The organism is Bradyrhizobium sp. HKCCYLRH3061 (assembly GCF_051168015.1).
GTDB lineage: Bacteria > Pseudomonadota > Alphaproteobacteria > Rhizobiales > Xanthobacteraceae > Bradyrhizobium.
In genome coordinates, this window is the sequence record NZ_JBNPUE010000003.1 from 54,429 (window position 1) to 169,771 (window position 115,343).

The window sequence follows — 115,343 nt, forward strand, 5'->3', positions numbered from 1 at the left end:
TCCGGACATCCCGGCTCGCTGAAGAGGGACGTTTCGCGATCGTCACGAGCGTCGAGCCGGAAGATGCGATGGGCGTGTTGCTCCGCAGCCTGGTGTCACAGCCGAGCCGACGAACGGAGCGACGCGACGGCGAAATCGTGTGGTCCTGGCATCGCGGTGCTGATGCCAAGCCGGCGGTGATGATCCGCAGGCGACGGGGGCAAGACAGCCGTTCCCCGGGGAGAGCTCGTATAAGCTGTCAAACCGTCGCGCAGGGAAGGCCGGATATTGGGCTGAACCTGTGGTTCTGCCGCGTGCTTCTTGTTGCACGCGGACCGCGGGTATCAGCCGATACCCGGTCTTCCCTGCGCCTCTTCTTCGTAGGAGAGGTCAACTCCATGCAAAACTCGGGCGTACGCCGCCGCGAGATCGCTCGGCCTTGTCTGCAGATCGATCGCCCGAAGGAGGGAAGTGGTGGTGACGATGTCCCGCGCCGGCGTTGCGCAGGCTTCCTGCATCGGCGTCGTGTCAGCCCATCGTCGCGAGCCGCAGCGCCAGCGCGCAGGCGCGGTCGTATTCGTCGAGGTTGATCCATTCGTCTGTCGTGTGCGGCTCGTTCTGGCCGGTGCCGAAGGTCACGGTCGGGATGCCGTGGCGGACCATCCAGTTGGCGTCGAGGCCGCCATTGCCGGCGCGCAAGGTCGGCGTGGCGCCGATGTCGGCGACGGCCGCGGTGGCGCGCTTGACGACGGGCAGGGTCTCCTTCATCCGGAACGGATGATAGTCGGTCTCGGCCTTGAACTTGACGCGGCCGGACTTGCCCTCGCTGTTGGTGACCTGCTTGGCCGCCTTCTCGAAAGCCGTCTTGTAGGCCTTGGTGATCTCGCGGATGAATTTGGCATCGTGGCTGCGGCATTCGCCGCGGACGTGGACGTAGTCGGTCACGACGTTGGTGGCGTCGCCCGCGGGGCGGCCTTCGCCGCCGGTGACCGGGCCGACATTGCTGGTGCCAAGCCTCGCGGCCTTGCCCTTGCCCTTCACCACCTTGCCGAACCAGCCGCCGGCTTTGACGTCGGCGAGCGCGAGCGCCAGGATCATGGTGGCGCTGATGCCGCGCTCAGGCGCGACGCCGGCATGCGAGGCGCGTCCGAAGATCTCGACCTCCCAGCGGTCGGCACCGACAGCCCCGATCGTGACGGCGGAGGCGGAGCTGCCGTCGAAGTTGAACGCCATCTCGGGCCCGCCGAGGTCGTCGGTGTTGACGTGCCGCGCGCCATAGAGCCCGCTCTCCTCGCGCACGCAGAACAGCAGGGTGATCGGCGGATGATCGAGCCTCTCGCGGATCAGCTCGGCCGCGAGGGTGACGAGAATGCCGCAGCCGCAGCGATTGTCGCCGCCGAGCGCGGTCCTGGCCTGATTGACGATCTTGCGGCCGGAGATCTTCGGCTGCGCGCCGGCGCACAGCGGCACGGTGTCCATGTGGGTCATGAACATGACGCGCGGCTGGTTGTGCATCGTGCCGCGGCCGGGCAGCTCGACGATCAGGTTGCCGGTCTCGGTCGGCAGCGGAATCCGGGTGTTGGCATCATCGAGCCGCATCGCCTTGGCCGGGACCCCCGCCTGCTTCAGCGCCGCCATGATCTCGCGCCCGATCGCCTTTTCCTGTCCGGTCACGCCCTGCACGGCGAGAAAACGCATCAGACGATCGGTGGCGGCGGCGGTGTCGACGGACATGAAGCGATTCCCATGATGAACGATGTGCCCGGAGCATCCAGCCGGGCGGCCGGTTGCGCAAGAGGGCTCGCATTGGTTTCGCCGCCTGACTCTTTTCCGATGCCTCGATCGTCTTCATGTCATCTCGACATTGGAGCATCATCATGAGCCTGAAAGACAAGACGATCGTCGTCACCGGCGGAAGCCGCGGCCTTGGCCTGGGAGTCGTGGAGGCCCTCGTCGATCGCGGCGCCAAGGTGACCGTCGTCGCGCGCGGAACCGGCGCGTTGAATGCCGTCGCCGCCCGCCTCGGCGTGGCCACGATCGCGGCCGACGTCACCGACGAGGCCGCCGCGCATCGCATCGTCGGCGATATCCGCCCCGACATCCTGGTCTTGAACGCCGGAACGACGCCGCACATGGACCGGCTGGATCGGCTGAGGTGGGAGGATTTTTCGATCGCCTGGGACACGGACGTCAAGGCGGGCTTGTACTGGATCCAGGCGGCGCTCAAGCTCCCCCTGAAATCAGGAAGCCGCGTCCTGGTCGGATCGAGCGGCGCGGCGGTGGGCGGTTCACAGATGTCAGGCGGCTATGGCGGCGCCAAGCGCATGCTCTGGTTCATGGCGAAATACGCCAACGGCGTGTCGCAGGACGACAGGCTCGGCATCCGCTTCCAGGCGATCGTGCCGCGCATGATGATCCTCGGCACGGGAGTGGGGGATACGGCCGCGGGCGCCTATGCGGGCGCGATGGGCATTACGCCGGAAGCGTTCGTCGCCCGTTTCGGCGCGCCGATGCCGCCGCGCGCGTTCGGCGACCGCGTCGTCTCCGTGCTGGAGGACCAGCGCTTCGCCGATGGTGTCGTGTTCGGTCTGAACGGCGACGACGGCGTGACGGTGATGGAAGGAGCGGCAGCTTGAGTGACGGCGGACATGCTTCGCCCGGCGTGCGCAGCGCCGAGCTCGTGGCCCTGGCGGAGCAGCTGCGGCCGGAGCTGCATCGCTATTGCGCGCGCCTGATGGGCTCGGTGATCGACGGCGAGGACGTCGTGCAGGACACACTGACAAAAGCGCTCGTCGCGGTGAACGAGATGCGCGACGTCGCGATGCTGCGCGCCTGGCTGTTCCGGGTCGCGCACAACCGGGCGCTCGACTTGCTGCGCAGCCGTGTGATCCGGGCTGCCGAACCGATGGAGGCGGCCGACGGCGTCGCCGACGACACCGTGCCCGATGCCATGGAGATGATGATGCGCGAGGAGGCGGTGCGGACCGCGGTGTCGCGCTTCGCGGAGCTTCCGATCACTCAGCGCAGCGTCCTCGTTCTGAAGGACGTGCTCGACGAGCCGCTCGCCGACATCGCGGCGCTGCTCGGCCTGACGGTGGACTCGGTGAAGGCGCATCTCGCCCGCGCCCGGGCGCGGCTCTCCGAGATCAACGCTCTGGCCGAGGCACGGCCGGCGGCGAGACCCGCCTCCGATGCGGTGACACGCTATGTCAGCCTGTTCAACCGGCGTGATTGGGACGGCCTGCGTGCGCTGCTGGCGCACGACGTCAAACTGCACCAGTCCACTCATCCCGTCCGTGTCGGCTCGGCCGATGTCGGGATGTTCTTCAGCATCTATGCCGGGATGGACGGCGTCTGGCTGGCGCCGGCCCGGCTGGAGGGCCGGGAAGTGATCGCCGTGTTCGAACGCCCGGGCGATCCGCAGCCCAGCTACTTCATGTGGCTGAGCTGGCGCGACGGCAAGATCAGCTTCATCCGCGACTACCGCTACGTCCGCTATGTCATGGCCGATGCAGAGCTGGCACTCGTCCCGCCGGTCTGAGCACCCAGACCTGCAAGGGCTTGATCCACATCAACGAGGGACGGCCGCGCCAGGAGCATCTTTTGTTAACAGAGGTCTGAGATGCAGCTCTTCAACTCGACGAGGGACTACGGCGCGATTCCGCAGACGCTGCATTGGCTCACGGTCGTTCTCGTGGCCGTCGCCTGGGCGCTTGGGGTGTTCGGTGACGTGCTGCCCAAGGGCGCGCCGCGCGAGTCCGGCCTGCTCGTCCATGTGACGGCCGGGATCGCGATCCTCATGCTTCTGGTGGTGCGCCTGGCTTGGCGGCTGGCCGACCCATCTCCGCCGCCGGAAGCGACCGAATTCGCCACATGGATGGGAAAGTGGCAGGATCCGGCCGCGCGTTTCGCGCACTACGTTCTCTATGCGCTGCTCTTTGCCGTGCCCGTCATTGGCATCGTGTTGCAGTTTGCGCGCGGCGAGTCCTTGCCGCTGTTTGGCATCGCCGAGATCGCGTCGCCCTGGCCCAAGGATCGCGCGTTTGCTCACAACGTCAAGGAAGTGCATGAAATTCTCGCCCACACCCTTGTCATCGTGGCCGCAATGCATGCGGCCGCCGCGCTGATCCATCACTGGATCTTCCGGGACCGGACGCTGCTTCGCATGCTGCCTCACTCGGACGATTAGGGAAGGCGACACGCCTGTCGGAAATCATGGATTGCACCGGTCGCTTCCGCCGCGGCCGTCAGAGCCGTCTCGTGTCGAGCTGTGAGGTGGCGTCGCGGTGCCGTCGATGCGGGCATTGTTTCGAGAAATTGAAGACCCAATTCGGTCCAGGCGCCATTATCAACCGGCCTGCGAGCCGCCACATCGGCGTCACGAGCATCCGGTGGGCGCGACCCTCACGTCACGAGGACGGCGCCGAGGCAGCAAACGCGCCCGATGCCGTGGTCGTGAGGAGCGAACGGTGGACGGACAGCAAGCGCCGGGCGGATTCCGGCCGGGCATTGTGCATAAGGAGCGTTCGCCGGCGGACCCGCGCGCCACACCCAGGGGGGCCGCTGGACGTGCGCTGTGGCCGCTCGCCGGGCTCGGCCTGATGATCGGAATGCTCGTCGCGCTGCCATGGATGGTCGAATATGTGACCGTCGGCCAGTATCTCGTCCACACCGATGACGCCTATGTCAGGATGAACGAAGTCCCGGTCAGGTCGGCGGTGTCCGGCCGGGTCAGGGACCTGCTCGTGACCGACAATCAGGAGATCGTTGCGGGACAGGTTCTGGCACGGATCGAGCACCGGGACGAGCGCGCCGCGACGGTCGCGCTGAACGACGTCATCGCTCCCGTCGCCGGCGTCGTGGCCGCAAGCGGTCTTCATGTCGGGGACGTCGTGACGGCAGATCGGTCGTTGATGGCCGTGGTCACGCCGGGCGAGCCCGATATCATCGCTGCCCTCGCGGTCTCCGAGATCACCTATGTCGCGATCGGACAGGCGGTCACGATCGACGTGCCGGGCCTGCCTTCCATCCGGCTGTATGGACATGTTGCGGACGCCGAGCTGATCGGCGCGTCGTCCGGCTCGGACGACGAGGACCGGATCGCGCTGAAGATCCGCCTGCCGAGGGCGGCGATGCCCACCGGATTGAGATCGGGCATGGCGGTCGGTGCGACGATCCTGACTGGCCTGACCGGGACGGAGCGGATGGTTTCGCAGATCCTGCGGGAGAGGGCGCGGAAGAGCTGTCGCTGCGAGCAGGATCTCCAACCCGCGTCGATGCAGCGGCGCATCTGACCATGACCATCCCTGCGCAACCTCGAATGCCGCCGTGAACTTGGTAGAGAGGGACCTTGCGCGCGCCCAGCGAACGTGCCGCCGGTCTCAATCGCCCGCATCATGCGCGTTGATGACCGCCACGAAGGCCTCGCCGTAGCGCGCGAGCTTGACCGTGCCGGCGCCGGGGATGCTGGCGAGCTCCGCGACGGAGCGTGGATGGCGGGCCGCCATCTCGGCCAGCGTCTTGTCGTGGAAGATGACGTAGGGCGGGACGTTCTGCGCCTTGGCGAGCTCCATCCGCCGCACGCGCAGCTTGTCGAACAGGTCGCGATCGATGTCGGGAAACGCCGCGGCAGTCTGCCGCTCCCGGGCCTTGCGGTCGCGCTTCGCCTTCTTCAGCACGCGCAGGCTGAGCTGCGGCCTGTCGCGCAGGAACTGGCGGCCTTCGGGCGAGATCGACAGGCCGCCATGGCCGGCGACGTCGACGCTGATCAGGCCGTGGGCGACGAGCTGGCGGACGATCGAGCGCCAGGCGTTGCGATCGTGCTCCTTGCCGATGCCGAAGGTCGAGAGCTTGTCATGGCCGAGCCGCTCGATGCGCTCGTCGCTCTCGCCGAGCAGCACCGCGACGACATGCGCCTGGCCGAAGCGCTCTCCGGTGCGGTGGATGCAGGACAGGAGCTTCTGCGCGGCGATGGTGCCGTCGAAGGTCTCCGGCGGATCGAGGCAGATATCGCAATTGCCGCACGGCGCGCAATCGTCGCCGAAATAGCGCAGCAGCACCTGGCGGCGGCACTGGCAGGTCTCGGCGAAGCCGAGCAGCGCATCGAGCTTGCGGCGCTCGGTGCGCTTGCGCGCATCGGGCGCGTCGGACTCGTCGATGAAGCGGCGGCGCAGCGCGATGTCCTCGGCGCCGTACAGCATCAGAGTCTCGGAGGGCAGGCCGTCGCGCCCGGCGCGGCCGGTCTCCTGATAGTAGGCCTCGATGCTGGAGGGCAGGTCGGCATGAACAACGAAGCGCACGTCGGGCTTGTCGATGCCCATGCCGAAGGCGATGGTGGCAACCATGATCAGGCCCTGCTCGAGCTGGAAGCGGCGCTGATTCTTCTCCCGCGCCTTCATCTCCATGCCGGCATGATAGGGCAGCGCCGGGAAGCCGTGATCGCTGAGCGAGGCCGCGACCTCCTCGGTCTTGCGCTTCGACAGACAATAGACGATACCGCTCTCGCCCTCGCGCGATTTGAGGAAGGCCAGCATCTGCTGCATGCTGTTGACCTTCTCGGCCGCGCCATAGCGGATGTTCGGCCGGTCGAAGCCGGCGATGAAGCTGTTGCCGTCGCCGATGGCGAGATGCTCGACGATCTCGGCGCGGGTCGGCGCATCGGCCGTGGCGGTGAGCGCGATGCGCGGTATGGTGGGGAACAGCCCGGCGAGGCAGTCGAGGGCGCGGTATTCAGGCCGGAAATCATGGCCCCATTGCGAAACGCAATGCGCCTCGTCGATCGCGATCAGCGACAGTCGTGCGGTCTTGAGGCGCTCGAGGTTCTCCGCCTTGAGCAGCGTCTCCGGCGCCATGTAGAGCAGGTCGAGCTCGCCGCGCTCGATGTCCTGCCACAGCAGATCCTTCTCCGCGCCCCAGAGCCGCGAGTTGAGCGCCGCGGCCTTCACGCCGGCTTGCCGGAGCGCCGCGACCTGGTCCTCCATCAGCGCGATCAGCGGCGAGATGATCAGCCCGAGGCCGGGACGCGCCAGCGCCGGAATCTGGTAGCACAACGACTTGCCGCCGCCGGTTGGCATCAGCACGAAGGCGTTATGGCCGGCGATCACGTGCTCGACGATGTCGCGCTGCCGTCCGCGAAAACTGTCATAGCCGAACACGGTCTTGAGGATCGAGAGCGGATCGGCGGCCATGGCAACGCACTTCTTCGACGGACGGAGGGACTGGATAAGTCCCGTCGCAGCCCGCCGCCGTCAAGCGAAAGCTGCCCGTTGGCGCGCATTTCGGCCAGGCGATGCATGGGGCGGGGGACAGCGGCAGGGGGCGCGTTGGACAAGCCGAGGAGTTATGGCAGAATCGACTTGCATCGCATTATGCTCCTATCCTGATACGCGCATGGGCTCCCGGGGTGAGCTGACATGACCAATCGGATCATCACGCTGGCCACGCTGAAGGGTGGGAGCGGCAAGAGTACGGTCGCGACCTGCCTAGCGGTGCATTGGCACCTCGCCGGGCGCAGGGTGGTGCTGGTCGATGCCGATCCGCAGCGATCGGTGGTGCGGCTCGCCGAGCGGGAGCGTGCGCTCGCCGGCCTGCGCGTCGTCGAGGATGCCACCGAAGGCGTTTGGCGCACCGCCAAGGAGCTCGCAAAATCGGCGCTGGTGATCATCGACACGCCGGGGTTCCGCACGCCCTCGACGCTCGGCGCCTTGGCCGCTGCCGATCTCGTGATCGTTCCGGTGAAGCCGTCGCCGCTGGATGTCGATGCCATGCTCGACACGCTTGCGATCCTGGTCAACGGCATCAAGGGCTGGCGGCCGCTGTTCCGTTGCCTGCTGACGCAGACGACGCGGGAGTCGGTGATCGCCAAGCACATTCGCGTGGAGATCATGAAGGCCGGTTTTCCGCTGCTCGACAGCGAGATGCAGAACCGCGTCGCCTATCCGGAAGCCGCGCTGTATGGCGCGACGCCGGAGCTGATCGACGAGGGCGGGCGCGCGGCGCAGGACATCGCAGCGATCGCCGACGAGATCGATCGTCTGTTCCTCCAGGAGGCCGCGGCATGAGCCGCAAGCTGCCGAAAGCGGTCGGCCGGACCATGGGGGAGATGCGCGGCACCGGCGCTGATGGCAACGACGCTGCGGTCGCGGAGGGCAAGAGCGCGAACGCCAAGGCCGCGCCTGCGGATGCCGGTTCGGACCCGGTCGACGAGGTGATCGCGCCGGCGCTGGTGCCCGGCGTGTCGTCGGCGGTCGTGCCGCCGCACCGGCAGCGCGGCCAGCTGATCGTCGAGCGCTATGCCGCCTATGCCGCCGCGGGTGGGCTGATCCCGATTCCCTTCGCCGGCCCCGTCGGGGTCGGGCTGATCGTGCTGCATATGCTGAAGAAGCTCGCCGAGGAGTACAGCGTGCCGTTCCAATACGATCAGGCGCGCCCGATGGTTGCCAGCCTGATGGCGGCTGCGGCGCCTGTGGTGGCGGGCGGCCTGACCACGGCGGCGCTGAGTCGTGTGGTGCCCGGCGCCAACCTGTACGGGATCGCGGTGTTCTCGCTGACGGCGATGACCACCACGCGCGTGCTCGGCGGCATCTTCCTCGATCATTTCGAGCAGGGCGGCAGCCTTGCCGACCTCGGCGCGTGACCGCTACGCGCCTCCATCGAGTGCGCGCGACCAGTCGGCGATCAGATCGGCAGCCTCCTCGAGGCCGGTCGAGAGCCGCACCCAGAATTCATCCGCCGGCTGTTTGGCGAACTGCCGCGGCGGCGGCTCCAGGATCGGCAGCACGAGGCTCTCGGCGCCGCCCCAGCCGAAGCCGAGCCGGCTCAGAGCGAGGCGGTTGATGGCGGCGATGACGTCGTCGCGGGCCTCGGCGGCGAAGGCGATCGTCAGCAGTCCGGCTGCGCTCCTGCAGTCGCGCCGCCACAGCTCGTGCCCCGGCGCGCCAGGCAGTGCCGGGCACAGCACGCGGCGCACGTCCGCGCGTGCGGCGAACCAGCGGCCGAGCTCGATCGTGGTGCGTAGCTGGCGCTCGCCGCGCAATGGCAGGCTGCGCAGGCCGCGCAGCGCCAGATACGACTCCAGCGCGCCGGGTACGTGCCCGAGCTGCACGGCGATGTCCTTCAGCCGCGCGGCATGGCGGTGCGAGGTGACGAGGGCGCCGAGCATCAGGTCGGCATGGCCCGCCGCCTGCTTGCCGAGCGACACCACGACCACGTCGACACCGTGCTCGAACGGCCGGAACGCGCCGAACGCGCCCCAGCTGTTGTCGAGAATGGTGATGACGCCGTGCGATCGCGCCGCAGCCGCGATGGCGGGTACGTCCTGCATCTCCAGCGACAGCGAGCCCGGCGATTCCATATAGACCGCGCAGGTCCCCGGCCGCAGCAGCCGGGCGATGTCGGCGCCGGCGGCCGGATCGTAGAACTCGATCTCGACGCCAAGGCCGCGCAGCACGGTCTCGCAGAACCGGCGGGTGCTCGACGCGACGGTGTCGGCGACGAGGAGATGCTGGCCGGCGCGGGCGAAGGCGATCAGGGCCGCGGTCACCGCGGCGCTGCCGCTCGACACCAGGATGGCGCGTTCGCCGAGCTCGAGCTGGGCGACCGCCGTCTCGATCCTGCTGACGGCGGGCGTGCCCATGCCGCCATAGAAGAACACGTCGAACGGATTGGCCTCGGCTTCGTGCAGGGTCTCGACAGTGTCGAAGAACACCGTCGAGGCCGGCTGGATCGCGGGCTGCGGAGTCTGCCGCTCTGCGGTTGCTTGAACGGCACGGGTGGACAGATGGAGCTGTGGTCCGCAAGGCTGATCCGGCATCCCGGTCCCGGTCCGCGACGGGCTCAGTCTGATGGCATTGTTGTCAGTCACGGCCGGTGCCCTCCGCAGCGAGCATGTCGATCAGCGCATCGAGTTCGTCCTCCGACAGGGCATCGAGCTCGCCGTCGGACAGGATTGGCGTGTCGCCTGCCGGAACGGGCTCGGCGGAAGGCGCATCCGCCCGCATCGTTTCGAGATGCGATGCGAGCAGCCGCGGTGTCGGATGGTCGAAGATCACGGTGGCCGGCAGGCGGATGCCGGTGCGGCCCTGCAGGCGGTTGCGCAGGTCGAGGCCGCTCAGGGAGTCCAGGCCAAGCTCCGCGAAGCGCCGGTCGGGATCGATGCCATCGCCTGTATCACGCCCGAGCGACCGGGCGAGATCGGCCAGGACCCTGGCAAGCAGCGTCTCATCCGAAGGACGTGGCTCCGCGATCTCCGTCCGAGCCTTTGCTGGAACGTGCCGCTCGCGGCCGGCGCGCAGCTCCGCGAGTTGAGGCGCCGCCGGGCGGCGCTCCAGGAAGCGATCGACGTCGAGCGGCACCACGCCGATCTGCGCCGGATTGGCTTTCAGGATGCGCCAGAGCGCGTCGAGACCTTGCGCGGTGCGGATCCCGCCGATGCCGAGGCGCTGCAGATTGCCTTGATGGTCGTGTTCGGCCACGACGCCGGTCTCCGACCAGGCGCCCCAGTTGATGCTGATTGCGGCAAGCCCACGCGCACGCCGATGGGCGGCCAGCGCATCGAGCCAGGCATTGGCGGCAGCATGGCTGGCCTGTCCGGCCGAGCCGAGCAGCGATGCGGCGGAGGAGAACAGTACGAAGCAGCCGAGGTCATGCTGCGCAAACAGCCGATGCAGCACCAACGCGCCGGCCACTTTGGGATCGAACGCCAGGGCCAGCCGCCCCGGCGACTGTTCAGTCAACAGCGCATCGTCGAGCACGCCGGCCGCGTGAAACACGCCGCGGATGGGGACGTCGGCGGGCAATGAAGAGAGCACCGACTGCATTGCATGCTCGCTCGCGACGTCGGCCACCAGCGCATGGATCTGGATTCCTGCGGCGCTCCAGCCTGCGAGACGCCGCGCAATGGTCTCATCGGGCGGGCGGCGACCAAGCAGCGCGATGTTGCGCGCGCCCTTCGCGATCAGCGCTTCGGCGAGCGCCAGGCCAAGACCGCCATAGCCGCCGGTGATCAGTTGGATGCCGTCGAACGAAAGTGTGGCGGGCGAACCCTCGGTCCGCTTCGGCGGGGGCGCAATCCGCGGCACGAAACGGCGCCCGTTGCGGACCGCCTGAAGCGTTTCGCCCTCGTCGCAATCGAGCGCGGCCAGCAGATCGGCGCTGGTCGTGCTGGCGTCGATATCGATCAGTCGTGCGGCCAGATTCGGCAGCTCGAGCGCTGCCACTTTCATCAGCCCCGGCAGCGAGGCTGCGACCAGACCATCGACCTGGTCGCCCGGTGATGCAGCGATCGCACCGCGGGTCAGGATGCTGACGCGCGCGGGCGAGGACAGGCTTGCAGCAAGCTGCAAGGTGGCGAGACTGCGCGCCGTCGTGTCGAGGATCGCCGCGCGCATGGTTTCGACTGCGACGTCGGGAGCGCCGGCCGCAACCAGCGCCGTGCAGTCGACAACGTGAACGCGGCCCGTCGCTTCGGCCGCACGGCGATGCAGCTCGGGTGGTTGCAGCAGGCTGCATTGCGCGCCGGCTTCGGCCAGCACCTGCGCCAGCCGTGCCGCCTCACCTCCCTCGTCGGCCACGAGAAGCCATTCGCTTTCGGCAACGACATGGCCGGCGCGCGCGAGGATGACGGTCTGACCGAACGGCTCTGCGCCAAGCAGCGGTGAGATCTCGTCGAAGCCGTGTCGTGTGAGCATCCGGCCCCAGCCGGCGATGTCGAGCAAAGCATGGCCGGTCTTGCGCCGGTCGTCATCGAAGCGCCACCAGCCGTCGGTCATGCCGAAGGTCAGATCGAGCCAGCGCTGCGGCGTCACCGCTTCGACGAGCACCAGCAGACCGCCAGGCGCCAGCAACTGGCGCGCGTGGGCGAGCGTGACGGCAAGGTCTCGCGTCGCATGCAGCACGTTGGCGGCGACCACGATGTCGAAGCTTCGCAGCGTGAGACCCTGGCTCGCTGGCTCCGCTTCGATATCGAGACGCTTCGTCTCGATCTGCTCGCCGAAGCGGTCGCGTGCATCGGTCAGGAACACGGTGCCGATGTCGGTGAACACGTAGCGTGTGGCATCTCTGGGCAGCGCATCGAGCACGGCGGCCGTGGTCGCTCCGGTCCCGGCACCGATCTCCAGGACCTGGATCTGACCGGGGGCTGCCTGTTCGGCCCAGGACGCCAGCGCCTGCTTCAGCAGCGTGTTCATACAGCGCGTCGGCAACGGCTCAGAATAGAGCTCAGCGAGCTGGCGCGGATCGCCGGCGGGCGACAGCAATTCGAGCGGATCGAGCTTGCCGGTGAGCACCTCGTGCAGCCGGGGTCCGCAACGCGACAGCAGCCGCCACTCGGCGGCGATCGAGATGTCGGGCAAATTGGCGGGCGCGCGCGGCGGCAGCGGCCGGTCGGGCCGATCGACAAAGCCGGTGGATGTCGTGGCGATGAGGCCGGCCTCCGCCAACATCGACAGCATGCGCGCGAGCTGGGCGCGCTGGTTCGAAGCAATGCCGAAGCGCGCCGCGATCGTCTCCACCGAGCCGTCGAGCGCGAGGTGACGGCGCCAGCCGAGCGCATGGAGCGCGCCGGCGGCATAGCAAAGGCTGACCTCATCGAGCAGCCGTTGGCCGTCGCGATAGGCGACGTAGGCCGGCGTTGCCGCGAGACGTTCGCCTGTCGCGGCAACCGATGCCGCGATCTTGCGGACGGCGGGCCGGTGCAGCCGCTGCGCGCGCCAATGCTCGGCGATGAACCAGGCGTCGGGCGCGGCATCCGCGTGGGCCAGCCAGTCGGCCGGCATGGCGCGCGCTTCGAAGCCTTCGATCACGAGCCGCGTATCGCCCGTGTCCGAGAGCAGGCGCAGGTCGGCGGTGACGCTGTCGGCATCGCGGCGCGTCAGGCGCATGTGCCACCAGCCGGTCGCCTGGTCCGGACCACCCGTCCATCGCAGGCCGGCGCAACGCACCGGGACGATCGGCGCATTGTAGTCGTCGCCGAGCGCCGCGAGCAGCAATTGAAAGCCCGCATCGATCAAGCCAGGATGCAGCGGACCTGCTTCATCCGCGGTGAGATGATCGAGTGGCGCGCAGCGCGCCAGGGCCTGGTCTCGGCCGCGCCAGACCTGCTGCAGATGGCGAAACCGCGGGCCGAGCGCGATCCCGAACCGGCGGGCGCGCGCATAGAGCGCGACGACATCGAGCGCGTCGGGGCAAGCGCCGCGGAGCGCAGCGAGATCGCTCGCGGGCGCAGCCCCGCTGACGTCCTGCAAGCGCGCTGTCAGGCACCGCCGCCATGCCGACTCATTAGCGGCACGGCCCATCAGTTTGAGCTGGCCGCCATCGGCATCGCCATCAGTGACGGCGATTTCCACCTCCACGTCAGCGCCACGCGGCAGCGTGAGGGGCTGTGGCAGCCTGATGTCGCTGAGGCCGCTGACGCCGAGGCGCATGGCCGCCTCGCGGGCGGCCGCAATCCATACGGCGCCGGCGACAACGATCGCGCCCTGCACCTCGTGATCGTCAAGCAGCGGCTGCAGCGAAGGGCCAAGCCGGAAATGAAACAAGGTCGCGTCGAGCGCGGCCGAGCGGACGAGAGCGCCGATCAGAGAGCGGGGCGTGCCGCTTGCGAGGTCGAACCAATAACGCTGCCGCTGGAACGCCGTGGTGGCGACAGCGCGCTTGCGCCAGCTCTGCCGTGGCCAGAGCATCGACCAGTCGACGCTGCGGCCAGCGAGAAACGCCGCAGCGGCGGCGTGGCGGTCGGTTGTTCGTTCGCCGTCGCCACTCACGCTGCGAGCGACCGAGGAAGCGGCCTGCGTGGTGGCGTCACCGCGTGCAAAGGCGCGTAGCTGCCGCGCGAGCGCGCGGGGCTCGGATGCGATAGCCGTGAGGCGATGCCCGAACGCGCCGCGGCAGGTCGCGGCTGTCGCACAATAATCGCGGAGCTCGGCCGCCGGCAATGCCTCCAGCAGATCAGCATGCTGCTCGGCCTGTCCGCGTAGCGCCGCGGCGGACTTTGCCGAGACTACCAGCAGTTCGTCGCCGCCACGCGCCGTGCTGGCCGGCAGATCGCTGGGCACTGGCACTTCGATTACGAGATGGGCGTTGGTGCCGGAGAAGCCGAAGGCGCTGACGGCTGCGACGCGTCGGCCCGGCGGCAACGGCGTCGGCTCGTGCGGAACTGCGAGCTGGTACTGATCCCAGTCGATGTTCGGATTGGGTGTCTCGAAGTGCAGATGCGGCGGCACGATGCCGTTCCGCAGACTGAGAACGGTCTTCATCAGCCCGGCAACGCCGGCCGCGGCTTCCAGATGCCCGAAATTGGTCTTCAGCGATCCAACAAGCAGCGGCTCGTTGCGCTCGGTGGCATAGACACGGCCGATCGCCCGCAGCTCGATGGGATCACCGAGCGGGGTGCCGGTGCCATGAGCCTCGACATAGGCGACGTCCGACGCAGCGAGGCCGGCGCGGCTGAGCGCTTCGCGCATGACGGCTTCCTGCGCCGCTCCGCTCGGCACGGTCAGGCCGCCGCTGGCGCCGTCCTGGTTGACGGCGCTGCCTCTGATGATGCCGAGGATGGTGTCGCCGTCGGCCTCGGCATCGGCGAGACGCTTCAGCACCACGACGCCGCAGCCCTCGCCACGGACATAGCCGTCGGCGCCGGCGTCGAAGGTGCGGCAACGCCCGCGCGGCGACAGCATGTGCGCCTTGGAAAAGGCGATGCTCGGGATTGGGCTGAGGATCAGTCCGACGCCGCCGGCGAGCGCGAGGCTGCATTCGTTCTGTTGCAGGCTGCGGCAGGCCTGGTGGATCGCGACCAGCGACGACGAGCAGGCGGTGTCGATGGTCATGCTCGGACCGGTGAGGCCGAGGGCATAAGACAGGCGGCCGGCGGCCACGCTGAGCACCGTGCCGCTGACGTGATAGGGCCCGACCTTCTCGCGATCCTCGGGCGCCGCCTGCAGCGTTGCGTAGTCGAAAGTGCCGAGACCCACGAACACGCCGGCGGCGCTGCCGTAGAGCGCGGTCGGATCCTGGTTGGCGCGCTCCAGCGCCTCCCAGCTCACTTCGAGCAGGACACGCTGCTGCGGATCCATGGCGTGGGCTTCGCGCGGCGCGATGTTGAAGAAGTCGGCATCGAAGCGATCGACGCCTGCGCAGAACGCGCCGTGGCGCGCGGTCATGTGCCCCGGCGTGGCGGGATCCGGATCGACGAGGCGGGCGTTGTCCCAGCGATCCCGTGGCGTCTCGGTCACTGCGTCACGTCCATTGGCGAGACTGTCCCACAGCTCCGCGGGCGTACCGGCGCCGGGCAGGCGGCAGGCCATGCCGACAATCGCGATCGGCGCCGGCGTCTTGAGGCGCGCGATCTCCGCCTCGAGGCGGCGGATCGTCAGCAGCGCCTGCTTGATGAGGGACGGGTCCTTGGGCTCTGGACTGCTCATGACCATCGCTACGTCAGGCCTGATAGGCCAGCCGCCGGCCGAAGCGGCGGATGGCCTCGTTGAAAGCCTCGCGCTTCTGCCAGATGCGCTGGCGCCAGGCCGGGCCCTTGGGCGGGCGCCGGTAGAAGGCGCACAGCGCGCCGTCGAGGAAGTCCTCGGCGGTGATCACCGGCTCGGCCGGCGCGTGCTCGCCCGGAAGCAGCGTGCTGCGATAGCATTCGGCGGCGAGTATGCGCATCGCACGGTACTTCTCGCGTGCGCTCGGCGCCGGTTCGGCCGCGGCCGCGCGCAGCCGCCGCGCGGCGGCCTTGCAGGCCTCAGTCCGGCGCGGATCCGCCGTGCCGGCGACGATGTTCTGGATATGGCAATCGCGGTGCACGCTGCCGATCAGGGCGACCGCATCTGGATCGGTCACGCCGCCGAAACGGAAGCTCACCGACATTGCGGCATCGACATAGCCGACGTGATGCCACCAGAACGCCGGCATCAGGATGGTCTCGCCGGCCTCGACCACGACCTCGACGCCGCCGGCATAGGCGATCAGCGCCGCACGCTCGGCATCGTCCATCGCGTTGACCGCGACGGTCGAGAAGATGTCGATGGGAAACAGCTTGAAGCCGGATTCCGGCGGAAACAGCACGATGCGCTTGCGGCCGAACATCTGATGCAGCAGGACGTCGCGGCCGTCCCAGTCGGTGTGGAGATCGGAGGCGTTGCCGGCATTGGCGACGAACATCAGCGAATGCGCCTCGCTCGCGCTGCGCTGCGCGAGCGGATTGCCGTAGCCGCCATGCACTTTCTCGATTCCGACCGCACCGAGATTGCAATCGTCCAGGATTCTCTCGGGCGTCGGCTGCTCGCTGGTGAGCGCGCGCGTCGTGGGCTCGCGCTCGATCAGATCGAGATAGTCGCGCAGCAGGCCCGGCTTCTTGTCGATTGCGATCGGGGCGCTGCTGCCCTGCACGAAGTTGCGGATGTTGGCGAGATGCGCATCGATGTAGTTGACGCCGATCATGACCTGCAGGTCGCCGAGCGCCTCGCGCACCTTCTGCGCGTCGGTCAGCTCGCCGAGCAATTGTCCCTTGAACAGGCCGGAGATGACCGCCGGCTGGCGGCGCTCGAGCAATTCGTCCCGGCGTGCGGGCAGATCGGCGGCATCATAGGTCGCGATCACCGGCTGATCATGGCGAGATGACGTCATTGCAGTCGCTCCAGTTCCTGACGCAGCAACAGCTCGGCCTCTTCCTCGGACAGATCGTCGATCTCGGCCGTCGCGACCGGTTGAGGCATGGCAGGTGTGGACCGTGCAGCGGGATCCACAAACAGGCCGCCGAGATGGTCGAGCAGCGCCTCGATGGTCGGATAGTCGAACAGCAGGGTGGCATGCAGCGGCGCCCCCAGCCGCTCGCCGAGATCTTCGCGCAGCTCCAGGGCGGCAAGAGAGTCCAGGCCGAGATCGAACAGCCGCGTCCGCGGCGCGATCGTATCGGCATCGGCCAGACCGAGGACCTGGCCGAGCAGCTCGCGCAGATGCCGCTCGATTGCAGCGCGGCTGCGGTCGGTCGCCGGGCGCGCCGCGATGGAGGACATGGCCGGCGTCGGGGACGCGATCTTGACTGCGGCTCTGCCGGAGGTCGCCGTGGATTCACCAGTCAGCCCGCGGCGGCTGGCGGCGCGGAACACGAAGCCCCTGGCTTCGAGCAGCGGCGTGTCGCCCATCATCAGCTGCACGCCCGCTGTCGGAGAATTTCCCGAAGCGCTCAGACCGTCTTCGCGCCAGGCGACGCACCCCAGCGCGGCATCGATGCGCTGCGGCCACAGGCGAAGCTGATCGATGCGGAACGGCAGGTACGCGATGTCGCTGTCGCGGCGGTCCCAGAAGCGGCTGAGCAGTTGGAACGAGCTGTCCAGCAGCCCGGGATGAATGATGGCATCCGTGACATCGACCAGATGCGCGGGACGCCGCAGCTCGGCTGTCAGCTCGCGGCCATCGCAGTGGATCGCATCGGCCCATTGAAACGACGGTCCGAGGTCGAAGCCCTGTGCCACGAGGTCGTCGTAGAATGCTCTACCATCGAGCGCGCCGGATCGAGCTGGCGCGCCGCCGTGCCGCTCCCAATCGCGGGGAGCGCTGAGAGGCAGATCGGCGCGACCGGTGACGTGGGTGGTCCAGGCCTCGTCGTCGAACGGATCGGAATCGGCGCGCCGGCTGATGAGGCGGATGCGATGGCCGCCAGGCTCCGGCGTCAGCACGAGCTGCATGACGATGCCCTGCGGCGGCAGATGCGCGGCCTGCACCAGGGTCACGTCGCGCAAGGTCAGCGGGCCGGCTGCGGACAGTGTCCGCAGGCCGGTGAAGATCATGGCGAGATGCCAGGCGGCGGGCACGATGACCTCGCCGAACACGCGGTGCTCGATGAGGAACGGATCGCGTCCGGCGAGCTCCGTCTCGAACCGCGCCTCGCCATGCGACTGTGGCAGCGCGAGCCTGCGGCCGATCACCCGCGTGTTGTTCGGTGCCGGCGTGGCCGGCGCGGCCGCGGGCGCCAGGCGGATCGGCCGCCGGTTGAACGGCGTGTTGGGCAGCGGCACGCGTGGCGCCGGAGGCTGGCTGGCTGCGACATCGGCCGCCGATCCGTCGACCGCGAGCGCGGCCAGCGAATGGCGCATCTGCCAGGCATCGGCGACGCCGGGCGCGACGCTCGGCAGCCACGACATGTCGGCATCGGGCAGGGTCTGGCGGCCGAGCCCGATCAGGACCGGCTGCGGGCCGATCTCGATGACGGCGGCGACGTCGCGCTCCGCGAGCTGCCGCAGGCTGTCCTCGAAACGCACGCGCTCGCGCGTGTGCCGGCACCAGAGTTCGGGATCAGCGAGGTCGGCGGCGCTCACGGTGGCGCCGGTGAGATTGCTGATCAGCTCGACGGTCGGCGTCGTGAACTGGACGTCCGACACAGCGTGTCGGAGCGCGGGGAGGATCGGCTCCATCGCCCGTGAATGGAAGGCGTGGGAGACGTCGAGGCGCTGGGTGGCCAGGCCGTCGCGGCTGCAACGCGCGATGAAATCGTCGATCGCCCGCGCCGGGCCCGCGATCGTCACGCTGCGCGGTGCATTCGTCGCCGTGATCTCGACCTCGCCGCCATAGCGCTGCACCAGCGCTTCGATCCGCCCGGCATCGGCGCGCACCGCCGCCATGGCGCCGCCCTCGGGCAGCGACTGCATCAGGGCCGCACGCCGGCACACCAGGCGCAGGCCGTCGTCAGGGCTGAAGACGCCGGCGACGCAGGCCGCGGTGTACTCACCGAGGCTGTGGCCGAGCACGACGTCCGGCACCACGCCCCAGCCGCGCCACAGCTCGGCCAATGCAAGTCCGAATGCGAACAGCGCCGGCTGGGCCCATCCGGTGCGGCGCAGTTGGACGGGATCGACATCGCCGAGCAGGAGATCACGCAGCGGCACGTCGAACTCGCGCGCGGTCAGCGCGATCGAGCGTTCGATGCTGTCGCGGAACACCGGCTCGGAGGCGTGCAGCGCGCGCGCCATCGCCGGGCGCTGCGCGCCCTGGCCGGTGAAGAGGAACGCGACCGCGCCTCCGCTGCGGCGGCTGGCCTCGCCGATCAGCAGCGCCGGATGCCGACTGCCCGAGACGGCTGCATCGAGCGCGGCTCGCGCCTGGTCAGGCTGATCAGTGACGATGGCGAGCCGGTGTCGCAATGGCGTCCTGTGCCGAAGCATACTCGAACAAATGCTGGCGAATTCATTCTGGTTGACGCCCTGGAGCCGGTCGCGCATCGCACCGGCCAGCAGCGTCAGCCCTTGCGGTCCTTGCGCCGACAACAGCAGCGTCGACGCATGCGCAACTGAGACGGGCTCCGCTTCCGACCTGGGATCTGAACGCTCCACGACGACATGCGCATTGGTGCCGCTCATGCCGAATGAGCTGATGCCGGCAAAGCGCAACTCGGCGCGCGCGTCCTCGAGACGCGATGGCAGCGTGAATGGCAGGGCGCGCCAGGGAATGTCGGGGTTCGGCGTGCCGACACCCGGCTGCGGCGGCAGCTGCTGATGCTTCAGGATCAGCAGCGTCTTCACGACCCCGGCAAGGCCGGCCGCGGCTTCGAGATGGCCGATGCTGCTCTTGACCGATCCGAGCGGAAGCTCCGTCGTGCGCTGCGGCGTGTTGAACACGGCGGCGAGCGACTCAAGCTCGATCGGGTCGCCGAGCCGCGTGCCGGTGCCGTGGGTCTCGACATAGCCGACCGCCTCCGGTGGTACACCCGCCGCCGTCAGGGCGTCACGGATGACCTGCTCCTGCGCGATTGCGTTGGGCACAGTGAGCCCGCTGGCCGGTCCGTCGTGATTGACCGCGGCGCCGCGCACCACGCCGAGCACGTCGTCTGCGGCAGCGTCCTCCAGCCGGCGCAGCACGAGCACGACGCAGCCCTCGCCGCGGCCGAAGCCGTCGGCGTCGGCAGAGAACACCTTGCTGCGGCCATCCGGCGCGAGCACGCCGGTGCGCGACAGGAACAGCGTGACCTGGGGCGTCAGATGCAGATGCACACCGGCGACCAGTGCGAGGTCGCACTCGCGGTTCTCCAGGCTCTGGCAGGCCAGATGCAGCGCCACCAGCGAGGAGGAGCAGGCGGTGTCGAGCGACAGGCTCGGTCCGTTCAGCCCGAGCTCGTGCGACAGCCGTCCCGACGCGAAGCAGAGCAGGGCGCCCGTGCCGGAATAGGGACCGATGCACGCGGGATCGGCGCCGTAGAGCTCGCGCGGTCCATATTGCGGCTGGCCGATGCCGACGAACACGCCGGTGCGGCTGCCCCGCAGCGTGCCGATGGGCACGCCGGCATTCTCGATCGCCTCCCATGCGACCTCCAGCAGCAGCCGCTGCTGCGGGTCCAGCGAGGCCGCCTCGCGCGGATTGATGTTGAAGAATTCTGGATCGAAGCCGTCGACATCGTCGAGAAAGGCGCCGCGCCGCACATAGGTGCGGCCGGGCGCGCGGCGATCGGGATCGAACAGGGCGTCATTGTCCCAGCGGCCCGCCGGCAGCTCGCCGATGGCATCGCGGCCGGAGCGGAGCAGATCCCAATAGGTGTCGAGGTCGGCAATGCCTCCCGGCAGGCGGCAGCCGGCGCCGATGATGGCAATGGGGGCGCGTCGTCGCGTCATGCCCGCACTCCGGTCAGCTCTGACGGCCGATCGAACAGCTCGGCGTCGAGGAAGGTTGCGAGCTGGTCCACGGAGCCGTGCCTGAACAGCGTGGTCTGCTCGATGCGGTGGCCAAGGCTGGCGCGGATGCGGTTGCGCAGGTCCAGCGTGGCGAGCGAGTCCATGCCGAGCGCGAAGAAGCCGCGCGTGCGATCGATCTCGGCAGCACCGGCGAAGCCGAGCACCGCGGCGACGAGGCCGGCAAGATGGTCGGCGAGCGCAGCACGGCGGCGGCGTGCGGGCAGGCGCGCAAGCTCCATCCGCAACCGATCGTCCGCCGAAGGCTCCGGCCGGACCACGCGCAACGGCACGGCGCCGGCCGTCGCGGCCGCCTTGGGCTGCGGCGCCACGAACGCATCGACCAGGGCAGGCGGCGCGTCGGCGCAGGCGCTGGCGAACTGCGCCCAGTCGACGTCCAGCACCGCGGCCTGCGGCAGATCGGTCCTGATGAGTTCGCCGAGCGCCGCGAGACAGATTTCACCCGGCATCTCGCGCAAGCCCTGCCGGGTCCACTCACGCCGCGTCGCCCGCTCGCCGGCGCCGACCATGCCGAGGCCGGACCACGGTCCCCAATTGATGCTGAGCGCCGGCAGCCCCGCCGCGCGCCGATGCTGGGCGAGCGCATCCAGTCCGGCATTGGCGGCGACATAGCCGGCGAGGCCGGGAGCACCCAGCAGCCCGAACGCCGAGGAGAACAGCACAAAATGATCGAGCGGCTGGCTGCGGGTCAGCTCGTGCAGATGCCAGGCGCCGTCGAGCTTGGCCGCAAGCACCGCGCTGATGCGATCCCAGCTCTGGGTCTCGATCACGCCGTCATCATGGCTGCCGGCGGTGTGGAAGACGCCGCCGAGCGGCGGCATTTCGCGGCTGCATGCATCGAGCAATGCGGCGACCTCGTCACGCCGGCCGAGGTCGGTCGAGCGCAGCATCACCGTGACGTTCTGCGCCCGCAGCTCATCGGCAAGCGCGCGCGCTGCCGCCTCGGCCGAGCGGCTCGCGATCACGATGTGGGTGGCGCCGCTGGTGGCGAGCCAGCGGGCGAGTGCGGCGCCGAGCGCGCCGCCGCCGGCGATCAGCTGGGTTCGCCCGGTAAGATCCAGTGGCCTCGTCGCGGCCGTTGCGCCGGACGCGCGGAGCCGCGGCACGCGCGCGCGGCCGTTGCGCCATGCCATCAGCCATTCCGCCGGCGCGCTGTCACTGAGGTCGCCGATCAGCCAGTCGGCAAAGGCGGCGTCGCTCAGGGCCGAGGCGTCGATGTCGACCAGCCGCATGCCGAGCCAGGTCTGCTCACGGCCGAGCACGAGAGGGAGGCCCTGCAAAGCGGCGAGCGCGACGTCGACCCGGTCCTCTGCGCTGGCCGCCATGGCGCTTCGGCTGAGCGAGAACAGCCGCCTCGGCGGTCGCGCGAGCCGGGTCAGCCGCTGCAACAATGAGAGCAGGCGTGGTCCCATCGTCGTCAGCCGCTCGGCCGGCGTGCTTTCGGCCGTGAATTCGGCGGACGACGCCCGCATATCGATCACGGCCTCGACGCCGTCGTCGAGATGGCGGAAGCCGTCGACATCGTCGGTCGCGACGATGCAGCGGACGCCGCGGCGGCCGAGCGATGTCGCGAGCAGTAGAGCCTGCGCGGCGTGATTGGCCAGCAGCAGCCACGGCCGTACCATCGACGCGGCGGGGCGCGGCGGGAGCTTGCGCTGCGGCGCGTCGATCCATTCGACCACGTGCAAGTTGCGTGTGAGGGTCTCGGCCGGACGCGCCGAGACGGCACGGACGAAGGTCAGGCCGCTGATGCGCAGCACCGGTGCGCCATCGGCCGTGGAGGCATCGATGTCCACCACGGCGGCCCTGCCGTCGGCCGTGACGCTGCGCAGCCGCGCGTGCGACCAGGCGATGGTCCCTATGTCCCCGAGCAGGTCGATGCGCTCGCATCCGGCCGGAATGCCGCAAGGGATGGCAACCGGCAGCGCGGCCTGTGCGACCAGCAGCGCCGCGTCCAGCCGTATCGCACCGGCGAGCGCTGGCGGCACGTCGGCGGCGCCGATCTGCCCGAGCGCCTCGCCTCGGCCGGTCGTAAGAGCCGCGAGACTCGCGATCGAGATGCCCGGCTCGCAGCCTTGGGCACGCAGCCATTCGGCGAGTCGATCGATCGTGTCGTCTGTTAGTTCATGCCGGAGCGCGTCGAGCTCTGCCGTCGCCGTGCCAAGCCCGTCCACGACGACGTCGCCGATCTCGGCTTCGGCATGAACCGTCCAGCTCGCTGCAGCGTTACGGCTTGCGATCCGCACGCGGCTCGTCCCGGCGCCCTGCGGCAGCAGCACGGTCTGCACGTCGACGCCGTGATCCGGCAGATGCAGCGGCCGATGAAAGACCAGCGACGACAGGCGCAGCGGCGCGAGGCTGATCGGGCAGGCTCCGCCGGGGCCGCTGCCATGCGCCTCGATCATCATCGCGAGCATCGCCGCCGCCGACAGCGTCGCGCTCTCGCCGATGCGGTGCGTCTCCAGGGCCGGCCACCGGCCGCCGCCGAGTCTGGTGGCATGAACCGCTCCGTCCAGCGCGAGCGGGATCATCGGACCGATCAGGGTGGCCGGATCGGGTGTCGGCACTTCGACGCGTGGGGATGATTGCGGTTCTGCGTCCGAGCTCGGGTCGATCCAGTAGCGCTTGCGCTCGAACGGCGTGGTCGGCAGTGCGACGCGCCGCGGCGGCCGGCAATCGAGGCTGCGCCAATTGATCTCAGCGCCCCGCACAAACAGCTCGCCTGCCGCCCGCGACAGGGTCTGCCACGCGGACTCCGTCGGCACCAGGCTCGGCAGCAGCGCGACCGCATTGTCGGCAAGGCAATCGCGGGCGACACCGGTGAGCACCGGCCGCGGCCCGATCTCGATGAACACATTGGCGCCGAGCGCAGCGGCCGTCGCGATGCCGTCGCGGAAGCGGACCGGCTGGCGCACATGGCGCACCCAGTACAAGGGGTCCATCAGCTCGTCATCGATCAATCGTCCGGTGACGTTGGAGACGATGCTGATCCGCGGCCGCCGCGGATGCAGCTTGCGGCAGGTGTCGCCGAACGGCGCCAGCATGCCGTCCATCAGCGGCGAGTGACCCGCGCGCGAGACATGCAGCCGGTGGACCTCGATGCCCTCGCGGGCGAAATCGGCGAGCGCGGCTTCGACCGCGGCCGGCGCGCCCGAGATCACGCAATTCTGCGGGCCGTTGTAGGCCGCGATCACGACCTCCTGGCCGGCCACGCGGCGCTCGACGAAGGCGGCGTCGGCGAACACGACGCCCATCGCGCCGTCAGGCGTCGCCTGCATCAGCCGTCCGCGCATCGCGACGAGCTCGACGGCCTCGGCAAGGTCGAGCGCCCCGGCGATGCACGCCGCCGTCACTTCGCCGAGGCTGTGACCCATCACCACGGCCGGCGTGATGCCGGCGTCGATCCACAGCCGCGCGAGGGCATATTCGAGCGCGAACAGCGCGGGCTGCGCGTAGCGCATCTGCGCGATCACGTCCGGCTCGCCGGGGGCGGGGTTCATGATCTCCAGCAGCGGTCTGTCGAGGAACGGCGCAAACAGCTCAGCGCATTCGTGCAATGCGGCAGCAAAACCCGGATGGCTGCCGGCGAGCTCCTCGGCCATCCCCGGATATTGAGAGCCCTGTCCGGTGAACAGGAAGGCGACCACGGGCGCGTTGCCGGCCGTGCCCGCCATCACGTCGGAATACGGCTCTCCTGCGAGATGGCTGCTCAGCTCGCGTTGCCAGTCGCCCGGGCCACTGCCGACGATCGCGAGCCGATGCGGCTGTGCGCTGCGGCCGGCGGCCGCCGTCGCGGCGATGTCGCCCGGCGCCTGCGTGCCGCCGACGGATGCGAAATGATCGAGGTAGCGGCGCGCGAGCTCGTGCAGCGCCGCGGGCGAGCGCGCCGAGAGGACGAGCAGATGGTGCTGCCGCGGATCGTCGGGACGGTCGTCCGGCCGCGGCGCTTCGGCGAGGACGACGTGCGCGTTGGTGCCGGAGAAGCCGAACGAGCTCACGGCGGCGCGGCGGCGCCGGCCGTCGCGCCGCTCCCAGGCTTGCAGTTGGATTGGAATGCTGGCCGGGATCGCTGAGAGATCGAGCAGCGGGTTGATGGCGCCGAGATGCAGTTGCGGCGGGATCGCGCCGTGACGAAGCGCAAGCACCGCCTTCATCAGTCCGGCGAGGCCCGCGGCCGCCTCGGTGTGGCCGATATTGCTCTTCACCGAGCCGATCAGCAGCGGATGCTCGCGGCCGCCATGCACGGCGGCCAGCGCGTTGAACTCGATGGGGTCGCCGAGCGGCGTGCCGGTGCCATGCGCTTCGACATAGTCGATGTCGGACGCGGCGATGCCGGCATCGTCGAGCGCGCGGCGGATGACAGCCTGCTGCGCCAGGCCATTCGGCGCGGTGAGGCCGTTGCTCGGGCCGTCATTGTTGACGGCGCTGCCTTCGATCACAGCGAGCACGGGGTCGCCATCGACCAGCGCGTCGTCGAGCCGCTTGAGCGCGAGCACGGCGCAGCCCTCGCTGCGCACATAGCCGTTGGCCTCGGCTGAGAACGGCTTGCAGCGTCCGTCGGGCGCAAGCATGCTGGCCTGCGAGAAGGCGATGCTGAGCTCGGGGCCGAGGATCAGGTTGACGGCGCCTGCCAGTGCCATCCGGCAATCGCCGGCGTGCAGCGCCTTGACCGCGAGATGCACGGCAACGAGGCCGGCAGAGCAGGCGGTGTCGACCGACAGCGCCGCGCCCTGCAGCCCCAGCGTATAGGCGATGCGCCCCGAGGCGATCGATCCGGCGTTGCCGGTGCCGTAGTGGCCGTCGAGCCGTCCGGCGGCGCCGGCGATGCGCTCATAGTCGTGTCCGAACAGGCCAATCAGGACCTGCGTGTCCGAACCGGCGAGGGCGGTGGGATCGATGCCGCCATGCTCCAGCGCCTCCCAGCTGCATTCGAGCAGCAGGCGCTGCTGCGGATCCATCGCCGCCGCCTCGCGCGGCGACAGCCCGAAGAATCCGGGATCGAACTGATCGACATCGGCGATGAACCCACCGCGCCTCGTCGTGATGCGTCCGGGACCGCCGGCGGGATTGCAGAGAACGTCCGCATTCCAGCGCGTGGCCGGGACATCGGTGATGCCATCGCGGCCTTCGCTGAGCAGCGTCCAGAACTCATCCGGGCTGGTCACGTTGCCCGGGAAGCGGCACGCCATCCCGATGATCGCCACCGGCGCCGCGGTCTGGCCTGTCTGCTGGTGGCGAGCGGTCGATGATGAGGCGCTGCCGCGCGGGGCGGCCGCACGTTTCGGCGCAGAGGATGGCGCGATCAGGCCGTTGACGATCTGCTCCGGCGTCGGATGACGGAAGAAGAAGGTGGCATCGATCGCGGTGCCGAGCGCGCGGTTCAGCCCGGCCCTCAGGCTGTGCAGGTCGAGCGAGTCCAGCCCCATCGCATGCAAGGTGCGTCCAGGCGCGAAATCTTTCGCGCGCGCCGGCCCCAGCACATCGCGCAAGGTAGCGGCGACGATCTCGGGCAGATCGCGCGCGCTGACGATGGGCTGGCCGGCGCTGCTCGTGGTCATCGCACCCAGGCGGTCCGCGTCGTATTCGATCAGCACGCCGGCCTCGCCGCCTGCGGCGTAGCCGGGGAAGGCGCCGGGCAGCACGTCGACGATGCGAGCGCCGCGCGCGGCATGGAAACGCAGAATCGCGTCGACCGGCAGCCCGTTGGCATCGCGGCGGGCGACATAGGCGGCGATGATGTCGTCGTCAGAGGCCGCGAAGTCCCGGCACAGCGTCACGCCGACGATCGTCGTCGCGCCGGCGGCGCGGGCGAGCCGCAGCGCCAACTGCACCAGCGCCTCGCCGAGGCCGGTCTGGGCGTGATCAGGATCGACGCAGACTCCGAGCAGTTGCGCAACCATGCCGTCGGGCGCGTGCAGCGTCTCGAACTGTTCCGCGGGCAGATCGCGCAACGCCCGCGCATCTGCGATCCGCTGCGTGTAGATCGCACCGATGATGCGCTCCTGCCGCAGCACCACGATATGATCGCCAGAAGCCTGGTGGATGCGCCGCAGGAGGCGTTCCGGCCGGCTGCGCAGCGGCTCCGGCCAGCAGGCCGTATCCAGTGCGACAAGGCCGGCGAGATCGGTTTCGCGGGCCGCGCGAACCACGATGCCCGACTGATCCGCCCCGGTGTCGATGGCGAACCAGGCCCGCACCTCATCGTAGGTTGGGCTCGGTGCGGGAATGCGCTGCTCGGCCACGGCGCGCTGCAGGCGTTGGAGGATCGGCGCCTCGAGCGTCACATGCGACAGTGGTGAGGAACGATGCTCGGTCATGACTGATCCACCCGCCGGGCCACGCGCTCGGCATGAAGGCCGCGCATCAGACCATCATGATCGCAATCGAGCTCGATCAGCTCGAACTCTCCGCCGATCAGCTCGCGCCAGCCCGCAGGCGCAGCCGGATTGCCGCGCACACGCGCGTGGAAGAAGGTGGCGTGTCCCATGGTGGGCGTGGGCTGATAGGTGCCGAGCAGCTTTCCGCAGCGGACATAAGCCTCGACGATCTCCTCCACCTGGGCGGCGGTGATGTCCGGCGGAAACTCGCCGCTGCGGCTCAGCACCGCGGCGGCTCTCGCATAGTCGAGCGTCGCGTCGTCGGAGGCCTCGCCCGTGAGGTCGGCGATGATCTCTGCCTTGCTGACCTCCCATCCGCCCGCGGGCTTGACCGGCGCGTCGAGCAGCAGCAGCGACGCCACCGTCTCTCCCTCCGCCGCGAGCTGGCGGGCGATTTCGAAGGCGGCCACGCCACCGAAGGACCAGCCCATGAGATGATAGGGGCCGTGCGGCTGAACGCTGCGGATCTCCCGGAGATAGCTCTGCGCCTGCTCGACGAGGCTCGCCGGCCCCGCGTTGCGGCCGGTGACATCCTGCAGTCCGTAGACCGGGCGTGGCACCGACAGGCGCGAGACGATGTCGAGATAGCAGAACACCGTTCCGGTCGCCGGATGGATGCAGAACAGCGGCGGCTCGGCGCCGTTGCCGCGCAGCGTCACCAGTGCCTTCGCCGGTTGCGCCGGGACCGTGCCGCGCAACAGCCGCGCCATGCCTTCGATGGTCGGGTCGGCGGCAATGTCGCCGGCTCGCAGCTTGAGGCCGAACTCATTGCGGCAGCGCGCGATCAGTTGGATCAGGATCAGCGAGTCGCCGCCCAGCTCGAAGAAGCTCGTGGTGACGTCTATCGACGGCGTCTGCAGCAGCTCCTGCCAGATCGCCTGCAGCCGGAACTCGATGTTGTCGCGGGGCGCGATGGTGCGACCATCGGATGAGACATCCGATCCGTGCATCGTCGCCAGCGCACGCCGGTCGATCTTTCCGGCCGGGTTGAGCGGCAGGCTGTCGAGTCGGATGAACTGTGCCGGCAGCATGTAGGACGGCAGGTGCTCGGCGAGATGGCGGCGAAGTTCGGACGGCGCAGCGTCGGCACCGCTTTTCGCTGACCACCAGCACACCAGACGCTGATCGCCGCGGCTGGCCTCGAGACCGACGGCCGCAGCCTCCACCGTCGCGTGCCGGCGCAACACCGCCTCGATCTCGCCCGGCTCGATGCGGAAGCCGCGCAGCTTGATCTGAGCGTCGCTGCGGCCGAGGAATTCGAGGGTGCCGTCGGGAAGCCAGCGAGCGCGGTCGCCGGTCCGATACAGCCGCTCGCCCGGTCGGCCGAACGGGTCGGCGATGAAGCGTTCCGCGGTCAGGCCCGGGCGATCGAGATAGCCGCGCGCAAGGCCGCGGCCGGCGACGTAGAGTTCGCCTGCGGCACCGATCGGCAGCGGAGTGAGCCTGTCGTCGAGCACGTGGCAGCGCAGGCCGAGGATCGGGCGGCCGATCGGCGGCGTGCGGTCGCCGGCGAGCGGAGCGCTGAGCGAGGCGCACACTGTCGTTTCGGTCGGGCCGTAGCCGTTGATGAAGGTCCGGCCGGGAGCCCACAGCCGTGCCGTCTCGGCCGGGCAGGCCTCGCCGGCAACCACCAGCACGCGGCAACCGTCGAGATCGCGCGGTGCCATGACGCCGAGCGCGCTCTGCGGCAGGGTGGCGTGGCTGACGCCGTGCCGCCGGGCGAAGTCGACGAGAGCGTCACCCGGCAACAGGTCATCGGGCGAGCCGACCACGAGCGCGGCGCCGCTGCCCAGCGCCATGCAGATCTCCCACACCGAGGCGTCGAAATTGGGCGAGGCAAATTGCAGCACGCGATCGCCAGGCCCTGCGCCAAACGCGGCGCGCTGGGCGCGAATCAGGTTAGCGGCGCCGCGATGCGGAACCATGACGCCCTTCGGCCGTCCGGTCGAGCCGGACGTGTAGATCACGTAGGCAAGGTCGTCGGCCGAGATCGCGGGCCGCGGCTGGCGCGGCTTATTGCCGGTCGCAGCAGGCACGTCCTGTTCGTCGATGCCGATGCGGCGGACTGCCGGAGGGAGCCAGGCCGCCGCGCCATCGGTCAGCACGCGCTGCACGCGGCTGTCAGTGATGATGAAGCCGAGGCGGTCGGGCGGATAGGACGGATCCAGCGGCACGTAAGCGAGTCCGGCCTTGAGAGCTGCCAGCGCGGCGGTCACGAAGCCGGCCCGGCGTTCGCAGGCGATGCCGATGAACTCACCCGGGCGCGCGCCGTCATCGCGCAGCCGGCCGGCCAGGCGATCGGCGGCGTCGTGCAGCTCACGATAGGTCAGGTGGCCGAAATCGCCGATCAGCGCCGGCTCGTCGGCATGGTCCCGGGCGGTTTCGTCGAGCAGCTCGGTCAGCGTCTCCTCGGCAAGGACCATCGGCGTGGTCGCGTTCCAGGCCGCGATCTGCTGCAGATCCCTGGCGTCGGCACCGAGCAGGCGATGCAGCGGCAGATCGCGGTCCGCCGCGGCCAGGCGCTCGATGACGGCGATGAAGTCGTCGGCCAGTCGCGCGATATCCTCCGCCGCGAACCGGCCGGCGTCGTAGCTGAACGCGAGCTCATATGAGTCGCCCGGCATGACGGCGACAGCCAGGGGATAATGCGTATGCTGTTCCACGGGCAGCGCGCGAATGGAGAGATCGTCGAGCATCCCGTCCATCGACGTGGCCGGCTGGTTCTCGAACACCATCAGGGTCTCGAACAGCTCGCCCTCCGCGCGCTCGGTCCAGCGCATGATGTCGCCGAGGCCAGCATATGCGTAGCTCATCCGTTCCGCCTGCTCGGCATGAAGCCGCGCCAGCCACTCGCCGGCGCTCGCCTGCTCCGTGAGCCTGATCCGCGCCGGGACCGTGTTGATCAGCAGCCCCGCCATCCGCGCGATGCCCTCCACTTCCGGCGGGCGCAAGGCGATCGTGGTCCCGAACACCAGATCCTCGGACGAGCACAGGCGCGACAGCATCATCGCCCAGGCGCCCTGGAGCAGCGTGTTGGCGCTGACATGGTGCCGCCGTGCCGCATGGCGCAACGCGGTCGACCTGTCCTCGCCGAGCATCCGCTTCAAGGCGCGCTGGCCGCTGCCTCGGGCCGGCGTCGGCAGCGAGATGCGCGCCATCGTCGCCGCGTCGGCAAGGTGTTGGCGCCAGAAGCTTGCGCTCTCCTCGCGATCCCGTTGGGCGAGCCAATGGACGAACGCGGCAAACGGCGCGCGCGGCGGCAGCGCCTCGATACGGCCGGCGGCAAGGGCCGCGCGCGCAACGAACAGGTCTTCGAGCACGAGCGACAATGACCAGCCATCGAGCAGCACGTGATGATTGCTGATCACCAGGGCGTGGCGATCCGGCGCGAGGCGCAGCAGCATCAGCCGCAGCAGCGGCGTGCCGTCGAACCGGAACGGCGTCGTCATGTCATGCGCCAGGAGATCGCGCAGCGTCTGCTCGGGATCGTCGTCAGTGCTGAGATCGCGCGTCTGCCATGGTGCCTCGGCATCGGGCCTGATAACCATGACGTAGCGGCCGTCACGCTCGCCGATCGTCGTCCGCAGCACGGCATGGCGGGCCACGACCGCCTTCCAGGCGGCGTGGAGGACCGCTTCATCGAGGCTGCCCGTGATGATCATCGCGGTCTGCATGCGATAGGCGCCGGCCGCGTCGTCATCAAGGCTGTGGCGCAGCAGGCCGAGCTGCAACGGTGTGAGCTGCAGCTCTTCCGTCTCTGGCCACGAAATATCCGGCGTGCGGACCGCCGGCGCCGCTGCGGCCTGATGTTGCACATGGGCCGCCAGGCGCTCGACCGTCGGCTGCCGGAAGATGTCGCGCGCACTGAAGACGAGGCCGGCCTGGCGCGCGCGCATCACCACCTGGATGGCGAGGATGGAATCGCCGCCGAGCGCAAAGAAATCCTCGTCGATGCCGATGTGATCCTGATCGAGGACTGACGCCCAGATCTCCGCGAGGCGTTTCTCGGTGACGGTGTCCGGCGCACGGCGCGCGCGCTCGGCCGCTTCCGCTTCGGACCAGGGCAGCGCGGCGCGGTCGACCTTGCCGCTGCGGCTGCGCGGCAACGCCGGCAGATCGATGATGCGCGACGGCACCATGTAGTCCGGCAGGAACGAGGTGAGATGGCTGCGCAACGCGTCGAGCGAAGGGCAGTCGTCCTGGCGCGGCACCACATAGGCGACGAGCTGCGGATTGCCGCGGGCTTCGCGCACCATCACGCAGGCGTCGGCGATCTCCGGATGACGCTGCAACGCGTGCTCGATCTCGCCGGGCTCGATCCGAAGGCCGCGGATCTTGATCTGGTGATCGACGCGGCCGAAGCATTCGAGCACGCCATCGTCGCGCCAGCGGCCGCGGTCGCCGGTGCGATAGAGCCGCGCGCCGGGCGGGCCGCCGGGATCGGCGATGAAGCGTTCGGCCGTGAGACCGGGCCGGTTGCAATAGCCGCGCGCGAGCCCGACGCCGCCGATGTAGATCTCGCCTTCGACGCCGGCCGGGACGTCCGCCAGCCAGTCGTCGAGGATGCGGATGACGGTGTTGGCGATCGGCGTGCCGATCGGCGGCCGCCCGCCGTCGTCGGCCGAGAACCGCATCATGGTCGAATAGATCGTGGTCTCGGTCGGGCCGTAGTAGTTATGAACGCTGGCAACGCGGCAGGTGGCGAGACGGCGCAATGTCGCCTCGGTCAGCGCTTCGCCGGCACTCACGACCCTCAGCCCGGCGAGTGCGCCGGGCGCTGCGGTGGTCAGCATGTTCCAGACCGTCGGCGTCGCCTGCATCGCGGTGACGCCGGCCGCGGCGATCAGCGCCGCCAGCCGGTCGGGAGCGGTGGCCTCGTCCTCAGCCGCCAGCACGACGCAGCCGCCGGTGACGAGCGGCAGCAGCAATTCCACGATCGAGATGTCGAACGCCGCCGTGGTGGTGGCGGCGAAGCGATCGTCGGGCGTGAGCTTGAGCTCCGATTGTACGGCCGCCAGCAGGTTGCCCAAGCCGCGATAGGTGACGGTCACGCCCTTGGGCCTGCCGGTCGTGCCGGATGTGTAGAGCAGGTAGGCGGCCTGGAGCGGATGCGCCGCGCGTAAGGCGGGCGCGGCAGCCGCAGCGCCGAGATCGATCGCGAGGACTGGCACCGGGGCTGGCAGATCCGCCGACGCGTCGGCAGTGATCGCAAGCGCGGGACGGGCGTCATCCAGCATGTAGCCGATGCGATCGCGCGGCAACGAAGGATCGATCGGCAGGTAGGCGGCGCCGATCCGCAGCACCGCGAGAATTGCGATCAGCAGCGCGGGGGAGCGCGGCAGATGCAGCGCGACGAGATCGTCGGCGCCGACGCCGCGCGCCGCAAGCTGGCCGGCGAGCCGGCCGGACATCGCATCCAGCCGCGCATAGTCATACGTCTCGTTGCGCCAGATCAGGCCGGGCGCGGACGGCGCGATGCGGGCCTGCCGCAGGAAGCTATCGAGGACGTGTCCTGCCGGCTCCGGCTGCGCGGTCATATTCCAGGCCGCAATCCGCGGATCGCGGCTCGCGTGGGCTCCCAGCACGCGGCCGATCGGCATGTCGCCATCGTCAGCGAGAGCCATGAGCAGCCTGCGCAGCTCCGCAATCAGCTCGGTCGCGGACGCGCCGTCGAACAGACCGGGCCGGACGTGAAGCCGCAGCGTCAACCGCGGTCCGGGCAGCACCGCCAGGCTCAGCGGATAGTGGTTGGCGTCGCGCCCCTGCACCCGGGTGATGCGCAACGCTTCGGCATTGTCGATGGCATCAGCCGAGAGCGGATAGTTCTCGAACGCCAGCAGCGTGTCGAACAGCGCGTCGGTGCCGAGCATCTGCTGGATCTCGCCGAGGCTGAGATGCTGATGGGCGATCAGCGCCGCCTGGCGATCCTGCAGCTCGCTGAGAAACGCCTTGATCGTGCGCGCGGGCGACACGCGTGCGCGCAACGGGACGGTGTTGGCAAGCAGGCCGACGATCTGGTCGGCGCCGTCGAGCGCGGCGTCGCGCCCGGCGACGGTGATGCCGAACACGACATCGTCGCGATGGGTGCGCGCCGCGAGCCACAGCGCCCAGGCGCCCTGCATCAGGGTGGCAAGCGTGATCCCGAGCGAGCGCGCGGCTGCGACCAGCCGCTGGGTTTCGTGTTCGTCGAGCGCGACGTCGGTCTGCGTTGCCGTGATCTGGCCCGGCAGGTTCGGCGCGACCAGCAGCGGCCCGCTCCAGCCGTCGAAGGCCGTGCGCCAGGCTGTCAGCGCCGCGGCGCGATCCTGACGGTCGAGCCAGTCGAGATAGCGGCTGAACGGCACCGCCGGCGGCAGCTCGGCTTTCCCGTGATAGAGCTGCATCAGCTCGCGCAGCACGATCGGCATCGACCAGCCGTCGATCAGGATGTGATGCAGCGTCAGGATCAGGACGTTGGTCGTGCCGGCGCTGACCAGGCTGCTGCGCAGCAAGGGCGGAGCCGCCAGGTCAAAGCGGCGCGTCAGGTCATCGTGGCGGACTTGATCCAGAGCCGCCTGCAAGTTCCTATCAGCGTCGACCGTCAGTTGACGCCAGGGCAGATCGACCGCCGACACGACGCTCTGTGTGAAGCCGCTGCTGTCGTCGGCCCGGAACGCCGCGCGCAGATTGTCGTGCCGCGCGATCAGCGCGGCGATCGCGCCGCGCAGCCGGTCGCGATCGAGTTCACCTGCAAACTCCATTTCGAGCTGGACGACATAGACGTCGGCACGGACGGGATCGGACAGGTTCTCGTAGAGCAGGCCGCGCTGCAATGGCGACAGCCGGAGCTGACGGACCGACGGCTTTGCGGCCGGATGCGGCGCGGCCGGCGTCAGTTCGGCAAGGCGCTCGAGCAGGGCGAACCAGCGCGTCGCGAGCACCTGCACGACGTCGTCATCGACGAGGCTTCGGTCGCTGGACCAGGTGGCGCTGAGGCGGGCGTCGGCGCCCTGGCCGATCACCACCGTGTTCAATTCGATCGCATGGGCCGGACGCAACTCGGCCTGCTCGACGAGGTCGCCGGGCAGTGCCGTCGGGATGATGCTCCAATCCGCAACATGATCGGTCGAGAAACGGCCGAGATAGTTGAAGCCCGCCTGCGGCGTCGGCAGGCGGGCGAGCGTCCGCGCCGCGTCCTCGTCCAGGTAGCGCAGCAGGCCGAAGCCGAGCCCGTCGTCAGGGACGTCGGCGAGACCGGACTGCACGGCGTGCAGCGCGCCGAGCAGGCGTTCGGCGTCGCCGGCGGTGGTCGTGGAATCTCCGGCGGGAAGGTCGAAGCGAACGGGATAGAGGCTCGTGAACCAGCCCACGGTGCGCGACAGGTCGATGGCAGGGTCGAATTCGTTGCGGCCGTGGCCTTCGAGGTCGATCACGATGGTCTGCGCTGCCGCATCGCCATCGGCGAGCGTCGTGACGAAAGCCGCAAGCAGGATGTCGAGCACCCGCGCGCCGAGCCGTCGCGGCGCCTCGCTCATCACGCGCGCAGTCACCGCTGCCGGCAAGGTCAGCGTCAGATGCTTGACGCTGTTCGCAACGGGCTGGCGGGGCGGCGTCAGCCGCAGGGGAGCGGCGCTTGCCGCCAATGTTCGCTGCCAATGCGGCAGCTCTGCCTGCACGGAGGAATATCGCGACCGCGCTTGAAGCAGCCGCGACCACTGCCCGAAGCTGGTGCCGAGCGCAGGCAACTGAGCCGGCTGGCCGGCCGTCGTAGCGTGCCACGACGCGGCGAGCTCCTCGATCAGGATCCGCCACGACACGCCGTCGACGGCGAGATGATGCAGTACGAGCAGCAGCGCGTCGTTATCAGCTACGCTGGCCGTGAATTGAACCGCCTGCAGCATCACGCCGCCTGCGGGATCGAGACGCGCCTCGGCAGCGCCGATCTCCTGGCTGATCCGCTGCGCGCGCTGCTCCGGCGTCAACGCGGCGACGTCGATCTCGCGCAGCCGGCGCCGCGCCAGCGCTGTGTCGGAGGGCGCGATGTGCAGCGACGGCCTGCCATCGATCGGATCGAATGCGAGGCGGGACCGCAGCATGGCATGGCGCGACAACGTGGCATCGAGCAGGGCGATCAGTTGCTGCGACGTCAGGCCGCGCGGCAGCCGCACGGTCATGCTCTGGCTGAAGCGGTCGACATTCCTGCCGCGCTCGAGCAGCCAGCGCATGATCGGCGTCAGCGGAATGGGGCCGCCGTCCGTGCGATCGTCGGCGGTGACCTGCTGGGCCGCGGTTGCAACGCTCGCGAGCTTCGCGATCGTGCCCTGCTGGAACACGTCGCGCGGCGTGATCACGAGCCCGGCGCGTCGCGCGCGCGTCACCATCTGGATGCTGGTGATGGAATCGCCGCCGAGCGCGAAGAAATTGTCGTCGATGCCGATCGTGCCGTGGCCGAGCAGCTCGGCCCAGATCGCGGCGAGCACCTGCTCAGACGGTGAGCGCGGCGCGCGGTGGGGTGCCTCGGACGCAGCAGCGAGATCGGGCTCAGGCAGCGCCTTGCGGTCGAGCTTGCCGTTCGGGGTGAGCGGCAGCGCATCGAGGCTGACGAACAACGCGGGCACCATGTAGTCCGGCAACAGGCTGCCGAGATGGCTGCGCAACTCTGTGACGGACGGCGCAACGCCGTCGCGTCCGACCACATAGGCGACGAGGCGCCGCCCGTGCGGATGCTCCTGCGGCACCACCGCGGCAGCGGCGACGCCGTCGTGCCGTCGCAGCGCCGTCTCGATCTCGCCGGGCTCGATGCGGAAGCCGCGGATCTTCACCTGTTGGTCGGCGCGACCCAGGAACTCCAACGTGCCGTCGGCCTGCCTGCGCGCGCGATCGCCGGTGCGGTACAGCCGGGTGCCCGGCGGTCCGAACGGATCGGCGATGAAGCGCTCCGCCGTCAGATCCGGGCGGTTGAGATAGCCCTGCGCAAGCCCCGCGCCGGCGACATACACCTCGCCTGCAACCCCGATCGGTACCTCGTTGAGCTGGGCGTCGAGCAGGTGAATGCGCGCGTTCTCGATCGGTGCGCCCATCGGCGGCGGCGCGTCGCCCGACAACGGCGCGCTGATGCTGGCGCAGACCGAGACTTCGGTCGGCCCGTACGCGTTCAGCATCCGGCGATGCGGCGACCACAGCGCGACGAGATCGCCGGGGCAGGCTTCGCCGGCGACGACGAGGACGCGGCAGCCGGCGAGATCGTCCGGCTCCATCACGCGGAGCGCTGTCGGCGGCAGCGTCGCATGGGTCACCGCGCAGGATTGGACGAGCGTCGCCAGGGACGGTCCGGGGCGCAGCGTGTCGGCGTCGCCGGTGACGATCGCGGCGCCCTTCGAGAGCGCCGTGGCGATCTCGGAGACCGACGCGTCGAAGCTCGGCGAGGCGAACTGCAGGACGCGGTCGCCGGCTCCGATCTCGAACGCGACCGTCTGGGCATGGACGAGATTGACGAGGCCGCGCTGCGGGATGGCGACGCCCTTGGGGCGGCCGGTGGAGCCGGAGGTGAAGATGACGTAAGCGAGGTCGTCGGGCAGCGGACGATGGTGCGGCCGCGCCGGCGGCGGCTGCAGCAGCGCGGGATCGTCGAGCCGGAGCTGCGCGAGATTGTCGGGCAATGCGGCGGTGCTGCCGTCGGTCAGCACCAGTTGCAGCCGGGCATCCCCGGCCATGACGCACAGCCGCTCGGCCGGATAGGCCGGATCGAGCGGCACATAGGCGTGGCCGGCCTTGAGCACGGCGAGGATCGCGACGATCAGCTCCGGCCCGCGGTTCAGCGCAATGCCGATCAGTGCGTTGGTCGTGGGAATGCGAGCGGCGAGGTGTCCCGCGAGATGATCGGCGCGGCGGTGCAGCTCGGCATAGCTGATCTCGCCACCGGCGTGGATGATCGCAGGCCGGTCGGCATGGTCACGCGCGGCCGCATCGAGCAGATCGAGGATGGTCTCGTCGGCAGCACGCGGCGCAGCCGTCGCGTTCCACGTTTGTAGCTGGCGCCGTTCGTCGGCGCCGAGCATCGCGAGGCTGCTGAGCCGCGCCGCGCCGTCGGCCCTCGCCATCGCGCGAAGCAGGGTTGCGACATGGCCGGCCAGCCGCGCCATGCTGGTGGGCGCGAACATCTCGGCGTCGTATTCGAGAATGCCTTCGAGGCCGCCGTCGGCGGTCGGCTGCAGCGACAGGGTGAGCGCGAACTTGGCGACACCGGGCTCCGGCGGATGCATCCGGGTGGTGAGGCCGGGCATGTCGGGGGCGCGGAAGGCGGCGGCGTTCTGTAGCGCCAGCATCGCCTGGAACAGCGGGCTGATGCCGAGCTGGCGCTGCGGCTGCAGCTCCTCGACCAGCTGCTCGAACGGCAGGGTCTGATGCGCGAAGGCGGCGAGATCGGTCTCGCGCACACGGGCGAGCAGCTCGGCCAATGTCGGATCATCACTGAGGCGCAGCCGCAGCACCAGCGTGTTGACGAAGAAGCCGATCAGGCCTTCGAACTCGCGGCGGGTGCGGTTGGCGATGGGGGTGCCGATGCTGATGTCGTCGCTGCCGCTCCAGCGCGCCAGCACGGTGGCGAAGGCGGCGTGCAGCACCATGAACAGGGTGACGCCATGGCGTCGCGCGAGCGCCTCCCAGGCTGCGACCTCGTCGGCCCCGTGGCGCAGATGCACGAAGCCCGCGGGATGGTGCGGCGTCGCCGGCCGCGACAGGTCGAGCGGCAGCTCGAGCCGCGCCGGCGCATCGGCGAGCGTCGTGCGCCAGTAGGCGAGCTCGCGCGGAATCGGACCGTTGGGATCGGCGAGCAGCTGGCGATGCCACAGTGCGTAGTCGGCATAGTGCACCGACAGCTCGGGCAGGCTCGCAACCGTGCCGTTGCGGGCGGCCGCATACAGCCGGGCCAGCTCGCCGAAGAAGATGCCGGACGACCAGCCGTCGAAGGCGATGTGATGGATGACCACCGCGAGCACGTGGCGCTCGGGAGCGAGCCGCACCAGCACCGCATGCAGCGGCAGGTCGCGCGACAGGTCGAAGCGGTGCTGCACGAGGCCGTCGAGCCGTGCAGCCAGCGCGGCGTCACGGTCGGCGGGCGCGAGATCGGAGAGGTCGTCGTGCAGCAGGCGAAAGGCGCCGGCCGGGCGGATGATCTGGACCGGACGATCGGCCTTGAGCTCGACCGTGCTGCGCAGGCTCTCATGGCGTGCGACCAGCGCCGTCAGCGCGCGATCGAGCGCTTGTGGATCGAGCAGACCATCGAGGTCGAGCGCGAAGGGAATGAGATAGGCGGCCGAGCCGCCTTCGAGCTGATCCAGGAACCAGAGCCGGGTCTGGGCAGCCGACAGCGGCAGGTCGACCGGACGGGGCACGGCGACGAAGGCGGTGGCCTGATCGCCGGCCTCGCCGTCGAGGCAGGAAGCGAGGCGGGCGATGGTCGGCTGCTCGAACAGCCGGCGCAGCGGCAACTCGCGGCCGAACTGGCTGCGCAGACGGGAGACGAGGCGGGTGGCAAGCAGCGAATGGCCGCCGAGCGCGAAGAAATTGTCGTCGATGCCGATGTTGGCGTGGCCGAGCAGCTCGGCCCAGATCGCGGCGAGCGCCTGCTCGGTGGCGGAGCGCGGTGCGCGATGGGGCGCCTCGGAGGCTACGGCGAGGTCCGGCACGGGCAGGGCCTTGCGGTCGAGCTTGCCATTGGGGGTGAGCGGCAGCGCATCGAGCGTGACGAACAGCGAAGGCACCATGTAGTCCGGCAGCAGGCTGCCGAGATGGCTGCGCAGCTCCGCGATGGACGGCGCAACGCCGTCGCGGCCGACCACGTGGGCAACGAGGCGCCGCCCGTGCGGATGCTCCTGCGGCACCACCGCGGCCGCAGCGACGCCGTCGTGACGGCGCAGCGCGCTCTCGACCTCGCCGGGCTCGATGCGGAAGCCGCGGATCTTGACCTGGTGGTCGGCGCGACCCAGGAACTCCAGCGTGCCGTCGGCGCGCCAGCGGGCGCGATCGCCGGTGCGGTACAGCCGGGTGCCCGGCGGTCCGAACGGATCGGCGATGAAGCGCTCCGCCGTCAACCCGGGACGGTTGATGTAGCCGCGCGCGAGGCCCGCGCCCGCGACATACACCTCGCCCACGACGCCGATCGGGACCAGCGCGAGCCGCTCGTCGAGCAGGTGCACCTGCATGTTGTGGACCGGGCGGCCGATCGTTGGCGGTGCGTCGTGCGGACCATCGGAAAACCAGGCAGTGGAATAGACGCTCGCTTCGGTCGGCCCATACAGATTCCAGATCCGGCAGTCCGGCAGCACCGCACGCGTCCGGTGCACCAGCTCCTCGGGCAGCGCCTCGCCGGCAAGGATCAGCGCGCGCGCATCGGTCGGCAGCGCCGACGTATCGAGCAATGCGCGCAACACCGACGGCACGCCGCTCAACAGCCGCATGCCGGAGCGGCCGCGATGGGCGATGGCGAGCATATCGGGGGCGACCTCGATGCACCCGCCGCAGCTCAGCGGCGAGAACATCTCCAGCACCGACATGTCGAAATTGATCGAGGACGAGGCGAAGGTCGCCGCCAGCACGTCGGTGCCAACAGCGGCAAAGCTCCAGCGCACGAGATTGACGAGGCCGCGCTGGGGGATGGCGACGCCCTTGGGGCGGCCGGTGGAGCCTGAGGTGAAGATGACGTAGGCGAGGTCGTCGGGCAGCGGACGGATTTGCGGCCGTGCCGGCGGCGGTCGCAGCAGCGCGGGATCGTCGAGCCGGAGCTGCACGAGATCATCGGGCAACGCGGCGGTGCTGCCGTCGGTCAGCACTAGCTGCAGCCGGGCGTCCGCGGCCATCACGCGCAGCCGCTCGGCCGGATAGGCGGGGTCGAGCGGCACATAGGCGTGCCCCGCCTTGAGCACGGCGAGGATCGCGACGATCAGCTCCGGCCCGCGGTTCAGCGCGATGCCGATCAACGCGTTGGTCGCCGGGATGCGGGCAGCGAGGTGTCCCGCGAGATGATCGGCGCGGCGGTGCAGCTCGGCATAGCTGATCTCGCCGCCGGCATGGACGATCGCGGGCCGGTCGGCGTGCTCGCGCGCGGCCGCATCGAGCAGATCGAGGATGGTCTCGTCGGCGGCGCGGGGCGCTGCCGTGGCGTTCCACGTTTGTAGCTGCCGCCGTTCGCCGGCGCCGAGCATCGCGAGGCTGCTGAGCCGCGCCGCACCATCGGCCCTCGCCATCGCACCGAGCAGGGTCGCGACATGGCCGGCCAGCCGCGCCATGCTGGCGGGAGCGAACATCTCGGCGTCGTATTCCAGGATGCCTTCGAGGCCGCCGTCGGCGGTCGGCTGCAGCGATAAGGTCAGCGCGAACTTGGCGACACCCGGCTCGGGCGGATGCATCCGGGTGGTGAGGCCGGGCATGTCGGGGGCGCGGAAGGCGGCTGCGTTCTGCAGCGCCAGCATCGCCTGGAACAGCGGGCTGATGCCGAGCTGGCGCTGCGGCTGCAGCTCCTCGACCAACTGCTCGAACGGCAGGGTCTGGTGCGCGAAGGCGGCGAGATCGGTCTCGCGCACGCGGGCGAGCAGCTCAGCCAGTGTCGGATCGTCAACGAGGCGCAGCCGCAAGACCAGCGTGTTGACGAAGAAGCCGATCAGCCCCTCGAACTCGCGGCGGGTGCGGTTGGCGATGGGGGTGCCGATGCTGATGTCGTCGCTGCCGCTCCAGCGCGCCAGCACGGTGGCGAAGGCGGCGTGCAGCACCATGAACAGGGTGACGCCGTGGCGTCGCGCGAGCGCCTCCCAGGCCGCCACCTCGCCGGAATCGTGGCACAGATGCACGAAGCCCGCGGGGTGGCGCGGCGTCGCCGGCCGCGGCAGGTCGAGCGGCAGCTCGAGATGCGCCGGCGCATCGGCGAGCGCCGTGCGCCAATAGGCGAGCTCGCGCGGGATCGGACCGTCGGGATCGGCCAGCAACTGGCGATGCCACAGCGCGTAGTCGGCATAGTGCACCGGCAGCTCAGGCAGCTTGACCGGCGTGCCGTTGCGCGCGGCCGCATACAGCCGGGCGAGCTCGCCGAAGAAGATGCCGGACGACCAGCCGTCGAAGGCGATGTGATGGATGACGACCGCGAGCACGTGGCGCTCGGCACCGAGCCGCACCAGCACCGCATGCAGCGGCAGGTCGCGCGACAGGTCGAAGCGGTGCTGCACCAGGCCGTCGAGCCGCGCAGCCAGCGCGGCATCACGGTCGGCGGGCGCGAGATCGGAGAGGTCGTCATGCAGCAGGCGGAAGGCGCCGGCCGGGCGGATGATCTGCACCGGCGCATCGGCCTTGAGCTCGACCGTGCTGCGCAGGCTCTCATGGCGTGCGACCAGCGCCGTCAGCGCGCGATCGAGCGCCTGGGCATCGAGCGCGCCGTCGAGGTCGAGCGCGAACGGAATGAGATAGGCGGCCGAGCCGCCTTCGAGCTGATCGAGGAACCAGAGCCGGGTCTGGGCGGCGGACAGCGGCAGGTCGGCCGGGCGCGGCACGGCGACGAAGGCGGCGGCCTGATCGCCGGCCTCGCCGTCGAGGCAGGCGGCGAGGCGGGCGATGGTCGGCTGCTCGAACAGCCGGCGCAGTGGCAGCTCGCGGCCGAACTGGCTGCGCAGGCGGGAGACGAGGCGGGTGGCGAGCAGCGAATGGCCGCCGAGCGCGAAGAAATTGTCGTCGATGCCGATGCTGTCGTGGCCGAGCAGCTCGGCCCAGATCGCGGCAAGCGCCTGCTCGGTGGCGGAGCGTGGCGCGCGATGGGGCGCCTCGGAGGCCGCGGCGAGATCGGGCTCGGGCAGGGCCTTGCGGTCGAGCTTGCCGTTCGGGGTGAGCGGCAGCGCACTTAGCGTGACGAACAGCGCCGGCACCATGTAGTCCGGCAAGAGTGTGCCGAGATGGCTGCGCAGCTCTGCGATGGACGGCGCGGCGCCGTCGCGGCCGACCACATAGGCGACGAGGCGCCGCCCGTGCGGATGCTCCTGCGGCACCACGGCGGTAGCAGCGACGCCGTCGTGACGGCGCAGCGCGCTCTCGACCTCGCCGGGCTCGATGCGGAAGCCGCGGATCTTGACCTGGTGGTCGGCGCGTCCCAGGAACTCCAGCGTGCCGTCGGCGCGCCAGCGGGCGCGATCGCCGGTGCGGTACAGCCGGGTGCCCGGCGGTCCGAACGGATCGGCGATGAAGCGCTCCGCCGTCAACCCGGGACGGTTGATATAGCCGCGCGCGAGACCCGCGCCCGCGACATAGACTTCGCCGACGACGCCCGGCGGCAGCGGATTGAGGGCGTCATCGAGAATGACGACGGGGCGATTGGCAAGAGTGCGCCCGAGCGGAAGGGGTGACGTGATCGCGGCCACGTCAGACAGAGCATGCCGCGTGACGAAGGTCGTGGTCTCCGTCGGACCATACGCGTTGGAGACCACCGTGCGGCTGTATTCGAGCACGCGGCGCACCACATCCGGCGACACGGTCTCGCCACCCGTCAGCACCTCACTCGCCCCGTCGAAGCAGTCGGGATGCTCCTCCGCGATCGCTGCGAACAGTTGATAGGTCAGGAACAGGCGCGTGACGCCATGCTGACGGATGGCCGTGGCCAGCCGGCGCGCGTCGAATGCGCCGGTTGGTCCGATCGCGATCGTGTGGCCGTGGAGCAGCGGCACGAACAGCTCGAAGGTGCTGGCATCGAAGGCGGGATTGGAATGCAGCAGGATCGTCTGCGGTCGGTCGTCGTGCCAGACCGGGTCGTCCGCCAGCGAGAGGATGTTGCGATGGCTGATGCCGACGCCTTTGGGATAGCCGGTCGAGCCCGACGTGAACATGACATAGGCAAGATCATCGGCTGCGCCGGCGACGCCTGGATCCCGATCATCGAAGGCGTCGGGACGAGGTGAAAGAATGTCGAGGCCGCCATGGCCGGCAAGCTCGGCCACGAGCGCGGGCGCGGTCAGCGCAAAGCGGACGCCGGTCTGGCGCAGGATGAAATCGCGCCGATGCCTGGGCTGGCCCGGCTCCAGCGGGACATAGGTCGCGCCGGCCTTCAGCACCGCAAGCACGGCAATGACGAATTCACAGCAGCAGGCGAACAGCAGCGCGATCGGGTCCTGCGGCCGGACCCCGGCCGCGATCAGGTCGTGCGCGAGCGCGTTGGCGCGGCGGTCGAGATCGCGATAGGTGAGCGTCTGGTCGTCGGCGCGAAGGGCAATCGCGTCGGGGATGCGGCGGACCTCGGCCGCGAACCGCGTGGCAAGCGTTTCGCGCGGCGCGACCGCGGTGAGACAGGCGGGCGCGCCGGGACCATCGGCGCGCTCCAGATCGGGGGCGGCCAGCGCCAGCCTTGCCGCCGGGATTGCGGGGTCATCGGCGAGCCCGCGCAGAAGCATCTCGAACGCGCCCGCCCAATGCACAACCGTCGCCCGGGCAAACAGATCCGGATTGAACTTGAAATTGCCGAACAGCGCCTCGTTCGCCTCATAGAGCTCGAGCACGAAATCGAACTGCCCGAGCTGCTGCGGAAACTGGTAGACGCGCGCCGCCAGCCCGCCCCAGGTGCTCCAGCCGTCATCCGGCAGCGGCGCGATCAGTCCCTGGACGGCATGCTGTCCGCGCAGCTGCAGGAAGTTGAAGCAGGCCTCGTAGACCGGGGTCCGCGCCGGATCGCGCTGCGCCTGCAGCCGTTGAGCGAGCACCGCGAAGGGATAGTCCTGATGCTCCGCCGCTTCGGCGGCCGCCCGTCTCGTGGCGTCGAGAAAGGCGGCGAGGCTCTGGCCGTCCACCAGGCGCGTGCGATGCACGACCGTGTTGACGAAATAGCCCACCGTCGGATCGAAGGCCGGCTGGGTACGCCCGGCCACCACCGAGCCCAACAGGATGTCGTCCTGCCCGCTCAACCGGTGCAGCAGCAGGCTGTAGGCGGCGAGCAGCACCACGGACAGCGTGGTCTCGTGGCGTCGCGCCAGCGCCTTGAGCCGTACAAGCAGCTCCGGCGCGATGGCGAGGTCGATCTGCTCGCCGCGCTGGCGGCGCTGCGCCGGCCGCGGATGATCGAGCGGCAGGTCGAGCACGGGAAGCTCGCCGGACAGCAGCCACTGCCAGTACGACCACAGCTGCTCGCCGCGCGCCCCGCTGAGCATCGTGCGCTGCCAGCGCACGAAATCCGCATAGCTGCGCTCCACGCGAGGGAGCTGAGGGACCTCGCCGCGGGCCCGCGCCTGATAGCTGCGTCCGATTTCGTCGAGCAGGATGACGATCGACTGGCCATCGATGACGATGTGATGAGCCAGCGGCAGCAGGACGTGATCCTCGCGTCCGCGGCTGATGAGCACCGCCCGGAACAGCGGGCCGCGCTCGAAGTCGAACGGTTCTTCGTAGGCGTCCTGCACCGCCCGATCGAGCTCAGCCGGGTCTGCGACCTGCACGTGGCGCAGCTCGGCCGCGCGCGGCGAGACGGTCTGGATCGGCGTCCCGCCACGCCAGGCGAAGGTGGCGCGCAGGGCAGGGTGGCGCTCGATCACATCCTGCATGGCCTGCCGCAGCGCTGCGACATCGACCGCACCGCGAAGCCGAATGGGAAATGCGACGTGATAGGCGGTGCTGGTGGCATCCAGCTGATGCAGGAACCACAGCGCCTGCTGCCCATACGACAGGGGATGATGAGCCGCCTCGGTCCCGCGTCGGCGCAACAGCTCGGCCGCGAGTTGCCGCTTGCGCTGGAGTTCGTCGCCGTTGCCGGCGGCCGGAGTCTCGATCGGGCTGTCCTCAGCCGGCAGGCGCTCCGATTCTGCGCGGGATGGATCCCATCGATCGTTCACGATGCGTCACGCTGCAGACGGGTCGGCGGCATCTCGCTGGCGGCGGAGACTGAGCGGCCGCATGTCGGTCCAGGCACCCTCGATGAACGCGAGGCATTCCGCTTTGCCGCCCGTCGGTCCGGTCTGCCGCCATCCAGTCGGGATGTCCTTGAATTGCGGCCAGAGCGAATACTGCTCCTCGTCGTTGACCAGCACGACGAAGACGGTGTTCTCGTCGTCGAATACATTCACCATGTCGACACCAAGGGCATAGAACGGCGTTCCCTGAACCGCGCGGTACGGGTGATGCAGATCAGCGGCCGCAGCAGGCGGCCGTGTGCAAGCGGCTTAAGCGGTCGCCGTCTCGGCGGTCGTACCCTTGCGGGTCAATCCGCGCTTGACCTGCTCCTTCATCGTCTCGAGATCGACCGACAACAGATCTCCGCCCTTTTCGAAATGATTGACGAAGACCCGGCCGATGGCCCATGTGAGCGCCGAGGCGAATGCCGGCACGACGGCGATGCCGAGCAGTGGACCGATGAACGGAACGTAGCGGGCCGCGCGGATCGCGACGCCGGACAGCGGGCTGACCGGCACGATGCCGCCAATCAAGGCGGCCACGTACGACTTCACGGCGTTCTCGTTGAACGGAATTTCATAGACCTCGGCGAGCTCGCTGATCATCTTGATCTGAATACCTGTCAGCGCGAAAACATCGAGCAAAGGCAAAGGGATGAGTCCGGTGATGGCACCAAACCCGGCGTTGCGCTTGACGATCGCCAGCGCCTGCTTGTGATGCTCGGGGGACACGGGGGCGGGGGAAACAGCTTGGTCGCTAGCAGCCAAATTTGTCATGATGATTGATTCCCAATTATTAGTTGAAAGGTACCATCCTTCCACCTCCCTTGGAAGGGCCGTCCGCTCGCTTCTCGCGGACTGTCACCAGATAATGTCCAGGTGATTGATACGGATGTCGAGAGACCGATCAAAAGAAGCTTAGACTTATCAGGACGTAGCAACGCCGAAGGCGGCTGAGAGGTGCGGGCAATGCACAATGAGGTGCGGATTCATGGGAATCCCCTCGATTGTCCTGTGAGCATCGTCGGCGCGGCCGCATCTGGAGGTGCGGCAGCATCGGCCTGTCATGATAATATGCAACAAATTTGAAGTGGGTTGATCGATGCCTGATCGCTGGCAGCATTCGTTTGCTGATGAGTGGCTTCTTTGTTTCAAGCCGAGACCTGCGGCCCGCCGCCGGCTGGTCTGCTTCGGGCCGGCAGGAGGCGGCGCGTCATTCTATCGGCGTTGGCCCGATCTGGCGCCGCCCGATGTCGAGGTGCTGGCGGTCCAGCTTCCAGGTCGGGAGACGCGCCTTGGCGAGGAGCCGCGTCGCGACATCGTGGAGTCCGCAGCGGAGGTCGTCCGCGCGCTGCTCGCCAGGCCGGATCTGCCGACTGTGCTGTTCGGCCACAGCATGGGCGCGCTGCTGGCGCTCGAAGCGGCTCGGGGACTTCGCCGTGCGGAATATGCGCCCGAGCTCCGTCTGGCGGTCTCCGGCCGGGAATCCCCCGATCTTGCAATGCAAGATACCGGTTTCGTGACGCTGGCCGATGATGAGTTTCTGATCGCCGTCGATCGCCGCTACGGCGGCATTCCGCCGGCCGTGATGGAGGTCGCGGAATTGCGCGAGCTGATCGCGCCGGCGCTGCGCGCCGATTTCGCGGCCGTGCTCGGCTATCGCATTCCATCGCCCGATCCGCTCGACATCGATCTCACCGTCATGCGCGGACGCGATGACCCGCAGACGGCGGATGAGCGGATCGCAGGATGGGATCGTGTCTCACTCCGGCCCGTTCGCCGCTGCGATTTTCCGGGCGGGCACTTCTATTTGTCCGATCGTGCTGAGGCGGTGCTGTCGGAGCTGCTGGCCGACCGCTTCGTCGCCGCGCCGTCCTGAGGCGCGGTTCGATCAGGTTGCATATTGTCCGATTGGTTTATTTGTCAGCCTTGCCGTGCCCTCTTTGCCGTGGACGCTGGTTGTGATCAAACACGTTGCAGCAGGATTCGATGTTGCCCGATGTGCCGGACGAGCTTCGTCGTGATCGCCGGCGCTGTTTTGTGGCGGAGTGCTGCGCCCGCCGTCGGCATCGGGGCCTTGAGGGATTTCAGCGTGGACAGAAGGCGGTTTGAACCTTGGACCTGATACGCTTCGTCCTCGCATCCGCGGGTCCCATCCGCTTTCGCCTGATCGCAGGCATGGTGCTGACCAGCTTCGCCATGGGCGCGCTGATGGTCGTCACCAACACGGCCACCGCGCCGGAGTCGAGCGACGGGCCGGCGCTGGAGATGGTGCTGCTGTTCCTGGTCCTGGCGGCGCTCGTGATCGGCTCGCACCGCTACTCCATGCGCATGGTCACGGCCCTCAGCGAGGCCATCCTGCGCCAGATTCGTGACAACTACGTGCTGCTGGTCCGGCGGATCGAGCTCGAGGCGCTGGAGCACACCGGCGTCGACCGGATCTATGACGTGGTCGCGCGCGAGACCATCCTGATCTCCGACGCCGCGCCGCAGATCGTCACCGGGATCATCTCGGCGATGACGTTCCTGCTGCTCGGCGCCTACATCGCCTATCTGTCGCTGTTCGCGATCATGCTGCTGGTCTTCGCCTTCGTCGTGACCGTGTATTTCTACCGCTACAGCCAGCGTGGCTCGCGGGCGGCCCTGGTCGCCGCGAGCGCGCAGGAGACGCGGTTCCTCGACCTGATGGGCCATCTGCTGCACGGCTTCAAAGAGGTGCGTCAGAACGCCGCGCGCGGTTACGACCTGGAGCAGGATCATCTGCTGCCGGCCTCGGAGCAGATCGACGTCAAGAACACGATCGCGATGGACCACATCGCCTCCGGCATGAGCATCTCCTATATCGGCTTCTACAGCCTGCTCGCCGCGGTGGTCTTCATCCTGCCGGGCTACATCAAGGAGCACCGCACGGTGCTCCAGGTGCTCTATACCGTGCTGTTCATGCTGTCGTCGCTCGACAACGTCCTGCGCTCGGCCGCGGTGCTGGCACGCGCCAACCTGTCGATGGAGCATCTCCTGGACATGGAGAAGCGGCTGCTGGCCGCCGCGCGCGAGCCCGAGCCGTCACCCGATGCCGCGCATCAGGTGTTCGAGCGGGTCGAGCTGCGCGCGATCACCTATTCGCACACCGGCCGCGACGGCAAGCCCAGCTTCACGCTCGGGCCGTGCGACCTCGTCGTTCGACCCGGGCAGATCACCTACCTGATCGGCGGCAATGGCAGCGGCAAGTCGACCCTGATGCGCCTGCTCACCGGCCTCTATGACCCCGCGGGCGGTGTCATCCTGTGGGACGGCGAGCCGGTGGACCATGCCCTGCGCGGCAAATATCGCCAGTTGTTCTCCTGCGTCTTCGCCGACTTCCATTTGTTCGATCGCTTCTACGGCGCGCGCACGATCGATCCGGCCAAGGTGAATGCCATGGTGGCCGATTTCGGACTGGCCGAGAAGACGGCGTTTCGCGACGGCGGCTTCACCCAGCTCGATCTGTCGACCGGACAGCGCAAGCGGCTGGCGCTGATCGTTGCCTTGCTCGAGGACCGGCCGATCTACCTGTTGGACGAGGTCGGCGCCGATCAGGATCCGTCGTTCCGGCACCGCTTCTATACCGAAATCCTTCCCGACTTGCGGGCTCGCGGCAAGGCCGTTATCGTCATCAGCCACGATGATCGCTATTTCTCGATGGGCGATCGCGTTCTCACGATGCGGGACGGCCGGCTCGAGCAAGCCGAGGCTTTGACATGAGCGTGGCCTATCCCGATCGCAGCCTTCGCAACTCGCCGTCTCCGCTTAGGCCGACGCGCGGCAGACTGCGCGATCGCATCGAAGCCTATGTCGTCGGCACCATCGCCTTCGCCGGCCTGCTGGTCCTGTTGCTGTGGCGGACCGTGATCGTCGTGGTTCCCGCAGGCCATGTCGGTGTGCTTTACAGCCTGCTCGGCGGCGGCACCGTCATCAACGACGTCTATCGCGAGGGGCTGGCGCTCAAGCTACCCTGGAACAGGATGTATCTGTTCGAGACGCGCGTCCAGTCGCTGGCGCTCGACGTCGAGGCGCTCAGCCTCGAAGGCCTGCGCGTCGACGTCAAGGCCAACCTCATCTTCCACGTCGATGCCAACTCCGCGCCCCGGCTCCTGAAGGAGGTCGGCACCGACTACGTCAATCGCCTGGTCATGCCGGTGGCACTCGGCGTCATCAGGCGCGTGATCGGCAAGTTCGACAGCCATCGCCTCTACACGCTCGACAGCGAGCTCCTGACCGGCCAGATGCTGGATGCCCTGCGCGGCGAGCCCAAGAGCACGATCCTGCTCTATGACGACATGGTCGTGACCCGGGTGATGCTTCCCGACGGGATGCGAAAGGCGATCGAGGACAAGCTGACGCAGGAGCAGTACGCCGCGTCCTATGAGTTCATCCTCGCGCGCGCCCGCTCGGAGGCCGAGCGCCAGCGCATCGAGGCCATCGGCCTGGAGAACTACTATGCGACGGTGTCGCGGTCGCTGTCGAAGGACGTGCTGACCTGGACCGGTATCCAGGCAACGCTGGACCTCGCCCGCTCCAACAACAGCAAGGTCGTCGTGGTCGGCGGCGGCGCCAATCAGATGCCGCTCATCCTGGGCTCGGATATCTCGTCAGGCAGCGCCACAGCGCCGAACCCCTCGCTCATGGACTTCGACAGCACCAAGCTCAGCTTCCCCAAGATCCAGCAGCCGCCGCGGGACGTCCTGGAGAATCCGAGCGGCGTCGATCTGCCAGGACAGGCCCGCATGACTCCCCTCGGGTCGCCGCCGGCGCCGGTACGGCAGGGATCCCCCATTCCGGCGGCTCCGGTGCAGAATGCCCGCTAGCTCCGCGCCGCCCACCGTTTTCGCCAGCATGAGGAGCATCGCCTGATGTCTGCCTTCGTCATCATCATCTATGTGCTGCTGTGCCTGTTGAGCGGCTATTTCGGCCGCGACTCCCGCATGGGCTTCTGGGGCTGCGTGTTTCTATCGGCCATTCTCAGCCCCGTGCTGATGCTGCCGGCACTGTTCCTGCTGGGCGGTGGCCGGCGGCCAGCCTGATCCGAGTCGAACCTGCGCGGCGCGCCGCGGCCTCGGCGATCAAGGTCCTGCACCCGACGGGCAGTTGCCGCATGCGTGTCATGTCCGAACTGCCCGTCGTGCCAGTTTGTCGCGCTCCTATCACTTGCATCGTCGGGCAAATCACCTCCACATTTCCGCGCATCCCGGCTCGCTGAAGAGGGACGTTTCGCGATCGTCACGAACGTCGAGCCGGGGATGCGATGGGCGTGTCGGTCCGCAGCGTGATCTCGATTGCGCGACGAACGGAACGATGCGACGGCGAAATCGTGTGGTCCTGGCGCCCCGAAGCTGGCGCCAAGTCGGCGGTCATGATGATCCGTCGGCGACGGGGGCAATCAAGCCGGTCCCCGGGGAGATCACGTATAAGCCGTCAAACCATCGCGCAGGGAAGGCCGGGATGTCCTAGCCGAACCTGTGGTTCCTGCCCCGTGCATACTTTCCGCACGGGGGCCATGGGGGCGGCAGGCTCCCGGCCTTCCTTGCGCCTCTTCTCGCTGGAGAGGAGGACGAACGGAAGCAAAGCTCGGGCGAAACACGCCGCGAGATCGCGATGTCATGTTGAATCGTTCGAGATCGGTTTCGGAGCAGCCGCATCGTGTAGAGTGGTGGCCGGCCGATCCGTGTTGGTCAGGGCCGATCCGCAAAAGAGGCAGCGCGCGTGCAGAGTTGGCGATGAAGGCGATTGCAGAGCTGTTTGACGGTCCGGTCGTGGTTGCCGCATCGAGCCTCTCGCTGGCGGAGGATGAGCTGTTTTCGGAAGAGCGCGCGCACATCCAGGCCGCGGTCGCCAAGCGGCGCGCCGAGTTCGCGACCGCGCGCATCCTGGCGCGCAGGGCGCTGGCCTCACTCGGAGCTTCGCCGGTCGCGCTCGTCCCGACGCCGGATCGCGCGCCGGTGTGGCCGCCGGGCTATGTGGGAAGCATCTCGCATTGCGCCGCCTACTGCGCTGTTGCCGTCGCCCGAAGCAGGGATGTCCCGTCGCTTGGACTGGATGTCGAGGACCTGCGCGAGCTCGATCCGTCGATGCGCGATCTCGTGCTCACGCCGGCCGAGCGGCGATGGCTTCGCGCCCAGCCCGATGCGCTGCAGCCGATGCTGCCGATCGTGATCTTCAGCGCCAAGGAAGCCTACTACAAATGCCAGTACCCGCTCACGCGCGGCTTCCTGGATTTCCAGGATGTCGAGCTCGCGATCGCATGGGCGGCGGGCACGTTCGAGGCGCGTGTCATGAAAGAGGACTGGCCGGCCGCCGTTGCTCGTCTCGCCGGACGCTTCTTTATCGCTGACGGCCGGGTGAGCTGCGGCGTGACGCTCGCGCAGCGCTGATGGCCCGAACGCAGCCTGGGGTTGGGGCGGGCCGTTCTTGTTGCCGCCGCGCCGGAAAGCTGTGGGGGCGCGATCTCAGGAAATCTTCATCCGATGAGCTGCTTACCGCAGTCGCTAAACATGATGCGCTGCGAATTGCGAGGAAATGCGCTTGACATGTTTAGTCATTCGCAATCTACTAAACAAAATACTTAACTCGGACAGTCGATCCGGGACCATGAGGAAACGCTTGCAGCTCGCGCTGTCGTTGTGACGGCGCCTCTCGCCGCGGGCCAACACCGCCGTCATCAGCGCAAAGGCAGGGGCGGCGCCAACAGGGAGGGAGTGCCAGATGAAGTTGCTGCAGACATTTGCACTGACGGCGACGGTCGCCGCCGCGACAGTGCTCGGCGCGTCCGCGCCGGCACGCGCCGAGGGAAAGACGATCACCTTGTGCTGGGCCGCCTGGGATCCGGCCAACGCGCTGGTCGAACTGTCCAAGGACTTTACCGCCAAGACCGGCGTCAACATGAAGTTCGAGTTCGTGCCGTGGCCGAACTTCGCCGACCGCATGCTCAACGAGCTCAATTCCAAGGGCAAGCTGTGCGATCTGATGATCGGCGACTCCCAGTGGATCGGCGGCGCCGCCGAGAACGGCCAATACGTCAAGCTGAACGAGTTCTTCGACAAGGAAGGCATCAAGATCTCCGACTTCATGCCCGCCACCGTCGCCGGCTACGCCGAATGGCCAAAGGGCTCGCCGAACTACTGGGCGCTGCCGGCGATGGGCGACGCCAACGGCTGGACCTATCGCAAGGACTGGTTCGCGCGGCCGGAGATCCGCGAGGAGTTCAAGAAGAAGTTCGGCCGTGAGCTCGAGGTGCCGAAGACGCAGGAAGAGCTGAAGGACATCGCCGAGTTCTTCCAGAAGCGGGTGATCGACGGCAAGACCGTCTACGGTGCGGCGATCTTCACCGAGCGCGGCTCGGAAGGCATCACCATGGGCGTCACCAACGCGCTCTATCCGTTCGGCTTCAAGTATCAGAACCCGAAGAAGCCGTATGACATGCAGGGCTTCGTCAACTCCGACGACGCGGTGAAGGGCCTCGAATTCTACAAGGCGCTGTACAAGTGCTGCACGCCGCCCGGCTATTCCAACGGCTACATGCAGGAGGGCCTGGATGCCTTCAAGTCCGGCCAGGTCGCGCTGCAGATGAACTGGTTCGCCTTCTTCCCGGGCCTCTACAAGGACCCCAATGTCGGCGGCGACAAGATCGGTTTCTTCGTCAACCCCGCGCAGAAGGAGAAGGGCTCGCAGCTCGGCGGGCAGGGCATCTCGGTGGTGGCCTATTCGCCGAACCGCGCCGAGGCGTTGGCCTACATCAAGTGGTTCGCCTCGCTCGACACCCAGAAGAAGTGGTGGGCGCTCGGCGGCTACAGCTGCCACAAGGGCGTGCTCAACGATCCCAACTTCAAGAACACCGCGCCGTTCGCCGCCGACTTCCTGGTGGCGATGGACCAGGTGGTCGATTTCTGGGCCGAGCCGTCCTACGCCCAGCTCCTGCTCGCGATGCAGAAGCGCGTCCATGACTATGTCGTCGCCGACCAGGGCACCGCCAAGGGCGCGCTCGACGGGCTGATCGCCGACTGGACCAAGGTGTTCAAAGAGGACGGCAAGCTCTGATGGAAGCAGCGTCTCGCGTGCAAGCGGGATGCGCCACGACGATCCCTCCGGCGAGCCTCGGCTTGCCGGGCGGACCAGCCAGTCTCACCACCAGCCAGAAGCAGCCAGTGAAGCAGCCCCTCGCATGACCGACCAGACCGGACTGAGCAGCCTCGTCGACCGCGCCGCCCTGGTGACGCCGCCCGTCGTGGCGGGGCGCGTGCGTGGCCTCTCCGAGCGGGCCATCGCCTGGCTGTTCATCACGCCGACCATGCTGCTGCTGCTCGCGATCAACATCTTCCCGCTGATCTGGACCGTCCGGCTGTCGTTCACCAACTATCGCGCCAACCGGCCCAATGCGACGGTGCTCGATGTCGGGCTCGCCAACTACCAGTCGATCCTGACCGATCCGGACGTCTGGGCGGCGATGACGGTGACCGCGCGCTTCGTGTTCTGGACCATCCTGATCCAGACCGTGCTCGGTTTCACGCTGGCCTGGCTGATCGACAAGAAGTTCCGTGGCCACGGCCTGTGGACCACCTTGATTCTGCTGCCGATGATGCTGTCGCCGGCCGTGGTCGGCAATTTCTGGACGTTCCTGTACCAACCGCAGATCGGGCTCTTCAACTACGTCATCTCCGCCGCGACCGGCGCGCCGGCATCGTCTTTCCAGATGCTGGCGCAAGTGCCGCTCGCGCCGTGGGCCATCGTCATCGTCGACACCTGGATGTGGACGCCCTACGTGATGCTGATCTGCCTTGCCGGTCTGCGCTCGATTCCCGACTACATCTACGAAGCAGCCGAGGTCGACCGCGCCTCGCCGTGGCGGCAGTTCTGGTCGATCACCCTGCCGATGGCGCTGCCCTTCATCATGCTGGCGGTGCTGTTCCGCGGCATCGAGAACTTCAAGATGTTCGACATGGTCAACCTCCTGACCGGCGGCGGACCCGGCTCGACCACCGAGGTCGCCTCGATCACGCTCAAGCGGGAGGCGTTCGAGAAGTGGCGCACCGGCTATTCCTCGGCCTTCGCGATCATCCTGTTCGTCACCGTGTTCGGCCTCGCCAACATCTACGTCAAGGCGCTCAACCGGGTGAAAAGCCGATGACCGGTCTCGCAACCGCCCATTCCGTGGTCGATCCCTCGCCGCTGACCAAGCGGATCGCGGCGACCGTGGTGATCGCCTATGCGCTGATCACCCTGGTGCCGCTGCTGTGGATCTTCATGACCGGGTTCAAGTCGCCATCGGATGCGATCGCCTATCCGCCGAAGCTCGTCGCTGAGCCGAGCCTGGAGGGCTATTGCAACCTGTTCACGACCCGGACGCGGCAGACTCCGGAATACATGGCCAAGCTGCCGCCGGCCGCCAATCTGTGCGACCGCATCTCGCGCGGCCGCAACATGGTGGTCGCGGGTCCATCGAACTACATCCCGCGCTACGTGAACTCGCTGGTGATCGCATTCGGCTCGACCGCGCTGTCGGTCGTGCTCGGCACGCTCGCGGCCTATGCGTTCTCGCGCTTCAAGGTGCCGCTGAAGGATGATCTCCTGTTCTTCATCCTGTCGACCCGGATGATGCCGCCGATCGCGGTCGCGATCCCGATCTACCTGATGTATCGCGAGCTCGGCCTGTCCGACACGCGGCTCGGCATGATCCTGCTCTATACGTCCGTCAACATCTCGCTCGCGGTCTGGCTGCTCAAGGGATTCATGGACGAGATCCCGCGCGAATACGAGGAGGCGGCGATGGTCGACGGCTACACCCGCCTGCAGGCCTTCTTCAAGGTCGTGCTGCCGCAGGCCACCACCGGCATCGTCGCCACCGCGATCTTCTGCCTGATCTTCGCCTGGAACGAATATGCCTTCGCGGTGCTTCTGACCTCGGGCACGGCGCAGACCGCGCCGCCCTTCATTCCGATCATCATCGGCGAGGGCGGCCAGGACTGGCCGGCGGTCGCTGCCGGCACCACGCTGTTCCTGATCCCGATCGTCGTGTTCACGGTGTTGCTGAGGAAGCACCTGTTGCGCGGCATCACCTTCGGAGCGGTGCGCAAATGAGCCGGTCGATACGAAATAGGCCTGCCGATGTCGCGGCTACGCGCTGGCCACGGGCGCTGCGGCGCGGCCCGATGGAGACGTTGGCGACGATCCTGATTGCCGCCGGCGTGCTGATGCTGCTGCAGCCGTTCGCGTTGGTGCTCTACACCTATTCCTTCATCACCACGCTCGCCGGTGTCGTGATGTTCACCATCGTCTCCAAGTTTCCGGACTGACGCCATGGCCGAGATCCGGATCGAGAATCTGTTCAAGGAGTTCGGCGGCTTCGCCGCCGTGCGTGGCACCAGCTTCACGATCGCCGATGGTGAGTTCTTCTGCCTGCTCGGTCCGTCCGGCTGCGGCAAGACCACCACCTTGCGCATGATCGCAGGCCTGGAGCTGCCGACCTCGGGCACGATCAGGCTTGGCGGCGAGGACGTCACCTTCCGCCGTGCGCGTGAACGCGACATCGCCATGGTGTTCCAGCTGTTCGCGCTCTACCCGCATATGAACGTGCGCAGCAACATCGCCTTTCCCTTGGTCTCGATGGGCGTGCCCAAGGCGGAGATCCGGCGGCGGGTCGAGGAAGCCGCGCGCATCCTGCGCATCGACCATCTGATCGACCGTCCGGTGAGCGGGTTGTCGAGCGGCGATCGCCAGCGCGTCGCGCTCGGCCGCGCCATCGTCCGCGAGCCCAAGGCGTTCCTGATGGACGAGCCGCTCGGCGCGCTCGATGCGGAGTTCCGGCACATCATGTGCGGCGAGCTGCGCGCCCTGCACGACCGGCTCAAGGCCACCACCGTGTTCGTCACGCACGACCAGCTCGAGGCGATGTCGATGGCCGACACGATCGCCGTGATGAATCGCGGCGTCGTGGAGCAGCTCGGAACGCCGCAGGAGATCTATGACCGTCCCGCCACCATGTTCGTTGCGGACTTCATCGGCTCGCCGGCGATGAACTTCATCCGCTTCGCGGGCCGACTTGGCGCCGGCACGAACCGCGTGCGCATCGACGGTGCCGAGATCGGTGTGCCCGAGCTGCGCGAGGATGCCGGGAGCGACGAGCTGGTTCTCGGCGTGCGGCCGGAGCAGGTGACGCTCAGCGCCGAAGGCGGGCTGCGCGGCGAGGTGTTTGGCACCGAATATCTCGGCACCACCCAGATCATCACCGTCACGACGGCGCACGGCACCGTCAAGGCACGCGCGCCCGCGGCGCTCCGCGTGGCGCGTGCGGAGCCGGTCGGGCTCAGCTTCCGCGCCGACCGGCTGTCGCTGTTCGACGCCGCCACGGGCCGTGCGGTCCGCACGGCGCTGTATGAACAGCCGGTGAGAGGAGGACGACATCATGGCTGAGACGCGGCTCAACGCCGTCAGCAAGTCGTTCGGCCCAAAGCCGGCGGTGCGGGATTTGTCGCTGACCATCCGTGATGGCGAGCTCGTGGTGCTGCTCGGGCCGACCGGTGCCGGCAAGACCACGACGCTGCGCCTGGTAGCGGGCCTCGAGCAGCCGGATCGCGGCAGCATCACCATCGGTGGCGTCGACCAGACCAAGGCGACGCCGGCCGCGCGCGACGTCACCTTCGTGTTCCAGCAATATTCGCTCTATCCGCATCTGTCGGTGTACGACAATCTGGCTTTTCCACTGCGCTCGCCGGTGCGCAAGATTGCGGAGGCCGAGATCAAGCGCATCGTCCGTGACGTCGCGGGGATGCTGCGGATCGAGGACAAGCTCGGCAATCGCGCCACTCAGCTCTCGGGCGGCCAGATGCAGCGCGTGGCGATCGGCCGTGCCCTGGTGCGCCGGCCTGCGATTGCATTGCTCGACGAGCCGCTGTCCTCGCTCGACGCCAAGCTGCGTTCGGAGCTGCGTATCGAGCTCAAGCGCATCCAGCAGGATCTCGGCGCCACCATGCTCTACGTCACCCACGACCAGATCGAGGCGATGACGCTCGCCAACCGCATCGGCGTGATCGACCAGGGCCGTCTGGTGCAGGTCGGCAGCCCGCGGGAGGTCTATGAGGATCCGGACAATACCTATGTGGCGACCCGGCTCGGCAGCCCCGGCATCAATCTTCTGCCGCGTCGGCTGTTCCCGGATCTCGCAATGCCGGGCGACGTCGCGACGATCGGCGCGCGCACCGAGCACATGACGGTCCGGCGCGCCGAGACCCGTGCAGACGCGCGGGTGAAATGGATCGAGCATCTCGGCGATCAGAATCATCTGCATATCACGCTGCAGGACCAGACCATCGTCAGCCTGGTGGAGCCGGATACGGAATTGAAAGTCGGCGACTCCGTCGCTATCGAGTTCACCCGGCCGCTGCTGTTCGACCGGGCGGGCCAGCGGGTGAGATAGACAATGGACCAGGCGTTCAAGCGTAAGCTGATCGTGGCGATGGCGGATGCCATGATCGCCCATGCCGAGGAGCTGACCGCGCTGGATTCGGCGATCGGCGACGGCGATCACGGCCTCAATATGAAGCGTGGCTTCGAGGCCGTGCTCGCCGATGCGGACAACATTTCCGCCAAGCCCCTTCCGGAGGCCCTGAAGGCGGTCGGCATGGCGCTGGTGATGAAGGTCGGCGGCGCGTCCGGTCCGCTCTACGGCACGCTGGCGATGGGACTTGGCAAGGCGCTGCCATCAGAGCCCTCTGCCGCCGACGCGGCGGCGGCGCTCGGTCGCGCCATCGCGGACGTCAAGGCACGGGGCAAGTCGGAAGCAGGTCAGAAGACCATGCTCGACGTCTTGATCCCCGTGCAGGCGGCTTTTGCGGCCGGTGGCGACGATCTCGGTTCCCGGCTGCCCGCGATCGCCGCTGAAGCTGCCGATGCGACGGTGCCGATGCTGGCGATCCGCGGCCGCGCCTCGTTTCTCGGCGAGCGTTCGATCGGGCACATGGATCCCGGCGCGCGCTCGTCCAGCCTGCTGGTGCAGGCGATCTGCAGCGTCTTCAATGAGGCCCGAGCATGAATGAGCAGAAGAATGTCGGCATCGTCATCGTGTCGCATTCCGCCAAGGTGGCGGAGGGCGCGGCCGACATGGTCCGGCAGATGGTCGGCGACAGCGTGCCGCTCGCAGCGGTCGGCGGCAATGCCGATGGCGGGCTCGGCACCGATGTCGGCGCCATCATGGGCGCGATCGACAGGGCGTGGTCGGAGTCGGGCGTTGCGATCCTGGTCGATCTTGGCGGCGCCGAGACCAACAGCGAGATGGCGGTGGAGATGATGCCGGAGGAGCGGCGCGAGCGCATCGTGATCTGCAATGCGCCGCTGGTCGAAGGCGCCGTGATGGCGGCGACGGAGGCCTCCGGCGGCTCGCCGCTCGATGCGGTGCGCGCGACCGCCGAAGAGCTGATGGGCGGATGAGCAGGAACGACGATGGCTGACGGTGGAGAGATCGGCATGCAGGAAGCGAAGGCGCATGCGCTGCTGACCAACGAGGTCGGGCTGCATGCGCGGCCCTCGGTCAAACTGACCCAGCTCGCGAAGCGCTTTGCGTCGAGCATCGAGGTCGCGATCGCCGCCGACGGGCCCTGGACCGATGCCAAGAGCCCGGTGAAGATCATGCGCGTCAAGGCGGCCAAGGGTGAGACGCTGTTCCTTCGCGCCAACGGAACCGATGCCGAGGCGGCCATCGCGGCGCTCGTTGATCTGGTCGACCGCAAGTTCGACGAGGAGTGATGATGGAGCGGCGCGTTTTCGGGCGTGGGGCATCGGACGGGTTGGCCATTGGGCCGGCCGCGATCCTGCGTGCGCTGGAGGGTGCGAGCCGGAGGAAAGGGGCGATCGCCGAGGAGCATGCAGCGCTCGCCACAGCGGTCGCGCATGCACGCGAGGCCGTGGCCGAGCTGATCGGCAGGCTCGAGGGAGACGCGGCCGAGCTAATCGGCTTTCAGCTCGCGCTGCTCGAAGACGATGCGCTGACGGAGGCGGCTTACGTTCAGATCGAGGGCGGTGTCGCTGCGGATGAGGCCTGGCGCGCGGCGATGGCGGAGGAGATCGCGGGCTACGAGTCCGCTGACGACGAGTATTTTCGTGCTCGCGCCAGCGACCTCGGCGACATCCGGGACCGCGTGCTGCGGCACTTGTTTGGCCTGCCGCAGAACGGCGAAGTGCCGAAAGGAGCGATCGTCGTCGCGCATGATCTGGCGCCATCGGCGTTTCTCGCCATCGACTGGACCGGGGGCGGCGGCGTCGCGCTCGGTGATGGCAGCCCGACCAGTCACGTCGCGATGCTGGCGCGCGGCCGCGGCGTGCCGATGGTGGTCGGGCTCGGCGGCGATTGGGAGACGCTGGCAGGGGATCTGCTGGTCGATGGCGGTCGCGGTGTCGTCATCGTCGATCCCGGCGCGCACATTGTCGCCGCCGCGCGGGCGGAGGACGAGACGGTCTCGCGCCGCAGGGCGGAGGCAAGGGTGCGGCAGCACGAACCGGCGCTGACGCGCGACGGCACCGTCGTCTCGGTGCTCCTCAACATCTCCGGCCCTGACGACATGACGCTGCTTCCGGCCGCAGCCTGCGACGGCGTCGGTCTGGCACGCACCGAGTTTCTCACCGGCAATCTGCTTCACGACGAGGAGGCGCAATATCACGCCTATGCCGAGCTCGTGCGCTGGGCCGAAGGCCGGCCGGTCACGATCCGGACGCTTGATGCCGGCGGCGACAAGCCAATTTCGGGCTACACGATCGATGGCGAAAGCAACCCGTTTCTTGGTCTGCGTGGCCTCCGCCTGTCCTTGCGTCATCCCGAGATCTTCCGCGTCCAATTGCGCGCGCTGGCCCGCGCCGCTGCGCTCGGACCGCTCAAGGTGATGTTGCCGATGGTGACCAATGCAGCGGAACTGGACGTGGCCCGTGACCATCTCCGCGCCGTGCTCGCCGAATTGGCCGGCGGCAACGTTGCGTTCGCCGCGCCGGCCTTCGGAATGATGGTCGAGGTCCCGGCCGCTGCGCTGGCAGCGCACGACTTCGCTGCGGACTTCTTCTCGATCGGCACCAATGACCTGACCCAATATGCGACCGCTGCCTCGCGCGACGGCGCCGAGGTCGCCGACTATGCCGACGTCCTGCATCCGGGGGTGCTGGCGATGATTGCCCATGTGGTGCGCGCCGGTCGGGCGCGGGGCGTGGACGTCTCGATCTGCGGCGACGCCGCCGGTGATGTCAGAGCGATTTCGGCGCTGCTTGGGGTCGGCGTGCGCGCGCTGTCGGTCGCGCCGGGCCTGCTGCCGCTGGTGAAGGCGGCGATCCGCGAGCTTGACCTCGCCAAGGTGGCGGAAGAGGGCGCATGAGTGACCAGGATGCATCGGGGGCCGCCAGTCCGCTCGCCGAGTACAAGGCGATCCTGCGCGCGGTCATCGACAGCCGTCCCTCCGGCACGCGGCAGCGGCTGGCGGAGGCAATCGGCAAGAACCGCAGCTTCATCTCGCAGATCGTCAATCCGGCCTATGCGACGCCAATCCCGCTGCAGCATCTCGAGACCATCTTCCACATCTGTCACTTCTCGCCGCATGAGCAGCAGGCGTTCCTGGCGGCCTATCGCGCCGCGCATCCGGGCCGGCTGGAGGAGGCCGAGGCGCAGCGGCCGATGCGGCGTCTGGTGGTCGAGCTGCCGGACTTCGGCGATCCCGCGCTCAACGCCCATGCCGACCGCATCATCACCGGCGTCGCGCGCGGCATCACCGCGCTGATCTCAGCCAACGAAAACCAGGACGAATCCGAGCCGGGAGGGAAGCCATGAAGAAGCTGATCAACGCCGTCGACGACGTGCTGACCGAGAGCCTGCAGGGATTTGCCGCCGTGCATGGCGACATCGTCACGCTCGGTGAGGACAACAAGTTCGTACGCCGCAAGAGCCTCAAGCCGGGCAAGGTCGCATTGATCTCCGGCGGCGGCTCCGGCCACGAGCCGCTGCATGCCGGCTTCGTCGGGCCGGGCATGCTCGATGCCGCCTGTCCGGGCCAGGTGTTCACCTCGCCGACACCCGACCAGATGCTTGCGGCCGCGCAGGCCGTGGATACCGGCGCCGGCGCGCTGTTCATCGTCAAGAACTACGAAGGCGACGTGATGAATTTCGCGATGGCCGCAGAAATGATGGAGGGCAGGGTCGCGACCGTCATCACCGACGACGACGTCGCGGTCGAGACCTCGACCTATTCGACCGGCCGCCGCGGCGTTGCCGGCACGCTGGTCGTGGAGAAGATGCTGGGTGCGGCGGCCGAGCAGGGCCGCGATCTCGACGCGCTGAAGGCGCTTGGTGACGACGTCAACAGGCGCACCCGCTCGATGGGCGTGGCGCTGACGTCCTGCACGGTGCCGGCTGCGGGCAAGCCGACCTTCACGCTCGGCGAGGACGAGATGGAGATGGGCGTTGGCATCCATGGCGAGCCCGGCCGCCGCCGGGTCAAGCTCGCCTCGGCCGATGCGATCGCCGAGGAGATGATGGGCGCGATCCTAACCGATCTCGCAGCGAAGCCGGGAACGCCGTGCCTGCTGCTGGTCAACGGCTTCGGGGCCACGCCGGCGATGGAGTTGTACGTGATGGCCCATGCGGCGCGGCGCATCCTGGATGGGCGCGGGCTCGCCATCGCGCGTGGGCTCGTCGGCTCCTACGTCACGTCGCTCGACATGGCCGGCTGCTCGCTCACGGTGACTGCGCTCGATGATGCGTCGCTGGCACTGTGGGACGCGCCGGTACATACGGCGGCGCTGCGCTGGGGCTGCTGAAGCATGCGCGCTCAGCGGATCTCGTTCGAGTAGTAGTGCTGCGCCGTCGTGGCGCGGTGCTGGCTGAGGATCGCCAGCGCGCCGGTCTGGTCGTAGGCTTCCTCGTCGATCACGAGCACGGCGCTCGGAGAGGGCAGGCCGAGCAGCTTGCGGTCCTCCTTGGTGGCGACCTCGGCCGTCACCTTCTCGCGCACCGCGGCGATCCGGATGCCATAGGCCTCGAGCAGATGGCGGTAGATCAGGGCAGGGACCTTCTTCGGCTCGCGCGCAAATCCCGGCACGCGGCTCTCGACCATCGAGATCCGCGAATGCAGCACCGGTGCGCCGGCGACGCGGCGGATGCGATGAAGATGCAGCAGCGGCTCGCCATCGGCCACCGCGAACAGCGCCGCATCTTCCCGTTCGGCGGCGCGTGTCGTCACCGACAGCACCTCGGCCTCCGAGTGCAGCAGGCTGCCGTCCGCGCCGAGCAGGCGGAAGTACTGGAAGAAGAAACTGAGCCCATGCTGCGACGCGCGGCCCGTCACCACCGTGCCGGTCTTGCGCCGGCGCATCAGCATGCCGCCCGCGGTGAGATCGGCCAGCGCGCGGCGGATGGTGCCGACGGCGACGCCATATTGATTGGCGAGCGCGACCTCGCCGGGCAGCACCGTGCCGGGCGGCATGTCGCCGATCAGGATCGCCTCGGCGATCTGGCGCTTGACATGCTCGTAGAGCGGCACCGGAAGGGCGCCCGGACCCGCGCCGACCCCGTCTGCCGCTTTGCTGGCCACAGCTGCCTTTTTCATGGAATTGACAAATGCCGCATCGTGAATTCTATTTCTATATAGAATATAGGATTGAGCAGACCGCAAATGATTTCTGAGGGCATTCCAGCGGACCGGGGCGCGCGCAGTCTGGCCGGCGCCTTTGCCGCGATCGACGCCATGGCCGAGACGGCGGTCGAGGACCTGCGGACGATGGTGGCGGTCGACACCAGCTTTCCGCCGGGGGCCGGCTACGATGCCTTTGCCGACGTGATGGAACAGCTTGCTTCGCCGCTGGCGCTGGATTGCGAGCGCGTGATCGTTCCGGAGGAGCTGTGGCGCGCACCGGGTTCGCACGGATCGCGCACCAATCTGGTCGCACGGCGTCGCTCCGGCAAACCGGTGCTCGGGCTCTATTTCCACGTCGATACGGTGCCGCCTGCGCCAGGCTGGGCCACCGATCCGCTGCAACTGGGCCGTGACGGTGATCGTCTGATCGGACTCGGCGCAGCCGACATGAAGGGATCGATCGCGGCGGCGCTGCTCGCGCTCCGCGGCGCGCAGCAGACCGGATTGCCGCTGGCCTATGATCCGATGTTGTTGCTGTGCACCGACGAGGAGGCAGGGCTTTATCCCGGCGTGCGTTACCTTGCCGAGCAGGGCCGTCTCGAAGGTCACATCCTCAACTTCAACGGCAGCGCCATGCCGCGGATCTGGGCCGGCTGCTTCGGCCTGTTCACGCTCACGGTGCGGGTTCACGGCAAGCCGGCGCATGCCGGCGAGCAGCGCCGCGCCGGCGCCAACGCGATCGAGGCGGCGCTGCCGATCCTCAATGCGCTCGCGGCCCTCAAACCGGTCATCGCGCAGCGGACGTCGGCATTGCCGCCACCGCCGCAGGCAGCCGGACCTCTCGCGGGGAGCCTGGACATCTCAGCCATTCATGGTGGCCAGTGCGGCGGACAGATCCCTTCGCTGGTCGAGATTCTCGTATGCCGCCGCTATGCGCCCGAGGAGGACTTCGCCACCGCACGCCGCGAGATCGAGGCGGCAATCCAGCGGGCCGCCGATGTCCTCGACGTCGAGATCATCCTCACCGGCCATCTGATGCCGACATCCGATCCCGGCGGGCCGCATTGGCCGCGCTGGCAGCAGGCGCTGTCGGCCGGCTTCGGCTACGCGGCGGAAGACTTCGCGCGCTGGGGGGCGTCCGGTTGCTCCGATTTCGGCTGGGTGCAGCAGGCCACGGGCGTGCAGGAGGTGCTGCTCACGGGCCTGGGAAAGCCCGATAGCCGCATTCATGCGCCGGGCGAATCCACGACGCTCGCCGACATCGTCGCATTGGCAAAGTCGGTGCTCGCCTATCTTGCAGCCGAGTTCCGTCCCGAGCTCTCTCCCGAAGCCATCACGCCTGAAAAGGACTTCGCCTGATGCCGTCCGTGACCCGTCGCCATTTTCTTGCCGGCTCCGCGCTCGTGCTTGGTGCTCTGCCGCAAGTCTCTCTCTCCGCCGAGGCGCCGAAGCGCGGCGGCGTGTTGCGGATCTCGGTCGATCAGGGCGCGGCGGTCATTCATCCGCTGCTCGCGCGTGTCAATCCGGAATACCTCATCACCGAGCTGCTCTATTCCAACCTGACCCGGTTGAAGCCGGACATGTCGGTCGAGCCGGACCTCGCCTTGTCCTGGCAGGCCGGCGCGGGGCTCACCGAGTGGACGTTCAAGCTGCGGCCCAATCTCAGCTTCCACGACGGCTCGCCGCTGACGGCGGAGGATGTCGTTTCGACCTTCAAGGCAATCCTCGATCCGAAGACCGCGTCACCGGCGCGCACCAATGTCGGCCCGATCAAGGACGTCGTCGCCGTCGATCCGTCGACCGTTCGGTTCACACTGTCGGTTGCCTTCGCCGATTTTCCGGTCGCGCTCGCCTACAACAATGCGCGCATCGTGCCTGCGAAGGTCGTTGCCGCTGATCTCGCCAGCCTTGCCACCAAGGCGAATGGTTCGGGGCCGTTCAAGCTCGTGTCCTACGAGCCGGACCGCAAGATCGTCGTCGAGCGCAACCCGGCCTATTACGATCCCGCGCGACCCTCACTCGATCGCGTCGAGATCCTCGTCTATCCCGACCGTACGGCTGAGGCGTCGGCTCTGATTTCGGGCGACATCGATCTCATGTTGTCGACCACGCCCGGCGAATATGACCGGCTCGGCAAGGCCAGTGGTGTCAAGGCGGTGCGGATTCCCTCGGGGCAGTTTCTGAACGTCAACATGGGCTGCGACCAGAAGCCCTTCAACGACGTTCGCGTGCGCCAGGCGCTGGCGCTGACTATCGATCGCGAGGCCATGGCCGGCTTCGTGGCCGGCGGCTATGGCACGCCCGGCAACGATACGCCGCTGAGCCCCGCCTACCGCTTCTATCAGGACAGCAAACTGAAGAAGCCCGACATCGCCAAGGCCAAGCAACTGCTCGCCGATGCCGGCTATCCCTCCGGGATCGACCTGACGATGGTGGCGTCCGACAAGCCGGACACGCGCACGCAGCTCGGTGTTGCGATCCGTGAGATGGCGGCGCCCGCGGGCTTCCGTATCAACGTTCAGACGATGCCGCACGCAACTTATCTCGACCAGGTCTGGAAGAAGGGCAATTTCTACGTCGGCTTCTACAACATGCAGTCGACCGCCGACGCGATCTTCAAGCTGCTCTACACTTCGGATGCGGCCTGGAATGAGACGCGCTGGAACAATGCGCGCTTCGACGAGATCGTCAACGCGGCGCGCAGCGAGACCGACGATGCCAATCGCGCCGCGCTCTATGCGCGGGCCCAGACGATGATGAGCGAGGAGGTGCCGTCGGTGATTCCGGTCTTCTTCGACATCCTGGCGGCGCAGCGCGCCTATGTGGAAGGATACCAGCTGCATCCGCGCGGGTCGGTGTTCCGGCTCGATCTCGTCTCGCTCGGCGCAGGCGCGCCCAAGCGCAGCTGAGGCGGGATCCGAGCGGTGTCATTCGCCTGGCTGCTGCGGCGGCTGCTCCTGATGGCCTACACGGTCGTCATCGTCAGCGTGCTGGTGTTCGCCATCACGCAGGCGCTGCCGGCTGATGCCGCGCAGACGCTGCTTGGCGAGAACGCCTCGCCGGAGGCGCTGGCCGCCGTTCGCGGCCGGCTCGGGCTCGACGACCCGGTCTGGCTGCAATTCGCGCATTGGGTCGCGCACGCGGCCATCGGCAATTTCGGCGTCTCCATGCGCACCGGCCTGCCGGTCGCGCCGGAGATGCTGACTGCGCTGTCTCGCTCGCTGCTGCTGGCAGCCGGCGCACTCGTCGTCACCCTTCTGATCGCGGTCCCGCTCGGAATCTTCGCGGCGCTCCGCAGGGGGCGGCCGGCGGATACGGCCGCCAGCGTGGTCGCCTATCTCGGGGTCTCCCTGCCGGAGTTCGTCACCGCAACCGTGCTCGCGCTGCTGCTGACCGACATCCTGCCATGGCTGCCGGCGACCGGCTACGTGTCGCCGCTGGAGGATACCGGGCTGGCGCTCCGCCACCTGATCCTTCCGGTCCTGACGGTGTCGGTCATTCTCGTCGCGCATGTGATGCGCATGATGCGGTCGGAGACGCTGGACGTGCTACAGTCCGACTACGTCCGCGCGGCGCGGCTGAAGGGCCTGCCCGAGCGGACGGTGCTGGTGCGGCACGTGATGCGCAACGCGCTGCTGCCGGTCATCACCATCGTCGCGCTCGACGTCGGCTATCTCTTGGGCGGCATCATCGTCATCGAGGAGATCTTCGCCATTCCCGGCATCGGCCGCGCATTGATGATCGCCATCACCACCCGCGATCTGCCGTCGATCCAGGCCGGCGCGATGATCATGGCGGTCACCTATGCCATCACCAACACGCTGGCGGACGTCGTCTACGCGCTGCTCGACAGGCGGATCAGCTATGATTGAGCTGCTCGGCCGCATGATCCGCAAGCCGCAGGGCGCGATCAGCGTGACGCTGCTCGTTGCGCTCGCGATCGTCTGCATCCTCGGCCCGTGGCTCGCGCCCTATGGGGCGGAGAAGATGGATTTTCTCGGCCGCTTCCGCGCCCCCGGATGGCAGAACTGGCTGGGGGCCGACCAGTTCGGCCGCGACGTGCTGAGCCGCCTGTTGTCCGGAGCGCGCGCCACCGTTCCGATGGCGCTGGCGGCGACGCTCGCCGGCAGTGCGATGGGCGCCGTGATCGGCGTCGCATCGGCCTATCTCGGCGGCAAGGCCGACGAATTCATCATGCGCACCAACGATGCGGTGATGGCCATTCCGGGTCTTCTGATGGCGCTGCTGCTGGTCAGCACGCTGGGCAATGGGGCTATCAACGCGGTGATCGCGATTGCCTTTGCGTTTGCGCCGGGCATGGCGCGGGTCACGCGCTCCGTGGCGCTTGCGGTACGCAATCAGGACTACGTCAAGGCTGCCATCGCGCGCGGCGAGGCGGCCTCGCAGATCATTTTCCGCGAGATGCTTCCGAACGTGATGGGCCCGATCATCATCGAGGCCACCATCCGTGTGTCATTCGCGGTGATGCTGTTCGCGACGCTCAGCTTCCTTGGCCTGGGTGCGCAGCCGCCGGCGTCGGAATGGGGGCTCATGGTCGCCGATGCGCGCCAATACATGCACCGGGCGCCATGGCTCCTGATCGCGCCCTCGGCCGCGATCGCGCTGTCGGCGATCGCCTTCAATCTCGTCGGCGATGCCCTGCGCGACGCGCTGAATCCGCGGGACGATCGATGAAGCCGGCGCTCGCTATCACCAATTACGGGCTGGACTATGTCACCTCGGCGGGCGCCGTCGAGGTGCTGCGCGACGTGTCACTCGAGATCGCGCCCGGCGAGGTGCTCGGCCTCGTCGGCGAATCCGGCTCCGGCAAGAGCTCGCTGGCCTGGGCGTTGATGCGGCATCTGCCGGCCAATGCCCTGGAAGTCTCGGGTTCGCTGCGTCTGGGCGACCTCGACCTGCGGTCCCTCAGCCCGAAGCGACTGACCGCGGTCCGTGGCCGCCGCATCGGCATGGTGTTCCAAGACCCGTCGACAGCGCTCAATCCGACCTTGACCATCGGCCGTCAGATCACCGAGGCGCTGATGCGTCATCGCGATTTGAATGCGCGGGCCGCCAGGGATCTCGCGATCGATCTGCTCGGCCATGTCGAGCTCCGCAATCCCGCGGCGGTGCTGCGGCGCTATCCGCACGAGATCTCGGGCGGAGAGAAGCAGCGTGTGATCATCGCGACGGCCTTCGGCTGCCGGCCCGATGTCATCCTGTTCGATGAGCCCACGACGGCGCTCGACGTTATCACCGGCGCCCGCATCATCGAGCTGTTTGCGCGGTTGCGGGCGGAGACCGGTGTCGCTGCGCTCTACATCTCGCACGATCTCGCGATGATGACCCGCGTCGCCGATCGCGTCGCAGTCATCCAACACGGCCGCATCGTCGAGCAGGCGCCCGCGTCCGATATCTTCCGCACGCCGCGGCACGACTACACCAAGGCGCTCATCGCCGCGGTGCCGCGTCCGGAACGGCGGCTCGTGAACGATCAGCCGGGCGCGGCCCTGGTGCTCGACGCACGCGGCATTGAGGTTCACTACGGCCGAGGCGGGCTGTTCCGTGCGGCGCCGCCGCCGGCGACCAAGGCCGTCGACGTCCACGTCCGCGCCGGCGAAATCGTCGGCCTCGTCGGTGAATCCGGTTCGGGAAAGTCGTCAGTCGCTCGCGCCCTCACCGGGCTCGCCCGCTTCGACGGCACGATCAGCTTCGACGGCCGGACGCTGCGCGGGGCTGGCGACATGAACCGGGCCTATCGTCGCGATGTTCAGATCGTGTTCCAGCACCCGGATTCCTCGCTCAATCCGCGCCATCGGATCGGTGAGATCCTGTCGCGTCCCCTGAAACTCTATGGCGGCGACGTCGCCGCCGTGCCGAGGCTCCTGGAGCAGGTGCGACTACCGGTCTCCTATGCGATGCGCTGGCCGCACCAGCTCTCCGGTGGCGAGAAGCAGCGCGTCGCGATCGCGCGCGCGTTTGCGGCACGGCCGCGGCTCGTGATCTGCGACGAGATCACGGCGCCGCTCGACGTCTCCGTCCAGGCCCGGATCATCGAGCTGCTGCTGGCGTTGCGCGCCGAGACCGGCGCGGCCTATCTGTTCATTACCCACGACCTCAATCTGATCCGGCAGATAGCGCACCGCATCGTCGTGATGCGTCATGGCCAGCTCGTCGACAGCCGCGCCGTTGATGCCTTCGGCGCCGAAGACGTTCACCCTTACACCCGCGAGCTGATGGCGGCCTCGCCAGCGCCGGTTGGCTGACCGCAAGGATTGACCCGATGGACCGCAACGACCTGCTCGCCCGCATCGACATTCCAGCCTCGCTCGCGCTGCTGTCGCGCATGGTACAGCACAAGAGCTACTCGAAGACCGAGGGCGAGAAGCAGCTCGCGGCCTTCATGGCCGAACAGATGAGCGCGATCGGCCTGGATGCCGGCCTCGCTCCGTTCGGGGCCGAGGGCCGGGTCAACGCGGTCGGCCGCTGGCACGGCACCGGCGGCGGCAAGAGCCTGCTCTTCAACGGCCATGTCGATACAAATCCGGTGACCGAGGGCTGGACCGTCGATCCCTGGGCGGGGAAGGTCGACGACGACTTCATCTACGGCATCGGCGTGTCAAATATGAAGGCCGGCGATGCCGCCTATTTCTGCGCGGTCAAGACGCTGATCGAGGCCGGCGTGAAGCTGCGGGGCGATGTCATCCTGACCTATGTGGTCGGCGAGCTGCAGGGTGGAGTCGGCACCTATTCGCTGCTGGAGCAGGGGCTGCGCGCCGACTATTTCATCAATTCGGAGCCGACCGACCTCAAGGCGATGACGATGCATGCCGCGGCCTTCATGTTCATCATCGAGCTCGTCGGCAACACGCGGCATCTGTCGAAGCGCGAGGAGGCGGTGGACGCGATCACCGCCGCCTGCGATCTCATTCCGCGTCTCAACGCGATGCGGTTCTCCGGCGCGCGTTCGCCGGCACATGAGGCCATCAACCGCGTCCATGTCGGCGTCGTGCACGGCGCGCTCGGTCGTGAGTTGCACGAATGGCGCACGCCGCAGGTCGCGGATTTCGTCCGCATCAAGGGCTCCGGCCGTTACGCTCCAGGGCAGACCGAGCAGGGCGCGCTCGCGGACATGCGGCGCGAGCTCGATGCGCTGGAGGGGCGTTTTCCCGGCCTGAAGGCCCATCTGATGTCGGAGGACCGCGCCGGCGTGCCGACCATGCCGCCGTTCGAGGTCGCGCCGGACAGCCCGATCGTCCGTGCCGTCAACAATGCCTATCGCGTCGTGCGTGGCGCCTCCCAGCCGACCGGCCCGGTGGCGCCGAGCTGCTTCTACGGCACCGATGCCGGCCATCTCTATACGTATGGCGGCATGGAGGGCATCGTCTGCGGGCCGGGCGGCCGCTACAACACGATGCCGGACGAGCGCGTCGACATTCCCGACTATCTCGACATGATCCGCATCTACATGCTGGCCATTCTCGATATCTGCGACTGAACCTGCGCTCAGGCGGCGGCTGCCTGTTGCTGGAATTGCTCGAACGCCGCAATCGCATCGGCGGCATACATCAACGACGGTCCGCCGCCCATGTAGATCGCCATGCCGAGCGTCTCCTCGACCTCCTGCCGGCTTGCACCGAGACGGACGAGCGCCTCCGCGTGGAAGCCGATGCAGCCGTCGCACCGGACGGCGACCCCGATCGCCAGCGCGATCAGCTCTTTGGTCTTCTTGTCGAGCGCGCCATCAGCGGCGGCGGCCCTCGCCAATGCAGAGAAGCCCTGCATCACGTCCGGAATGTCCTTGCGCAGCGTCTTCAGGTTACCCGAGATGTCCTTGCAGATCTCGCTGTACAGTTTGGTCATGATAGCTCCTACGACATCTTCGTGGTGGGTTTGCCGGGCTCGCGCAGCGCGATGTAGATCGCGGGGATCACGAGCACGGTGAGCAGGGTGGAGGAGGCCAGACCGAACAGCAGCGAGATCGCCAGACCCTGGAAGATCGGATCGAGCAGGATCGTCGCAGCACCGATCATCGCCGCCAGCGCCGTCAGCAGGATCGGCTTGAAGCGCACGGCGCCGGCCTCCAACACGACGTCGCGCAGGGTCTTGCCCTCGCCGCCGCTGTGGCGGATGAAGTCGACCAGCAGGATCGAGTTGCGGACGATGATGCCGGCCAGCGCAATGAAGCCGATCATCGACGTCGCGGTGAACGGCGCGCCCAGCAACCAGTGGCCGAGCAGGATGCCGATCAGTGTCAGCGGGATCGGCGTCAGGATCACCAGCGGGAGCCGGAAGCTCTTGAACTGCGCCACGACCAGAACGTAGATGCCGAGGATGGCCGCGCCGAATGCGGCGCCCATGTCGCGGAAGGTCACGTAGGTGATCTCCCATTCGCCATCCCACAGCAGCGTCGGACGGGACTCGTCCGCCGGCTGGCCGTGGAAGCCGATCACCGGCTTCGGCAGCTTGCCCCAGTCATGGGCGTCGATCCGGTCGGCGACCGCGAGCATTCCGTAGAGCGGCGCCTCGAACCGGCCGGCGAGTTCTGCCATCACCATGTCGGCAAAGCGGCCGTCGCGGCGGAAGATCATCGGCGACCCCTCTTCCATGGTGGCCTTCACCACCTGGCCGAGTTCGACGACAGTCTTGCTGCCGGGCAACGTGTTGGCGGGCACCGGCGTCGATGCCAGGGCCTGACTCCAGCTCTTGTCGTGCTTCGGCAGACGCACGGCGATCTCGATCGGATTGCGGTCTTCGCCGCGATGCGAGTAGCCGACCGAGACGCCGCCGAACAGCGTCTGGATCGTGTCGTAGACGTCTCGCTGCTCGACACCGAAGAACTCGAGACTGTCCTGGTCGATCGACAGCCGCAGCCGCGGCCGGCGCTGGCCGATGGAATCGTCGATATCGACGATGAAGGGAACGTCGGCGAAGACCTTCTTGAGTTCGGTGGTGACGGCGCGCCGGGTCGCCGCGTCCGGACCGTAGATCTCGGCGAGCAGGGTCGCGAGCACCGGCGGCCCGGGCGGCACTTCGACCACCTTGATGCTGGTGCCGGCAGGCACAGGGATGCTCTTCAGCCGCTGCCGCAACTCGAGCGCGATGTCGTGGCTCGCGCGCTTGCGGTCGCCGCGCGCGGCGAGATTGACCTGTAGCTCGCCGAGTTCGGGCCGCTCCCGCAGATAGTAGTGCCTCACGAGACCGTTGAAGTTGAACGGCGCTGCCGTGCCGGCATAGCTCTGCACGGTCGTGATCTCCGGCAGCCCATGCGCGATGTCGGCGGCCGCGAACAGCGTGCGCTCGGTATCCTCCAGGCTCGCGCCTTCGGGCAGGTCGACCATCACCGCGATCTCCGACTTGTTGTCGAACGGCAGCAGCTTGACGGTGACGGACTTGGTCGCGAACAGGGTCATCGACAGCAGGGTGGCGATGCCGACGCCGAGCAGGAAGATCCAGGCGGAGCGCTTGCTGGCGACGATCGGGCGCGCGACGCTGCGATAGATGCGTCCGAGACGGCCTTCGCCATGCGCGTCATGAGAGTCCGCAGAGGCGCTGGTCGACCTCGGCGCCAGCCGCAGCATCAGCCACGGCGCCACCACCATGGCGACGAAGAACGAGAACAGCATCGCCGCCGAGGCGTTGGCCGGGATCGGCGCCATGTAGGGACCCATCAGTCCCGACACGAACAGCATCGGCAGCAGGGCGGCGACCACGGTCAGGGTCGCGACAACGGTCGGATTGCCGACTTCGGCGACGGCCTCGATGGTGGCCTGCAGGCGCGGCCGGCCGTCATGCATGCCCCAATGGCGCGCGATGTTCTCGACCACGACGATGGCGTCGTCGACCAGGATGCCGATCGAGAAGATCAGCGCAAACAGGCTGACCCGGTTGATCGTGTAGCCCATCAGATTGGCGGCGAACATCGTCAGCAGGATCGTGGTCGGAATCACCACGAAAGTGACGAGGGCCTCGCGCCAGCCGATGGCGACCGCAATCAGCACGACGATCGAGATCGTGGCGAGGCCAAGATGGAACAGCAGCTCGTTGGCCTTCTCATTGGCGGTCTCGCCGTAGTCGCGCGTCACCGTGACGGCGACGTCGCTCGGAATGAGACTGGCCTTCAGCCCTTCGAGGCGCTGCGCGATGTCGTGCGACACCACCACGGCATTGGCGCCGGCGCGCTTGGCGAGCGCAAGACTTACCGCCGGCACCCGGTGCCAGTCGCCCTTGTCGTTGCGGGCGTCGTCCCAGACGCGGTGCTCGGCGAGATTGGGGCCGATGACCACGGTGGCGACGTCGCGCACATAGACGGGACGACCATCGCGCGTCGAGATCAGCAGCAGGCCGATATCCGGGATGCCCGTGAGCGTCTGGCCCGCGGCGACATTGCGCACGATGCCGCCGTCGCGAACGTCTCCGGCCAGGAACGAGCGGTTCGCGTCCTTCACCTTGGCGACGAGCTGCTGCAGGGTCACGCCGAACAGCGACAGCTTTTCCGGATCGGGCTCGACCCGAATCTGCTGGGCGCCGCCGCCGGAGATATAGGTCAGGCCGATATTGTCGATCTTGGTCAGCTCCGCACGCAGCTTGTCGGCGAGCTCGTAGAGGTCCTTGTCCGACCAGCGCCCGGCAGCTTCCGGCTTCGGCGACAGCGTCAGCACGGTGACGGCGACGTCGTTGATGCCGCGGCCGACGATCAGCGGCTCGGGAATGCCGACGGGGATGCGGTCGAGGTTGGCGCGCAGCTTCTCGTGGACGCGCAGGATCGCGTCCTCGAACTTGGTCCCCACCAGGAACCGCGCGGTGACCATGACACGGTCGTCCTCGGTCTGGCTGTAGACGTGTTCGACGCCATCGATCGCCTTGACGATGGTCTCCAGCGGCTTGGTCACGAGCTCGACGCCGTCGGGCGCACGCAGGCCGTCGGCGTTGACACGGATGTCGACCATCGGCACGCTGATCTGCGGCTCTTCCTCGCGCGGAATCACGACGACGGCGATGAGGCCGACCACGAGCGCCGCGAGCAGAAACAGCGGCGTCAGCGGCGAGGCGATGGTCGCCTGGGTAAGCTTGCCTGAGAGTCCGAGTTTCACGGCTGCACCAACTGGTCGCCGGCGCGCAGGCCGGACAGGATTTCAAGTCCATCGGGGAGATCGGCGCTCGGCAGAGCGCGTCCGCGCTGCACCGGAACGCTCACCTTCTGCGTCCCTTGCTGCAACTGGACATAGTCGATGCCGAACCGGGTCGTGACGTAGCGGGACGGAATCACGAAGGCGTCGCGCTGGCCGCCGGAGATCCAGACCCGCAGCCGGTCGCCGACGAAATACTGGCCGAGACCCGAGACGATCGCGTCCGCCACGACCCGGCCTTCCTCGATCTGCGGATAGACGAGGTCGATCACGCCCCATTTGTCGGAGCTGTCGCCGAACTCGGCGCCGTCGACCCGGACCTTGTCGCCGGCCTTGAGAAAGAGAGCGTGGCGCTCGGGCACGCGCAGTCGCAGCTTGAAGTTCTGCTGCGCCACCGTGACCACTGGATCGCCGGGCAGCACCACCGATCCGACGGCAACCAGCTTCTTCAAAACGCGGCCGTCATCGGGCGCCAGCACCTGGCCTTCGCTCATCTGCTGATTGACCACCGCGCGCTCGGCGGTCTTGGCCCGCAGCGAATTCTCGGCGACGTTCAGCGCGGTGCGCGTCTCGTCGAGCTTGACCCGGGGCAGGGTGCCGCGCTCGACGAGCCCCTCGGTGCGGGTGAAGTCGATCTGCGCCTGGTTGGCCTGGGCCTGCAGCGCTTCGATCTGGGCGTCGAGCGATTTGATCTGCAGGGCCAGTTTGTCGTCGCCGATCAAGGCGATGGGCTGGCCGCGCTTGACCGGGTCGCCTTCGCGCACCGAAAGCTGCACGATGGTGCCGCCGATGCGGCCGCGGGCAGGGACCACGCTGATGCTCTCCACCGTCGCGAACACCGCCTTCTCGTCGGCGACCTGCCGCGGCGCCACCGTCAGCGTCTCCGCAAGGGCCGGCGCTGCCTGCCACGCCATCGCGGCGATCAAGCTCAGGACCGATAATCTGCGCATCAGCCTATTCCTGTCTGGTTTGATTCGAATTGTGAGATTGGGCGAGCCGTCCGCGGTGCAGACATCTCACCTGGATGGGGGTTCCCGTTTGATATTGGTCAAGATGCCGGTCCGGCATCCTCATAGTCTCGGTCGCGGTCTCGGCCCGCAGTACACCTGATAGAGCGTCTTGAGGACCTCGCGGGCCGGATCGCTTGTGATCGAATAGTAGATCGTCTGCCCCTCGCGCCTGGCGGTGACCAGGCCGTCCTTGCGCAGGAGCGCCAGGTGCTGCGACACGGTCGAATCGCGCAGGCCGAGAAACTCGGCCAGTTCTCCAACCGACCGCTCGTCGTCGACCAGCTGGCAGATGATCAGGAGGCGATGGCGGTTCGACAGCGCCTTCAGGAGGTCGCTGGCCTGGTCCGCCGCCGCTTCCATGATGTCAGCATCAATTTTCATAGTTGCGTATATACAGATAATCGAATATATAGTCAAGGCCGGCGGCGGCGCCGCGGTGACATGAAGCAAGAATGAATCAAGTGCGGATGGAGGATCCCAATGGCGGAAATCGTGGTGATCGGGGCGGGGCTGAGCGGCTCGCTGATGGCTTATGAAATGTTGCCGCAACTGAGGAGGGAGGATCGCGTGACCGTTGTCTCGCAGGGGTCCTCCTATCATTTCGTGCCATCCAACCCATGGGTGGCCGTGGGCTGGCGCAAGCGCGACGAGATCGAGATCGATCTGGTTGACGTCATGCAGCGCAAGGGCATCCGTCTGCTGACGCAGGGCGCCAAGCGCGTGCATCCGGCCGAGAACCAGGTCGAGCTGACGGATGGCGGCATGGTGGCATACGATTATCTCGTCGTCGCCACCGGTCCCGAACTCGCCTTCGACGAAATCCCGGGGCTTGGACCCGATGGGCATACACAATCCGTGTGCCACGTCGACCACGCCGCTCATGCCAAGGCGGCCTTTGACAGGCTCGCCGAGAAACCCGGGCCGGTGATCGTCGGTGCGGTACAGGGCGCCTCCTGCTTCGGCCCCGCTTACGAATTCCTCTTCATCCTGGAAACCGAGCTGCGCCGGCGCAAGATGCGCGACCAGGTGCCGATGACCTTCGTGACCTCCGAGCCCTATATCGGCCATCTCGGCCTCGACGGCGTCGGCGACACCAAGGGCCTGCTGGAAAGCGAGATGCGCGAAAAGCACATCAAGTGGATTACCAGCGCGCGCGTCACCAAGGTCGAGGATGGCCGCATGTTCGTGGAGGAGGTCGCCGACGACGGCACCGTCCGCAAGACGCACGAGCTGCCGTTTGCCTATTCGATGATGCTGCCCGCCTTTCGCGGCGTGGGAGCCGTCCGCGGCATCGACAAGCTCACCAATTCCCGCGGCTTCGTCGTCGTCGACAAGCATCAGCGTAATCCGACCTTCCCCAACGTGTTTGCCATCGGCGTCTGCGTTGCGATCCCGCCGATCGGGCCGACGCCGGTGCCGGTCGGCGTGCCCAAGACCGGCTTCATGATCGAATCGATGGTGACGGCGACGGCCTTGAACATCGGGGCGCTGCTGCGCGGCCAGGAGCCAAAAGCCGAGCCGACCTGGAACGCGATCTGTCTTGCCGATTTCGGTGATTCCGGCGTCGCCTTTCTGGCCCAGCCGCAGATCCCGCCGCGCAACGTCAACTGGTCGTCGAAGGGAGAGTGGGTGCATTACGCCAAGGTCGCCTTCGAGAAGTACTTCCTGCGCAAGATGAGGCGCGGGACGCCTGAGCCGTTCTACGAGAAGTTCCTGCTCGACCGGCTCAACATCGCCAAGATCAAGGAGGTCAGGACCGGGACATGAGCAACGGTTTGCAGATCGTGTGCGGCCATTGCGGGCAGATCAACCGTCTGCCCGCGGACCGGGCGCCGACGCAGGGGAAATGCGGCAAGTGTCATACGCCGCTGTTCGGCGGCCATCCGATCGAGGTCGACCAGGCCGCGTTCGAACGTCATGTCGCGCATAGCAGTTTGCCGCTGCTCGTCGACGTCTGGGCGCCGTGGTGCGGTCCATGCCGTGCGATGGCGCCGATGTTCGCGCGCGCGGCCCAGGAGTTGGAGCCGCGTGTGCAACTCTTGAAGCTGAACTCGGACGAGGCGCCGGAGGTGTCGGCACGGTTCGGCATCTCCGGAATTCCGACCATGCTGCTGTTGCAGCAGGGGCGGGAGCTGGCGCGGATCTCGGGTGCGATGAACTCGCAACGAATCGTCGCCTGGGCGCTGTCCGGCCTGCGGCAATAGCCGTACCGCCGGGCAATCACTTGCTTGATTACGCTCAAATGCAACCATGAAGGAATATGTCATGAACGTCGACAAAGCGGTTCTCACCTTCGCAGGGATCGTCGTCCTGCTCAGTCTGGCGCTGGGTTGGTACGTCAGTCCCTACTGGTTCTTGCTGGCGGCCTTTGCTGGCGTGAACATGATCCAGGCCTCGTTCACGGGCTTCTGCCCGGCAGCGATCGTCTTCAAGAAGCTGGGGCTCAAGAGCGGCAACGCGTTCTCCTGAACCGATCGGAAGGACGGCAAGATGAAGCGGGGATATCATGGCTGACTCGGACGACACCTATATTGTCGGGCCGCTCTACAAGGCGCGCGACAAGGTCTATCCGGCGGCCGTGCACGGCCGCTTCCGGCGCATCAAGTGGACGATCCTGTGCATCACACTCGGCATCTACTACCTGCTGCCCTTCGTCCGCTGGGATCGCGGACCCGGCATGCCGAACCAGGCGGTGCTGGTCGATTTCCCGCACCGCCGGTTCTACTTCTTCTTCATCGAGCTGTGGCCGCAGGAGGTCTACTACTTCACCGGCCTGCTCATCATTGCGGCGGTCGCCCTGTTCCTGATGAACGCGGTCGCCGGCCGGCTGTGGTGCGGCTATCTCTGTCCGCAGACGGTGTGGACCGACCTGTTCTACGCCGTCGAGCGCTGGGCCGAGGGCGATCGCCGTGAGCGCATGCTCAGCGACAAGCGCGGCTGGACCTTAACCCATATCCGCCAGGTTGCGCTCAAGCACTTCCTCTGGATCATGATCGGCTGGTGGACCGGGGGCGCCTGGGTGCTGTATTTCGACGATGCGCCGACCCTGGTGAAGGACCTTGCCACCTTCCAGGCGCCGTTCACCGCCTATCTCTGGATCGGCATCCTGACGGCGACGACCTACGTGTTCGCCGGTCACGCCCGCGAGCAGGTCTGCATCTATATGTGCCCGTGGCCGCGCATCCAGGCGGCGCTGACCGACGAATGGGCGCTCAACGTCACCTACAAGGGCGACCGCGGCGAACCGCGCATGTCGGTCAAGAAGGCGGAAGCCGCACGGCTGCAGGGCGCACCCGCCGGGGACTGCATCGACTGCCACCAATGCGTCAACGTCTGCCCGACCGGCGTCGACATCCGCCACGGCATCCAGCTCGGCTGCATCCAGTGCAGCCTGTGCATCGATGCCTGCGACAGCGTGATGACCCAGATCGGCCGTCCGACCGGCCTGATCGGCTACGACACCGACATCAACGTCCAGCGCCGCAAGGAAGGCAAGCCCGAGATCTACCGGATCATCCGGCCGCGCACGATCATCTATGCGAGCTTCATCGCGATCGTCGGCGGGATCATGCTGTACTCGCTGGCGACGCGCGGCACGATGGGCATCAACGTGCTGCATGAACGTAACCCGCTGTTCGTGCAGTTGTCGGATGGCGGCGTCCGTAACGACTACACGGTCCGTCTGCTCAACAAGCGCGGGCCGCGCGACTTCGTGCTGGACGTCGTGGGGCTTCCGAACGCGAAGGTGACGGTGGCCGGGGAGACGCGCGAGCAGGACGGTCGCATGGTGATCGATGTCGGTCAGGATCAGACCCGCGAGATCCGCATGTCGATCGAGGCCAAGGGGGCCGACCTTCCCTCCGCGCCGGTGGACATCGAGATCAAGATCACGGATCCGACGACCGGGACGTCGGTCAGCAAGCGCGATCACTTCGTTCCAGCGGCACGATAGAGCAGTGTCGTTCGATCGCCGACCGCGAGGCATCGGCGACAGTCCGTCGGCTCATCGGGACTGATCGAGGGAGGAGCGGTCGCTCCTCCCTCGATTGCTGAGTCCGGTTGTTCCAAATCAATGCCGCCTGGAGGCCGCAGGCAGAGCATTCTCGCGTCAAGGGATCGAAAGCTTTCCTACTGGCGGAGAAAGACAGATGTTCAAGGTCGCAATTCTCATCTGGGTCATGCTGGGCACGGTGCTGGCAGGCAGCGCGGTGACGGCATTGTTGACGGTGCAGGGGCTGGTCGCGAGTCCGATGAAAGACCTGCCGTTGGCGGCGCTGGTCGGATTCGTCGTCGCCATGCCGCTATCGTATCTCGTCGCCGCGAAGATCAAGGGCGGGCGCGGCCGGACGGCGTGACGGTCATCGACGATGGGCCGGATCATCGTAATGGTCCGGCCTGATCGTCGTGCAGCAGTCGCGGGAGTGCTAGTCTGGCGCCGTCCATGAAGAGGTCGATCGCATCACGGACGGTCTGCTCGAGATCGGATGGAACGGGTGTTTCGTAGATGAACTTTCGGATCGCGAGATAGAAGATGCGTCCGTGCAGTCCCCAGAACATCTCCGCCTCGCGGCTGCCGAGGGGGCGGGTCGCGGTGTCCGGGAGCTGCAGTTCATGCCGCAGCTCGATCGCGGCAGGCTCGATGATCTCGCGCCGGACGAGGTCGAGATAGCGGCCGGTGATGCCGAACGACTTCATGCCGGAGAACACGAAGATCCGCACCCAGTTGTATTCGAACACGCGCGCCACGTAGTCGAGATAGAAGCCGGTCAGTCGCGCCTTGAGCGGATGGCTGCGATCGCGGATCAGCGGGCCCCAGTCCTGCGACCAGCGGCTCAGATAGACCTCCTGATAGACGCGTTCGATGAGGGCTTCCTTGCTGGGGAAGTGCCGGTAGATCACCGAATGCGCGATGCCCATGCGCTTGGCGAGCTCCCGCGTCTGGCCTTCGAAGCCGCGCTCGGCGAAAAAGCGGATCGCTTCATCCACGATCAGGCGCTCGCGGTCGGCAGCGCGCATGTTGCGGCGCCTCGCCTGTGGGCGGCCGTCGGTTTTGCGCGGGCGTCCACCAATGCGGCCCTTCGTCTCAACGCTCGCTGTCTTCGGAGTCCTGGCCATGGTCTCAATCGATTGTGGCGACAAGCCTGTCTGATACCCGAAAGCAGATTTGTGACCAATCGTTCGTTTCTGGTTGACCGCACTGCCGCCGCGTGCAATTCTTTTGAGACCAGATGGTTACAAATCTGGAATTTCGGGCTGGCGAGCCCTGGCGGCGAGGAAACGGATGAAAGCGAGGGCTTTCAGCTATTTTCGTGCACACACGATCGGCGAGGCGCTCGAGGCTCATGCGAGCGCCGGCGACGATGCGCGATTCATTGCCGGTGGCCAGAGCCTGGTTCCGGCGCTGGCGTTGCGTCTCCAGGCCCCGCGAACTCTGATCGATATCAACCACATTGCAGAGCTGCGCGGCATCACGCGGGACGGCGAATGGTTGCGGATCGGCGCCTTGACCCGGCACTGCGAGATGCTGACCGATCCCTTGATTGCCGAGTTTGCCCCGCTGTTGCGTGCCGCGGCGCCGTTCGTCGCGCATCCTGCCATCCGCAATCGCGGGACCTTTGGCGGCAGCGTCGCGCTGGCCGACCCGGCCTCCGAATTTCCGGCGATGGTGCTGGCGCTCGACGCCGAGATCGAGATTGCCGGCGCGTCCGGCCTGCGCCGCGTCAAGGCCGACGACTTCTTCACCGACCTTTTTGAGACTGCGATCGCGCCCGGCGAGCTCCTCGTTGCGGTTCATGTTCCTCTCTTCAAAGCCGGTCAGCGCATCGCGTTCGATGAGCTGGCCCGCCGGCGCGGCGACTATGCACTGGTCGGTTGCGGTCTGCTCGCGACCTGCCGGGGCGATCTGATCGAGCGCCTCCGCATCGCGTTCTTCTCGGTCGGCAATGTCCCGACCCGTGCGAGACATGCGGAGGCAGTCCTCACGGGCAGCCGGATCGATGCGGCACGGATTGCGGCCGCGCAGGCCGCGCTCGACGACGATCTCGCGCCTGCTGACAGCGACGACGTTCCGGCGGCGATGCGCCTGCATCTGGCGCGCGTTCTGCTCGGCCGTCTGCTGGGACGGATCGGAGAAGCGGCATGAGCGCGCCGGTCGACGTCGAGACCGAGGAGCAGGTCCGCATTCGCCTCATCGTCAACGGGCGCAAGGTCGCGTGTGACGTCGCGCCCCGCGACACGCTGGTGGATTGTCTTCGCCAGCAGCTCGAATTGACCGGCACGCATGCCGGTTGCGAGATGGGCGCCTGCGGCGCCTGTCTGGTTCAGCTCGACGGCGCTGCCGTGCATGGTTGCCTGATGTTTGCCGTGCAGGCCGATGGTGCGCGCATCGAGACCATCGAGGGGCTCTCGGAGAGCGGCGTGATCGCCGACCTGCAAGCCGAGTTTCATCGGCGCAATGCGCTGCAATGCGGCTTCTGCACGCCGGGCATGCTGATCACCGCTCATGAGCTGTTGACCCATTCGGCACAGCCGAGTCGCGAGAGCATCCGCGACGCGCTTTCGGGCAATTTCTGCCGCTGCACCGGATATGAAGCGATCGTTGACGCCATTGCCGCGGTCGCCGAGGCACGGGCGGCAACGGCATCGCAGGGCGCGGAGGGCTCGTCGCCATGACCGCGCCGCTGACCTCGCTCGACCGTCCGAATTCCTATATCGGCCGCTCCGTGCCGCGTCCGAATGCGAAGCGGCTGCTCGCCGGACGCGGGCGCTACGTGACCGACATTCGCCTGCCGCGCATGCTGTACGCTGCCTTCCTGCGCAGCCCTTATGCTCATGCACGCATCACCGGCATCGAGGTCGATGCGGCGCGGGCGTTTGCGGGCGTTCATCTGGTCGCGACCGGCGCTGATCTGGCGAAGATCTGTACGCCATGGACCGGAACACTCGATCATTTCAAGGGCATGACGTCCGAGCCGCAGCTGCCGTTGCCGCTCGATCGCGTCGTCTGGGCCGGCCAGGCCGTGATTGCCGTGGTTGCCGAGAGCAGGGCGATCGCGGAGGATGCGCTGGAGCTGATCTCGGTCGGTTACGAGGAGCTGCCGGCGGTGGTCGATCTCGACGCCGCGCGCCAGCCGGGGACACCGCGGGTCAATCCGGCTTCCGCGTCCAACGTCTGCTTCCGCACGCAGCTCGACAGCGGCGGCGTCGACGAGGCCTTCGCGGCGGCCGCGCACGTGATCGAGCAGGAATTTAGCTTCGGCCGTCATACGCCGGTGACGCTCGAGCCGCGCGCCATCGTCGCGGACTATGATCCCGAGGGCGGTGCGCTGACGGTGCACCATGCGACGCAGACGCCTTATCAGTTCCAGGATCTGTACTCCCGCCATTACGGCATCCCGGAAGCCAGCGTGCGCGTGATCGCGCCGGATATCGGCGGCTCGTTCGGCATGAAGCTGCATGTCTATCACGAGGACATGGCGGTCGTCGGATTGTCGATCCTGCTCGGGCGCCCGGTCAAATACGTCGCCGATCGCATCGAGTCCTTCGTCTCGGATATTCATGCCCGCGATCACCATGTCCACGCGCGCATGGCCGTTGGTACCGACGGCAAGATCCTCGCCATGGATGTCCACGATGCCACGGCGATCGGCGCGTTCTCGACCTATCCGCGCACCAGCGTCGTCGAAGGCAACCAGGTCATCCGCCTGATCGGTGCGCCCTATGATTTCAAGTCCTATCGCGCCGCGCTCGAGGTCGTATTCCAGAACAAGGTGCAGACCAGCCAGTATCGCGCGGTCGGACATCCCATCGCCTGCGCGGTCACCGAGCGCATGGTGGATCTCGCCGCTGCCCGCGTCGGGCTCGATCCATTCGCGATGCGCGCCAGGAACGCGATTGCCGACAATGCCTATCCGACGGCGTCGCCGACCGGCTACAAGTTCGAGGCGCTGTCGCACGAAGTCTGCCTGCGGCGGCTGCGCGAGATCATGGACTATGACGCGCTGCGGGCCGAGCAGGCCGAGCTGCGCCGGCGCGGTATCCATCGCGGCACCGGCATCGCGACCTTCGTCGAGATCACGAACCCCAGCCCGGCCTTCTACGGCGTCGGCGGCGCGCGCATCTCGTCGCAGGATGGCGCGACCGTCAGCCTGACGCCGTCGGGCGAGGTGCGCTGCGCGATCTCCGTGACGGAGCAGGGGCAGGGCACCGAGGCGATCATCAGCCAGATCGTCGCCGAGCAGCTCGGCCTCGCCCAGGAGCACGTCAAGATCATCACCGGCGATACCGAGGTCACGCCGCATGGTGGTGCGACCTGGGCCTGCCGCGGCGCGGGCATCGGTGGCGAGACGGCACTGCAGGCCGCGCGGAAGCTCAAGGCAAACATTCTGGAGATTGCCGCGCTGGTGCTGCAGGAGCAGCCCGCCGCGCTCGACGTCGTCGATGGCCAGATCGTCAGTGCCGCGACGGGGCAGCCGCGTCTGCCGGTCGCCGAGATCGCGCGCATCGCCTATTTCCGCTCCGACACCTTGCCGCCGGGCACCCAGGCGCAACTGACGGTCAGCCATCATTTCGCGCCGCAGGGCTACCCCTTCGCCTTCACCAACGGCATTCAAGGCTGCTATCTCGAAGTCGATGTCGAGACCGGCTTCATCAGGCTGCTGAAGCACTATGTCGTCGAGGACTGCGGCCGCATCATCAATCCGATGCTGGTCGACGAGCAGTTGCGCGGCGGTGTCGTTCAGGGTCTGGGCGCGGCGCTGTTCGAGGAATGCCGTTACGGTGAGACCGGCCAATTGCTCAACGGATCGCTGGCCGACTATCTGGTGCCGATGGCGATGGAGATGCCGGACATCACCATCGATCACGTCGAGACGCCGACGGCGGACACCATTCTCGGCGCAAAGGGCTGCGGCGAGGCCGGCACCGCCGCTGCCTCGGCCTGCGTGCTGAATGCGGTCAATGATGCGCTGATGCCCTTCGGCGCGACCATCAACACCATCCCGATCACGCCCGCGCGCGTGCTCAAGGCGCTCAACCGGTTCTAAGAAAAACGAATGAGGGAGGAGATCATGCCAAGCTACGAGACGAGGCTGCGACGCCCAGGAATATCCCGCCGCACGGCGTTGATGGGAATGTCGGCCGGTGTCGCCACGCTCGCGATGCCGCGCCTGGGACGCGCCGCCGATGACACCATCCGCATCGGCTTTCCGACGCCGCTGACCGGCCCGTTCGCCGCCGAGGCCCGTGACCAGGTCAAGTGCGCCGAGCTCGCCGTGAAGCTGGTCAACGACAAGGGGGGCATCGCCGGCCGCAAGGTCGAGCTGCTGGTGCGCGATGACAAGCTCAACGCCGGCGAGGCCGCGACGCGGACGCTGGAGCTGATCGAGAAGGACAAGGTGCACGCCGTCGTCGGCGCGCTCTCCAGCGCCGTCCAGCTCGCCGTCAACGAGGTGACGCGCGCCCGCGGCGTGATCTACGTGTCGATCAGCCAGTCCGACACCATCAACGAGGCCAAGGATTTCAGCAAATACACCTTCCACGAGGCGCTGAACCCGCACATGACCACGGCGGCCGTGGCCCGCCAGACCATCAAGAAGGGCATGAAGGTCGCGCATCTCGTGGCCGACTATGCCTACGGCCATGAGATGCTGCGCGGCTTCAAGCGGGCGCAGGCCGCTGTTGGCGCCGAGAGCGTCGGCGAGATCCTGCATCCGTTCGGTGCGGCCGACTATTCGACCTTCATGCCGCGGCTGATGTCGCTGCGCCCGGACGTGCTGTGCATCAGCAATTTCGGCCGCGACCAAGCCAACGCGATCAAGCAGGCGGTCGACTTCGGCATCAAGCAGCAGATGAAGATCGTGGTGCCGGTGATCCTGCACAACCAGCGCCTCGCCGTCGGGCCCGACGTATTCGAGGGCGTCGTCGGCGGAGCCAACTATTATTGGGGTCTCGAGACCCAGAACAAGACCGCGGCCGAGTTCAACAAGGCGTTCCGGGTCGCCAATGGCGGCGCGATCCCGACCGATTACGGCGCCTATGGCTACTCGGGCGTCGGCTCGCTGCTGCAGGCGATGCAGGCCGCCGGCGGCACCGACACCGACAAGGTCGTCGCGGCACTGGAAGGACTGCAATACGACCTGACCAAGGGCCCGCAGCACTACCGCAAATGCGACCACCAGTCGGTGCAGTCGGTGCTGGTGCTGGAGTCCAGGAAGAAGTCGGCGATGGCCAACGAGAACGACCTGTTCGCGATCGTAGCCAGCGATCCCGGGGCGGACGAGATGCTGCGAAGCTGCAGCGAACTGGGTCATCCCACCTGATCCCGATCGCATGGACCTCTCGCTGATCATCATGCAGCTGTTTTCCGGCATCGCCCTTGGGGCGGTGCTGGTCATCACTGCGCTCGGTCTCACCATCGTGTTCGGCATGCTGGGTGTCGTCAATTTCGCCCACGGCGCGTTGTTCATGATCGGGGCCTATGCCGGCCTGTATGTGGCGTCGCTGACCGGCAGCTTCTGGTGGGGCTTGCTGCTCGCGCCAATTCTGGTCGGCGCATTCGGCATGCTGATCGAATACGTCCTGGTCCGTCGCCTGTATGGCCGCTCGATCGATGATCCCCTGCTGCTCACTTTCGGTCTCAGCTACATCCTGGTCGAGGGCGTGCGCATCGTATTCGGCAGCGATGGCATTCCGTTCCCGACCCCGTCGCAGTTGGTCGGCGTCGTCGATCTCGGTGTCGGCTTCTTTCCCAAATATCGTCTGTTCGTGATCGCGCTGGTGGCCGTCGTGCTGCTGGTGCTCTGGCTGATGCTGGAGAAGACCCGGGTCGGTCTGATCGTCCGGGCCGGCGCGCGTGATCCGCTGATCATGCGGGTGCTCGGGGTCGACATCGGCAAGGTGTGGCTCGCGATCTTCGGTCTTGGCGTCGGTCTCGCCGCGCTCGGCGGCGTGCTGGCGGGACCCATGCGCAGCGTCAATCCGGAGATGGGAACGCTGGTGCTGGCGGAAGCCTTCGTCGTCACCGTGATCGGCGGCCTTGGCTCGATCGTCGGTGCTGTCGTCGCCGGGCTGATGGTGGGGATCTGCATCAGCATGGTCGCGCTGTTCGCGCCCGAGATGGCGACGATCGTGATGTTCGCGCTGATGGCGGCCGTGCTGCTGGTGCGGCCGCAGGGTCTGTTCGGCCTCAAGGGGAGAGCGTGATGACGGTGCAGTCGACCGGCGAAGCACCGCCGCTTCCTCAGGCGCAGCGTCTCGTCGCGGTTCTCGCGGATCACCGCGTGCTGGTCTCGCTCATTGCGCTGGCGCTGCTGCCCTGGCTGCTGCCGTCGAAGGCGCTCGCCGTGAACGTCCTGATCTACGGCGTCGTGGTGATGGGCTACAATCTGCTGTTCGGCTACACCGGGCTGCTGTCGTTCGGCCACGCCGCCTTCTTCGGCACCGGCGCGTATCTGACCGGCATCGCCATCGGCCGCTGGGGCCTGCCATGGTTCGTCGCGGTGCCGCTGGCGATCGCCGCGAGCACCTTGCTCGCCGCGTTGATCGGCACGATCTCGACGCGCACCCGCGGCATCTATTTCTCCATGGTCACGCTCGCGCTGGCGCAACTCGTCTACTACGTCGCGCTGCAGGCCTCCTCCTTCACCGGCGGCGAGAACGGGCTGCGCGGCTTCACGGTCGAGCACATCGGCCTGTTCGGCGCGCAGATCAACTTCCTCGATCCCGTGAACAAATATTACGTGCTGATGGTGCTCGCGGCGATCGCGATCTGGGTGCAGTCGCGCATTCTCAACTCGCCGTTCGGCGCCGTGATCGAGGCGATCAGGGAGAACGAGCAGCGCGCGCGGGCCTGCGGCTACGACGTCGAGCGCTGCAAGCTGATCGTGTTCATGCTGTCGGGCGCGATCTCCGCCGTCGGCGGCTGCATGTCGGCGCTGCATCTGTCCATCGTTCCGCTCGACATCCTGCACTACCAGACCTCCGGCATGATCGTGATGATGGTGCTGCTCGGTGGCGCACGCAGCTTCTTCGGGCCGTTCGTCGGCGCCGCCACCTTCCTGATCCTGGAGGACGTCGTCTCGCTGTGGACGCCGCATTGGCAGATCGTCGTCGGCGCCATCTTCGTCGTGTTCGTGCTGTTCCTGCCCAAGGGCATCTGGGGCACGTTCCTCGATGTGCTGCCGATCGCGAGGCAACGCCGATGAGCACCGAACTGCTGCGCGCGGACGGGATCGGCCGTCGTTTCGGGGCCTTCGTCGCGCTGGAAGGCATCTCGGTCGCGTTCGCGGCCGGCGAGCTGACCTCGATCATCGGCCCGAACGGGGCCGGCAAGAGCACCTTCTTCAACATTCTCTCCGGCACGCTGTCGCCGAGCAGCGGCACGTTGCGGTTCAAGGGCCGCGAGCTGAACGGCCTGCCGCAGCATCGCTTCGTGCATCAGGGCATCTCGCGCTCGTACCAGATCACCAACATCTTTCCCGATTTGTCGGTCCACGAGAATGTCCGGGTCGCCGCGCAGGCCATGCGCGTGAGCTACGACATCTGGCGCAAGCGCGCCGATCTTGCCGAGCTCGGCGAACGCGCCGATGCAGCCTTGATGGCGGTCGGCCTGATCGGCCGGCGCTGCGAGCTCGCCAAGTATCTCGCCCATGGCCAGCAGCGCGCGCTGGAGATCGCGATTGCGCTGGTCTCCGAGCCGGAGCTTCTGCTGCTCGACGAGCCGACCGCGGGCATGGGGCCGGAAGAGACCAAGGAGATGGTGGCGCTGCTGGAGCGGCTCGCGGAGAAGCGCACGGTGCTGCTGGTCGAGCACAAGATGAAGATGGTGCTCGGCTTGAGCCAGCGGGTGCTGGTGCTGCATCACGGCCGGCTGCTCGCCGATGGTCGTCCTGAGGACATCCGATCCAATCCGGACGTGCGCCGGGTCTATCTGGGACAGAGTGAGGGCTATGGCTGAGACCGCGTTGCTCGAGCTCGACAATGTCCAGGCCTGGTACGGCGCCAGCCACGTGCTGCACGGCATCTCGCTGCGCGTGAACGAGGGTGAGGTGGTGGCGCTGGTCGGCCGCAACGGCGCCGGCAAGACCACGACCTTGCGTACCGTCATGGGACTGATGCCGAAGGCCTCGGGCAGCGTGCGCTTCGCCGGCCAGGGCCTGCTGCCGCTGGCCGCGCACAAGCGCTTCCATCTCGGCCTCGCCTATGTGCCGGAGGAGCGTCGCATCGTGCCGGGCCTGTCCGTGCGCGAGAATCTGCGGCTTGGGTTGGTCGCCGCCAAGGCCGACATCGACGAGCGCGTGGCATTCGCCGAGATCGCCGAGACCTTTCCGCGATTGAACGAGCGGCTGGACCAGGAGGGCGTCACGCTGTCGGGCGGCGAGCAGCAGATGCTGGCGATCGCGCGCGCCTTGATCGCGCGGCCGCGCATGGTGCTGCTCGACGAGCCCTCCGAAGGCATCATGCCGGTGCTCGTCGAGGAGATGGGCGTGCTGTTTCGCCGGCTGCGCGACCAGGGCAAGACCTTGCTGCTGGTGGAGCAGAATGTCGAATGGGCGCTGCGGCTCGCCGATCGCGCCGTCATCATCGACCAGGGCGAGGTCGTGCATGAGAGCAGCGCCGCGGCGCTGCTGGCCGACAAGGACATCCAGGATCGCTACTGCGCGGTGTGATGCCGCGGGGGGCGCCGTCGTCGCGACGAGCCATCTCCCTCCGGCGGCGGCCGTTGCGGCAGGCGCGCAAGCCCGATGCCCTCGGCCCGAGACCATCTCACGGGCTTTCTCAGCGTCAGTTCTGAGCGTCATCATGTACGATATACGCCCGCAATGGATGACCGTTTTGATGCGGAGATCGTCGTCGATCTGCACCGGCTTGCGCCGGCTGCGTCGTTGGCTATGGTCGTGCCAGGCCGGCAAAGCGAGACGAGGGAACACGTCATGGCGCGCATCCGCTGTATCACCGAGATGGGAATGGGCGTCGACGTCCACGGCCGCGACGCCACCAAGGCGGCCAGGCGGGCGGTGTCCGATGCGATCCGTCATTCCAGCCTGGGCTTCTTCCGTATGGTCGGCAAGACGCCGCAGGACATGTTCGTCGACGTCACCATCGGCGTGCCGAACCCCGAGGCGGTGGACACCGCGGCCGTCGCCAAGGAGCTGCCCTATGGCACGGTCACCGTCACCGCCGTGAAGGGCGGGCTGGAGATTCCGGCCGAGGCCGGCAGCGACGCCATCATCATCGCCAATGCGGCGGTGCTGGTCCATCTCGACGATGGCAAGTGAGAGCTCGCGCCCATCTCGCTGAACGGATTGTTCTGATGTGAATGTCAAACAGCCGGATATGCGATCGCGATCCCGCGGCGCGTTGCGCGCCCGGGTGATATCAGAACGATGTCCCTCTCGAGAGGAGAGGGCGCAGGGAAGACCGGGTATCCGCTGATACCCGCGGCCCCCGTGCGTGAAGAAGTGCACGGGGCAGGAACCACAGGCTCAGCCGGACATTCCGGCCTTCCCTGCGCAACGGTTTGACGGCTTATACGTGCTCTCCCCGGGGACCGGCTTGTTTGCCCCCGTCGCCAGCTGGTCATCATCTCGGCCGGCTTGACCTCAGCATCGGGAGGCCAGGACCACACGATTTCGCCGGCGCATTCTGCCGTTCGTCCGCACGGAGAACCATGCTGCGGCAGCCTACGCCCGTCGCATCACCGCCTCCACGTTCGTGACGATCGCGAAGCGCCCCTCATGGCGAGGCGGGACAGGCGGAGTATTTCATAGAATTCGGAAAAACGAAAGCGAAATTTTCGTGGACGCGGCGTGCGAACCCCGATCGCATTGGAAAGGCTGGTGTTTGGCGCCGAAGATCGGCTTCGTCTGGGCGCAGACGATCTCGCCCGGGCGCGGCCGGATCGCCGTGGAAGTTGCCGGCTGGCCTGCGCCCGGAATCGGGCCAGGCCAGCCGATGCGCATGCTCAGCGTCTTTGGCCTTTGCCTCGGCCGGGTCCCGTCGTGTCGAGGGCCTGGCGGCAATCCGCTGAGACTTTCTCGCGGTTGGTCTCGAGGCAGGCGCGAACCTGGCCTGCGCCGTGCTGCTTGCCGGAGCAGAAGCTCTGGATGTCAGCGGCGCATTGCGTTGCCACCGGCCCGGTTCCCTGAGCGAAAGCGGGCATGGCCGCGGTGGCGGCGATGACGATGGCGAGTTGCAAGGACGTCCTCATTCAAGCCTCCTTGGGGAGTGGTGTAGGCACGGTAGCGAGGTAGCGTGTGTCCTGCGTCCGTTCGTTGCGCAGGATCAAGCCGAAGGGGATCGCGCCGGAGGAACGGCGTCGCGTTCCGGGAATCGTACCTGGACGAGACGGCGTGACTGCCAGGAAGCTGCTCCACGATGATGATATCGCCGACATCGAGAGGCAGTACCAATACCTGCTGCGTCAGCAGCATGACCGCGATGGCTTCGATCTCCTCGAAGGCAGTCGGCACATCGGTGACGATGTCAGCGGCCCTGCGGAAGCTCACCCCCGTCGACCTGAGGCCACCGTCCTACGCTCACCCCGCCGCTCGATCGGCTCGCTCGCACGCCCCTGCGGCTGCGCGCTGCGATGACGAGACGGGTCTCAGAAGCCGGTCCGCGCACTCAAGACAAGCTGATCTCGGTTTCGCCGTCCGGTCCGATGAGCGTCAGCACTCCGGGCGTGCCCTCGCCACCGGAGAGGTAGTGATAGCTATCAAGTGCATGTCCGCTGGGAATGCCGAGAAGCTCAGCGAGGCCCGTCAACCTGTCTTCGGCAAACATGAACGGCCTGGCTGGGGACGGCGTGGCGACGATTGCGGCAGGCCTTGTGGCCATGCGCCTTTCGATGTCGGCGAGATATTGCTCGAGGCTCGGCGGATTCGGCATCTTGGCGGCAATCATCGGATAGGCCTCGATCGCTTTCTTACGGACCGCGTCGAGGATCATCTCGTGCTCTGTTTGTCCCGATGATTGGGCCTGGTCCGCAGAATGTCGCTCGGGATGCAGCAGCCGCGACAGCTGGTCCGTCGCGTTGTCCGCCCTGCAATAGGTTGCCAGCGCCTCGGGCTCACCGCCCTCGGGCAGCAGGCTCTTGCCGGTGAAATAGCCGGGTGCCGAGTTGTAGCTGTCGCGCTGCTTGCCGTCATCGACGAGCAGATACAGCAGGATATCGCTGTCATGGACGATGAAGGCGATGACCGGCCGTTGCAGCGCGCTCGAAAGCGCGAGCGCCAGAGCCGACAGGCCCGCTTCATCTTGAAACGCGGCTTGAGGGAAAATGCTGGTCCAGGCATCGGCAGGCGAGCCACGCACATAGGCCGGAACGACGCCGAGAGACTTGAGCGCCTCGATGACCGCGCGAGGTGCGGCGTCGCGAACGTGGAGGTTGGTGATGAACGATCCCATGGCTCCCTTCCGCAGTTCGGCTGCCCAGAGTCACGTTTGGCTCGAGAGCGCCCGTCACTGGGCACCGCAACTACGGAGCGTAGGCACCATGGGCGGCTGTGATACTCTCGCAGATGACGTCGACATATTCGTCATAGAACATGATGCGAAAATGTCGGCAGCGAGCCAGATGCTGCTGGGCGAAGCTCAGCAGCCAGTCCGACTTTCCCAGGTCCACCACGGCGGCTTGATCGATCGCGGGCCCCCAACCGACGGTTTCACGGGAATAGTCATGGACTTCCTCTGGGGTGACTTGATGCACTTGAGTCTTGTGAAGGATCAAGTGTCGCATATCGTCCTCGGAAGCCCAGTCCGGGTTCAGATAGTCGAGGGCGATCAAGTTCAATCCGTGGCCGAAAAAGTGCGCTCGTCGCAGCTCTGGTCCGCGTCCGTCAGCCCAGATCCAATCGCGCAAGACCGGCTTGTACATCGCAGAAGATCGCCGTGGTTGGTTGTTGAGCGGCTCACAGCCGCGGATCGATCGGCTCGCTCTCCAGTGCCAGAACTGCGAACACGCATTCGTGCACGCGGCGCAGCGGCTCGCGGGAGACGAAGCGGGTCAGCGCCTCGTGGCCGAGCGCGAACTCGCGCAGGGCCAGGTTGCGCTTGCCCTCGAGCTTGCGCTGGCGCAGCCGGACGATGTGCTCCGGCGCATCATATTCCGGGCCGTAGATGATGCGCAGATATTCCGGCCCGCGCACCTTGAGCGCCGGCTGAATGAGGCCCTTCGGTCCGCGCGCGACGAAGTTTTTCGGCTTCACCACCATGCCTTCGCCGCCGCTTCCCGTGAGCTGCTCCCACCACGCGATGGCGTCGGCGACGGCCGTGTCGTCGGCCAGCACAACAGTGCGCCATTGCGTGCGAGTGACGACGGATGCTGATGCGGCGGCCAGCCGATCGGCGAGCGTCATGTGCCAGACGTGGTCCTGATCGAACCAGACCCGGCCCTCGCTGGCGAGCAGATGAAACGGCGCGACCTTGAGATCGTCGATGCCGCCGACCGGCCAGACATAAGGCGCCCAGGCAGCGCCATAGCGCTTGGCGCGCGCGACACGATCGCGGAAATGGTCGCCGAGCGCGGCGACATCGAGGCCACGCGCGGCGGCGCGCGCCACTGCGTCGGCTGCTGCTTCGAGGCCGGCGACCGATGACGCCGCGACCGGCGCGTACTGGCTCTCGATCAGGCTGCCGGCCTTGGCCGACCAGGGCATGATCTCGGCGTCGAGCAGCAGCCAGTCGGATTGCAGCTCCTGCCACAGGCCGGCGCTGTCGACAGCGTCACGCAGCCGTGCCAGCAGCGCCTCGGTCATCGCGGCATCGTTGAAGAAGGCGCGGCCGGTGCGGGTCCAGATCGCGCCGCTCTCGTCGCCTGCGATGCCGAAGCGGGCCCTGGCAACATCGGCGCTGTTGCATAGCGCAATGACGGCGCGCGAGCCCATGTGCTTCTCCTCGCACACGACCTCGGCAACGTTGCGGGCGCGGAAATGCGCGAACGCCTCCTCGGGCCGTTCCAGCCAACCCTCGCGCGCGCTCGTCTCCGATGGCGACATGGTCGGCGGCAGATAGACCAGCCATTGCGGCGGCAGCGCGAAGCGGCTCATCACCTCCAGCGCGGCGGCCGCGTTCTCCTCGGCCACGACCATGCGGCCGCGCAGCGTGGTGTCGATCCAGCGGCGGCCGCTCACGTCATCGATATCGAGCAGCTGATCGGCCTCGGCCTGCGCGGAGGCGCTGCCGGCGCGAGGCGCGAGCGGACGGACCGGCTCGCACCAGACGCGCTCGGCCTCGACCTCGACGAGCTCACGCTCCGGCCAGCGCAGCGCTGTCAGCCGGCCGCCGAACACGCAGCCGGTGTCGATGCACATGGTGTTGTTGACCCATTCGGCTGATCGCACCGGCGTGTGACCGTAGACCACGGTGGTCGGTCCGCGGTAGTTCGCGGCCCAGTCGGCGCGCAAGGGCAGGCCGAATTCGTCGATCTCGCCGGTGGTTTCGCCATACAGCGCGAATTCGCGCACTGCGCCGGAGCCGCGGCCGATCATCTCCTCCTTCAGCCCGGCATGCGCCACCGCGAGCCGGCCGCCGTCGAGCCAGACATGGCTGCGCAGCCCGTCGAGAAAGCCCGGCAGAGTGTCGCGGAAGCTTCGCTCCTCGCTGGCGAGCTGATCGATCGTGGCCTGCAGGCCGTGCGCGATCGTGACCTTGCGGCCCGCCAGCCAGCGCTGGAATTTGCGGTCGTGATTGCCCTGCACGGCATAGGCGGTGCCGGCCGCCACCATGCTCATGACGATGCGCAGCACGTCGGGCGATTGCGGGCCGCGGTCGACGAGGTCGCCGACGAAGACGAGCTTGCGGCCCGCGGGCGGCGTCACTGCGACGGCGCGTCGACCCTCTGTGTCGCTCCATGTGACCTGATAGCCGAGCTTCGCCAGCAGCGCCTGCAATTCGGCCGCGCAGCCATGGACGTCACCGATGATGTCGAACGGTCCGGCATCGTGGCGCTTGTCCGTCCACAGCGGCTGCCGCGCAATGGTGGCGGCCTCGATGCGCGCGACGCTGTCGAGCTTCCACACCTGGCGAAAGCCCTCGCGCTGCAGGCCACTGATGCCGCGGCGGATCTCCGAGACCATGCGCTGCACGACGGGGCCGCCGAAGGCGCGCTCGGGACGCGTCCTGTTTCTGTCGATGCAGACGTCGATGCCGGGATCGAACACGATCGCGACCGGCAGCGCATGCCATTTGCGCGCGAGCTCGACCCAGCCCTTCCGGTCGGCAGGGCGCACATTTGTAGCGTCGATGACGGCGAGCCTGCGGTGCTTCAGCCGCTTGCCGGCAATTTCGCGGACGATGTCGAACGCGTCGGCGGAGACGCCCTGGTCGGTCTCGTCGTCGGCGACCAGCGCGCGGCAATGGTCCGAGGAGATCACCTCGGTCGGAAGGAAATGCCTGGCGGCGAAGGTCGACTTGCCGGAGCCGGTCGAGCCGATCAGCACGACCAGCGCGAAATCGGGGATTTCGATGTTCATGGAATTGCTCAGCGAGTGAAGACGGCCATCTGCGTCGGCGCGCCATGGCTCTCGTCGTGATGGCCGATGCCGGAGAAGGCGGCCTGATAGTTGAAGGTTGCGCAGATCCGCTGCGCCCAGTCGGCAAACTCGGCGCGCGACCATTCGAAGCGATGGTCGCGGTGGCGAAACTGTCCGGCGGGCAGGCTTGGAAACAGTGCGTTGTAGTCGGCGTTCGGTGTGGTCACGATCACCGCGCGCGGCCGCGCGGCGCCGAACACCACGCGCTCGAGCATCGGCAGCCGGTCGGGATCGAGGTGCTCGATCACCTCGACCAGAACAGCGGCGTCGGCCTCCGCCCAGCGCGCGTCGCGATAGGTCAGCGAGCCGTGCAGCAAGGTGACGCGGCCCTCGGGCGGGCCACCGGGGAAGCCCAGCTTGAGCCGCTTGGCCGCGCGCTCCAGCTCGCCGGCCGCGGGATCGAGCCCGATCAGTCGTTCGACCCAGCGTTCGCGTACCAGAAGCTGCAGCAGCCGGCCTTCGCCGCAGCCGAGATCGGCGATGGTCTTGGCACCGGTGGTCCGCAGCGCCTCGATGACCGCCGTCATGCGCAGGTCGTTGAGCTGGATCGGCGCCTCCAATTTGTCTTCTGTCAGGCTGCGCGCCTCGGGCTCGGCCGTCTCGTCCTGCGTCTCCGGCGCGAGCCGTGCCAGCGCCGCACGCGCGAGCACGCCGCGGTGGCGCAGATAGCGGCGCACGATCAGCTCCTTGGCAGGATGGGCGTCGAGCCAGCCTTCGCCGCGCTTGAGCAGCTTGTCGATCTCCTCGTCGCCGACCCAGTAATGCTTGGCATCGTCCATCACGGGGATCAGCACATAGAGATGGTTGAGCAGTGCGCTGAGCCGCGCAATGCCGCGCAATGTCAGTCGCACGTAGCGGCTCATCGCATCGCCCTGTGGTCCCGCAATGGGTGCGAGTTCGACCTGCCAGCCCAACGGCTCGAACAATTGCCGCAGCACGGCTTCGCCGCCGCGCAGGGGCAGGGGTGTCACGACCGCCTCCAACGGAATGGCGCTCTCGGCGAGCGCCTGGCGCGCGCTGCTGACGCCGTTCATCGCGGTCCGGAACGCCTTGTTCAGCGCGACCGACAGGAACGACGACGCGGCATAGGGGCGGTCGTTGACATATTGATCGAGCAGCCCGTCGCCCTGACCGTTGCCACGGACGAGGCCGATCGGATCGACGTCGAGCACCAGCGCCGCCTCGCAGCGATCATTGCTGGCCTCGGGATAGAAGATCAGCGCCTTGCCATAGGTGAGCGCGAGCTCGTGCAGCCGCTCCGGATGCTTGTTGAGCAGGTAGCCGAGATCGGTGGCAGGCTGATGGGTCGTGGCGATGGACAGGTACATGGCGTCACTTAAACGGGGGCGCGTGGGGTGGTCCACTGTTTGTGGAAGAAGACCCGGGCGCGTCTGTGGCGCGTCCGGGTCGTTTGTCGTCAGTGCAGGGTCGCGCCGCGCAGAATCTTCTCCTGCGCCGCGATCCAGGCGATCACGGCCTCGGAGAAGCCGTCGACCCGCGTCCAGGGCCCGTAGCCGACCCCGTGCTGGTACGACGCCACGTTGACCACGGTCCCGCGCGCCCTGGGCGGCGGCACCGCATCGTGGCTCTGCTCGTCGGTGAAGACGATCAGGCGGTCGCCCTTGCGGTCGACCTCGCCGACCGCACGGCCGAGATAGGTCCCGGAATGCGGCTGCGACCCGAGGATCGCATCGCGCAGCGCAAAGCCACGCCGCGGCGGCACCTTCACGACCTCATTGCTGAACGTGAAGATCTCCACCTCGTCGCAGACCTCGCGGGCCAGGATCGCCAGCCCGCACGCCGCGTCCGCGCGCGTCATCTCCGACTTCGCCGACAGCGATGCGAACATCGAGCCGGAGACGTCGATCAAGAGCCGCGTGCGGCCCGGAAGCCGCTGATAGCCCTTGATCGATCGGAGCATCGCGGCCTCGAGCTCGGGCTCGAAGTCCGGCGCGCGCCGGGCCGCCGTGATGAACCGATACGGCAGGATCCGGTCCGTCCGCATCGTCTCGATCGCGGCCGCGATGATCGCCCGCGGCACTCCGGCCTGTTGCATCAGTCGCAGGTTGCGCAGCAGCGCCAGCGCACCGAGCCGCTTCTCTGAGAGCAGCCGCTCGAAGCTCCCACGCTTATCCGCACCGGCCGAGAGAGCGACCTCCCAGGTGTCGGGCGCGGGCAGCCCGCCATCGACGAGCTGCTTCCACACCGCCTCCTGCGCGGCGTCCTTCGGCCTGGCGTGAACCAGGAACAGGACGTCGCGGAGCCGCACCGGCCCCTCGCGGTCATACTTCGCGAGCTGATAGGCGTCGAACTTCGTGAACGCCTTCGCCAGCCCCTTCTTGACCTGCGCCGAGACCGGCTGCCGCTTGCGCTGCTGCTGCGGACCGAGAGCGTCCGCCCAGTAGATCGCCAGCAGCTCGGTCATCTCGTCCGGCCGCTGGATGATGCGCGCCAGCGTCTCGGCGACCAGCGCACGGTGCGAGGGCAGCCGCGCCATCTCGCGGGCGACGAGCAGCGGCGCATGCCGCAGCTTCATCTCCTCGCGGGCACGGACCGCGAGCTGAGCCACCTCGCGCGGCTCGACCAGCGGCACCAGCGCCTTGACGCGGTCGGCGATTCCAACCCCGTCCTCGTAGAACTGGTCTTCCCACAGCAGGCAGCTCATCAGCGTGCGCTGCAGCGCCTGCGCAGGCGCGAGTTGCCGGGACGGCGCACCCTCATGGGTGAAGGCGCGCAGGACCTTGTTGAGCCTGACCATGATGGCCTCCTCTTGGGTTGATGATGGATGGACGTGCCGGGGAAGGGGCGAGGCTGACCTGCCATTGCTGGCAGCCACACGCTCGATCCGACGAGCTTCGAACCCGGGCTGAAGATCAGCCCGTCGTTCGAGAGGAGTCGAACCTCCAGCCTTGTGGCCCCGAAGTAACAGCGCTCTTCACCACCGGCCGGTACGCGACCGCCTCGTCAGAGACGACCGCGCACCGAGACGGACCACGCGCCGGGAACGGGCGAATGCTGAGTTCCGCTTCACTCGCGTGGAGCGGATAGTGCTCTGCCGCTGAGCTACCGGCGCATGGAACGCCGGATGGGAGTCGAACCCACGACCTCTCGATTAGCAATCGAAGTATCAGCACTCTTCACCACGGCGCGTGGAAGACGGCGGCACAGCCAGCAGCTGCGCCGTAACGACGTGACCGCCTGTTGGCGGACGGCCACCGGTTGAGATGGATCACGAGCCGGGAACGGGCGATGACTGAGACCCGGGCCACTTGCATGGCCCGGACAGCGCTCTGACCTCTAAGCTACCGGCATGACGCCGGGCGGGATTCGAACCCGCGACCTCTGGCGTGGAAGGCGAAGTAACAGTCATGTTCACCACGGCTCGCGAATGAGTTCGGCGGGGAATGGGTGATGCTGTTGCTGCCCCAGTGGGGCGCTCGGTTTCAACGAAGTAACAGGCATCTTCACCACCGCCTTGGCCGCACGGCTGCGGGATGCGGCCGGGCGGCATTGATGGCATGCTGGGGAACGGGCGATCACGGCGATACGACGATCGAAACGCAGGCTTGGCATCAGCCTCGCCGCAACCCGCGACTCACCCATCTCGCTTGACGGATTCCACGGTACGATCGATCGAAGGCGGCGCGCGGCCGCATTGGCGCGAAGGAGCCGCGATCTTCACCACCAGCAGCTCCCGGCTGCGAACGGCCGGGAATTCAATTGGCTTGTCTGCGGCGCTGCACGGCGCCGCGTGTTGCGAGCTCCAGGGAGCTCGCTCTGTCATCGGTGTCCGGCGTTGCCGCCTCGTTCCCTCCGACAGGCCCCGCGCGCGCAGGCCACGCGCATCACCTGCGCGAGCCCCGGGATCCGGGTCTCCCGTTCCGGCTCGAGGCCGGGACATCTGGTTGTTCGCCGTGCAGCCGGATCACGTGAGGGCAACAAAAAACCCTCCGGAGCGGCGGGCTCGGGAGGGTCCGTGTGATGCGGACTGTTGATCTTGCCTCAAGCAAGATCGCTCCCCCGAGCATGGCGTGCGCCATCCACCGGCATGACGCCGTTGGACGTGCGGATGAAGTGTTCGTAGCCGAAGGACATCGTCTCGCTCATGTTTGTCGCGGGCGCAGTCGCTCGCGAGGCCGCGGGACATACGCCGCTTTGTTGGTGCTGTCAACAGCATGGCGTTGATGTTTTGCCGGCTGCTGCGGCGGCCTTGATCTGCAACAACGCGCCGATGCGGAGCATGCTTATCGTGAGCATATCGAGATGCGGCGAGAATTGCGGGCGCAGAGTCATGAACCGACGGCGGGTCCTGATAGGAGGCGGCAGCGCGCTTGCAGCGGCCGCGCTCGGCGCCGGCTCCTGGCGCGCCGCGACCGGCACGATGCGCGCATATGACGACTATAGTGCCCGGTTGCGCGCGCCGTTGTCGTCCGACATCACCGATGTCATTCGTTACGCGACGCTCGCGGCCAACAGCCACAACACGCAGCCGTGGCGCTTTCGCGTGACGCGGGATGCGATCGAGATCATGCCCGATCCGTCACGCCGCACGCCGGTGGTTGATCCGGACGACCATCATCTGTTCGTCAGCCTCGGCTGCGCGGCCGCCAATCTCGCGATCGCCGCCGATGCGAGCGGCCGTCCGGGCGAGATCAGCAGCGACGGCCGGATGGTGCGGTACAGCTTCACGAACGGCACGGCGCATGACGATGCGCGGCTTGCGGCCATCGTCCGCAGGCAGTCGACGCGCGCGGAGTATGACGGACGAGCGGTGCCGCCAGGCGATCTCGCCGCGCTGCAGGCGGCCTCGGCGATGCCAGGCGTCGATCTCGCGATCATCACGGCTCCCGCCGTGATCGCTGCCATCCGCGATCTCGTGGTCGCCGGCAACGATGCGCAGATGCACGATGCCGCGTTCTTGCGCGAGCTGAAGAGCTGGCTGCGGTTCAATCCGCGGAGCGCGATGGAGACGGGCGACGGCCTGTTCGCGGCGGCCAGCGGCAATCCGTCATTGCCGACCGCGCTCGGTGGCCTCGCCTTCGATCAGCTCTTCGATGCAGCATCGGAGAACGACAGATATGCGCGGCAGATCAGCTCATCGGCCGGTGTCGCCGTGTTCACCGCCGAGCAGGCCGACGCCTCGCATTGGATCAGGGCCGGGCAGGCGTGCCAGCGCTTCGCGCTCGAAGCGACGCGGCTGGGGCTGAAGCTCGCCTTCGTCAACCAGCCGGTCGAAGTCGCCGCGTTGCGGCCAGAGCTGGCGCGCGTGGTCGGAACGACGAGGCGGCCGGATCTCGTGCTGCGCTTCGGCTACGGGCCGGCGCTGCCGTTTGCGCCGCGGCGGCGCGTTGCCGACGTGCTGGGTTCATGAGTCGTTCCTGTCAATCTTGACGGATTTGCGACTCGGTGCATTGCTTCGCTGCATGTTCGAGAACACCCGATTGGCACGCATGAGCGACGGGCATTATTGCCTGGTGCGCGACCTTGGCCTGGTCAAGGGCGGCAAGGGCATGCGCCATCACGAGGTGGTGGTGGATTTCAGCTATCGCGGCATCAAGGTGTTTGCTAGGCAGGGCGCGTCGTCGCTGATGCGCCGCGTCGCGGCCAAGCTCGCGCAGCACGACGCCACCTCGAAGCTGCCGGCACTGCTGCGCGTGCGCCTGCGCGAGCCGCAGTAGCGTCAGCGCTTGCGCCGGAGCTTGCCGCGCTGCGCTGTCGCGATCGGTCGTTTCGGCTCGTAGGGGCTGTCCGGATTGACGTCGAGCTCGACCTCGGCGACGCAATATTGCGGCCGGCGGTGGCTGCGCCCGGAATGCCAGCGCCCCTGGCGCAGCTCGACCTCGCTCATGTCGGCGACATCGAAGCACTTCCATTGGCCGCCCGGCGGCAGGCCGCTGCTCGCGCCGCCCGCGAACTGGAACGCGAGCACGCGCTCGCGGCCGGCGGTGTGGCCGAGGATGATCGGGCAGATCGCGCGGGCGAAGCCGCCATAGATGCACAGAATCTGCTGGCGCGAGAGCATCGCCTGCATGATCAATCGGTAGGTCGGGCTCGGCATGCTGGCCTTCTGCACGATGCAGCAACATAAGATCGCCGGCCGCGGCCAGTTCCGCATCGAACCTTGCAGCGGCGGTTCACGGGCTTAGATTGAGCTCTCAACGAGACAGCGCGAGCAAAAAGCCATCATGTCCGATCTCTCCAGCTTCCCGATCACCGCGCGCTGGCCGGCGCGGCATCCCGACCGCATCCAGCTCTATTCACTGCCGACGCCGAACGGCGTGAAGGTCTCGATCATGCTGGAGGAGACCGGCCTGGCCTACGAGCCGCATGCGATCGATTTCGGCAAGGATGAGCAGAAGACGCCGGCATTTCTGTCGCTCAATCCGAACGGCAAGATTCCCGCGATCATCGATCCCGACGGTCCCGGCGGCAAGCCGCTCGGCCTGTTCGAATCCGGCGCGATCCTGCAGTACCTTGCCGAGAAGACCGGGAAATTTCTACCCGACGATCCGGCGCGGCGGTGGCAGACCATCCAGTGGGTGCATTTCCAGATGGGCGGCATCGGCCCGATGTTCGGGCAGCTCGGCTTCTTCCACAAATTCGCCGGCCGTGAGTACGAGGACAAGCGGCCGTTGCAGCGCTACGTCGCGGAGAGCAGGCGGCTGCTCGGCGTACTCGACAACAGGCTCGACGGCCGGCAGTGGATTATGGACGCCGACTACACCATCGCCGACATCGCGACGCTCGGCTGGGTGCGCAACCTGATCGGGTTCTACGGCGCGCGCGACATCGTCGCCTTCGATGAGCTCAAGCACGTGCCGGCCTGGCTGGAGCGCGGCCTGGCGCGGCCGGCGGTGCAGCGCGGGCTGGAGATCCCGCAGCGGCCGTGATCGTCAGCGAGGCCGATTTCGAACGTTGCATCGCCGAGCTGCTGGCCACGCCGGGCGACGCCGTGCTGCCGTCCGACAGCGTGATGTGGCGCGTGCATCGCGAGGCCGCGCTGTTTCTCGGCGCCGGCCGCGCGCTGCTGTTGCAGCTCGCCCATCCCTGGGTGGCGGCCGGCATTGCCGAGCAGTCCAGAGTGTTCGCCGATCCGCTCGGCCGTTTCCACCGCACCTTCAGCATCGTCTACACCATGGTGTTCGGCACGCGCGCGCAGGCGGTCGCGGTGGCGCGGCGGCTGTATCGGCGGCACGCCGCGGTCGATGGCGTGATGCCGGAGACGGTCGGACCGTTCGCCGCCGGCTCGCGCTATCGCGCCAACGACGTCGACGCGCTGCGCTGGGTCCATGCCACCCTGGTCGAGACCGCGATGATGTCCTACGGCCTGCTGTGTCCGCCGCTCGGCGATGCCGAGCGCGAGCAATATTGGCGCGAGGCCATGCGGTTCGCGGGCCTGTTCGGAATTCCACACGAGGCCATGCCGCCGGACTGGACGTCGTTCAAGGTCTATGCGGCCGAGATGATGGCGTCGGAGACGCTCACGGTTGGCACGGCCGCGCGCGACATCGCGCAACGCATCTTCTCGGGCGAGGCGACGTGGATCGCACCGCCGCGCTGGTTCACGGCGCTGACGGCCGAGATGCTGCCGGAGCGGCTGCGCCTTGCTTTCGCGCTGCCCTATGGCGAGCGCGAACGCCGCAGCGCGGCGCGGGCCAAACGGTTTCTGCCACGCGCCTACGCGTTGCTGCCGGAGAGATTGCGTACCGTTGGCCCCTATCAGGAGGCGATGGCGCGCATCGAGGGGACGACGTGTCCGCCGTTCACACGGCTGCTCAACCGTGTCTGGATCGGACAGCCCAGCATGGCGAGCCCGTTCGAGCCGCGTGCAGACCGTGCGCGGAGCGGGACGCTCTGAGTCCGGCGCGCCTGCCGCCGCGACGGCGGATCACGGCCGCGGAGCGAGCTTGAGCGTGACGCCGCGAACCTCCTGCGGCGTCGGCGCGCGGCTGCCGCCGGGTTGGCTGATGCTGAGGCGGATCGACAGCCGTCCGCCCTCGATGGCCTCCTTCGGCACCGGGAGCGCATAGGTCCCGGCCTCCGCACCAGTGCGAAGGCCGAATGGCGAGATGGTCCCGAGCGGCATCCCGGATGCGGTCGTCACCGTCACCTCCTGGCCTCGCCCCAGTGCGCCCAGGCTGATCTCGACGACCGCAGCGTCGCTCGCATCCAATGGCCGCGGCACGACCAGATCGACGGCTCTGAAGGGCTCCGCCGCCAAGGACGAGGCCGGTCGCAGCAAGGTATAGAGCAGCACGGTACAGAGCAGCACGGCGCAGGCCCGCAGCGCGGCGCGCCTGCCGTTCATCGGCGCAGCGGTCCGACCGAGAGCGCTTTCAGGGTCGGCGCGGTGCCGACGCCGCCCGAAGGCACGACGCGGATGCTCAGCGGCTGGTTGGGCGCGGCCCGCAGGGCGGAGAACGCCTCCTGCTTCGTCGGCAGCGGCACCGCGAAGGTCGCATCCATGGTCATGGCCATGCCCGGCATCATCGATCCGAAGAAGGCGATGGTGCCTGCATAATACGGGCTGTCAGCCGTGACCTTGGTGACGTTGGCGGGCGCGTTCACCAGGACGTCGAACTCGCGCACGGTCGAATAGCCGCTCGGGCGGGGCAGCGTGATCTGCGCCATCAGCGGCTGCGGCCGCGTTGCCGCCAGGTGCGCTTCGAGCGCGTCGCCAGGAATCTTCACCGTGCCCGCATTGGCCTTGACCGAGCCCTGCTGCGGCTTGATCTGCGGCGCCGAGGCGACCGCGGGCGGACCCACGATGTCCTCGCCGAAACCCGGCGCATAATCGTAGTCGAAGCGGTCGGTCGAGATGTAGTCGCCGGCCTTGCTGGGGCCGACATAGCCGCCCTTGCCATCGGCGTAGAACAGGAACGGCTCGTCCGAGAACGTCTTCAGGTCGGCGCCCTGCGGCAGGTAGGGTAGCTTGAGCCGCTGCTGCTTGCGCGTCCAGACATCCCAGAGCCGGTCCATGTTCGAATGATGCAGGAAGAAGATCGGATCGACCGGCGACAGGAAATTGGTCATGTTGCCATAGGGGCCGGGATCGAGCGGGCCGACACCGCCGATGTAGTTGTGGACCTTGTTGTGCGGCAGACCTTCCAAGGTCGAGAACTTGGTCGCGCCATTCGGCTGGGTGTTGTGTGAAGCGGTTTTCGAGCTGGTGAAGCTCAGATAGTTGTCGGGGTTGTAGAAGTCGGTCGGCAGAAGGCCCGCCATGATCACGAACGGCGAGACGTCGTAGGTGGTCTTAGCATCGAGCTTCGGATTGTCGCGCGACAGATAGCGTGAGGCGCAGGTGGTCGCGAATGCCTCATTGCCGGAGATGCCGGCATTGGCGGACGGCGAGAAGCCGGTGACGTCGTTCCAGAGATCGTCGATCGACTTGTAGCCGCGGATCTCGAGCTGGCCGCGCTGGTCCTTCGACAGGCCGTTCCAGTAATCCGTCAGCGCCGGCTTGATGAACGAGGTGAAGACCGCGAGATTCCCGGTGAACGGCTGATACGCCTTGTCGGTCGGCGTCAGCACGCCGTCGAACATGCCGGCAGGAATTTCCGGCAGCTCGGTCCAGTCCCAATAGGGCAGGGCGAAACTGTCGTCGCCGCTGAGCGCGCGGATCGATTGCTCGAAATAGCCGAGATAGCCGCGATGCCAGACATAGAACCACCAATTGCCGTGCGGGCAGTCCATCAGATGAATGAACGCGTTGCGGAACCAGTTCTGCGGATGGTTTGCGGGAAGCTGCAGCATGGCGGCGACGCCCTTGGCGTAGCTCGCGAGCATCTTCTGGCCTTCCGCGCTGGTGACGTTGTGGCGGCGATATTTCGCGGCGGCGTGGCCTGGTCTCGGCGAGATGACGGTGCCGGCTGCCGCCATCGCGGCCGTCGCCAGGAACGTTCGGCGGGTCTGTCGCAATCCCATGCTCATCTGAAATGAATCCTGGTTGGAAAAACGCCATGTTGCGTTCTCACGATTGCAATCTCAAGTAGCAATTCCGTGTGATGGCCGTATGATGCCGCCCGAGAGGGTTGCCGATGAACGCGCTGACGCTGCTGATCATCCGTCATGCCGAGAAGCCTGACGGCGACACGACAGGCCCGGGCCTGACCCACACGGGCAAGCCGGATTCGAAGTCGCTGGTGATCTTCGGCTGGGAGCGGGCAGGGGCGTGGACCGCGCTGTTCGGCAGCGGGCTGGGCGGCACGGACTATCCGACACCGCAGGCGGTCTATGCCGCCGATCCCGACAGCACCAAGGACGGCTCCGACCCGAGCCGCCGGCCGTACGAGACGGTGCTCGAGCTCGCGGCGCGCATCGGGCTCGACAAGCCGAACACGTCCTTTGCGAAGGGGCAGGAGGCGGCGCTGGTCGAAGCCCTGCTACCGCTGTCCGGCACCGTGCTGGTGGCGTGGGAGCACAAGGCGATCATCTCCGACATCCTGCCGCGGCTGCCGGTGAGCAATGAAGGCCAGTTGCCGACCCACTGGTCCGGCAAACGCTTCGATGTCGTGCTGCGCTTCGACCGCGCCGCGGGCGGGGCCGATTTCAAGTTCACAGAGCTGTATCCCTGCCTGATGCCGGGCGATTCCAACACGCCGTTGAAAAGCGATCCGAAAGACGATTGAGCACCCGATCGCGGTTCGCCTGCTCCAGGGAGATATCCCGCGGACGGGTGCGTTGGAGCGACGTCCGCAGCAGTGGCGTGGGTAGGGTCGATCGCGCGGGCCGTTTCCTTTCGCGGGTCAGGTCAGGCCAGCGCAACCCGCTCGCGGTCGCTGATCTCCTCGACCCAGGCATGGGCGGCGAACCATTCATGGTAGATGCGGCAGTGCGGGCAGTAGGCGCGCGAGAAGAACACGGGCATGCGCTGAAAGCGCGCAGCGTCCATTTCCATCCCCGTCTCGATGCTGCGGCCGGTCTGCGGACAACGTACCATGATCTTGCCCATCGCGGTCTCCTGTTCGTGGGCCAGATACGCCGGGGATGCGAAGAAAATGTAATGCTCAGCCGACAGTTTCGTGGCAAAGGTCGGAGTGAATTCCGACCGCGGAACGCGTGGCCTCCGCCGCATCAAAAGCGGGTGAATCGCACTGCAAAATGCAGGGCCGATTGTCGCAACGTGGGACATCCATCACCGTCGGACACGATTGTTTGAGGACGCGTGGCATGAGCATCACGATCTACGGAATCAAGAACTGCGACACGCTGAAGAAGGCGCGCGCCTGGCTCGACGATCACGGCGTCGCTTACGAATTCCACGACTACAAGACCGCCGGAATCGACAAGGCTAAACTCAAGGCGTGGAGCGACGAACTCGGCTGGGAGGTGCTGCTCAACCGCGCCGGCACGACGTTCAAGAAGTTGCCCGACGCGGACAAGGACGGACTCACCGAGAGCAGGGCGATCGCGCTGATGCTGGCGCAGCCGTCGATGATCAAGCGCCCGGTGCTCGATCTCGGCGGCCGGCGCGTGGTGGGCTTCAAGCCGGATCTCTACGCCAGGGACGTGAAGGCCGCGAAGTAGTTGGAGCCGGCGATCGCTGCGCGCGTGCGGGAAAATGCCGGTGGCATGATATTCTATGTCAGCGGGAAATACCGGCGGATTTCAACGCAAGGTCCGCCGGCCGCCTTGCGACGTCGTTGCCCAGCTTTCCGCCTTGCCTAACTCACTCGATTGACGGCATATTCCGCCGCGAAGCGGTCGCGGGTGGCGGCGAGGAATCGTCCAGCCGTCCAGCAGAGCCGTCGTACAGGAAGAAGCGAGGGCCAGGCGCTGAAGGCGCCGGCTTGGGGGGAATCTTTGGCTGACGAGTTCATTCTCGAGACCCACGGATTGACGAAGGAATTCGCGGGATTTTTTGCCGTTCGCGATGTTTCGCTCAAGATCCGCCGGGGCACCATTCACGCGCTGATCGGCCCGAACGGGGCCGGCAAGACCACGTGCTTCAACCTGCTGACGAAGTTCCTGACGCCGTCTGCCGGCAAGATTCTCTATAAGGGTCAGGACATTACAGCGACGGCGCCGGCCGACGTGGCAAGGCTTGGCCTGGTCCGCTCGTTCCAGATTTCGGCCGTGTTTCCGCATCTGACCGCGTTGGAGAACGTCCGCGTCGCTCTGCAGCGGCAGCATGGCTCGTCGTTCGACTTCTGGCGCTCCAAGAGCGTTCTGAACCGCTTCAACGGCCGGGCGCTCGAGCTGCTCAACGACGTGGGCCTGAGCGAGTTCGCCAATATTCCGGCGGTCGAAATGCCCTATGGACGCAAGCGCGCGCTGGAGATCGCGACCACGCTGGCGCTCGATCCGGAGATGATGCTGCTGGACGAGCCGATGGCCGGCATGGGCCACGAGGACATCGACAAGATCGCCGCGCTGATCAAGCGCATCTCCGCCAAATACACGATCCTGATGGTCGAGCATAATCTCAGCGTCGTCGCCAACCTCTCCGACACCATCACCGTGCTGACGCGCGGGCAGGTGCTGACGGAAGGGCCGTATTCGGAGCTCTCCAAGGACGAGCGCGTCAAGGAAGCCTATCTGGGAGCCGGACATGCCTGAGGTGATGACGGCCACGAAGCCAGGCGCGGCGGCTGCGACCAGCACCATTCTCGACGTCAACAACCTCGAGAGCTGGTACGGCGAATCCCACATTCTCCATGGCATGAACTTCAACGTGAATGCTGGCGAGGTGGTCACCCTGCTCGGGCGCAACGGCGCCGGCAAGACCACGACGCTGAAGTCGATCATGGGGATCATCGGCAAGCGCACCGGCTCGGTTCAGTTCAACGGCCAGCAGCTGATCCGCATGACCTCGGACAGGATCGCGCGGCTCGGCATTGCGCTGTGCCCGGAGGAGCGCGGCATCTTCGCGAGTCTCGACGTGCGCGAGAACCTGCTGCTGCCGCCGGTGGTGCGGCCGGGCGGGCTGACGCTCGATCAGATCTTCGAGCTGTTCCCGAATTTGAAGGAGCGGCTGAAGAGCCAGGGCACCAAGCTGTCCGGCGGCGAGCAGCAGATGCTGGCGATCGCGCGCATCCTGCGCACCGGCGCCAGCTTCCTGATGCTGGACGAGCCGACCGAGGGTCTCGCGCCCGTGATCATCCAGCAGATCGGCCACACCATCGCGCGGCTGAAGAAGGAAGGCTTCACGATTCTCCTCGTCGAGCAGAACTTCCGTTTCGCCTCGACGGTCGCTGACCGCTACTACGTGGTCGAGCACGGCAAGGTCATCGACGGCTTCGCCAATGCCGATCTGTCGGCCAACATGGACAAGCTGCATACTTACCTCGGCGTCTGACCGGCGCCGGCGATGTCGGCTCGACGGTTTGATCGTTAGTGTTGCGGCAGTTTTCTCGGCAGTTGTCTTGGAAAGTTCTGGAAGTTGGAAATGAAGAGCAAATTCATCGCGTCGCTGCTGCTGGGAACGGCACTCACGCTCGCCGCTGGCAGCGTCGCTTCGGCCGGCGACAAGACCATCAAGATCGGCGCGCTGTCCGATCAGTCGGGTCTTTATGCCGATCTGGGCGGTCCCGGCTCGACGCTCGCGGCGCAGATGGCGATCGAGGATTCCGGTCTCACTGCGAAGGGCTGGAAGATCGACGTCATCTCCGGCGATCACCAGAACAAGCCGGATATCGGCACCTCGATCGCGCGGCAGTGGTTCGACGTCGACAAGGTCGACGTCATCGTCGACGTGCCGAACTCGGGCGTGGCGCTGGCGGTGAACAACGTCGTCAAGGAAAAGAACGGCGTCTACATCAATTCGGGCGCTGCGACCTCGGATCTCACCAACGCGCAGTGCTCGCCCAATACGGTGCACTGGACCTACGACACCTACATGCTCGCGCACACCACCGGCCAGGCGCTGGTCAAGGCGGGCGGCTCGACCTGGTATTTCCTGACCGCCGACTACGCCTTCGGCGCGGCGCTGGAGCGCGACACCACGGCGGTCGTGACCGCCAATGGCGGCAAGGTGATCGGCAGCGTCAAGCACCCGCTCAACACCTCCGACTTCTCTTCCTTCCTGCTGCAGGCGCAGTCGTCGAACGCCAAGGTCATCGGCCTCGCCAATGCCGGCGGTGACACCACCAATTCGATCAAGCAGGCGGCCGAGTTCGGCATCACGAAGGGCGGCCAGAAGCTCGCGGCGCTGCTGTTGTTCCTGACCGACGTCAAGTCGATCGGGCTCGACATCGCGCAGGGCCTCAACTTCACCGAGACCTTCTACTGGGACATGAACGACCAGACCCGCGCGTTCTCGGACCGCTTTGCCAAACGGATGAAGAGCGGCGCGCCGCCGACCATGGTGCAGGCGGGCGTCTATGCCGGCTTGATGCATTACTTCAAGGCGTTGGAGGCGCTCGGCGAGAACCCGCATGACGGCGTCAAGATCGTCGACAAGATGAAATCGATCCCGACCGACGATGCGCTGTTCGGCAAGGGCGAGATCCAGCCGAACGGCCGCACCATCCACACTGCGTATCTGTTCGAGGTCAAGAAGCCCTCGGAGTCCAAGGGCCCGTGGGATCTCTACAAGCTGGTCGGCTCGGTACCGGGCGACCAGGCCTTCACACCGCTCGACAAGAGCGCGTGCGCCTTGTTGAAGAAGTGAACCGCTGCCGTCCCGGCGGCTGATCCCGCCGGAACCGCTGTCTTTAGGAAACGCCGAGAGAAAACAGAAACAAGACGATGCAGGCCCTCTACGCACAGCTCCTGGTCGGACTGATCAACGGCTCGTTCTACGCGCTGCTCAGTCTCGGGCTTGCCGTCATCTTCGGCATGCTCAACATCATCAACTTCGCCCATGGCGCGCTCTATATGATGGGCGCGTTCTGCGCCTATTTTCTGCTCAACCTCGGCGGCATCAATTATTGGTGGGCGCTGCTGCTGGCGCCGATCATCGTCGGCGCCTTCGGCATGATCCTCGAGCGCACCATGCTGCAATGGATTGCCGGGCTCGACCATCTCTACGGACTGCTGCTGACGTTCGGACTGGCGCTGATCATCCAGGGCGTGTTCCAGAACTTCTTCGGCTCGTCCGGCCTGCCTTACGCGATCCCGGATCAGCTCCGTGGCGGCATGAACCTCGGCTTCATGTATCTGCCGGTCTATCGCGGCTGGGTCGTCATCTTCTCCCTGGTCGTCTGCCTGGCGACCTGGTTCCTGATCGAGCGCACCCGGCTCGGCGCCTACCTGCGCGCAGCCACCGAGAACCCGACCTTGGTGCGGGCCTTCGGCATCAACGTCCCGCGCATGATCACGCTGACCTACGGCCTTGGCGTCGGGCTTGCGGCGCTGGCCGGCGTGCTGTCGGCGCCGATCAACCAGGTGCGGCCGCTGATGGGCGAGCACATCATCATCGTGGTGTTCGCGGTGGTTGTGATCGGCGGCATGGGTTCGATCATGGGCTCGATCATCACCGGCTTCCTGCTCGGCGTGATCGAGGGACTGACAAAGTATTTCTACCCCGAGGCTTCCAACACCGTGGTCTTCGTTCTGATGGTCCTGGTGCTGCTGGTGAAGCCGACGGGTCTGACCGGACGGGCGGCCTGACATGACATCCATCACCGACGCGACCCTGCCGATCACCCCGCGCGCGATGCGCGACGAGATGATCGTGTTCGTCATCATGGCAGCGCTGCTGGCGATCGTGCCGTGGACCGGGCTGTACCCGTTCTTCGTCATGCAGGCGCTGTGCTTCGCGCTGCTCGCCTGCGCCTTCAACCTCCTGATCGGCTATGGCGGCCTGTTGTCGTTCGGCCACGCGATGTTCCTGGGAACGGCCGGCTATTGCAGCGCCCACGCGTTGAAAGTGTGGGGGCTGCCGCCCGAGCTCGGCATCCTCACGGGCGTTGCCGGATCGTTCGTCCTGTCGGTGATCACCGGCTACATCTCGATCCGCCGGCAGGGCATCTATTTCGCGATGATCACCCTGGCGCTGTCGCAGCTCTTGTACTTCATCTATCTGCAGGCGCCGTTCACCCATGGCGAGGACGGTATCCAGGGCATTCCGCAGGGGCGGATGTTCGGCATCCTCGACCTGTCCAAGCCGACGGTGCTGTATTACGTCGTGCTGGCCGGTTTCCTCGCCGGCTTCCTGCTGATCTTCCGCACCATCAACTCGCCGTTCGGCGAGGTGCTGAAGTCGATCCGCGAGAACGAGCAGCGGGCGATCTCGCTGGGCTATAAGACCGACCAGTACAAGCTGCTCGCCTTCATCCTGTCGGGGACGCTGGCTGGCCTCGCCGGTGCGCTGAAGGTGTTCGTCGCCCAGAATGCCTCGCTGACCGACGTCGAGGTCGGGATGTCCGGCCAGATCGTGCTCATGACCCTGGTCGGCGGGCTCGGCACCGTGTTCGGCCCCGTCGTCGGCGCCTTCGTGATCGTCGGCATGCAGCAATATCTGTCCGGCTTCGGCCAGTGGGTGACGGTGATCCAGGGCGGCATCTTCGTCGCCTGCGTGCTCACCTTCCGCCGCGGCGTGGTCGGAGAAATCGCCCATCTGTTCAAGCGATCCCTCTAAGCTATTGATCTGTAAAGAGATCGTCGAAAGGGCAGAAAGCGGTGGATGAACCGGCCACCGCTTCTGCTGGTGCGCGATCCGGAGTATGACAGTTCTGTGACGGGCCGGCCCTGGCCCGTTTCGGAATGGATGGATCTCGTCCCATGCTGCACTGGTTTCGCGCCGTTCTCCCGCGGGAGGAGCGGTTTTTTGATTTGTTCGCCCGCCACAACAAGGTGGTGATCCAAGGCGCGCATGCGCTGCAGGACATGCTTAAGGGCGGCGACGACATCCTCAGGCACTGCCAGCGCGTCAGCCAGCTCGAGAACGAGGCCGACAACATCACGCGGGAGGTGCTGACCGCGGTCCGCCGCACCTTCATCACCCCGTTCGACCGCGGCGACATCAAGAACCTGATCACCTCGATGGACGACGCCATCGACCAGATGCAGCAGACCGCCAAGGCCGTGGTGCTGTTCGAGGTCAAGGAGTTCGAGCCGACCATGCGCGAGATGGGCACCTTGCTGGTCGATTGCGCCAATCTGATCGGAAAGGCGCTGCCGCTGCTGCAGGCGATCGGCCAGAACGTGCCGATGATCACCGCGATCACCGAGGAGATGACCAAGCTCGAGGGCCGGGTCGACGACCTCCACGACATCGGGCTGAAGGAGCTATTCCTCAAGCACCGCAACGCCAACACGATGGACTTCATCGTCGGCGCCGAGATCTACGACCATCTGGAGAAGGTCGCCGACCGCTTCGACGACGTCGCCAACGAGATCAATTCGATCATGATCGAACAGGTCTAGGGTAGGGCCGCGCCGTGGACGCTCAACTCGGCCTTCCGATCCTGGTTGGCCTCATCGCCGTCGCACTCGCCTTCGATTTCCTGAACGGCCTGCACGACGCCGCCAACTCGATCGCGACCATCGTCTCGACCCGCGTGCTCCGGCCGCAATATGCGGTGTTCTGGGCCGCGTTCTTCAATTTCGTGGCGTTCAGCGTGTTCGGACTGCATGTCGCGCAGACCATCGGCACCGGGATCATCGATCCCGCGATCGTCGACGCCCACGTGATCTTCGCGGCTCTGGTCGGCGCGATCGTCTGGAACCTGGTCACCTGGGCGGCCGGCATTCCGTCGTCGAGCTCGCACGCGCTGATCGGCGGCCTGGTCGGGGCAGGGGTTGCCAAGGCCGGCATCTCGGCCACCGTGTGGAGCGGCCTGTCCAAGACCGTGCTCGCGATCGTGCTGTCGCCCGTTGTCGGGCTGGTGCTGGCGATGATCCTGGTTGCGATCGTGTCCTGGGCCTCGGTGCGCTCGACGCCGTTTGCCGTGGACCGGGCCTTCCGCATCCTGCAATTCGCTTCGGCCTCGCTGTATTCGCTCGGCCACGGCGGCAACGACGCGCAGAAGACGATGGGCATCATCGCGGTGCTGCTGTACTCGCAGGGCCATCTCGGCGAGCAGTTCACGGTGCCGTTCTGGGTGGTGCTGTCGTGCCAGGCCGCGATGGCGCTGGGCACGCTGATGGGCGGCTGGCGCATCGTCCGCACCATGGGCCTGCGCATCACCAAGCTGAATCCGATGCAGGGCTTCTGCGCCGAGACCGGCGGCGCCATCACGCTGTTCCTGGCGACGTTCCTCGGCGTGCCCGTCTCGACCACCCACACCATCACCGGTGCCATCGTCGGCGTCGGCGCCGCCCGCCGCGCCTCGGCGGTGCGCTGGAACGTCGCCGGATCGATCGTCTATGCCTGGATCTTCACGATTCCGGCCTCGGCCATCGTAGCGGCACTGAGCTTCTGGCTGGTGTCGGTGCTCAGGCACTAAAGACGGCGGGACCGTCCTGAAACGTTGGGGCCTCATGGTTCGAGACGCTCCGCAAGCGCGGCGCTCCTCACCATGAGGGGCGGGATTCGACCGCGGCGGCAGATTTCGCTGCACAATCAGACCTCGTCCTGAGGAGCGCGCCGCCTGGCGCGCGTCTCGAAGGACGGCGGCGGGCCGGGGAGCCAGCCCCGGCGTGCCCATCAGCCGCCGGGTAACTCCCCGGTTGGAGTTGCGGTGCAAAACGCCTATATGGAGGGCGCGCGGCGGCCGTGAGCCCGCGCCTTTCCCGTACATCGCCGCTCTCCGGCCTCAAAACGACGTCCGCCGCCTCATGTCCGATTCCGCCGTCACCACTGAACAGCCGTCCCGCTCCGCGCTCTCCGATGAGGTCGCGCGCCGGCGCACCTTCGCCATCATCTCGCATCCGGACGCCGGCAAGACCACGCTGACCGAGAAGCTCTTGCTGTTCGGCGGCGCCATCAACCTCGCCGGCCAGGTCAAGGCCAAGGGCGAGCGCCGCAACACCCGCTCGGACTGGATGAAGATCGAGCGCGAGCGTGGCATCTCGGTCGTCACGTCGGTGATGACCTTCGAGTTCGAGGGCCTCGTCTTCAACCTGCTGGACACGCCGGGCCATGAGGACTTCAGCGAGGACACGTATCGCACGCTGACCGCAGTCGACTCCGCCGTCATGGTGATCGACGCCGCCAAGGGCATCGAGGCGCGCACGCGCAAGCTGTTCGAGGTCTGCCGCCTGCGCGACATCCCGATCATCACCTTCATCAACAAGATGGACCGCGAGAGCCGCGACACCTTCGACCTGCTGGACGAGATCGAGAAGACGCTGGCGCTCGACACCACACCGATGACCTGGCCCGTGGGCCGCGGCCGCGACTTCATCGGCACCTATGACGTCAGAGACGGCGGCGTGCGCCTGCTCGAAGGCGGTGGCGCCAAGACCGGCGCGGCACAGCAGATCGCGATCTCCGAGCTCGGCAAGCTCAACGCCAATCTCGACATGAGCCAGATCACCGACGAGCTGGAGCTGGTCAAGGAAGCCTGCAAGCCGTTCGACCTGGAGGCGTTCCGCGAGGGCCATCTGACGCCGGTCTATTTCGGCAGCGCGCTGCGCAATTTCGGCGTCGGCGATCTCCTGGAAGGTCTCGGCCGCTACGCGCCGTCGCCGCGCGCGCAGGAGTCCAACCTGCGCAAGGTCGACGCCGCCGAGCCGCGCATGAGCGCCTTCGTCTTCAAGATCCAGGCGAACATGGACCCGAACCATCGCGACCGCATTGCGTTCGCGCGGCTGTGCTCGGGCAAGCTCAACCGCGGCATGAAGGCCAAGCTGGTGCGCACCGGCAAGACCATGCCGCTGTCGAGCCCGCAATTCTTTTTCGCGCAGGACCGCTCGGTCGCGGACGAGGCCTTCGCCGGCGACGTCGTCGGCATTCCCAACCACGGTAGCCTGCGCATCGGCGACACCCTGACCGAGGGCGAGGACCTGACCTTCGTCGGCGTGCCGAGCTTCGCCCCGGAAATCGTCCGCCGCGTCCGCCTCACCGATGCGATGAAGGCCAAGAAGCTCAAGGAAGCCTTGCAGCAGATGTCGGAGGAGGGCGTCGTGCAGGTGTTCCGTCCGCGCGATGGCGCGCCGGCGCTGGTCGGCGTGGTCGGACCGCTGCAGCTCGACGTGCTCAAGGCGCGGCTCGATGCGGAATATTCACTGCCGGTCGAGTTCGAGATCTCCGAGTTCTCGCTGGCGCGCTGGATCTCCTGCGACGACAAGAAGAAGCTCGAGGCGTTCATCGCCGCCAACAATTCCGGCGTCGCCGACGACGTCGATGGCGACCCCGTGTTCCTGGCCAAGAACGAGTTCTATCTCGGCTACACCAAGGAGCGCGCGGAGGGCATCGTGTTCTCCAACGTCAAGGACGTGAAGAAGAAGGCGTGAGGCTGGCTCCGTTGTCAGCCGTCATTCCGGGGCATCGCGCAGCGATGAGCCCGGAATCCATCTTGCCTCTGGTTCTGTCGCCCGATGGATTCCGGGCTCGCCCTGCGGGCGCCCCGGAATGACGTGGGGAGAGAGTTCCCTGCAAAACTCGGGGCTGCTCACAGCTCGATGATGCCGCGCCTTGCCGCGTGCGCCACCGCATCCGTTCGCCCGGTGGCGTCGAGCTTGTCGAGCAGCGAGCCGACGTGGAATTTCGCGGTATGCACGGAGATGCCGAGGCTGCGGGCGATCTCCTTGTTGGAGCGGCCCTCGGCCATCAGCGCCAGCACGTCGCGCTCGCGCGCGGTGAGCTGAAAATCATCGATCGCCTGGCCGTCGATCCTGTCGTCGCCGCTGTGCGTCTCATCACTGCCATGCAATGGCGCGATGGCGACGTCGGCGCTCTCGCCGGGGGCGACCAGCGTCAGGCCCGTGACATCGCCGAGCAGCGCCGCCAGCCGGTCGGCGAGCTCGGCATCGTCGACCGCGATTGCGATCCTGATCGGCCCGCGCGCCTCCTCGCTCACGCCGGCCTCTCGCCGATGGTCAGGGCGAACTGCACCGGCTCGCCGGCACGCAGCGCTGCGACCTCGACGACGGCGCCGACGCTGTCCGGACCGAGTTCGCGCATCATCGCGCGCATGCCCCTGAACGGCTCCTTGTTGAGAGCGGTGATGACGTCACCCTGGCGCAGGCCGGCGGCCGCGGCCGGGCCGCTCTTGTCGAGGCTCATGATCATCGCACCGAGCCCGTCGTCGAGCCGGACCGGCTGCAGGCCGGCGCCGAGATAGCCGCGCGCGATGCGACCATTCG

The 115,343-nt window shown here is 67.4% G+C and carries 85 protein-coding genes and 2 tRNA genes (1 of these 87 only partly in view); 57 read left to right on the top strand and 30 right to left on the bottom strand.

All coding sequences use genetic code 11. The features are described 5' to 3' along the window. Positions 1-507: 507 nt before the first annotated feature. A complete protein-coding gene (locus ACQR2C_RS07095; RefSeq protein WP_315804982.1) occupies positions 508-1,713 on the bottom strand; it encodes a M20/M25/M40 family metallo-hydrolase in 1,206 nt (401 codons plus the stop codon). Positions 1,714-1,856: 143 nt separating this feature from the next. Here ACQR2C_RS07095 and ACQR2C_RS07100 point away from each other — a divergent pair, with 143 nt between their 5' ends. The 4 genes from ACQR2C_RS07100 (at position 1,857) to ACQR2C_RS07115 (ending at position 5,273) form a co-directional block, all read left to right on the top strand. Continuing rightward, entirely contained in the window at positions 1,857-2,615 is a 759-nt protein-coding gene (locus ACQR2C_RS07100; RefSeq protein WP_316239063.1) for an SDR family oxidoreductase, read from the top strand. Next, on the top strand, positions 2,612-3,520 hold the full coding sequence (locus ACQR2C_RS07105) for a sigma-70 family RNA polymerase sigma factor (RefSeq protein WP_316182723.1): 909 nt from the start codon (positions 2,612-2,614) through the stop codon (positions 3,518-3,520). Before ACQR2C_RS07100 ends, ACQR2C_RS07105 begins: the two co-directional genes overlap by 4 nt. An 81-nt stretch (positions 3,521-3,601) precedes the next feature. Further along, complete coding sequence (locus tag ACQR2C_RS07110; RefSeq protein ID WP_315804979.1) at positions 3,602-4,168, top strand: cytochrome b; 567 nt, start codon at positions 3,602-3,604, stop codon at positions 4,166-4,168. A gap of 202 nt (positions 4,169-4,370) precedes the next feature. Further along, the gene (locus ACQR2C_RS07115) at positions 4,371-5,273 is read left to right on the top strand and encodes an HlyD family efflux transporter periplasmic adaptor subunit (RefSeq protein WP_434880806.1); all 903 of its coding nucleotides are present in this window, start codon (positions 4,371-4,373) and stop codon (positions 5,271-5,273) included. A gap of 87 nt (positions 5,274-5,360) precedes the next feature. Here ACQR2C_RS07115 and recQ read toward each other — a convergent pair whose 3' ends face one another. Next, positions 5,361-7,166, bottom strand: coding sequence for a DNA helicase RecQ (gene recQ / locus ACQR2C_RS07120; RefSeq protein ID WP_434880807.1), 1,806 nt, complete (start codon positions 7,164-7,166; stop codon positions 5,361-5,363). Between the two features lie 225 nt (positions 7,167-7,391). Between recQ and ACQR2C_RS07125 the strand changes: the two genes are divergently transcribed. Together ACQR2C_RS07125 and ACQR2C_RS07130 are read left to right on the top strand one after the other, a co-directional pair. After that, positions 7,392-8,039: an AAA family ATPase gene (locus ACQR2C_RS07125; protein WP_434880808.1), complete on the top strand. Its 648-nt coding sequence runs from the start codon at positions 7,392-7,394 to the stop codon at positions 8,037-8,039. Then, positions 8,036-8,614 (top strand): hypothetical protein, encoded by a 579-nt coding sequence (locus tag ACQR2C_RS07130; RefSeq protein WP_434880809.1) that lies wholly within the window; start codon positions 8,036-8,038, stop codon positions 8,612-8,614. The genes ACQR2C_RS07125 and ACQR2C_RS07130 overlap by 4 nt, the downstream gene beginning before the upstream one ends. 3 nt (positions 8,615-8,617) lie before the next feature. Here ACQR2C_RS07130 and ACQR2C_RS07135 read toward each other — a convergent pair whose 3' ends face one another. The 8 genes from ACQR2C_RS07135 to ACQR2C_RS07170 form a co-directional block, all read right to left on the bottom strand. Beyond that, complete coding sequence (locus ACQR2C_RS07135; RefSeq protein WP_316239057.1) at positions 8,618-9,841, bottom strand: trans-sulfuration enzyme family protein; 1,224 nt, start codon at positions 9,839-9,841, stop codon at positions 8,618-8,620. Then, positions 9,834-15,395, bottom strand: coding sequence for a type I polyketide synthase (locus ACQR2C_RS07140; RefSeq protein WP_434880810.1), 5,562 nt, complete (start codon positions 15,393-15,395; stop codon positions 9,834-9,836). Before ACQR2C_RS07140 ends, ACQR2C_RS07135 begins: the two co-directional genes overlap by 8 nt. 13 nt (positions 15,396-15,408) lie before the next feature. Continuing rightward, the gene (locus ACQR2C_RS07145; protein ID WP_434880811.1) at positions 15,409-16,596 is read right to left on the bottom strand and encodes a cupin-like domain-containing protein; all 1,188 of its coding nucleotides are present in this window, start codon (positions 16,594-16,596) and stop codon (positions 15,409-15,411) included. Next, entirely contained in the window at positions 16,593-20,570 is a 3,978-nt protein-coding gene (locus ACQR2C_RS07150) for a type I polyketide synthase (protein WP_434880812.1), read from the bottom strand. The genes ACQR2C_RS07145 and ACQR2C_RS07150 overlap by 4 nt, the downstream gene beginning before the upstream one ends. Next, positions 20,567-26,965, bottom strand: coding sequence for an SDR family NAD(P)-dependent oxidoreductase (locus tag ACQR2C_RS07155; protein WP_434880813.1), 6,399 nt, complete (start codon positions 26,963-26,965; stop codon positions 20,567-20,569). The genes ACQR2C_RS07150 and ACQR2C_RS07155 overlap by 4 nt, the downstream gene beginning before the upstream one ends. Further along, positions 26,962-44,850, bottom strand: coding sequence for a non-ribosomal peptide synthase/polyketide synthase (locus ACQR2C_RS07160; protein WP_434880814.1), 17,889 nt, complete (start codon positions 44,848-44,850; stop codon positions 26,962-26,964). The genes ACQR2C_RS07155 and ACQR2C_RS07160 overlap by 4 nt, the downstream gene beginning before the upstream one ends. A 6-nt stretch (positions 44,851-44,856) precedes the next feature. Further along, positions 44,857-45,084 (bottom strand): MbtH family protein, encoded by a 228-nt coding sequence (locus ACQR2C_RS07165; RefSeq protein WP_315800408.1) that lies wholly within the window; start codon positions 45,082-45,084, stop codon positions 44,857-44,859. Between the two features lie 93 nt (positions 45,085-45,177). Beyond that, the gene (locus tag ACQR2C_RS07170) at positions 45,178-45,729 is read right to left on the bottom strand and encodes a YcjF family protein (protein ID WP_315800407.1); all 552 of its coding nucleotides are present in this window, start codon (positions 45,727-45,729) and stop codon (positions 45,178-45,180) included. A 280-nt stretch (positions 45,730-46,009) separates the two neighbouring features. On the opposite strand from ACQR2C_RS07170, the gene ACQR2C_RS07175 reads away from it, so the two are divergent. From ACQR2C_RS07175 to dhaK, 17 genes are all read left to right on the top strand, one after another. After that, entirely contained in the window at positions 46,010-46,786 is a 777-nt protein-coding gene (locus ACQR2C_RS07175; protein WP_434880815.1) for a thioesterase II family protein, read from the top strand. Between the two features lie 236 nt (positions 46,787-47,022). After that, positions 47,023-48,648 (top strand): cyclic peptide export ABC transporter, encoded by a 1,626-nt coding sequence (locus ACQR2C_RS07180; protein ID WP_316236694.1) that lies wholly within the window; start codon positions 47,023-47,025, stop codon positions 48,646-48,648. Further along, complete coding sequence (locus ACQR2C_RS07185; RefSeq protein ID WP_434880816.1) at positions 48,645-49,751, top strand: prohibitin family protein; 1,107 nt, start codon at positions 48,645-48,647, stop codon at positions 49,749-49,751. The genes ACQR2C_RS07180 and ACQR2C_RS07185 overlap by 4 nt, the downstream gene beginning before the upstream one ends. A gap of 45 nt (positions 49,752-49,796) precedes the next feature. Then, positions 49,797-49,967 (top strand): hypothetical protein, encoded by a 171-nt coding sequence (locus ACQR2C_RS07190; RefSeq protein WP_315800403.1) that lies wholly within the window; start codon positions 49,797-49,799, stop codon positions 49,965-49,967. Positions 49,968-50,660: 693 nt separating this feature from the next. Beyond that, positions 50,661-51,314 carry a 4'-phosphopantetheinyl transferase family protein gene (locus ACQR2C_RS07195; RefSeq protein ID WP_434880817.1) on the top strand — a complete coding sequence of 218 codons (654 nt, stop codon included), beginning with the start codon at positions 50,661-50,663 and terminating at the stop codon, positions 51,312-51,314. A gap of 331 nt (positions 51,315-51,645) precedes the next feature. Next, positions 51,646-52,977: an ABC transporter substrate-binding protein gene (locus tag ACQR2C_RS07200; RefSeq protein WP_316215580.1), complete on the top strand. Its 1,332-nt coding sequence runs from the start codon at positions 51,646-51,648 to the stop codon at positions 52,975-52,977. 124 nt (positions 52,978-53,101) lie between these two features. Beyond that, positions 53,102-54,064 (top strand): carbohydrate ABC transporter permease, encoded by a 963-nt coding sequence (locus tag ACQR2C_RS07205; protein ID WP_434880818.1) that lies wholly within the window; start codon positions 53,102-53,104, stop codon positions 54,062-54,064. Then, complete coding sequence (locus tag ACQR2C_RS07210; protein ID WP_434880819.1) at positions 54,061-55,014, top strand: carbohydrate ABC transporter permease; 954 nt, start codon at positions 54,061-54,063, stop codon at positions 55,012-55,014. Before ACQR2C_RS07205 ends, ACQR2C_RS07210 begins: the two co-directional genes overlap by 4 nt. Then, positions 55,011-55,229, top strand: coding sequence for a hypothetical protein (locus ACQR2C_RS07215; protein ID WP_316215583.1), 219 nt, complete (start codon positions 55,011-55,013; stop codon positions 55,227-55,229). Before ACQR2C_RS07210 ends, ACQR2C_RS07215 begins: the two co-directional genes overlap by 4 nt. A gap of 4 nt (positions 55,230-55,233) precedes the next feature. Next, a complete protein-coding gene (locus tag ACQR2C_RS07220; RefSeq protein ID WP_434880820.1) occupies positions 55,234-56,346 on the top strand; it encodes an ABC transporter ATP-binding protein in 1,113 nt (370 codons plus the stop codon). Next, the gene (locus ACQR2C_RS07225) at positions 56,339-57,349 is read left to right on the top strand and encodes an ABC transporter ATP-binding protein (protein ID WP_315800396.1); all 1,011 of its coding nucleotides are present in this window, start codon (positions 56,339-56,341) and stop codon (positions 57,347-57,349) included. The genes ACQR2C_RS07220 and ACQR2C_RS07225 overlap by 8 nt, the downstream gene beginning before the upstream one ends. Positions 57,350-57,352: 3 nt before the next feature. Then, positions 57,353-57,964, top strand: coding sequence for a dihydroxyacetone kinase subunit DhaL (dhaL, locus tag ACQR2C_RS07230; protein ID WP_316183474.1), 612 nt, complete (start codon positions 57,353-57,355; stop codon positions 57,962-57,964). Beyond that, positions 57,961-58,359, top strand: coding sequence for a dihydroxyacetone kinase phosphoryl donor subunit DhaM (gene dhaM, locus ACQR2C_RS07235; RefSeq protein ID WP_316183475.1), 399 nt, complete (start codon positions 57,961-57,963; stop codon positions 58,357-58,359). Before dhaL ends, dhaM begins: the two co-directional genes overlap by 4 nt. Positions 58,360-58,371: 12 nt before the next feature. Then, positions 58,372-58,674: an HPr family phosphocarrier protein gene (locus tag ACQR2C_RS07240; protein ID WP_315712559.1), complete on the top strand. Its 303-nt coding sequence runs from the start codon at positions 58,372-58,374 to the stop codon at positions 58,672-58,674. Between the two features lie 2 nt (positions 58,675-58,676). Continuing rightward, entirely contained in the window at positions 58,677-60,284 is a 1,608-nt protein-coding gene (ptsP, locus tag ACQR2C_RS07245) for a phosphoenolpyruvate--protein phosphotransferase (RefSeq protein WP_434880821.1), read from the top strand. Next, a complete protein-coding gene (locus ACQR2C_RS07250; RefSeq protein WP_434880822.1) occupies positions 60,281-60,733 on the top strand; it encodes a hypothetical protein in 453 nt (150 codons plus the stop codon). The genes ptsP and ACQR2C_RS07250 overlap by 4 nt, the downstream gene beginning before the upstream one ends. Next, positions 60,730-61,719 (top strand): dihydroxyacetone kinase subunit DhaK, encoded by a 990-nt coding sequence (dhaK, locus tag ACQR2C_RS07255; protein WP_434880823.1) that lies wholly within the window; start codon positions 60,730-60,732, stop codon positions 61,717-61,719. The genes ACQR2C_RS07250 and dhaK overlap by 4 nt, the downstream gene beginning before the upstream one ends. A gap of 11 nt (positions 61,720-61,730) precedes the next feature. Here dhaK and ACQR2C_RS07260 read toward each other — a convergent pair whose 3' ends face one another. Beyond that, positions 61,731-62,507 carry a GntR family transcriptional regulator gene (locus tag ACQR2C_RS07260; protein ID WP_434880824.1) on the bottom strand — a complete coding sequence of 259 codons (777 nt, stop codon included), beginning with the start codon at positions 62,505-62,507 and terminating at the stop codon, positions 61,731-61,733. A 66-nt stretch (positions 62,508-62,573) separates the two neighbouring features. Here ACQR2C_RS07260 and ACQR2C_RS07265 point away from each other — a divergent pair, with 66 nt between their 5' ends. The 6 genes from ACQR2C_RS07265 to ACQR2C_RS07290 are packed head-to-tail and all read left to right on the top strand — an operon-like array spanning position 62,574 to position 70,032. Further along, the gene (locus ACQR2C_RS07265) at positions 62,574-63,893 is read left to right on the top strand and encodes a M20 family metallopeptidase (protein ID WP_434880825.1); all 1,320 of its coding nucleotides are present in this window, start codon (positions 62,574-62,576) and stop codon (positions 63,891-63,893) included. Beyond that, positions 63,893-65,443 (top strand): ABC transporter substrate-binding protein, encoded by a 1,551-nt coding sequence (locus ACQR2C_RS07270; RefSeq protein ID WP_315800388.1) that lies wholly within the window; start codon positions 63,893-63,895, stop codon positions 65,441-65,443. The genes ACQR2C_RS07265 and ACQR2C_RS07270 overlap by 1 nt, the downstream gene beginning before the upstream one ends. 15 nt (positions 65,444-65,458) lie before the next feature. Next, positions 65,459-66,406, top strand: coding sequence for an ABC transporter permease (locus tag ACQR2C_RS07275; protein WP_315800387.1), 948 nt, complete (start codon positions 65,459-65,461; stop codon positions 66,404-66,406). Beyond that, the gene (locus ACQR2C_RS07280) at positions 66,399-67,229 is read left to right on the top strand and encodes an ABC transporter permease (RefSeq protein ID WP_434880826.1); all 831 of its coding nucleotides are present in this window, start codon (positions 66,399-66,401) and stop codon (positions 67,227-67,229) included. Before ACQR2C_RS07275 ends, ACQR2C_RS07280 begins: the two co-directional genes overlap by 8 nt. Next, positions 67,226-68,800, top strand: a complete 1,575-nt coding sequence (gene nikE / locus ACQR2C_RS07285; RefSeq protein ID WP_434880827.1) for a nickel ABC transporter ATP-binding protein NikE — start codon at positions 67,226-67,228, stop codon at positions 68,798-68,800. Before ACQR2C_RS07280 ends, nikE begins: the two co-directional genes overlap by 4 nt. A 17-nt stretch (positions 68,801-68,817) precedes the next feature. Beyond that, positions 68,818-70,032 carry a M20 family metallopeptidase gene (locus tag ACQR2C_RS07290; RefSeq protein ID WP_316183484.1) on the top strand — a complete coding sequence of 405 codons (1,215 nt, stop codon included), beginning with the start codon at positions 68,818-68,820 and terminating at the stop codon, positions 70,030-70,032. An 8-nt stretch (positions 70,033-70,040) separates the two neighbouring features. On the opposite strand, the gene ACQR2C_RS07295 is transcribed toward ACQR2C_RS07290, so the two are convergent. The 4 genes from ACQR2C_RS07295 to ACQR2C_RS07310 form a co-directional block, all read right to left on the bottom strand. Beyond that, positions 70,041-70,397, bottom strand: coding sequence for a carboxymuconolactone decarboxylase family protein (locus ACQR2C_RS07295; protein WP_315712545.1), 357 nt, complete (start codon positions 70,395-70,397; stop codon positions 70,041-70,043). Positions 70,398-70,405: 8 nt separating this feature from the next. Continuing rightward, the gene (locus ACQR2C_RS07300) at positions 70,406-73,627 is read right to left on the bottom strand and encodes an efflux RND transporter permease subunit (protein ID WP_434880828.1); all 3,222 of its coding nucleotides are present in this window, start codon (positions 73,625-73,627) and stop codon (positions 70,406-70,408) included. After that, entirely contained in the window at positions 73,624-74,613 is a 990-nt protein-coding gene (locus tag ACQR2C_RS07305; protein ID WP_316183486.1) for an efflux RND transporter periplasmic adaptor subunit, read from the bottom strand. Before ACQR2C_RS07305 ends, ACQR2C_RS07300 begins: the two co-directional genes overlap by 4 nt. Positions 74,614-74,733: 120 nt before the next feature. Beyond that, the gene (locus tag ACQR2C_RS07310) at positions 74,734-75,033 is read right to left on the bottom strand and encodes an ArsR/SmtB family transcription factor (protein WP_315800450.1); all 300 of its coding nucleotides are present in this window, start codon (positions 75,031-75,033) and stop codon (positions 74,734-74,736) included. A gap of 120 nt (positions 75,034-75,153) precedes the next feature. On the opposite strand from ACQR2C_RS07310, the gene ACQR2C_RS07315 reads away from it, so the two are divergent. From ACQR2C_RS07315 to ACQR2C_RS07335, 5 genes are all read left to right on the top strand, one after another. Then, the gene (locus ACQR2C_RS07315) at positions 75,154-76,440 is read left to right on the top strand and encodes an NAD(P)/FAD-dependent oxidoreductase (protein ID WP_434880829.1); all 1,287 of its coding nucleotides are present in this window, start codon (positions 75,154-75,156) and stop codon (positions 76,438-76,440) included. After that, on the top strand, positions 76,437-76,877 hold the full coding sequence (gene trxC, locus ACQR2C_RS07320; protein ID WP_434880830.1) for a thioredoxin TrxC: 441 nt from the start codon (positions 76,437-76,439) through the stop codon (positions 76,875-76,877). The genes ACQR2C_RS07315 and trxC overlap by 4 nt, the downstream gene beginning before the upstream one ends. A gap of 61 nt (positions 76,878-76,938) precedes the next feature. Continuing rightward, on the top strand, positions 76,939-77,142 hold the full coding sequence (locus ACQR2C_RS07325) for a YgaP family membrane protein (RefSeq protein ID WP_315739305.1): 204 nt from the start codon (positions 76,939-76,941) through the stop codon (positions 77,140-77,142). A gap of 37 nt (positions 77,143-77,179) precedes the next feature. Continuing rightward, complete coding sequence (ccoG, locus tag ACQR2C_RS07330) at positions 77,180-78,625, top strand: cytochrome c oxidase accessory protein CcoG (protein ID WP_434880831.1); 1,446 nt, start codon at positions 77,180-77,182, stop codon at positions 78,623-78,625. Positions 78,626-78,821: 196 nt separating this feature from the next. Then, positions 78,822-79,028, top strand: coding sequence for a hypothetical protein (locus ACQR2C_RS07335; protein ID WP_315712536.1), 207 nt, complete (start codon positions 78,822-78,824; stop codon positions 79,026-79,028). Between the two features lie 22 nt (positions 79,029-79,050). Here ACQR2C_RS07335 and ACQR2C_RS07340 read toward each other — a convergent pair whose 3' ends face one another. Then, on the bottom strand, positions 79,051-79,689 hold the full coding sequence (locus tag ACQR2C_RS07340; protein WP_434839079.1) for a TetR/AcrR family transcriptional regulator: 639 nt from the start codon (positions 79,687-79,689) through the stop codon (positions 79,051-79,053). A 265-nt stretch (positions 79,690-79,954) separates the two neighbouring features. Here ACQR2C_RS07340 and ACQR2C_RS07345 point away from each other — a divergent pair, with 265 nt between their 5' ends. From ACQR2C_RS07345 to ACQR2C_RS07385, 9 genes are all read left to right on the top strand, one after another. Next, a complete protein-coding gene (locus ACQR2C_RS07345) occupies positions 79,955-80,815 on the top strand; it encodes an FAD binding domain-containing protein (protein WP_434880957.1) in 861 nt (286 codons plus the stop codon). Next, positions 80,812-81,345, top strand: coding sequence for a (2Fe-2S)-binding protein (locus ACQR2C_RS07350; protein WP_434880832.1), 534 nt, complete (start codon positions 80,812-80,814; stop codon positions 81,343-81,345). Before ACQR2C_RS07345 ends, ACQR2C_RS07350 begins: the two co-directional genes overlap by 4 nt. After that, positions 81,342-83,717: a xanthine dehydrogenase family protein molybdopterin-binding subunit gene (locus ACQR2C_RS07355; RefSeq protein ID WP_434880833.1), complete on the top strand. Its 2,376-nt coding sequence runs from the start codon at positions 81,342-81,344 to the stop codon at positions 83,715-83,717. The genes ACQR2C_RS07350 and ACQR2C_RS07355 overlap by 4 nt, the downstream gene beginning before the upstream one ends. Before the next feature lie 24 nt (positions 83,718-83,741). Next, the gene (locus tag ACQR2C_RS07360) at positions 83,742-84,992 is read left to right on the top strand and encodes an ABC transporter substrate-binding protein (protein ID WP_434880834.1); all 1,251 of its coding nucleotides are present in this window, start codon (positions 83,742-83,744) and stop codon (positions 84,990-84,992) included. A 10-nt stretch (positions 84,993-85,002) separates the two neighbouring features. Next, positions 85,003-85,875 carry a branched-chain amino acid ABC transporter permease gene (locus tag ACQR2C_RS07365; RefSeq protein ID WP_315800372.1) on the top strand — a complete coding sequence of 291 codons (873 nt, stop codon included), beginning with the start codon at positions 85,003-85,005 and terminating at the stop codon, positions 85,873-85,875. Continuing rightward, complete coding sequence (locus ACQR2C_RS07370) at positions 85,875-86,876, top strand: branched-chain amino acid ABC transporter permease (RefSeq protein ID WP_315800371.1); 1,002 nt, start codon at positions 85,875-85,877, stop codon at positions 86,874-86,876. The genes ACQR2C_RS07365 and ACQR2C_RS07370 overlap by 1 nt, the downstream gene beginning before the upstream one ends. After that, entirely contained in the window at positions 86,873-87,628 is a 756-nt protein-coding gene (locus ACQR2C_RS07375) for an ABC transporter ATP-binding protein (RefSeq protein WP_434848240.1), read from the top strand. The genes ACQR2C_RS07370 and ACQR2C_RS07375 overlap by 4 nt, the downstream gene beginning before the upstream one ends. Next, the gene (locus ACQR2C_RS07380; protein WP_315800369.1) at positions 87,621-88,340 is read left to right on the top strand and encodes an ABC transporter ATP-binding protein; all 720 of its coding nucleotides are present in this window, start codon (positions 87,621-87,623) and stop codon (positions 88,338-88,340) included. Before ACQR2C_RS07375 ends, ACQR2C_RS07380 begins: the two co-directional genes overlap by 8 nt. Before the next feature lie 264 nt (positions 88,341-88,604). Next, positions 88,605-88,949: a Lin0512 family protein gene (locus ACQR2C_RS07385; RefSeq protein WP_315800448.1), complete on the top strand. Its 345-nt coding sequence runs from the start codon at positions 88,605-88,607 to the stop codon at positions 88,947-88,949. Positions 88,950-89,635: 686 nt separating this feature from the next. On the opposite strand, the gene ACQR2C_RS07390 is transcribed toward ACQR2C_RS07385, so the two are convergent. The 8 genes from ACQR2C_RS07390 to ACQR2C_RS07425 form a co-directional block, all read right to left on the bottom strand. Further along, entirely contained in the window at positions 89,636-89,869 is a 234-nt protein-coding gene (locus ACQR2C_RS07390; protein WP_315800368.1) for a cysteine rich repeat-containing protein, read from the bottom strand. 428 nt (positions 89,870-90,297) lie between these two features. Continuing rightward, on the bottom strand, positions 90,298-91,080 hold the full coding sequence (locus ACQR2C_RS07395; RefSeq protein WP_434880835.1) for a hypothetical protein: 783 nt from the start codon (positions 91,078-91,080) through the stop codon (positions 90,298-90,300). Positions 91,081-91,150: 70 nt separating this feature from the next. Continuing rightward, the gene (locus ACQR2C_RS07400; RefSeq protein WP_434880836.1) at positions 91,151-91,549 is read right to left on the bottom strand and encodes a hypothetical protein; all 399 of its coding nucleotides are present in this window, start codon (positions 91,547-91,549) and stop codon (positions 91,151-91,153) included. 34 nt (positions 91,550-91,583) lie between these two features. Beyond that, a complete protein-coding gene (locus ACQR2C_RS07405; protein WP_434880837.1) occupies positions 91,584-94,145 on the bottom strand; it encodes a polynucleotide kinase-phosphatase in 2,562 nt (853 codons plus the stop codon). A gap of 8 nt (positions 94,146-94,153) precedes the next feature. Continuing rightward, positions 94,154-95,533 (bottom strand): 3' terminal RNA ribose 2'-O-methyltransferase Hen1, encoded by a 1,380-nt coding sequence (locus ACQR2C_RS07410; protein WP_434880838.1) that lies wholly within the window; start codon positions 95,531-95,533, stop codon positions 94,154-94,156. Between the two features lie 89 nt (positions 95,534-95,622). After that, positions 95,623-96,963, bottom strand: coding sequence for a TROVE domain-containing protein (locus tag ACQR2C_RS07415; RefSeq protein WP_434880839.1), 1,341 nt, complete (start codon positions 96,961-96,963; stop codon positions 95,623-95,625). A gap of 316 nt (positions 96,964-97,279) precedes the next feature. After that, positions 97,280-97,354 (bottom strand) — tRNA-OTHER (locus ACQR2C_RS07420). Positions 97,355-97,519: 165 nt separating this feature from the next. Further along, positions 97,520-97,587: transfer RNA gene (locus ACQR2C_RS07425), tRNA-Ser, on the bottom strand. Between the two features lie 909 nt (positions 97,588-98,496). Between ACQR2C_RS07425 and ACQR2C_RS07430 the strand changes: the two genes are divergently transcribed. Next, on the top strand, positions 98,497-99,576 hold the full coding sequence (locus ACQR2C_RS07430) for an Acg family FMN-binding oxidoreductase (RefSeq protein WP_434880840.1): 1,080 nt from the start codon (positions 98,497-98,499) through the stop codon (positions 99,574-99,576). A gap of 79 nt (positions 99,577-99,655) precedes the next feature. After that, positions 99,656-99,883, top strand: coding sequence for a hypothetical protein (locus tag ACQR2C_RS07435; RefSeq protein ID WP_316180996.1), 228 nt, complete (start codon positions 99,656-99,658; stop codon positions 99,881-99,883). A 2-nt stretch (positions 99,884-99,885) separates the two neighbouring features. On the opposite strand, the gene ACQR2C_RS07440 is transcribed toward ACQR2C_RS07435, so the two are convergent. After that, positions 99,886-100,263, bottom strand: coding sequence for a hypothetical protein (locus ACQR2C_RS07440; RefSeq protein WP_434880841.1), 378 nt, complete (start codon positions 100,261-100,263; stop codon positions 99,886-99,888). A gap of 127 nt (positions 100,264-100,390) precedes the next feature. Between ACQR2C_RS07440 and ACQR2C_RS07445 the strand changes: the two genes are divergently transcribed. Both ACQR2C_RS07445 and ACQR2C_RS07450 read left to right on the top strand, forming a co-directional pair. Then, positions 100,391-101,095: a glutathione S-transferase N-terminal domain-containing protein gene (locus tag ACQR2C_RS07445; RefSeq protein ID WP_434880842.1), complete on the top strand. Its 705-nt coding sequence runs from the start codon at positions 100,391-100,393 to the stop codon at positions 101,093-101,095. Next, a complete protein-coding gene (locus ACQR2C_RS07450; RefSeq protein ID WP_434880843.1) occupies positions 101,092-102,063 on the top strand; it encodes an oxygenase MpaB family protein in 972 nt (323 codons plus the stop codon). The genes ACQR2C_RS07445 and ACQR2C_RS07450 overlap by 4 nt, the downstream gene beginning before the upstream one ends. Before the next feature lie 30 nt (positions 102,064-102,093). On the opposite strand, the gene ACQR2C_RS07455 is transcribed toward ACQR2C_RS07450, so the two are convergent. Together ACQR2C_RS07455 and ACQR2C_RS07460 are read right to left on the bottom strand one after the other, a co-directional pair. After that, positions 102,094-102,513 carry a hypothetical protein gene (locus tag ACQR2C_RS07455; RefSeq protein WP_315800356.1) on the bottom strand — a complete coding sequence of 140 codons (420 nt, stop codon included), beginning with the start codon at positions 102,511-102,513 and terminating at the stop codon, positions 102,094-102,096. Continuing rightward, complete coding sequence (locus tag ACQR2C_RS07460; protein WP_434880844.1) at positions 102,510-104,138, bottom strand: tyrosinase family protein; 1,629 nt, start codon at positions 104,136-104,138, stop codon at positions 102,510-102,512. Before ACQR2C_RS07460 ends, ACQR2C_RS07455 begins: the two co-directional genes overlap by 4 nt. 107 nt (positions 104,139-104,245) lie before the next feature. Between ACQR2C_RS07460 and ACQR2C_RS07465 the strand changes: the two genes are divergently transcribed. Next, positions 104,246-104,836, top strand: a complete 591-nt coding sequence (locus ACQR2C_RS07465; RefSeq protein ID WP_316215609.1) for a histidine phosphatase family protein — start codon at positions 104,246-104,248, stop codon at positions 104,834-104,836. Positions 104,837-104,958: 122 nt separating this feature from the next. Here ACQR2C_RS07465 and ACQR2C_RS07470 read toward each other — a convergent pair whose 3' ends face one another. Continuing rightward, on the bottom strand, positions 104,959-105,159 hold the full coding sequence (locus tag ACQR2C_RS07470) for a hypothetical protein (protein WP_315800353.1): 201 nt from the start codon (positions 105,157-105,159) through the stop codon (positions 104,959-104,961). A 218-nt stretch (positions 105,160-105,377) separates the two neighbouring features. On the opposite strand from ACQR2C_RS07470, the gene ACQR2C_RS07475 reads away from it, so the two are divergent. The 9 genes from ACQR2C_RS07475 (at position 105,378) to ACQR2C_RS07515 (ending at position 114,491) form a co-directional block, all read left to right on the top strand. Next, a complete protein-coding gene (locus ACQR2C_RS07475) occupies positions 105,378-105,734 on the top strand; it encodes an ArsC family reductase (RefSeq protein ID WP_316215610.1) in 357 nt (118 codons plus the stop codon). 276 nt (positions 105,735-106,010) lie between these two features. Continuing rightward, positions 106,011-106,766 (top strand): ABC transporter ATP-binding protein, encoded by a 756-nt coding sequence (locus tag ACQR2C_RS07480; protein WP_315800351.1) that lies wholly within the window; start codon positions 106,011-106,013, stop codon positions 106,764-106,766. After that, positions 106,759-107,505, top strand: a complete 747-nt coding sequence (locus tag ACQR2C_RS07485; protein WP_315800350.1) for an ABC transporter ATP-binding protein — start codon at positions 106,759-106,761, stop codon at positions 107,503-107,505. The genes ACQR2C_RS07480 and ACQR2C_RS07485 overlap by 8 nt, the downstream gene beginning before the upstream one ends. A 90-nt stretch (positions 107,506-107,595) precedes the next feature. Continuing rightward, positions 107,596-108,819 (top strand): ABC transporter substrate-binding protein, encoded by a 1,224-nt coding sequence (locus ACQR2C_RS07490; RefSeq protein ID WP_316215611.1) that lies wholly within the window; start codon positions 107,596-107,598, stop codon positions 108,817-108,819. Between the two features lie 77 nt (positions 108,820-108,896). Next, entirely contained in the window at positions 108,897-109,760 is an 864-nt protein-coding gene (locus ACQR2C_RS07495) for a branched-chain amino acid ABC transporter permease (RefSeq protein ID WP_315800348.1), read from the top strand. Position 109,761: 1 nt separating this feature from the next. Continuing rightward, a complete protein-coding gene (locus ACQR2C_RS07500; RefSeq protein ID WP_315800347.1) occupies positions 109,762-110,730 on the top strand; it encodes a branched-chain amino acid ABC transporter permease in 969 nt (322 codons plus the stop codon). 143 nt (positions 110,731-110,873) lie between these two features. Beyond that, on the top strand, positions 110,874-111,518 hold the full coding sequence (locus ACQR2C_RS07505; RefSeq protein WP_315800346.1) for a DUF47 domain-containing protein: 645 nt from the start codon (positions 110,874-110,876) through the stop codon (positions 111,516-111,518). 14 nt (positions 111,519-111,532) lie between these two features. Further along, complete coding sequence (locus ACQR2C_RS07510) at positions 111,533-112,540, top strand: inorganic phosphate transporter (protein WP_316215612.1); 1,008 nt, start codon at positions 111,533-111,535, stop codon at positions 112,538-112,540. 331 nt (positions 112,541-112,871) lie between these two features. Further along, the gene (locus ACQR2C_RS07515) at positions 112,872-114,491 is read left to right on the top strand and encodes a peptide chain release factor 3 (protein WP_316215613.1); all 1,620 of its coding nucleotides are present in this window, start codon (positions 112,872-112,874) and stop codon (positions 114,489-114,491) included. A gap of 158 nt (positions 114,492-114,649) precedes the next feature. Here ACQR2C_RS07515 and ACQR2C_RS07520 read toward each other — a convergent pair whose 3' ends face one another. Both ACQR2C_RS07520 and ACQR2C_RS07525 read right to left on the bottom strand, forming a co-directional pair. Beyond that, complete coding sequence (locus ACQR2C_RS07520) at positions 114,650-115,057, bottom strand: response regulator transcription factor (protein WP_316215614.1); 408 nt, start codon at positions 115,055-115,057, stop codon at positions 114,650-114,652. Next, positions 115,054-115,343, bottom strand: partial view of a S1C family serine protease gene (locus tag ACQR2C_RS07525; RefSeq protein WP_316215615.1) — the final stretch only. 577 nt of this gene lie beyond the right edge of the window; 290 of the gene's 867 nt are visible here — the last part of the coding sequence; its start codon lies off the right edge, out of view — the gene reads right to left on this strand; the stop codon is at positions 115,054-115,056. The genes ACQR2C_RS07520 and ACQR2C_RS07525 overlap by 4 nt, the downstream gene beginning before the upstream one ends.

Coding starts and splice junctions, on each gene's coding strand:
- ACQR2C_RS07095 (WP_315804982.1), bottom strand. CDS start 1,713: ATGTCCGTCGACACCGCCGCCGCCACCGATCGTCTGATGCGTTTTCTC.
- ACQR2C_RS07100 (WP_316239063.1), top strand. CDS start 1,857: ATGAGCCTGAAAGACAAGACGATCGTCGTCACCGGCGGAAGCCGCGGC.
- ACQR2C_RS07110 (WP_315804979.1), top strand. CDS start 3,602: ATGCAGCTCTTCAACTCGACGAGGGACTACGGCGCGATTCCGCAGACG.
- recQ (WP_434880807.1), bottom strand. CDS start 7,166: ATGGCCGCCGATCCGCTCTCGATCCTCAAGACCGTGTTCGGCTATGAC.
- ACQR2C_RS07125 (WP_434880808.1), top strand. CDS start 7,392: ATGACCAATCGGATCATCACGCTGGCCACGCTGAAGGGTGGGAGCGGC.
- ACQR2C_RS07130 (WP_434880809.1), top strand. CDS start 8,036: ATGAGCCGCAAGCTGCCGAAAGCGGTCGGCCGGACCATGGGGGAGATG.
- ACQR2C_RS07140 (WP_434880810.1), bottom strand. CDS start 15,395: ATGAGCAGTCCAGAGCCCAAGGACCCGTCCCTCATCAAGCAGGCGCTG.
- ACQR2C_RS07145 (WP_434880811.1), bottom strand. CDS start 16,596: ATGACGTCATCTCGCCATGATCAGCCGGTGATCGCGACCTATGATGCC.
- ACQR2C_RS07150 (WP_434880812.1), bottom strand. CDS start 20,570: ATGACGCGACGACGCGCCCCCATTGCCATCATCGGCGCCGGCTGCCGC.
- ACQR2C_RS07155 (WP_434880813.1), bottom strand. CDS start 26,965: ATGACCGAGCATCGTTCCTCACCACTGTCGCATGTGACGCTCGAGGCG.
- ACQR2C_RS07165 (WP_315800408.1), bottom strand. CDS start 45,084: ATGGTGAATGTATTCGACGACGAGAACACCGTCTTCGTCGTGCTGGTC.
- ACQR2C_RS07175 (WP_434880815.1), top strand. CDS start 46,010: ATGCCTGATCGCTGGCAGCATTCGTTTGCTGATGAGTGGCTTCTTTGT.
- ACQR2C_RS07185 (WP_434880816.1), top strand. CDS start 48,645: ATGAGCGTGGCCTATCCCGATCGCAGCCTTCGCAACTCGCCGTCTCCG.
- ACQR2C_RS07190 (WP_315800403.1), top strand. CDS start 49,797: ATGTCTGCCTTCGTCATCATCATCTATGTGCTGCTGTGCCTGTTGAGC.
- ACQR2C_RS07195 (WP_434880817.1), top strand. CDS start 50,661: ATGAAGGCGATTGCAGAGCTGTTTGACGGTCCGGTCGTGGTTGCCGCA.
- ACQR2C_RS07200 (WP_316215580.1), top strand. CDS start 51,646: ATGAAGTTGCTGCAGACATTTGCACTGACGGCGACGGTCGCCGCCGCG.
- ACQR2C_RS07205 (WP_434880818.1), top strand. CDS start 53,102: ATGACCGACCAGACCGGACTGAGCAGCCTCGTCGACCGCGCCGCCCTG.
- ACQR2C_RS07210 (WP_434880819.1), top strand. CDS start 54,061: ATGACCGGTCTCGCAACCGCCCATTCCGTGGTCGATCCCTCGCCGCTG.
- ACQR2C_RS07215 (WP_316215583.1), top strand. CDS start 55,011: ATGAGCCGGTCGATACGAAATAGGCCTGCCGATGTCGCGGCTACGCGC.
- ACQR2C_RS07220 (WP_434880820.1), top strand. CDS start 55,234: ATGGCCGAGATCCGGATCGAGAATCTGTTCAAGGAGTTCGGCGGCTTC.
- ACQR2C_RS07225 (WP_315800396.1), top strand. CDS start 56,339: ATGGCTGAGACGCGGCTCAACGCCGTCAGCAAGTCGTTCGGCCCAAAG.
- dhaL (WP_316183474.1), top strand. CDS start 57,353: ATGGACCAGGCGTTCAAGCGTAAGCTGATCGTGGCGATGGCGGATGCC.
- dhaM (WP_316183475.1), top strand. CDS start 57,961: ATGAATGAGCAGAAGAATGTCGGCATCGTCATCGTGTCGCATTCCGCC.
- ACQR2C_RS07240 (WP_315712559.1), top strand. CDS start 58,372: ATGGCTGACGGTGGAGAGATCGGCATGCAGGAAGCGAAGGCGCATGCG.
- ptsP (WP_434880821.1), top strand. CDS start 58,677: ATGGAGCGGCGCGTTTTCGGGCGTGGGGCATCGGACGGGTTGGCCATT.
- ACQR2C_RS07250 (WP_434880822.1), top strand. CDS start 60,281: ATGAGTGACCAGGATGCATCGGGGGCCGCCAGTCCGCTCGCCGAGTAC.
- dhaK (WP_434880823.1), top strand. CDS start 60,730: ATGAAGAAGCTGATCAACGCCGTCGACGACGTGCTGACCGAGAGCCTG.
- ACQR2C_RS07260 (WP_434880824.1), bottom strand. CDS start 62,507: ATGAAAAAGGCAGCTGTGGCCAGCAAAGCGGCAGACGGGGTCGGCGCG.
- ACQR2C_RS07265 (WP_434880825.1), top strand. CDS start 62,574: ATGATTTCTGAGGGCATTCCAGCGGACCGGGGCGCGCGCAGTCTGGCC.
- ACQR2C_RS07270 (WP_315800388.1), top strand. CDS start 63,893: ATGCCGTCCGTGACCCGTCGCCATTTTCTTGCCGGCTCCGCGCTCGTG.
- ACQR2C_RS07280 (WP_434880826.1), top strand. CDS start 66,399: ATGATTGAGCTGCTCGGCCGCATGATCCGCAAGCCGCAGGGCGCGATC.
- nikE (WP_434880827.1), top strand. CDS start 67,226: ATGAAGCCGGCGCTCGCTATCACCAATTACGGGCTGGACTATGTCACC.
- ACQR2C_RS07290 (WP_316183484.1), top strand. CDS start 68,818: ATGGACCGCAACGACCTGCTCGCCCGCATCGACATTCCAGCCTCGCTC.
- ACQR2C_RS07295 (WP_315712545.1), bottom strand. CDS start 70,397: ATGACCAAACTGTACAGCGAGATCTGCAAGGACATCTCGGGTAACCTG.
- ACQR2C_RS07305 (WP_316183486.1), bottom strand. CDS start 74,613: ATGCGCAGATTATCGGTCCTGAGCTTGATCGCCGCGATGGCGTGGCAG.
- ACQR2C_RS07310 (WP_315800450.1), bottom strand. CDS start 75,033: ATGGAAGCGGCGGCGGACCAGGCCAGCGACCTCCTGAAGGCGCTGTCG.
- ACQR2C_RS07315 (WP_434880829.1), top strand. CDS start 75,154: ATGGCGGAAATCGTGGTGATCGGGGCGGGGCTGAGCGGCTCGCTGATG.
- trxC (WP_434880830.1), top strand. CDS start 76,437: ATGAGCAACGGTTTGCAGATCGTGTGCGGCCATTGCGGGCAGATCAAC.
- ACQR2C_RS07325 (WP_315739305.1), top strand. CDS start 76,939: ATGAACGTCGACAAAGCGGTTCTCACCTTCGCAGGGATCGTCGTCCTG.
- ccoG (WP_434880831.1), top strand. CDS start 77,180: ATGGCTGACTCGGACGACACCTATATTGTCGGGCCGCTCTACAAGGCG.
- ACQR2C_RS07335 (WP_315712536.1), top strand. CDS start 78,822: ATGTTCAAGGTCGCAATTCTCATCTGGGTCATGCTGGGCACGGTGCTG.
- ACQR2C_RS07340 (WP_434839079.1), bottom strand. CDS start 79,689: ATGCGCGCTGCCGACCGCGAGCGCCTGATCGTGGATGAAGCGATCCGC.
- ACQR2C_RS07345 (WP_434880957.1), top strand. CDS start 79,955: ATGAAAGCGAGGGCTTTCAGCTATTTTCGTGCACACACGATCGGCGAG.
- ACQR2C_RS07350 (WP_434880832.1), top strand. CDS start 80,812: ATGAGCGCGCCGGTCGACGTCGAGACCGAGGAGCAGGTCCGCATTCGC.
- ACQR2C_RS07355 (WP_434880833.1), top strand. CDS start 81,342: ATGACCGCGCCGCTGACCTCGCTCGACCGTCCGAATTCCTATATCGGC.
- ACQR2C_RS07360 (WP_434880834.1), top strand. CDS start 83,742: ATGCCAAGCTACGAGACGAGGCTGCGACGCCCAGGAATATCCCGCCGC.
- ACQR2C_RS07365 (WP_315800372.1), top strand. CDS start 85,003: ATGGACCTCTCGCTGATCATCATGCAGCTGTTTTCCGGCATCGCCCTT.
- ACQR2C_RS07370 (WP_315800371.1), top strand. CDS start 85,875: ATGACGGTGCAGTCGACCGGCGAAGCACCGCCGCTTCCTCAGGCGCAG.
- ACQR2C_RS07375 (WP_434848240.1), top strand. CDS start 86,873: ATGAGCACCGAACTGCTGCGCGCGGACGGGATCGGCCGTCGTTTCGGG.
- ACQR2C_RS07380 (WP_315800369.1), top strand. CDS start 87,621: ATGGCTGAGACCGCGTTGCTCGAGCTCGACAATGTCCAGGCCTGGTAC.
- ACQR2C_RS07385 (WP_315800448.1), top strand. CDS start 88,605: ATGGCGCGCATCCGCTGTATCACCGAGATGGGAATGGGCGTCGACGTC.
- ACQR2C_RS07395 (WP_434880835.1), bottom strand. CDS start 91,080: ATGGGATCGTTCATCACCAACCTCCACGTTCGCGACGCCGCACCTCGC.
- ACQR2C_RS07400 (WP_434880836.1), bottom strand. CDS start 91,549: ATGTACAAGCCGGTCTTGCGCGATTGGATCTGGGCTGACGGACGCGGA.
- ACQR2C_RS07405 (WP_434880837.1), bottom strand. CDS start 94,145: ATGAACATCGAAATCCCCGATTTCGCGCTGGTCGTGCTGATCGGCTCG.
- ACQR2C_RS07410 (WP_434880838.1), bottom strand. CDS start 95,533: ATGTACCTGTCCATCGCCACGACCCATCAGCCTGCCACCGATCTCGGC.
- ACQR2C_RS07415 (WP_434880839.1), bottom strand. CDS start 96,963: ATGGTCAGGCTCAACAAGGTCCTGCGCGCCTTCACCCATGAGGGTGCG.
- ACQR2C_RS07430 (WP_434880840.1), top strand. CDS start 98,497: ATGAACCGACGGCGGGTCCTGATAGGAGGCGGCAGCGCGCTTGCAGCG.
- ACQR2C_RS07435 (WP_316180996.1), top strand. CDS start 99,656: ATGAGCGACGGGCATTATTGCCTGGTGCGCGACCTTGGCCTGGTCAAG.
- ACQR2C_RS07440 (WP_434880841.1), bottom strand. CDS start 100,263: ATGCCGAGCCCGACCTACCGATTGATCATGCAGGCGATGCTCTCGCGC.
- ACQR2C_RS07445 (WP_434880842.1), top strand. CDS start 100,391: ATGTCCGATCTCTCCAGCTTCCCGATCACCGCGCGCTGGCCGGCGCGG.
- ACQR2C_RS07455 (WP_315800356.1), bottom strand. CDS start 102,513: ATGAACGGCAGGCGCGCCGCGCTGCGGGCCTGCGCCGTGCTGCTCTGT.
- ACQR2C_RS07460 (WP_434880844.1), bottom strand. CDS start 104,138: ATGAGCATGGGATTGCGACAGACCCGCCGAACGTTCCTGGCGACGGCC.
- ACQR2C_RS07465 (WP_316215609.1), top strand. CDS start 104,246: ATGAACGCGCTGACGCTGCTGATCATCCGTCATGCCGAGAAGCCTGAC.
- ACQR2C_RS07470 (WP_315800353.1), bottom strand. CDS start 105,159: ATGGGCAAGATCATGGTACGTTGTCCGCAGACCGGCCGCAGCATCGAG.
- ACQR2C_RS07475 (WP_316215610.1), top strand. CDS start 105,378: ATGAGCATCACGATCTACGGAATCAAGAACTGCGACACGCTGAAGAAG.
- ACQR2C_RS07485 (WP_315800350.1), top strand. CDS start 106,759: ATGCCTGAGGTGATGACGGCCACGAAGCCAGGCGCGGCGGCTGCGACC.
- ACQR2C_RS07490 (WP_316215611.1), top strand. CDS start 107,596: ATGAAGAGCAAATTCATCGCGTCGCTGCTGCTGGGAACGGCACTCACG.
- ACQR2C_RS07495 (WP_315800348.1), top strand. CDS start 108,897: ATGCAGGCCCTCTACGCACAGCTCCTGGTCGGACTGATCAACGGCTCG.
- ACQR2C_RS07500 (WP_315800347.1), top strand. CDS start 109,762: ATGACATCCATCACCGACGCGACCCTGCCGATCACCCCGCGCGCGATG.
- ACQR2C_RS07505 (WP_315800346.1), top strand. CDS start 110,874: ATGCTGCACTGGTTTCGCGCCGTTCTCCCGCGGGAGGAGCGGTTTTTT.
- ACQR2C_RS07515 (WP_316215613.1), top strand. CDS start 112,872: ATGTCCGATTCCGCCGTCACCACTGAACAGCCGTCCCGCTCCGCGCTC.